Source organism: Exiguobacterium sp. s70 (assembly GCF_018618315.1).
In the GTDB taxonomy this organism is placed as follows: domain Bacteria; phylum Bacillota; class Bacilli; order Exiguobacteriales; family Exiguobacteriaceae; genus Exiguobacterium; species Exiguobacterium chiriqhucha.
The window spans coordinates 1-112,745 of record NZ_JACSLV010000001.1 but is presented as its reverse complement, the minus strand read 5'-3'; the positions used below and the strand labels follow the sequence as shown (position 1 = coordinate 112,745).

124 protein-coding genes and 2 tRNA genes (1 of these 126 running past the window's edge) are annotated in these 112,745 nt (G+C 53.3%); 101 read left to right on the top strand and 25 right to left on the bottom strand.

Going from position 1 to position 112,745, the window contains the following annotated elements:
- Window positions 1-1,002, bottom strand: the start of a protein-coding gene (locus KNP84_RS00630) for an RNA degradosome polyphosphate kinase (RefSeq protein ID WP_058763938.1). The gene continues 1,164 nt to the left of window position 1, outside the view; the window shows 1,002 of its 2,166 coding nt (coding positions 1-1,002); it begins with the start codon at window positions 1,000-1,002; its stop codon lies beyond the left edge, outside the window.
- A complete protein-coding gene (locus tag KNP84_RS00625) occupies window positions 999-2,531 on the bottom strand; it encodes a Ppx/GppA family phosphatase (protein ID WP_021065710.1) in 1,533 nt (510 codons plus the stop codon). Before KNP84_RS00625 ends, KNP84_RS00630 begins: the two co-directional genes overlap by 4 nt.
- Before the next feature lie 189 nt (window positions 2,532-2,720).
- Here KNP84_RS00625 and KNP84_RS00620 point away from each other — a divergent pair, with 189 nt between their 5' ends.
- Genes KNP84_RS00620 through KNP84_RS00605 form a run of 4 tightly spaced genes read left to right on the top strand, consistent with a single transcriptional unit; the run spans window position 2,721 to window position 6,192 of the window.
- Window positions 2,721-3,479, top strand: a complete 759-nt coding sequence (locus tag KNP84_RS00620) for a metal ABC transporter ATP-binding protein (RefSeq protein WP_021065711.1) — start codon at window positions 2,721-2,723, stop codon at window positions 3,477-3,479.
- Entirely contained in the window at window positions 3,476-4,339 is an 864-nt protein-coding gene (locus KNP84_RS00615; RefSeq protein ID WP_021065712.1) for a metal ABC transporter permease, read from the top strand. The genes KNP84_RS00620 and KNP84_RS00615 overlap by 4 nt, the downstream gene beginning before the upstream one ends.
- On the top strand, window positions 4,326-4,736 hold the full coding sequence (locus tag KNP84_RS00610) for a Fur family transcriptional regulator (RefSeq protein WP_021065713.1): 411 nt from the start codon (window positions 4,326-4,328) through the stop codon (window positions 4,734-4,736). Before KNP84_RS00615 ends, KNP84_RS00610 begins: the two co-directional genes overlap by 14 nt.
- A 58-nt stretch (window positions 4,737-4,794) precedes the next feature.
- A complete protein-coding gene (locus KNP84_RS00605; RefSeq protein ID WP_215114040.1) occupies window positions 4,795-6,192 on the top strand; it encodes an NAD(P)H-hydrate dehydratase in 1,398 nt (465 codons plus the stop codon).
- 48 nt (window positions 6,193-6,240) lie between these two features.
- On the opposite strand, the gene KNP84_RS00600 is transcribed toward KNP84_RS00605, so the two are convergent.
- Window positions 6,241-6,822 carry a hypothetical protein gene (locus KNP84_RS00600; protein WP_251131095.1) on the bottom strand — a complete coding sequence of 194 codons (582 nt, stop codon included), beginning with the start codon at window positions 6,820-6,822 and terminating at the stop codon, window positions 6,241-6,243.
- 71 nt (window positions 6,823-6,893) lie between these two features.
- Window positions 6,894-8,015, bottom strand: coding sequence for a flavodoxin-dependent (E)-4-hydroxy-3-methylbut-2-enyl-diphosphate synthase (gene ispG, locus KNP84_RS00595; RefSeq protein WP_021065716.1), 1,122 nt, complete (start codon window positions 8,013-8,015; stop codon window positions 6,894-6,896).
- A gap of 217 nt (window positions 8,016-8,232) precedes the next feature.
- On the opposite strand from ispG, the gene KNP84_RS00590 reads away from it, so the two are divergent.
- Window positions 8,233-9,918 (top strand): methyl-accepting chemotaxis protein, encoded by a 1,686-nt coding sequence (locus tag KNP84_RS00590; protein WP_215114039.1) that lies wholly within the window; start codon window positions 8,233-8,235, stop codon window positions 9,916-9,918.
- A 43-nt stretch (window positions 9,919-9,961) separates the two neighbouring features.
- Here KNP84_RS00590 and KNP84_RS00585 read toward each other — a convergent pair whose 3' ends face one another.
- Window positions 9,962-10,408 carry a hypothetical protein gene (locus tag KNP84_RS00585; protein WP_251128648.1) on the bottom strand — a complete coding sequence of 149 codons (447 nt, stop codon included), beginning with the start codon at window positions 10,406-10,408 and terminating at the stop codon, window positions 9,962-9,964.
- 180 nt (window positions 10,409-10,588) lie between these two features.
- Between KNP84_RS00585 and KNP84_RS00580 the strand changes: the two genes are divergently transcribed.
- The 22 genes from KNP84_RS00580 to KNP84_RS00475 all read left to right on the top strand — a co-directional run bounded on the left by KNP84_RS00580 (window position 10,589) and on the right by KNP84_RS00475 (window position 33,073).
- Window positions 10,589-12,232, top strand: coding sequence for a Na/Pi cotransporter family protein (locus KNP84_RS00580; protein ID WP_214714620.1), 1,644 nt, complete (start codon window positions 10,589-10,591; stop codon window positions 12,230-12,232).
- A 108-nt stretch (window positions 12,233-12,340) separates the two neighbouring features.
- A tRNA-Met gene (locus tag KNP84_RS00575) sits at window positions 12,341-12,417 on the top strand.
- Window positions 12,418-12,422: 5 nt separating this feature from the next.
- A tRNA-Ile gene (locus KNP84_RS00570) sits at window positions 12,423-12,496 on the top strand.
- 125 nt (window positions 12,497-12,621) lie between these two features.
- Window positions 12,622-14,091 carry an alpha-amylase gene (locus KNP84_RS00565; protein WP_215114038.1) on the top strand — a complete coding sequence of 490 codons (1,470 nt, stop codon included), beginning with the start codon at window positions 12,622-12,624 and terminating at the stop codon, window positions 14,089-14,091.
- A gap of 83 nt (window positions 14,092-14,174) precedes the next feature.
- Window positions 14,175-14,783 (top strand): superoxide dismutase, encoded by a 609-nt coding sequence (locus tag KNP84_RS00560; RefSeq protein ID WP_021065721.1) that lies wholly within the window; start codon window positions 14,175-14,177, stop codon window positions 14,781-14,783.
- Between the two features lie 166 nt (window positions 14,784-14,949).
- The gene (locus KNP84_RS00555; RefSeq protein WP_198662263.1) at window positions 14,950-17,007 is read left to right on the top strand and encodes a peptidoglycan D,D-transpeptidase FtsI family protein; all 2,058 of its coding nucleotides are present in this window, start codon (window positions 14,950-14,952) and stop codon (window positions 17,005-17,007) included.
- A gap of 153 nt (window positions 17,008-17,160) precedes the next feature.
- Window positions 17,161-18,096, top strand: coding sequence for a PstS family phosphate ABC transporter substrate-binding protein (locus KNP84_RS00550; RefSeq protein ID WP_021065723.1), 936 nt, complete (start codon window positions 17,161-17,163; stop codon window positions 18,094-18,096).
- A gap of 83 nt (window positions 18,097-18,179) precedes the next feature.
- Window positions 18,180-19,124, top strand: a complete 945-nt coding sequence (gene pstC, locus KNP84_RS00545; RefSeq protein WP_021065724.1) for a phosphate ABC transporter permease subunit PstC — start codon at window positions 18,180-18,182, stop codon at window positions 19,122-19,124.
- Window position 19,125: 1 nt separating this feature from the next.
- Entirely contained in the window at window positions 19,126-20,037 is a 912-nt protein-coding gene (gene pstA, locus KNP84_RS00540) for a phosphate ABC transporter permease PstA (RefSeq protein WP_215114037.1), read from the top strand.
- Between the two features lie 103 nt (window positions 20,038-20,140).
- Entirely contained in the window at window positions 20,141-20,902 is a 762-nt protein-coding gene (pstB, locus tag KNP84_RS00535) for a phosphate ABC transporter ATP-binding protein PstB (protein ID WP_052013661.1), read from the top strand.
- 15 nt (window positions 20,903-20,917) lie between these two features.
- Window positions 20,918-21,580 (top strand): phosphate signaling complex protein PhoU, encoded by a 663-nt coding sequence (phoU, locus tag KNP84_RS00530; protein WP_021065727.1) that lies wholly within the window; start codon window positions 20,918-20,920, stop codon window positions 21,578-21,580.
- 119 nt (window positions 21,581-21,699) lie between these two features.
- On the top strand, window positions 21,700-22,470 hold the full coding sequence (locus KNP84_RS00525; RefSeq protein ID WP_021065728.1) for a DUF4912 domain-containing protein: 771 nt from the start codon (window positions 21,700-21,702) through the stop codon (window positions 22,468-22,470).
- Between the two features lie 14 nt (window positions 22,471-22,484).
- Window positions 22,485-24,686: a 1,4-alpha-glucan branching protein domain-containing protein gene (locus KNP84_RS00520; RefSeq protein WP_058763919.1), complete on the top strand. Its 2,202-nt coding sequence runs from the start codon at window positions 22,485-22,487 to the stop codon at window positions 24,684-24,686.
- A gap of 84 nt (window positions 24,687-24,770) precedes the next feature.
- Window positions 24,771-24,935, top strand: coding sequence for a 50S ribosomal protein L33 (gene rpmG / locus KNP84_RS00515; protein ID WP_255313299.1), 165 nt, complete (start codon window positions 24,771-24,773; stop codon window positions 24,933-24,935).
- A 55-nt stretch (window positions 24,936-24,990) separates the two neighbouring features.
- A complete protein-coding gene (locus KNP84_RS00510; RefSeq protein ID WP_021065730.1) occupies window positions 24,991-25,545 on the top strand; it encodes a 5-formyltetrahydrofolate cyclo-ligase in 555 nt (184 codons plus the stop codon).
- A complete protein-coding gene (locus KNP84_RS00505; protein WP_215114036.1) occupies window positions 25,524-26,294 on the top strand; it encodes a DUF92 domain-containing protein in 771 nt (256 codons plus the stop codon). The genes KNP84_RS00510 and KNP84_RS00505 overlap by 22 nt, the downstream gene beginning before the upstream one ends.
- A gap of 169 nt (window positions 26,295-26,463) precedes the next feature.
- The gene (locus KNP84_RS00500) at window positions 26,464-27,420 is read left to right on the top strand and encodes an L-lactate dehydrogenase (RefSeq protein WP_021065732.1); all 957 of its coding nucleotides are present in this window, start codon (window positions 26,464-26,466) and stop codon (window positions 27,418-27,420) included.
- 155 nt (window positions 27,421-27,575) lie between these two features.
- Window positions 27,576-28,628 carry a rhomboid family intramembrane serine protease gene (locus KNP84_RS00495; RefSeq protein ID WP_215114035.1) on the top strand — a complete coding sequence of 351 codons (1,053 nt, stop codon included), beginning with the start codon at window positions 27,576-27,578 and terminating at the stop codon, window positions 28,626-28,628.
- Window positions 28,629-28,643: 15 nt separating this feature from the next.
- Complete coding sequence (locus tag KNP84_RS00490; RefSeq protein WP_215114034.1) at window positions 28,644-29,666, top strand: M42 family metallopeptidase; 1,023 nt, start codon at window positions 28,644-28,646, stop codon at window positions 29,664-29,666.
- Complete coding sequence (locus KNP84_RS00485; RefSeq protein ID WP_021065735.1) at window positions 29,663-29,857, top strand: YqgQ family protein; 195 nt, start codon at window positions 29,663-29,665, stop codon at window positions 29,855-29,857. Before KNP84_RS00490 ends, KNP84_RS00485 begins: the two co-directional genes overlap by 4 nt.
- Window positions 29,858-29,950: 93 nt before the next feature.
- Window positions 29,951-30,913: an ROK family glucokinase gene (locus KNP84_RS00480; RefSeq protein ID WP_214835158.1), complete on the top strand. Its 963-nt coding sequence runs from the start codon at window positions 29,951-29,953 to the stop codon at window positions 30,911-30,913.
- Between the two features lie 243 nt (window positions 30,914-31,156).
- Window positions 31,157-33,073 (top strand): LTA synthase family protein, encoded by a 1,917-nt coding sequence (locus KNP84_RS00475; protein ID WP_215114033.1) that lies wholly within the window; start codon window positions 31,157-31,159, stop codon window positions 33,071-33,073.
- 79 nt (window positions 33,074-33,152) lie between these two features.
- Here the strand turns inward: KNP84_RS00475 and KNP84_RS00470 are convergent, their stop codons facing one another.
- Window positions 33,153-33,332 (bottom strand): DUF2759 domain-containing protein, encoded by a 180-nt coding sequence (locus tag KNP84_RS00470; protein WP_021067729.1) that lies wholly within the window; start codon window positions 33,330-33,332, stop codon window positions 33,153-33,155.
- Between the two features lie 157 nt (window positions 33,333-33,489).
- Between KNP84_RS00470 and KNP84_RS00465 the strand changes: the two genes are divergently transcribed.
- Window positions 33,490-34,110 carry an MBL fold metallo-hydrolase gene (locus KNP84_RS00465; protein WP_029595255.1) on the top strand — a complete coding sequence of 207 codons (621 nt, stop codon included), beginning with the start codon at window positions 33,490-33,492 and terminating at the stop codon, window positions 34,108-34,110.
- Window positions 34,111-34,147: 37 nt separating this feature from the next.
- Here the strand turns inward: KNP84_RS00465 and KNP84_RS00460 are convergent, their stop codons facing one another.
- Window positions 34,148-34,411, bottom strand: a complete 264-nt coding sequence (locus KNP84_RS00460; protein ID WP_021067727.1) for a DUF2626 domain-containing protein — start codon at window positions 34,409-34,411, stop codon at window positions 34,148-34,150.
- A gap of 249 nt (window positions 34,412-34,660) precedes the next feature.
- Between KNP84_RS00460 and KNP84_RS00455 the strand changes: the two genes are divergently transcribed.
- From KNP84_RS00455 to gcvPB, 13 genes are all read left to right on the top strand, one after another.
- Window positions 34,661-35,047, top strand: a complete 387-nt coding sequence (locus tag KNP84_RS00455; protein ID WP_021067726.1) for a Spx/MgsR family RNA polymerase-binding regulatory protein — start codon at window positions 34,661-34,663, stop codon at window positions 35,045-35,047.
- A gap of 58 nt (window positions 35,048-35,105) precedes the next feature.
- Window positions 35,106-35,912: an ATPase, T2SS/T4P/T4SS family gene (locus tag KNP84_RS00450; RefSeq protein ID WP_031200309.1), complete on the top strand. Its 807-nt coding sequence runs from the start codon at window positions 35,106-35,108 to the stop codon at window positions 35,910-35,912.
- The gene (locus KNP84_RS00445) at window positions 35,894-36,871 is read left to right on the top strand and encodes a type II secretion system F family protein (protein ID WP_021067724.1); all 978 of its coding nucleotides are present in this window, start codon (window positions 35,894-35,896) and stop codon (window positions 36,869-36,871) included. Before KNP84_RS00450 ends, KNP84_RS00445 begins: the two co-directional genes overlap by 19 nt.
- A gap of 17 nt (window positions 36,872-36,888) precedes the next feature.
- Complete coding sequence (locus KNP84_RS00440; protein ID WP_021067723.1) at window positions 36,889-37,200, top strand: prepilin-type N-terminal cleavage/methylation domain-containing protein; 312 nt, start codon at window positions 36,889-36,891, stop codon at window positions 37,198-37,200.
- On the top strand, window positions 37,197-37,634 hold the full coding sequence (locus KNP84_RS00435) for a prepilin-type N-terminal cleavage/methylation domain-containing protein (protein WP_021067722.1): 438 nt from the start codon (window positions 37,197-37,199) through the stop codon (window positions 37,632-37,634). Before KNP84_RS00440 ends, KNP84_RS00435 begins: the two co-directional genes overlap by 4 nt.
- Complete coding sequence (locus KNP84_RS00430) at window positions 37,621-37,857, top strand: hypothetical protein (RefSeq protein WP_131471258.1); 237 nt, start codon at window positions 37,621-37,623, stop codon at window positions 37,855-37,857. The genes KNP84_RS00435 and KNP84_RS00430 overlap by 14 nt, the downstream gene beginning before the upstream one ends.
- Complete coding sequence (locus tag KNP84_RS00425; protein ID WP_165569415.1) at window positions 37,793-38,275, top strand: prepilin-type N-terminal cleavage/methylation domain-containing protein; 483 nt, start codon at window positions 37,793-37,795, stop codon at window positions 38,273-38,275. Before KNP84_RS00430 ends, KNP84_RS00425 begins: the two co-directional genes overlap by 65 nt.
- Window positions 38,275-38,553 (top strand): hypothetical protein, encoded by a 279-nt coding sequence (locus KNP84_RS00420; RefSeq protein ID WP_021067719.1) that lies wholly within the window; start codon window positions 38,275-38,277, stop codon window positions 38,551-38,553. The genes KNP84_RS00425 and KNP84_RS00420 overlap by 1 nt, the downstream gene beginning before the upstream one ends.
- The gene (locus KNP84_RS00415) at window positions 38,546-39,031 is read left to right on the top strand and encodes a shikimate kinase (protein ID WP_236355692.1); all 486 of its coding nucleotides are present in this window, start codon (window positions 38,546-38,548) and stop codon (window positions 39,029-39,031) included. The genes KNP84_RS00420 and KNP84_RS00415 overlap by 8 nt, the downstream gene beginning before the upstream one ends.
- Window positions 39,028-39,366: a hypothetical protein gene (locus KNP84_RS00410; protein WP_021067717.1), complete on the top strand. Its 339-nt coding sequence runs from the start codon at window positions 39,028-39,030 to the stop codon at window positions 39,364-39,366. The genes KNP84_RS00415 and KNP84_RS00410 overlap by 4 nt, the downstream gene beginning before the upstream one ends.
- 147 nt (window positions 39,367-39,513) lie before the next feature.
- Complete coding sequence (gene gcvT, locus KNP84_RS00405; RefSeq protein ID WP_058763896.1) at window positions 39,514-40,587, top strand: glycine cleavage system aminomethyltransferase GcvT; 1,074 nt, start codon at window positions 39,514-39,516, stop codon at window positions 40,585-40,587.
- Window positions 40,588-40,612: 25 nt separating this feature from the next.
- Entirely contained in the window at window positions 40,613-41,950 is a 1,338-nt protein-coding gene (gene gcvPA, locus KNP84_RS00400) for an aminomethyl-transferring glycine dehydrogenase subunit GcvPA (RefSeq protein WP_215114379.1), read from the top strand.
- Window positions 41,950-43,425 carry an aminomethyl-transferring glycine dehydrogenase subunit GcvPB gene (gcvPB, locus tag KNP84_RS00395; RefSeq protein ID WP_021067714.1) on the top strand — a complete coding sequence of 492 codons (1,476 nt, stop codon included), beginning with the start codon at window positions 41,950-41,952 and terminating at the stop codon, window positions 43,423-43,425. Before gcvPA ends, gcvPB begins: the two co-directional genes overlap by 1 nt.
- An 87-nt stretch (window positions 43,426-43,512) precedes the next feature.
- On the opposite strand, the gene KNP84_RS00390 is transcribed toward gcvPB, so the two are convergent.
- Window positions 43,513-43,887: a rhodanese-like domain-containing protein gene (locus KNP84_RS00390; protein ID WP_081637957.1), complete on the bottom strand. Its 375-nt coding sequence runs from the start codon at window positions 43,885-43,887 to the stop codon at window positions 43,513-43,515.
- A 170-nt stretch (window positions 43,888-44,057) separates the two neighbouring features.
- Between KNP84_RS00390 and mntR the strand changes: the two genes are divergently transcribed.
- Together mntR and hpt are read left to right on the top strand one after the other, a co-directional pair.
- Window positions 44,058-44,486, top strand: a complete 429-nt coding sequence (gene mntR, locus KNP84_RS00385) for a transcriptional regulator MntR (protein ID WP_021067712.1) — start codon at window positions 44,058-44,060, stop codon at window positions 44,484-44,486.
- A 179-nt stretch (window positions 44,487-44,665) separates the two neighbouring features.
- The gene (gene hpt / locus KNP84_RS00380; protein WP_029595267.1) at window positions 44,666-45,193 is read left to right on the top strand and encodes a hypoxanthine phosphoribosyltransferase; all 528 of its coding nucleotides are present in this window, start codon (window positions 44,666-44,668) and stop codon (window positions 45,191-45,193) included.
- A 35-nt stretch (window positions 45,194-45,228) separates the two neighbouring features.
- On the opposite strand, the gene KNP84_RS00375 is transcribed toward hpt, so the two are convergent.
- Window positions 45,229-45,642 carry an SA1362 family protein gene (locus KNP84_RS00375; protein WP_021067710.1) on the bottom strand — a complete coding sequence of 138 codons (414 nt, stop codon included), beginning with the start codon at window positions 45,640-45,642 and terminating at the stop codon, window positions 45,229-45,231.
- Between the two features lie 16 nt (window positions 45,643-45,658).
- Window positions 45,659-46,603: a DUF1385 domain-containing protein gene (locus KNP84_RS00370; protein ID WP_029595268.1), complete on the bottom strand. Its 945-nt coding sequence runs from the start codon at window positions 46,601-46,603 to the stop codon at window positions 45,659-45,661.
- Window positions 46,604-46,745: 142 nt separating this feature from the next.
- Between KNP84_RS00370 and aroQ the strand changes: the two genes are divergently transcribed.
- From aroQ to spo0A, 15 genes are all read left to right on the top strand, one after another.
- Window positions 46,746-47,183 carry a type II 3-dehydroquinate dehydratase gene (gene aroQ / locus KNP84_RS00365; protein WP_021067708.1) on the top strand — a complete coding sequence of 146 codons (438 nt, stop codon included), beginning with the start codon at window positions 46,746-46,748 and terminating at the stop codon, window positions 47,181-47,183.
- Complete coding sequence (locus tag KNP84_RS00360) at window positions 47,179-48,246, top strand: M24 family metallopeptidase (protein WP_483299373.1); 1,068 nt, start codon at window positions 47,179-47,181, stop codon at window positions 48,244-48,246. The genes aroQ and KNP84_RS00360 overlap by 5 nt, the downstream gene beginning before the upstream one ends.
- 29 nt (window positions 48,247-48,275) lie before the next feature.
- Window positions 48,276-48,842, top strand: a complete 567-nt coding sequence (efp, locus tag KNP84_RS00355) for an elongation factor P (protein WP_021067706.1) — start codon at window positions 48,276-48,278, stop codon at window positions 48,840-48,842.
- A gap of 112 nt (window positions 48,843-48,954) precedes the next feature.
- The gene (gene accB, locus KNP84_RS00350) at window positions 48,955-49,410 is read left to right on the top strand and encodes an acetyl-CoA carboxylase biotin carboxyl carrier protein (RefSeq protein ID WP_215114031.1); all 456 of its coding nucleotides are present in this window, start codon (window positions 48,955-48,957) and stop codon (window positions 49,408-49,410) included.
- A 7-nt stretch (window positions 49,411-49,417) separates the two neighbouring features.
- Window positions 49,418-50,761 (top strand): acetyl-CoA carboxylase biotin carboxylase subunit, encoded by a 1,344-nt coding sequence (gene accC, locus KNP84_RS00345; protein ID WP_021067704.1) that lies wholly within the window; start codon window positions 49,418-49,420, stop codon window positions 50,759-50,761.
- Between the two features lie 112 nt (window positions 50,762-50,873).
- Window positions 50,874-51,257, top strand: coding sequence for a transcription antitermination factor NusB (gene nusB, locus KNP84_RS00340; RefSeq protein ID WP_021067703.1), 384 nt, complete (start codon window positions 50,874-50,876; stop codon window positions 51,255-51,257).
- Between the two features lie 88 nt (window positions 51,258-51,345).
- Window positions 51,346-52,182 carry a bifunctional methylenetetrahydrofolate dehydrogenase/methenyltetrahydrofolate cyclohydrolase FolD gene (folD, locus tag KNP84_RS00335; RefSeq protein ID WP_215114030.1) on the top strand — a complete coding sequence of 279 codons (837 nt, stop codon included), beginning with the start codon at window positions 51,346-51,348 and terminating at the stop codon, window positions 52,180-52,182.
- Window positions 52,175-53,524: an exodeoxyribonuclease VII large subunit gene (gene xseA, locus KNP84_RS00330; protein WP_215114029.1), complete on the top strand. Its 1,350-nt coding sequence runs from the start codon at window positions 52,175-52,177 to the stop codon at window positions 53,522-53,524. The genes folD and xseA overlap by 8 nt, the downstream gene beginning before the upstream one ends.
- On the top strand, window positions 53,493-53,723 hold the full coding sequence (gene xseB / locus KNP84_RS00325) for an exodeoxyribonuclease VII small subunit (RefSeq protein ID WP_029595272.1): 231 nt from the start codon (window positions 53,493-53,495) through the stop codon (window positions 53,721-53,723). The genes xseA and xseB overlap by 32 nt, the downstream gene beginning before the upstream one ends.
- Complete coding sequence (locus tag KNP84_RS00320; protein WP_214756510.1) at window positions 53,720-54,598, top strand: polyprenyl synthetase family protein; 879 nt, start codon at window positions 53,720-53,722, stop codon at window positions 54,596-54,598. The genes xseB and KNP84_RS00320 overlap by 4 nt, the downstream gene beginning before the upstream one ends.
- A gap of 123 nt (window positions 54,599-54,721) precedes the next feature.
- Window positions 54,722-56,614, top strand: a complete 1,893-nt coding sequence (dxs, locus tag KNP84_RS00315; RefSeq protein WP_058764538.1) for a 1-deoxy-D-xylulose-5-phosphate synthase — start codon at window positions 54,722-54,724, stop codon at window positions 56,612-56,614.
- 6 nt (window positions 56,615-56,620) lie between these two features.
- Window positions 56,621-57,442, top strand: a complete 822-nt coding sequence (locus tag KNP84_RS00310; protein WP_029595275.1) for a TlyA family RNA methyltransferase — start codon at window positions 56,621-56,623, stop codon at window positions 57,440-57,442.
- 141 nt (window positions 57,443-57,583) lie between these two features.
- Window positions 57,584-58,033, top strand: coding sequence for a transcriptional regulator AhrC/ArgR (ahrC, locus tag KNP84_RS00305; RefSeq protein WP_021067696.1), 450 nt, complete (start codon window positions 57,584-57,586; stop codon window positions 58,031-58,033).
- Between the two features lie 13 nt (window positions 58,034-58,046).
- Window positions 58,047-59,744, top strand: coding sequence for a DNA repair protein RecN (gene recN / locus KNP84_RS00300; protein ID WP_021067695.1), 1,698 nt, complete (start codon window positions 58,047-58,049; stop codon window positions 59,742-59,744).
- Window positions 59,745-60,476, top strand: a complete 732-nt coding sequence (gene spo0A / locus KNP84_RS00295) for a sporulation transcription factor Spo0A (protein WP_021067694.1) — start codon at window positions 59,745-59,747, stop codon at window positions 60,474-60,476.
- A gap of 615 nt (window positions 60,477-61,091) precedes the next feature.
- Here spo0A and KNP84_RS00290 read toward each other — a convergent pair.
- Window positions 61,092-61,340 (bottom strand): DUF2627 family protein, encoded by a 249-nt coding sequence (locus KNP84_RS00290; RefSeq protein WP_021067693.1) that lies wholly within the window; start codon window positions 61,338-61,340, stop codon window positions 61,092-61,094.
- 131 nt (window positions 61,341-61,471) lie between these two features.
- Between KNP84_RS00290 and KNP84_RS00285 the strand changes: the two genes are divergently transcribed.
- The 8 genes from KNP84_RS00285 (at window position 61,472) to KNP84_RS00250 (ending at window position 71,087) form a co-directional block, all read left to right on the top strand.
- Window positions 61,472-63,109 carry a sigma-54-dependent Fis family transcriptional regulator gene (locus KNP84_RS00285; protein ID WP_021067692.1) on the top strand — a complete coding sequence of 546 codons (1,638 nt, stop codon included), beginning with the start codon at window positions 61,472-61,474 and terminating at the stop codon, window positions 63,107-63,109.
- Between the two features lie 122 nt (window positions 63,110-63,231).
- A complete protein-coding gene (gene yqiS / locus KNP84_RS00280) occupies window positions 63,232-64,128 on the top strand; it encodes a phosphate butyryltransferase (RefSeq protein ID WP_021067691.1) in 897 nt (298 codons plus the stop codon).
- Window positions 64,129-64,148: 20 nt separating this feature from the next.
- Entirely contained in the window at window positions 64,149-65,270 is a 1,122-nt protein-coding gene (locus tag KNP84_RS00275; RefSeq protein ID WP_021067690.1) for a Glu/Leu/Phe/Val family dehydrogenase, read from the top strand.
- Between the two features lies 1 nt (window position 65,271).
- Window positions 65,272-66,363: a butyrate kinase gene (gene buk, locus KNP84_RS00270; RefSeq protein ID WP_214835150.1), complete on the top strand. Its 1,092-nt coding sequence runs from the start codon at window positions 65,272-65,274 to the stop codon at window positions 66,361-66,363.
- The gene (lpdA, locus tag KNP84_RS00265) at window positions 66,347-67,756 is read left to right on the top strand and encodes a dihydrolipoyl dehydrogenase (RefSeq protein WP_215114028.1); all 1,410 of its coding nucleotides are present in this window, start codon (window positions 66,347-66,349) and stop codon (window positions 67,754-67,756) included. Before buk ends, lpdA begins: the two co-directional genes overlap by 17 nt.
- A gap of 21 nt (window positions 67,757-67,777) precedes the next feature.
- On the top strand, window positions 67,778-68,776 hold the full coding sequence (locus tag KNP84_RS00260; RefSeq protein ID WP_215114378.1) for a thiamine pyrophosphate-dependent dehydrogenase E1 component subunit alpha: 999 nt from the start codon (window positions 67,778-67,780) through the stop codon (window positions 68,774-68,776).
- Window positions 68,776-69,753, top strand: coding sequence for an alpha-ketoacid dehydrogenase subunit beta (locus KNP84_RS00255; protein WP_029595281.1), 978 nt, complete (start codon window positions 68,776-68,778; stop codon window positions 69,751-69,753). The genes KNP84_RS00260 and KNP84_RS00255 overlap by 1 nt, the downstream gene beginning before the upstream one ends.
- 11 nt (window positions 69,754-69,764) lie before the next feature.
- Window positions 69,765-71,087, top strand: coding sequence for a dihydrolipoamide acetyltransferase family protein (locus KNP84_RS00250; RefSeq protein WP_215114027.1), 1,323 nt, complete (start codon window positions 69,765-69,767; stop codon window positions 71,085-71,087).
- An 81-nt stretch (window positions 71,088-71,168) separates the two neighbouring features.
- On the opposite strand, the gene KNP84_RS00245 is transcribed toward KNP84_RS00250, so the two are convergent.
- Window positions 71,169-71,945: a sporulation protein gene (locus KNP84_RS00245; protein ID WP_021067684.1), complete on the bottom strand. Its 777-nt coding sequence runs from the start codon at window positions 71,943-71,945 to the stop codon at window positions 71,169-71,171.
- A gap of 99 nt (window positions 71,946-72,044) precedes the next feature.
- On the opposite strand from KNP84_RS00245, the gene KNP84_RS00240 reads away from it, so the two are divergent.
- From KNP84_RS00240 to KNP84_RS00205, 8 genes are all read left to right on the top strand, one after another.
- The gene (locus KNP84_RS00240) at window positions 72,045-73,229 is read left to right on the top strand and encodes a class I SAM-dependent methyltransferase (protein WP_353049093.1); all 1,185 of its coding nucleotides are present in this window, start codon (window positions 72,045-72,047) and stop codon (window positions 73,227-73,229) included.
- A gap of 34 nt (window positions 73,230-73,263) precedes the next feature.
- On the top strand, window positions 73,264-73,692 hold the full coding sequence (locus tag KNP84_RS00235; protein WP_021067682.1) for a BrxA/BrxB family bacilliredoxin: 429 nt from the start codon (window positions 73,264-73,266) through the stop codon (window positions 73,690-73,692).
- A 55-nt stretch (window positions 73,693-73,747) separates the two neighbouring features.
- Window positions 73,748-74,089: a DUF952 domain-containing protein gene (locus KNP84_RS00230; RefSeq protein WP_021067681.1), complete on the top strand. Its 342-nt coding sequence runs from the start codon at window positions 73,748-73,750 to the stop codon at window positions 74,087-74,089.
- A 183-nt stretch (window positions 74,090-74,272) separates the two neighbouring features.
- Window positions 74,273-75,061 (top strand): transporter substrate-binding domain-containing protein, encoded by a 789-nt coding sequence (locus KNP84_RS00225; RefSeq protein WP_029595285.1) that lies wholly within the window; start codon window positions 74,273-74,275, stop codon window positions 75,059-75,061.
- A gap of 56 nt (window positions 75,062-75,117) precedes the next feature.
- Complete coding sequence (locus tag KNP84_RS00220) at window positions 75,118-75,777, top strand: amino acid ABC transporter permease (RefSeq protein ID WP_021067679.1); 660 nt, start codon at window positions 75,118-75,120, stop codon at window positions 75,775-75,777.
- Window positions 75,774-76,496, top strand: a complete 723-nt coding sequence (locus KNP84_RS00215; RefSeq protein WP_029595286.1) for an amino acid ABC transporter ATP-binding protein — start codon at window positions 75,774-75,776, stop codon at window positions 76,494-76,496. The genes KNP84_RS00220 and KNP84_RS00215 overlap by 4 nt, the downstream gene beginning before the upstream one ends.
- A gap of 39 nt (window positions 76,497-76,535) precedes the next feature.
- Window positions 76,536-77,210, top strand: coding sequence for a metal-dependent hydrolase (locus tag KNP84_RS00210; protein WP_214753165.1), 675 nt, complete (start codon window positions 76,536-76,538; stop codon window positions 77,208-77,210).
- Entirely contained in the window at window positions 77,210-77,797 is a 588-nt protein-coding gene (locus KNP84_RS00205) for an HD domain-containing protein (RefSeq protein WP_251131093.1), read from the top strand. Before KNP84_RS00210 ends, KNP84_RS00205 begins: the two co-directional genes overlap by 1 nt.
- A 32-nt stretch (window positions 77,798-77,829) precedes the next feature.
- Here KNP84_RS00205 and fadH read toward each other — a convergent pair whose 3' ends face one another.
- Window positions 77,830-78,594, bottom strand: coding sequence for a 2,4-dienoyl-CoA reductase (gene fadH, locus KNP84_RS00200; RefSeq protein WP_021067675.1), 765 nt, complete (start codon window positions 78,592-78,594; stop codon window positions 77,830-77,832).
- A 93-nt stretch (window positions 78,595-78,687) separates the two neighbouring features.
- Entirely contained in the window at window positions 78,688-79,737 is a 1,050-nt protein-coding gene (locus KNP84_RS00195) for an N-acetylglucosaminidase (protein ID WP_353049092.1), read from the bottom strand.
- A 97-nt stretch (window positions 79,738-79,834) separates the two neighbouring features.
- Between KNP84_RS00195 and KNP84_RS00190 the strand changes: the two genes are divergently transcribed.
- A complete protein-coding gene (locus KNP84_RS00190) occupies window positions 79,835-80,824 on the top strand; it encodes an aromatic acid exporter family protein (protein WP_021067673.1) in 990 nt (329 codons plus the stop codon).
- A gap of 179 nt (window positions 80,825-81,003) precedes the next feature.
- Window positions 81,004-82,134, top strand: a complete 1,131-nt coding sequence (locus tag KNP84_RS00185; protein WP_029595289.1) for a M20/M25/M40 family metallo-hydrolase — start codon at window positions 81,004-81,006, stop codon at window positions 82,132-82,134.
- 44 nt (window positions 82,135-82,178) lie between these two features.
- Here KNP84_RS00185 and KNP84_RS00180 read toward each other — a convergent pair whose 3' ends face one another.
- Window positions 82,179-82,352, bottom strand: coding sequence for a hypothetical protein (locus KNP84_RS00180; protein WP_021067671.1), 174 nt, complete (start codon window positions 82,350-82,352; stop codon window positions 82,179-82,181).
- Window positions 82,353-82,427: 75 nt separating this feature from the next.
- Here KNP84_RS00180 and rnz point away from each other — a divergent pair, with 75 nt between their 5' ends.
- From rnz to KNP84_RS00145, 7 genes are read left to right on the top strand one after another with little or no spacing between them, the layout of a single operon-like run.
- On the top strand, window positions 82,428-83,333 hold the full coding sequence (rnz, locus tag KNP84_RS00175) for a ribonuclease Z (protein ID WP_131471245.1): 906 nt from the start codon (window positions 82,428-82,430) through the stop codon (window positions 83,331-83,333).
- A 1-nt stretch (window position 83,334) separates the two neighbouring features.
- Window positions 83,335-84,225: a hypothetical protein gene (locus KNP84_RS00170; protein ID WP_029595291.1), complete on the top strand. Its 891-nt coding sequence runs from the start codon at window positions 83,335-83,337 to the stop codon at window positions 84,223-84,225.
- Between the two features lie 14 nt (window positions 84,226-84,239).
- Entirely contained in the window at window positions 84,240-84,632 is a 393-nt protein-coding gene (locus KNP84_RS00165; protein WP_236355691.1) for a DUF4430 domain-containing protein, read from the top strand.
- The gene (locus tag KNP84_RS00160; RefSeq protein ID WP_214714668.1) at window positions 84,610-85,278 is read left to right on the top strand and encodes a hypothetical protein; all 669 of its coding nucleotides are present in this window, start codon (window positions 84,610-84,612) and stop codon (window positions 85,276-85,278) included. Before KNP84_RS00165 ends, KNP84_RS00160 begins: the two co-directional genes overlap by 23 nt.
- The gene (locus KNP84_RS00155; protein WP_215114025.1) at window positions 85,247-86,206 is read left to right on the top strand and encodes an ATP-binding cassette domain-containing protein; all 960 of its coding nucleotides are present in this window, start codon (window positions 85,247-85,249) and stop codon (window positions 86,204-86,206) included. Before KNP84_RS00160 ends, KNP84_RS00155 begins: the two co-directional genes overlap by 32 nt.
- On the top strand, window positions 86,182-86,727 hold the full coding sequence (locus KNP84_RS00150) for a hypothetical protein (RefSeq protein ID WP_215114024.1): 546 nt from the start codon (window positions 86,182-86,184) through the stop codon (window positions 86,725-86,727). The genes KNP84_RS00155 and KNP84_RS00150 overlap by 25 nt, the downstream gene beginning before the upstream one ends.
- 34 nt (window positions 86,728-86,761) lie before the next feature.
- Entirely contained in the window at window positions 86,762-87,082 is a 321-nt protein-coding gene (locus tag KNP84_RS00145) for a hypothetical protein (RefSeq protein ID WP_214714680.1), read from the top strand.
- Between the two features lie 67 nt (window positions 87,083-87,149).
- On the opposite strand, the gene KNP84_RS00140 is transcribed toward KNP84_RS00145, so the two are convergent.
- On the bottom strand, window positions 87,150-87,944 hold the full coding sequence (locus KNP84_RS00140) for an SDR family NAD(P)-dependent oxidoreductase (RefSeq protein ID WP_021067663.1): 795 nt from the start codon (window positions 87,942-87,944) through the stop codon (window positions 87,150-87,152).
- 150 nt (window positions 87,945-88,094) lie between these two features.
- On the opposite strand from KNP84_RS00140, the gene KNP84_RS00135 reads away from it, so the two are divergent.
- The 3 genes from KNP84_RS00135 (at window position 88,095) to KNP84_RS00125 (ending at window position 91,724) form a co-directional block, all read left to right on the top strand.
- A complete protein-coding gene (locus tag KNP84_RS00135) occupies window positions 88,095-88,997 on the top strand; it encodes a peptidase U32 family protein (RefSeq protein WP_021067662.1) in 903 nt (300 codons plus the stop codon).
- A 9-nt stretch (window positions 88,998-89,006) separates the two neighbouring features.
- On the top strand, window positions 89,007-90,260 hold the full coding sequence (locus KNP84_RS00130; RefSeq protein WP_021067661.1) for a peptidase U32 family protein: 1,254 nt from the start codon (window positions 89,007-89,009) through the stop codon (window positions 90,258-90,260).
- A gap of 81 nt (window positions 90,261-90,341) precedes the next feature.
- Complete coding sequence (locus tag KNP84_RS00125; protein ID WP_215114023.1) at window positions 90,342-91,724, top strand: MATE family efflux transporter; 1,383 nt, start codon at window positions 90,342-90,344, stop codon at window positions 91,722-91,724.
- Here KNP84_RS00125 and KNP84_RS00120 read toward each other — a convergent pair.
- Window positions 91,719-92,588, bottom strand: coding sequence for a DMT family transporter (locus KNP84_RS00120; RefSeq protein ID WP_029595301.1), 870 nt, complete (start codon window positions 92,586-92,588; stop codon window positions 91,719-91,721). The two genes, KNP84_RS00125 and KNP84_RS00120, sit on opposite strands and share 6 nt — an antisense overlap.
- A gap of 124 nt (window positions 92,589-92,712) precedes the next feature.
- Between KNP84_RS00120 and KNP84_RS00115 the strand changes: the two genes are divergently transcribed.
- Window positions 92,713-94,839 carry a DNA topoisomerase III gene (locus tag KNP84_RS00115; RefSeq protein ID WP_029595302.1) on the top strand — a complete coding sequence of 709 codons (2,127 nt, stop codon included), beginning with the start codon at window positions 92,713-92,715 and terminating at the stop codon, window positions 94,837-94,839.
- A gap of 25 nt (window positions 94,840-94,864) precedes the next feature.
- Here the strand turns inward: KNP84_RS00115 and ytzI are convergent, their stop codons facing one another.
- Complete coding sequence (gene ytzI / locus KNP84_RS00110; RefSeq protein WP_021067657.1) at window positions 94,865-95,032, bottom strand: YtzI protein; 168 nt, start codon at window positions 95,030-95,032, stop codon at window positions 94,865-94,867.
- A gap of 161 nt (window positions 95,033-95,193) precedes the next feature.
- Between ytzI and KNP84_RS00105 the strand changes: the two genes are divergently transcribed.
- Window positions 95,194-96,306 carry a PP2C family protein-serine/threonine phosphatase gene (locus KNP84_RS00105; protein WP_215114022.1) on the top strand — a complete coding sequence of 371 codons (1,113 nt, stop codon included), beginning with the start codon at window positions 95,194-95,196 and terminating at the stop codon, window positions 96,304-96,306.
- A gap of 38 nt (window positions 96,307-96,344) precedes the next feature.
- Here the strand turns inward: KNP84_RS00105 and KNP84_RS00100 are convergent, their stop codons facing one another.
- Window positions 96,345-97,280 (bottom strand): magnesium transporter CorA family protein, encoded by a 936-nt coding sequence (locus tag KNP84_RS00100; RefSeq protein ID WP_021067655.1) that lies wholly within the window; start codon window positions 97,278-97,280, stop codon window positions 96,345-96,347.
- Between the two features lie 141 nt (window positions 97,281-97,421).
- On the opposite strand from KNP84_RS00100, the gene KNP84_RS00095 reads away from it, so the two are divergent.
- Window positions 97,422-97,799 (top strand): Hpt domain-containing protein, encoded by a 378-nt coding sequence (locus KNP84_RS00095; RefSeq protein WP_021067654.1) that lies wholly within the window; start codon window positions 97,422-97,424, stop codon window positions 97,797-97,799.
- A 43-nt stretch (window positions 97,800-97,842) separates the two neighbouring features.
- Here KNP84_RS00095 and KNP84_RS00090 read toward each other — a convergent pair whose 3' ends face one another.
- The gene (locus KNP84_RS00090) at window positions 97,843-98,718 is read right to left on the bottom strand and encodes a chemotaxis protein CheV (protein WP_021067653.1); all 876 of its coding nucleotides are present in this window, start codon (window positions 98,716-98,718) and stop codon (window positions 97,843-97,845) included.
- Window positions 98,719-98,945: 227 nt separating this feature from the next.
- Here KNP84_RS00090 and KNP84_RS00085 point away from each other — a divergent pair, with 227 nt between their 5' ends.
- The 9 genes from KNP84_RS00085 to KNP84_RS00045 all read left to right on the top strand — a co-directional run bounded on the left by KNP84_RS00085 (window position 98,946) and on the right by KNP84_RS00045 (window position 107,258).
- Window positions 98,946-100,382 (top strand): NADP-dependent glyceraldehyde-3-phosphate dehydrogenase, encoded by a 1,437-nt coding sequence (locus tag KNP84_RS00085; protein ID WP_029595305.1) that lies wholly within the window; start codon window positions 98,946-98,948, stop codon window positions 100,380-100,382.
- 101 nt (window positions 100,383-100,483) lie between these two features.
- The gene (locus tag KNP84_RS00080) at window positions 100,484-101,461 is read left to right on the top strand and encodes an MBL fold metallo-hydrolase (RefSeq protein ID WP_131471236.1); all 978 of its coding nucleotides are present in this window, start codon (window positions 100,484-100,486) and stop codon (window positions 101,459-101,461) included.
- On the top strand, window positions 101,458-102,204 hold the full coding sequence (locus KNP84_RS00075; RefSeq protein WP_021067650.1) for an SDR family NAD(P)-dependent oxidoreductase: 747 nt from the start codon (window positions 101,458-101,460) through the stop codon (window positions 102,202-102,204). Before KNP84_RS00080 ends, KNP84_RS00075 begins: the two co-directional genes overlap by 4 nt.
- A 35-nt stretch (window positions 102,205-102,239) precedes the next feature.
- The gene (locus KNP84_RS00070; protein WP_215114021.1) at window positions 102,240-103,409 is read left to right on the top strand and encodes an ABC transporter substrate-binding protein; all 1,170 of its coding nucleotides are present in this window, start codon (window positions 102,240-102,242) and stop codon (window positions 103,407-103,409) included.
- Window positions 103,396-104,169 carry an ABC transporter permease subunit gene (locus KNP84_RS00065; protein ID WP_021067648.1) on the top strand — a complete coding sequence of 258 codons (774 nt, stop codon included), beginning with the start codon at window positions 103,396-103,398 and terminating at the stop codon, window positions 104,167-104,169. Before KNP84_RS00070 ends, KNP84_RS00065 begins: the two co-directional genes overlap by 14 nt.
- Entirely contained in the window at window positions 104,166-104,867 is a 702-nt protein-coding gene (locus tag KNP84_RS00060) for an ABC transporter permease (RefSeq protein WP_215114020.1), read from the top strand. The genes KNP84_RS00065 and KNP84_RS00060 overlap by 4 nt, the downstream gene beginning before the upstream one ends.
- Window positions 104,864-105,751 carry an ABC transporter ATP-binding protein gene (locus KNP84_RS00055; RefSeq protein WP_215114019.1) on the top strand — a complete coding sequence of 296 codons (888 nt, stop codon included), beginning with the start codon at window positions 104,864-104,866 and terminating at the stop codon, window positions 105,749-105,751. The genes KNP84_RS00060 and KNP84_RS00055 overlap by 4 nt, the downstream gene beginning before the upstream one ends.
- Window positions 105,751-106,332: a CDP-alcohol phosphatidyltransferase family protein gene (locus KNP84_RS00050; RefSeq protein WP_021067645.1), complete on the top strand. Its 582-nt coding sequence runs from the start codon at window positions 105,751-105,753 to the stop codon at window positions 106,330-106,332. The genes KNP84_RS00055 and KNP84_RS00050 overlap by 1 nt, the downstream gene beginning before the upstream one ends.
- On the top strand, window positions 106,329-107,258 hold the full coding sequence (locus tag KNP84_RS00045) for an NAD(P)/FAD-dependent oxidoreductase (RefSeq protein ID WP_214835139.1): 930 nt from the start codon (window positions 106,329-106,331) through the stop codon (window positions 107,256-107,258). The genes KNP84_RS00050 and KNP84_RS00045 overlap by 4 nt, the downstream gene beginning before the upstream one ends.
- A gap of 39 nt (window positions 107,259-107,297) precedes the next feature.
- Here the strand turns inward: KNP84_RS00045 and KNP84_RS00040 are convergent, their stop codons facing one another.
- Window positions 107,298-107,612 (bottom strand): thioredoxin family protein, encoded by a 315-nt coding sequence (locus KNP84_RS00040; protein ID WP_029595313.1) that lies wholly within the window; start codon window positions 107,610-107,612, stop codon window positions 107,298-107,300.
- Between the two features lie 128 nt (window positions 107,613-107,740).
- On the opposite strand from KNP84_RS00040, the gene KNP84_RS00035 reads away from it, so the two are divergent.
- The gene (locus KNP84_RS00035; RefSeq protein WP_021067642.1) at window positions 107,741-108,280 is read left to right on the top strand and encodes a PadR family transcriptional regulator; all 540 of its coding nucleotides are present in this window, start codon (window positions 107,741-107,743) and stop codon (window positions 108,278-108,280) included.
- Between the two features lie 3 nt (window positions 108,281-108,283).
- On the opposite strand, the gene KNP84_RS00030 is transcribed toward KNP84_RS00035, so the two are convergent.
- A complete protein-coding gene (locus KNP84_RS00030) occupies window positions 108,284-109,114 on the bottom strand; it encodes an aldo/keto reductase (RefSeq protein ID WP_215114018.1) in 831 nt (276 codons plus the stop codon).
- Between the two features lie 76 nt (window positions 109,115-109,190).
- Here KNP84_RS00030 and KNP84_RS00025 point away from each other — a divergent pair, with 76 nt between their 5' ends.
- Together KNP84_RS00025 and fur are read left to right on the top strand one after the other, a co-directional pair.
- Window positions 109,191-109,721, top strand: coding sequence for an NUDIX domain-containing protein (locus KNP84_RS00025; RefSeq protein ID WP_215114017.1), 531 nt, complete (start codon window positions 109,191-109,193; stop codon window positions 109,719-109,721).
- Between the two features lie 112 nt (window positions 109,722-109,833).
- Window positions 109,834-110,313, top strand: coding sequence for a ferric iron uptake transcriptional regulator (gene fur / locus KNP84_RS00020; RefSeq protein ID WP_016509373.1), 480 nt, complete (start codon window positions 109,834-109,836; stop codon window positions 110,311-110,313).
- Between the two features lie 46 nt (window positions 110,314-110,359).
- On the opposite strand, the gene KNP84_RS00015 is transcribed toward fur, so the two are convergent.
- Genes KNP84_RS00015 through KNP84_RS00005 form a run of 3 tightly spaced genes read right to left on the bottom strand, consistent with a single transcriptional unit; the run spans window position 110,360 to window position 112,647 of the window.
- Window positions 110,360-111,196 carry a Cof-type HAD-IIB family hydrolase gene (locus tag KNP84_RS00015; RefSeq protein ID WP_215114016.1) on the bottom strand — a complete coding sequence of 279 codons (837 nt, stop codon included), beginning with the start codon at window positions 111,194-111,196 and terminating at the stop codon, window positions 110,360-110,362.
- 12 nt (window positions 111,197-111,208) lie between these two features.
- Window positions 111,209-111,589, bottom strand: coding sequence for a VOC family protein (locus KNP84_RS00010; RefSeq protein WP_021067638.1), 381 nt, complete (start codon window positions 111,587-111,589; stop codon window positions 111,209-111,211).
- Window positions 111,586-112,647 (bottom strand): MFS transporter, encoded by a 1,062-nt coding sequence (locus KNP84_RS00005; RefSeq protein ID WP_285800451.1) that lies wholly within the window; start codon window positions 112,645-112,647, stop codon window positions 111,586-111,588. Before KNP84_RS00005 ends, KNP84_RS00010 begins: the two co-directional genes overlap by 4 nt.
- Window positions 112,648-112,745: the final 98 nt, after the last annotated feature.

The window sequence follows — 112,745 nt, the reverse complement described above, 5'->3', positions numbered from 1 at the left end:
CAAATCTTTCCCCGGTTCAAGTCCTTCCGGGACGAACGGAATGAGCGTCTCGTTAATCATCTCATCATACTCGATCCCGATTTTATTATAGACCCCAAACAAGAACGTCAAATCGATTGGACCATCGACGAGGAAGATGTCCCGGTCATGAAGGTCGAGCACGTCCTGGAGCATGAACAACAGCTCTTTACTGAGCGACCGTTGCTGCACCTCGAGCCGAATCGCGACCCCGTAGCGTCGTTTCTTCAACTCTTTCTCGATTTGTTTCAAGACGTCGCGGCTGCCTTCCTCATGGAACGGCATATCGGCGTTTCGGGTGATTCGGAACGGCATCGTCGACTCGACTTCGAACCCTTTGAACAACGAGTCGATGAACTGGATGATGACATCCTCGAGCAACATCAAGTCGGTATGGTCCTCATCCTCGGTCGGTAGCTCGAGATAGCGTGGCAAGACGGCCGGCACTTGGACGAGAGCGAGCCGTTTCTTGCCTTCATCGGTCGAGGCGATCTCGACGGCGATATTCAGTGATTTAGACAACAACATCGGGAACGGCCGGTAGGCGTCGACGGCAATCGGCGTCAAGACAGGGAAGACATGCGTCCGGAAATAGAGTTTGACGAACTCGAGTTGCGTCTTATTCAAATGTTTCGGCCGCAAGAAACGGACGTTCTCCGCGGCGAGCTGCTTGAGGATTTTCTTATATGTCGCGTACTGGACCTCGACGAGCTCTTGCGCCTTGATGGAGATGGCTTTGATTTGCTGCTTCGGCGTCAGACCGGCCTTGTCTTCCGGACGGTTGAAGCCGGCGAGCACCTCGTCTTTCAATCCGCCGAAACGGACCATATAAAACTCATCGAGGTTCGAGCTGAAGATGCCGAGAAACTTCAGCCGTTCCATGAGCGGATTGCGTTCGTCCATCGCTTCTTGCAAGACGCGTTCGTTGAAGCTCAGCCAGCTGAGCTCACGGTTATTGAAATGTTCGGGTAAGTAGATGGTCATGAATCTCTCTCCTCTACGCGTAACTCGATTGATTGGTCAATCGCACGTTCCAAATGTTTTTTATGGCGGATGCCGCGCTGCAGTTCAAAGCGAGGGGATGTGTGCGTATGAAGCGTGAAGACAAGTCCTTCCTCGGTCGAGGATACGTCGACGTTCTCTACGACTTGACGTTCGGTCAAATCGAGCGCGTCGACGAGCTTGACGATGGAGCCGAGCAGCTCTAAGCTCTTCAACATCTTCGAGTCGAACCATTCGGGGAAGCCTTCGATATGTTGTTCGAGCAGGCGTCGTGATTTATAGGACGTCACCAAGGCGAGGGCGAGCCGGTCCTCGTTGTTCATCCCTTTAAAATCGTTCGTCGTAATCAAGTGGAACGTGTGGTCGCTCTTGTTGTTATGGTCGATATATTCCCCGACATAAGCGAGCCGGCAAGCGCCTTCTAAAAGACCGGGTTCGAACGGTTTCGGCTTAATCGTCTTCGTCTCAATCAAGCCGGTGTAAATTTGGCGGGCGAGATGAATCAAGTGTTGATGACGGACCGGGTCGACGGCATACTGCTTCTCGAAATGACGGAAACTTTCTTCTTTGACGTCACCGAAACGGACCCGATTGTTTTCCTTTAAGTAGTACTCATAGAACAAGCCCTCGCGTAGTCCGTTGTTGCTCATCATGAACTCAGGCACTTTCAAATACTTCGCCAGTTCATCGATGGCGGTCACGGCCGGGGCGATGATGTCCATCCGGTCCTTCGACAAACCGTCGAGACGCCCAAGTTGTTTCGGCGACATTTGTATGAGTTCGTCGACGACATCATGCAGGCGGTCGGCCCCGAGCGTGTATTGATGAATTCCCTCGAGTGGGAACAAGGACATCGACTGTTCGACCCGAACGAGGTTTCGAGCCGTGCCTCCGACACCGACGAGCGGTATACCGTGCGGCTCGAGCCAGTCGATCTCTTTGAACGACTTTTTCAAGAACGTCGTCAATTGTTTACGCTCGTCTTTCGTGAGCGTGTCACCCTTCATGAAGTCCTCGGTCAATGTGACGGCTCCGAACGGGAAGCTGTGATAGAAGACGAGTTCACGATCTTTGAAGTAGGTCACTTCCATTGAACCACCACCGATATCGACTGAATAGCCGTCCTCGATATACGTCGAGTTGATGATGGCCGAGTAGCCGTAAAACGCCTCCTCATAGTCGCTCAACAACCGAATCTCCATGCCGGTCGCTTGCCGGACTTCTTCTAAAATGGCCTCGGAATTGCTGGCGTTGCGGATGGCGGCCGTCGCGACGGGCAACACTTCTTTCACTTCGTGATGCTCGTTCAAGCGATTAAAGTGATTCAGCGTCTCGATGAGCGCCTCGATGCCAGACTCGGACAGTTCATTGTCATCGGTGATATGGCTCGACAGCCGTGCCACTTCTTTCACGTTCAACCGTTCAAAATACTGACCGTGGCCGTTCACTTCAAAAATGACGTTACGAATCGAGTTGGACCCGATATCGATGACTGCTAGTTTTTTCTCCACGGAAAAACCCCCTCTGCGTTATCTCTAGTGTACAACGAAGATCATAAAATTACATACGGATTTCAGTTCGTGCGCCGCCAATCGGCTCGCATTGCCTCTATACTTGAAGCATAGACTGATATTCTGTATAATACAGACGCCAAGCAAGTAGAAATGATTACGATTTATCACACGAGAGAAGGGTAGCTTATGACGACATCCGTCGTAAAATTAAATCATGTTTCCTATCATTACGATGGGACCGCCGCGCTACAGGACGTGTCCATCGATATTAAACAAGGCGACTTTGTCGCTGTCGTCGGGGAGAACGGGTCCGGCAAATCGACCTTGATTCGGACGATTCTCGGATTGTTATCGCCGCAAACCGGATCAGTCGAACTGTTCGGCCGTCCCCAAGGACAGTTCAAAGACAAGTCTCGTATCAGTTACGTTTCCCAAAAAGCCGCGTCGTTTAACTCAGGATTTCCGGTGACGGTCGAGGAAGTCGTCGCTATGGGCCGTTATGGACGCCTCGGTCTGTTCAAACGGTTGAATATCGAAGACAAGGCGGCCATTCAAAATGCACTCGAGACGGTCAATATGTGGCAGTTTCGACATCGGAAAATCGGCAGCCTGTCCGGCGGCCAGCAACAGCGCGTCTTTATCGCTCGAGCAATCGTCAACCAACCGGACTTGCTCATCTTGGATGAACCGACGGTCGGGGTCGACCAAAAACATTTGCGTGATTTTTATGAGGTGCTCCATCTGTTGCGTGAGCACACGTCATGTACGTTCATTCTCGTCACCCATGACTTGAACGTCGTCACCGACCTCGTCACGAAAGTCGTTCATCTCGATCACGGGCGTATGGCCTGCAACTGTGGATTAAAAGAATATAGTGAACTCGGCGAATTGACGGCGATTAAACCGTATCCGGTCAAAGTGCTCGTCCATGAAGGTACGTCATGATCACGGATCTGTTCACGTACAGCTTTTTACGTTATGCGTTCATCGCAGCCGTCGTCATTGGTTTCACTGCGCCGCTCATCGGCTCGTTCGTCGTCGTCAGACGGATGAGTTTGATTGCCGACGCGTTATCCCACATGACGCTTGCCGGAATCTCGTTCAGTCTGTTCCTCGGACAGTATATCTTGCTGTTCAGCGACTTGAACCCGCTTTACTTGGGGACGCTCGTCTCCGTGCTCGCCGCGCTCGGCCTCAATTGGCTCCGCGGAAAATACGTCCATTTCCAAGAGTTGTCGATTCCGATCATGATGTCGGCCGGGATGGGACTCAGTGCGATCTTCATCTCGTTGTCGCGCGGGTTTTCCATCGATTTGTCGACGCTCCTGTTCGGGTCAATCTCAGCGGTCAGTCTATCAGACATCTGGATGATTTTAGCGGTGGCGGGTTTCACGCTGCTCGTCATCATCGTGTTCTATAAACAGCTGTTGTTCTTGTCGTTCGATGAAGAACAGGCGAAAGTGTCGGGTCTGCCGAGTACGATGCTCCACGTGCTGTTCATGTTCGTCGTCGCGCTCGTCATCGCCGTCAGCATGCGCATCGTCGGCACACTGCTCGTCTCGAGTCTGATCACATTACCGGTCGCGGCTGCGCTCCGGTTCACGAGCAGCTTCAAGCAAACGATTCTCTGGTCAATCGTGTTCGGAGAAGTCGCGACGATTGGCGGACTCATCCTCGCCTATGAGCTCGATGTCGCCCCGGGAGGAGTCATCGTCTTGCTCGCCGTATTGATTTTAGCCGTCGTCATGCTGGCTGAACGACTCGGACTCGCTCGGAAGAAGGAGGTTCGTTATGAAGGAAACTGAACAATTGACCCGCCTGCAATCGTCGTCGCTCAAAGTGACACCGAAACGGATTGAGATGTTTGCCTTTCTCGCGGCGGAAGAGCGTTACGTCAGTGCCAAGGACGTGCTCGACTATATGCGCGCGAAACATCCGACGATGAGTTTTGACACCGTGTACCGCAACTTGAAGTCATTCGCTGAGGAAGGATTGCTCGAAGCGACCGAATTGAATGGAGAGAAGGCGTTCCGCGTCACGTGCGGGTCGAATCATCATCATCACCATTTGATTTGCCGCGGTTGCGGTAAGACGAAGCTGCTCGAGCTCTGCCCGATGCGCTATGTCGAGACGCTCGATCCTGATTTTGAGGTCGTCGATCATAAATTCGAGATTTACGGGTATTGTAAACAATGTAAGTGACAAGAAGGGATTGTGGATGCAATCCCTTTTTTGTCGAATCAAGAGAGGGGGAGTCGAGATGATTTACACCGCAGCCGAAATCAAACAAGCCGATGCGACGGCGTTCCGGCAAGGGATGCCGGCCGACGTGTTAATGGAACGGGCAGCATCAGCCGTGGCGGCCCGTCTGACCTTCCGGCTACGCTCGTCGGTGCTCGTCATCTGCGGCGCCGGCAATAACGGTGGGGACGGCTGGGTCGTGGCTCGAGAATCGGCACAGCGAGGGTGTGACGTCTTTGTCTATGCCCCATTTGGCGAACCGAAGTCTTCGGAAGGGGAACGGCATGCGGCGTATGCGCGCCGTTTCGTCACCATCGTCGAGGAGCCCCGAGACGCCGATTATGTCGTCGACGCCTTGTTTGGGGTCGGATTCCGTGGTCCGGTCACCGGAAAGGCGAGGGACGTCATCACTTGGATGCGTGAACAGTCGGCGCCGGTCATGGCGATCGATGTGCCGTCCGGTGTCCCGAGTGATGAGGCGTCAGAATTTGACGGACATGCGGTTAAGGCAGATACGACGTTTTCGCTACACGGCTATAAGCGGAGTGCCTTTTTAACTCAGACGGCTCCATATTATGGGACGGTCGAGATGGTCGATATCGGACTGTCACACAAGTCCGAATGGCGTGTGTTGACCGAGTCAGACTTTGATCGGGGGTTGCTCGAGCGCGACCCGTACGGTCATAAGAATCGATATGGTCATGGATGTTTGATTGGCGGGAGCCGTCATTTGATTGGAGCCCCGTTCTTGGCGGCCCGGGCGGCGTTACGGACTGGCATTGGCTTACTGGACTTGGCCATCCCATCGGAGGCGCACATCATGGCATCGAGTTTACCGGAGGCGATGTATTATGGCATCGATGAATTACCGGACAAAACGTATGCGGCTACGGCGATTGGGCCAGGTCTCGTCGACGATGAACGGTCGGACCGTTTATGGCAAACCGTCAGTCGTCAATCGAAACCGCTGATCGTCGATGCGGGCGCCTTGACGACGGAACATCTCGCAGCGGAAGGTCCTCTCACGTTGACGCCGCACCCGGGAGAGTTCGCTCGCTTGACGGGACGGTCCGTCGCCGAGATTGAAGCGGACCGGTTCCGTATCGCGTCAGACTTCGCACGGCAACATGGGATTCACCTCATCTTGAAAGGGACGCATACGCTCATTGTCAAACCAGACGGGACGGGGGCGGTCAATACGATTCAAGCCGCGGCGCTCTCGAAAGGAGGGAGCGGCGACGTGTTGACCGGAATGTTGCTCGCGCTCTGGGCGCGGACGGACCGAATCGACACCGAGTCTTCCCCGAACGAGCAAGCCGTCCTATGGCATGCCTTGGCGGCACAAGCCGCGAGTCGGCAGATGCATCCGGCGAGTGTCCTCGCAACAGACGTCATCGAAGCGATCGGACGCATATAAAAAAGCCCCGTATACAGTGGATATTCTTATCCACATATGGGGCTTTTTTTAAATGGTGATGGACTTGGTCGTCTCGAAGCGATTGACGATGTGGAGCGCCTCGTTCCAAGATGTGATCCGCTTCACGCCATCCGGTAACGGTTTGCGATTATACGGCGCGTCGAACAATAGGACCGGGATGGTCGTCTGTTCATGGATCGAGATCGCGTTCTCATAACGGTCCTCCATGAATAGGTCGAGTTCGAGCTGTTTGACGACGCCGACCTTGTCATGGCTCCCTGTCATGATGAGCGAGTCGAGTGGGAGTTCATGCTGCCGAATCCACTCCTCGGTGACGGCGCGGACGGCTTCGCTGCGGGCCGTGACGTAATGGAGACGATGTGCTTTTCGCATGTGCCAAAGGACGTCGTTCACTTCAGAGTGGGGAAGTGAGCTACGATAAATCGCTTCCTCGTGGCCTTGCTCAATCATGAAGCGCCAAAACGCTTCTTGCGTCATATCGGTATACGTATGCAACTCGTATTCGGTCGCTTGATGATAATCGATGGCGTACCCGAGTGCGTCGTTCATATAGTGAAAACAACTTTGCGGATCCGTGACGGTTCCGTCGAGGTCTATTCCAATGTGCATCTTCGTCCCTCCTTGCTCATAACCCTTATTGTACCAAAAGCCCGCTCGGTTGCAACCGAGCGGGCGAAGGATTAGTTAGATTGGTTGGCGAGTTCTTGCTCCTCGAGTTCGCGAGCGGCAAGTTTCTCGGCGACAATGGCGTCGATTTCTTTCTTCAACTCTTCGACCATCGTGGCTTCAGGCACTTTACGGATGATTTTCCCGTGACGGAAGAGCAGGCCTTCGTTGCGGGCACCGGCGATGCCGATATCGGCTTCACGTGCTTCACCCGGTCCGTTGACCGCACAGCCGAGCACAGCGACCTTGATGTTGACGTTAATGTTTTGGATATACTCTTCCACTTCTTTCGCAATCGAAATCAAGTCGATTTCGATGCGTCCACATGTCGGGCATGAGATGAGCGTCGCCGCGTTGGCCGCGAGACCGAACGATTTGAGCACTTCTTTGGCGACTTTGATTTCTTCGACCGGGTCGTCAGATAGTGAGACACGGACCGTCGAACCGATACCGAGCGAAAGGATTGCCCCGAGGCCGGCAGCAGACTTGAGTGATCCCGAGAAGAGCGGGCCTGATTCCGTGATTCCGACGTGGAGCGGGTAATCGAACGTCTTGGCTGCGAGCGTATACGCTTCGAGGGCCAAGTTTACGTCAGATGCCTTAAGCGAGATGATTGTGTTATAGAAACCGAGGTCTTCTAAGATTTTGACGTGGTGCATGGCACTCTCGACCATTCCTTGCGCCGTCGGATAACCGTACTTTTCAAGGAATTGCTTTTCGAGTGAGCCGGCGTTGACACCGATGCGAATCGGGATGCCTTTTGCTTTAGCGGCGTTGACGACCGCTTCGACTTTCTCGCGACGACCGATGTTACCCGGGTTGATTCGAATCTTATCGACACCGCTCTCGATGGCTTTGAGCGCCAATTTGTAGTCGAAGTGAATATCGACGACGAGCGGGATATTGATGCGGCTCTTAATCTCAGCGAGGGCATCGGCAGCGCGCTCATCCGGACAAGCGACGCGGACGACTTGGCAGCCTGCTTCTTCAAGACGCAAAATTTCGGCGACGGTCGCTTCGACGTCATGTGTTTTCGTTGTCGTCATCGACTGGATGACGACCTCATTCGATCCCCCAATGATGAGGTTGCCGACACGAATCGGACGGGTTAATGAACGATGCAAAATTTCTGACATATACGTAATCTCCTTCTTTTGGAAAGGTTCCAATCGATTTAAGATGAGTGGTTTCCTTATTATCATAACGAAATGTTTGTGAAAAAGCACCCGGCAAGCGCTTGCGAGATGTGCTCTTACGAAACGCTAACGTTATCTTAACAGATGCTTCATAATTTTCCACCGTCTGAAGACCGATATATTCAATGAAATGACGTGTGAAGAGGTGGAATGAAGGATGTTGAAGCGATTTAAGCGATTGAAGAGGATGAAGCGTCGAAACGAGTCGACGATGGCAAGTCGGTTGACTTGGACGTTGATGCCAATCATGCTCATATCATTTTCAATTGTATTCGGTTGGTTCGCCATGAAAGCCGAACAGTTGATGACCGACGAAATCGAAAAACGGTTGCATCGAGAAGCGACTGTGATGCGGGAGACAATCAAGACGACGTATGGGGCGTACGTCGCGAACGAAAAGATGTTAACCCGTTCTCTAAAGTCGACGTATATGCAACAGGCTTCGATCTTAGCTGCAGACGGACTCGAAGCGAGTCAGTATTTGGTGACCAATGATAATATCGAAAAATTGAGCGGGAAAAAAGTTGAAGACCGGTTTAGCAATCGCCTAGATGAGATTTTAGTGGAAGACGTGAATGTCAGTGATCAACATGATGAGTTTATCGTTGCGACGCCGATTCCTGAACTTCAGGCTCATTACGTCATTGTTGTGACGAAACAGTCGGTACTCGGTTCGATGTGGGCACTACGAGAAATCGTCTTCGTTGGCCTGATCAGTATGCTCGTGTTCATGATTGGCTTGTTTGCCGTCATGATTCGTCGTGAGGTCAAGCCGTTGACGCAGTTTGCCGAACGATTGCGTGATTCGGTGGCGACGCGCTCATTCACAGCAGTTACATTAGACGCCAACTCAATTGAAATGCGAAGTCTAGAGCAGGCATACAATACGTTAATTGGATTATGGACGCGCTCGCTCGTGACGATGACCGAGACGTCAACAGCATTCGAATCAAGCTTGCCGCTGTTCAGAAGACAACTGGAGGCGAATGAACAGCAAATCGTGGGCTTTAAGGAAGTAGCGGCCACGGTCGCGCTGACGAGTCAGTCTTACCAGTCGTTCACGACCGAGTCGACCCATCGGTTTACCGATATCGCTGCCCACGTTCGTTCATTCGAAAAAGATATCGCTGCAATCGATCAACGGACAGAGTTACTAAATCGAACGATTGCGTCAGAAATGGAATCGTTCTCGAGCGTCAAAGGAGCGAGTGAATCGTTTGCCATCAAAGCGGCAACGGTCCAGCAACGATTATTAGACAGCGAGGCGACATCAGAGCGAGCGGATGATGCGCTAAAGAAAATCCTTTCTGTCGCGGCTGCGACGAAAATGTTAGCGCTCAACGCCTCGATTGAAGCAGCACGTGCCGGTGAACATGGTAAAGGATTTGCCGTTGTCGCCAGCGAGGTCGGACAGTTGGCGAAAGTGACGAACGAATCGACGTTATCCGCTGTGGCTACGATTGAAGCCATTCGGCAAGAACGAAGCGAAGTGTTCATGGAAATGGAACGCTTCGAATCCGACATTAAATCATTAGGGGCGGCATTGCGTAATGTCGAAGCGGGGATCGAGAAAATTGATCATGAGGTCACAAAACAAATGAGCCAATTCCAAGCGATCACGGAACAGACATCGCAAACCGGACAGCAGTTGCTTGAAATGGCGGAAGCGAATGGTCAATTGACCGAAATCGGAATGATGCTCGAGCAAAAACTGCATGACTTACAAGACGGTGTCGAAGAATGGACGGATACACAACGAGCTTTACAAACGGCAGGAACCCATCTCGGCAATCAAAGCGAACGTCTTCACGACGTCTTGCATGATTTGGCACCACTCCAATAAACAAGGCCGGACGAGCGCATAGAAGCGTTCATCCGGCCTTGTTTTATGATGTTCGTTTAATCGGGATTAGCGATAATGGAACGACTACATAAATAAATAATAGTAGAATCCCGAACCACGACGCGGACGGCGAAACGTGATACAGGACGACGAGACTGACTGTCGGAATGAGCGACATCGCGACCGCATACGGCCAAGCTTGGCGATACGGCCACATCTTCTTCGTACGCCATTTCGTGACGAGTTGGACGAGGAGGGCACTGAGGGCGACGAGTCCCATATAGAAGAAGAAAATCGCGAACGCATGTAAGAACAACCACATCGGCCAAAAGAAATTTGGTTGTAACACGATGTAATCGAGTGCCGTGACGGTCAACGTCAACACTAAACTCGCCATCATATAGGCGTGGAGTGGGGCCAAGCGGAGACGTAACGCCTGCTTGGACGGGTAAAGGCTATGGCGGATAAACTGAATCGTTGTCTTGAACATAAATGGAACTCCAATCTGTTATAGTACAAAACTAGAAAAACAAACAAAAATCATACAGTGGTTTAATAAAACCTTAACATTAAACCTGTTTACATCGAATGGGTGATGCGGGCATAATGAGTAGGGCATTAAAAACCAAGCAAACACAACTAATTCACAATCAAAAGGAGTACAAAAATCGTGGAATACAATTTGCAAGAAATGTTATTCATGTTTTTTGGAGGATTAGGGATCTTCCTCTTCGGTATCAAATCGATGGGAGACGGCCTCCAAAAGTCAGCAGGTAACCGCCTGCGTGACATCCTTGATAAGTATACATCGAATCCGTTCCTCGGAGTACTAGCTGGTATCATTGTAACAGTCTTGATTCAGTCATCGTCAGGTACGACTGTCATCACGGTCGGTCTTGTCAGCGCCGGGTTCATGACGCTCCGTCAAGCAATCGGGGTCATCATGGGGGCGAACATCGGGACGACAGTGACCGCGTTCATCATCGGTTTCGATGTCGGCGCCTACGCGTTGCCGATTATCGCTATCGGTGCGATTCTTCTTTTCTTCTTTAAAAAAGAGAAGTTGCAACATTTGGGTCAAATTTTCTTCGGTTTCGGGATGCTGTTCTACGGTCTTGAACTTATGGGAAGCGGCATGAAGCCGCTCCGTTCGAGCGAATACTTCATCGACTTGACGCAATCGATGAGTGACAACCCGTTCCTCGGTGTCGTCGTCGGTACGGTGTTTACCGTCATCGTTCAATCGTCATCAGCAACGATCGGGATTTTGCAAGAGTTGTATGCCGGTGGATCAATCGACTTGGACGCGGCACTTCCGGTCTTGTTCGGAGACAACATCGGGACAACGATTACAGCGGTACTCGCTTCAATCGGTGCTTCGGTAGCAGCCCGTCGTGCGGCAGCAGCCCACGTCATCTTTAACATTGTCGGGACGACGATCTTCATGATCTTGTTGATCCCGTTCACACAATATATTTACTGGATCACAGATGTTTTAGCGATTGAAGACAAGATGCAAATCGCCTTCGCCCACGGGACGTTCAACGTCGTCAACACGTTCATCCAGTTCTGGTTCATCGGAACGATTGCTTGGATCGTGACGAAAATGGTTCCTGGTGAAGATTCAATCGTCGATACGAAAGCACAGCATTTGGATCCAATCTTCATCCAACAGTCACCATCAATCGCCGTCGAACAAGCGAAGTTTGAAGTCATCCGCATGGGCGACTTCGCAAAACTTGGCCTTGATGAAGCGCGCAACTACATGACGACTGGCGATAAGAAACATGCCGAGAAGTCAGCGCACATTGAAGAGGCGCTCAACTCGCTTAACTCAAAAATCACAGATTACCTCGTGAAACTCGCTGCCGTTGATTTGACGGAGCAAGAATCACAAGAACATAAGACACTCATGCATGCCATCAACGATATCGAGCGAATCGGTGACCACGTCGAGAATATTATCGAATTGATCGATTATAAGACGGCGACACGTGTCACACTATCGACCGGTGCTCAGAAAGAGTTGACGGAAATGTACGATTTGACACGGGCCACGCTCGAGAAGTCACTTCAAACGTTGGCGAGCGGAGACATGGTCGAAGCGCGTCAAGTCATCGAGATGGAAGCGAAACTCGATATGCTGGAGCGTCAGTTCCGTAAAAATCACGTTGTCCGCTTGAATACAGGTGAGTGTGACGGCCAAGCCGGTATGTTCTTCGTCGATATGCTCTCGAACTTGGAGCGCATCGGTGATCACGCCATGAACATCACAGAAATCACGCTTGAAGATAGAAACGAAGCAACAGTCTAATCCAACGGTCCTTCCGGCTCATTTGAGACGGAGGGACTTTTTGGTTCAATGTGACTTTTGATTGACAGTGACGCGTTCATTCAGTATATTATTACTGTATAACAACGTGGCGGTGTAGCTCAGCTGGCTAGAGCGTACGGTTCATACCCGTGAGGTCGTGGGTTCGACTCCCTCCGCCGCTACCAATAAAGGACCCTTAGCTCAGCTGGTTAGAGCAGACGGCTCATAACCGTCCGGTCGTAGGTTCAAGTCCTACAGGGTCCATTTTGTGAACAGCTTTCTGATGAAAGCTGTTTTTTGTTTTCATTTTTAGTTTTCAAACTCGAAGTCCTGGGTAAATATCCGTTAGCATTTTGTTTTTTGAAAAATATGAAATGAGGCGAAGCGAGATGGAACGAAATCATACGATGATGCAATTTTTTGAATGGCACGTCCCGGCTGATCAGAAACATTGGAAGCGATTGAAAGAACGAGCTTCTGAATTGAAGGAAGTCGGAATTACCGCATTATGGTTGCCACCTGTCACGAAAGGACAGAGCGACGAGGATACGGGATATGGCGTGTACGATTTGTATGATTTAGGGGAGTTTGACCAAAAAGGAACGGTCGCGACCAAATACGGAACAAAAGAGGAATTACTCGAGGCGACGAAGCATGCCCAAGAACTTGGAATGCAAGTCTATATGGATGTCGTCTTAAACCATAAAGCCGGGGCCGATGCGACCGAGAAGTTCGATGTGCTCGAAGTCGACCCGGAAGATCGCACGAAAGTGCTGTCAGAAGAGCCGTTCGAGATTGAAGGCTGGACCAAGTTTGATTTCGAAGGTCGAAACGACAAACATTCCTCTTTCAAATGGAACTTCCATCACTTTAACGGTACAGATTATGACGCTGCGAACGACCATAGCGGTATCTTCTTCATCCTCGGTGAAAACAAAAAATGGAACGACAACGTCGATGACGAGTTCGGTGTCTATGACTATTTGATGTTCGCCAATATCGATTATCACCACCCAGAAGTCCGTGAAGAAGTTCTTAGCTGGGGCAAGTGGTTTATCGAAGAGACGCAGTGCGACGGGTTCCGACTCGATGCCATCAAACACATCAACTATGATTTCGTTAAAGAGTTCAGCCAGAAAATGAAAGCTGAAAAAGGCGACAACTTCTACTTGGTCGGTGAGTTCTGGAAGTCAGAGCTCGATGCATGCCGTGAGTTCCTCGACAACATCGATTATCACGTCGATTTGTTCGACGTGCCGCTCCATTACAACTTGCAGCGTGCCTCGACAGAAGGAGAATCGTTCGATATGCGGACGATCTTTGACGATACGCTCGTCCAGTCCCACCCGCTCCACTCAGTGACGTTCGTCGATAACCACGATTCACAACCGGCGGAAGCACTCGAGTCATGGGTCGAAGATTGGTTCAAACAAATCGCCTACGGTTTAATCTTGCTTCGCCAAGACGGGTACCCTTGTGTGTTCTATGGGGACTACTACGGCATCAATGGACCGCACCCGGCCGATGGGAAGAAAGTGGCAATCGATCCGCTCCTTTATGCACGCCGGGAGAAAGCGTACGGTCAACAGGACGACTACTTCGATGACGAACACGTCATCGGTTGGGTCCGTCAAGGTGTCGAGGAGATCGAGCGTTCGGGTTGTGCTGTCCTCATCTCGAACAGTGAAGCAGCCGAGAAACAGATGTTCGTCGGCGAGAACCGTGCCGGCGAGAAATGGGTCGATTTGACACAGACCGTCGATGAGGTCGTTGAGATTGATGAAGACGGACATGGGGTATTTAAAGTAGCGGCAGGTTCGATTTCGGTTTGGGCGTTACCTGAACAAGACGTCGAGTGAAGCATTACAATTGAGTCGACCGTCACAAATCTGTTACATTTAAAACGAACGTTGTTCAAACCAATTTAAGGGGGATTTTAGTTATGGCTAAATTTGAATTACCACAACTTGATTACGCATACGATGCACTTGAACCACACATTGACGCACGCACGATGGAAATCCACCACACGAAACACCACAACACTTACGTCACGAACGTAAACAATGCACTCGAAGGAAAAGACGTGAACTACTCTTCACTCGAAGAGTTGCTTCAAAACCTCGATTCACTTCCTGCTGACATTCAAACAGCGGTCCGCAACAACGGTGGCGGTCACTGGAACCACTCATTCTTCTGGAAATTGTTGAAGAAGAACGAGAACGGTGCTCCGACGGGCGAACTCGCTTCTGCAATCGACGAAGCGTTCGGCAGCTTCGACGCGTTCAAAGAGGAGTTCACGAAAGCAGCGACAACACGCTTCGGCTCTGGTTGGGCTTGGCTCGTCGTGAAAAACGGCAAACTCGAAGTCACATCGACTCCAAACCAAGATTCACCGATCATGGAAGGCGTTCAGCCAATCCTCGGTCTCGATGTTTGGGAGCATGCGTACTACTTGAACTATCAAAACCGTCGTCCGGATTACATTCAAGCGTTCTTCCATGTCATCGACTGGGATTACGTCGCGAAGCTCTACGCAGACGCAAAATAATGACACTGTCCCGGGATTCGATTGAATCTCGGGATTTTTTCTACATTTCATTATTTTGTAAACAAATTATGATATAGTGAAAATCGAGTCGAAAAATAGAAATAACACTGACATATACGTCACCTATACTTATAGAAGGAATTGAATCAGAAAGGAGATAACTGAATTGGCCAGAAACCGTGTGAAAGTGCCGAAGAAACGGCGCAACCACCTTCCGTTGCGATTGAACTTATTGTTCTTTATCGTCTTCATCTTATTCGCGACACTCATTTTCCGTTTAGGCGTCGTCCAAATCGTCAACGGTGAGTTGATTGCCCGTGAAGTTCAGAAGACCGAATCAAGCAAAATCAAGTACGAGGTACCGCGCGGTAAAATCTATGACCGCAACGGCCAAGTGCTCGCCGACACCATCTCGAACTACTCGGTCATGTATCGCCGGTCGCAAGTGACGAAGACGGAAGAGCGGCTCGAAGTCGCCATCAAGCTCGCGGAAATCGTCGACGTACCGGAGAAGGACCGTAAAGTGACGGAGCGGGACCGCAAGGATTATTGGATTGCCATCGATCCGGAGCGCTCGCAAGAACGGGTCCAAAACCTGTTGGCTGATTTATCGGAAGAAGAACGGGCCGCCTTGTCGAACCAAGACGTCGACCAGTTGTTGCTCGATTCCATCACGGACGCGGAAATCACGTTTGATGATGCGACCGAAGAAATCATCGCTATCAAACATAACATGGAGTCAGGCTATGCGCTCGACCCACAAGTCATTAAAATCGGGGCGTCTCCAAAAGAAATGGCACTGATTGAAGAAAACTTGGAACTGCTCCCTGGCGTCAGTGTCGAACCGTATTATCAGCGGGATTATCCGTTCGGTGAGACGTTCCAAAGCTTCCTCGGAAGTTATCGTCAAATCCCAGCCGAGCAGCGCGCTTCGTATCAAGCGAAAGGGTATGGCTTGAATGATCGGGTCGGAACGTCTTATCTCGAACAACAGTATGAGGACGTGCTACGCGGGACCCCGGCCTATGACGTCTTCACGACGTATAAAGGGGAACCGGTCGGAGAACCGACTCGCGTTAGCGGGAACCCAGGGAAAGATATCATCTTGTCGACGGACATCGAATTCCAAAAAGAAATCGATGAGATTTTGAAGAAAGCGATTCGAGCCGGCCGCTCGGGCAGCCCGCACTTTGACCGTGCCTTCGCCGTCGTCATGAACCCGCAAACGGGTGAATTGCTCGCCCTCTCGGGACAAGAGCTCGACTATGAAACGAACGAATTCAAAGACGTCTCGACCGGGACGGTCCTGCGGGCGAGTCAAATCGGCTCGACAATCAAGGGAGCGACGGTCGCGTTCGGACTTGAAGAAGAAGTCATCCAACCGGGTGAATATATTTATGACACGCCGATTCGTATCGGTTCGTCACTCAAGTCGTCGTACCGGAACATGGGGAACATCAACGACCTTGATGCCCTCGCGTTATCATCGAACATTTATATGTTCCAAATTGCCCTGCGGCTCGCCGATTACTACTCGACCGGCCAAATCGTCGGAGAGAACGTGACCGAGGCATTCAATACGATGGAACATTACTATAAGCAGTTCGGACTCGGGATTGAGACAGGGATCGACCTCCCATATGAATCAATCGGATTCCGTAGCGTACCGGACCGTGTTACGCTCCTCATGGATATGTCGATCGGTCAGTTCATCTCATACACGCCGATTCAATTGGCGCAGTATACGTCGACGCTTGCGAACGGCGGATACCGGATTCAACCGCATCTCTTGAAAGAAATCATCGAACCTGGCTCGCTCGACGAAGCGAACAAGCAAGTCGTCAGCACGTTCCAACCGAACGCGCTCAATAAAGTCGATATTCGTGATGAATTTCTTCAACGGGCGCGCCAAGGATTCCGGCAAGGGGTCGAGAGTGGAACGTCTCGTATCCTGCAACAGACGGGAATCACGGCGGCCGGTAAGACCGGTACCGCTCAAGCGATCGCGGAAGGGCCAGATGGTCAAGCGAAGCGAAACGCGAACGGTGAACCGATTAAGACACTCAACTCGAACCACGTCGGCTGGGCGCCATATGATGACCCGGAAATCGCTTGGGCCATCATCATGCCAGGCCTCGAGGCGGAAGGGATCAACACCCGTGTCGCGCACGACATCATGAAGGCGTATTTTGACTTAGAAGACGTCCAAGCACAGATTCAATAAAGAAGTCACTTCGGTGGCTTCTTTTTTTCGTCTTTACAATTCTTTTACGTTCCGTTTATTTCTCGTTAATAGTAGTTTATTAGGATGTTAATTGTAGGACAGAACAACGAAGCCACAACACAAATCAAAGCAAACTCAAGGAGGACGTCAGAAATGTCTTGGATGAAAAAATCAGCTTTAGTCGCTTCAATTACTTCGGTGGCCATCATCGGTGCCGCGTGTGGGAACAATGAAGAAGGTGGCGCAGCCGACGGTGAAGGACTTTCAGGTAAAGTCGTCATGGATGGTTCGTCAACAGTCTTCCCGATCATGGAAGCCGTAGCCGAAGAATATTCAGCTGAACAGCCAGACGTTGAAGTCACGGTCGGTGTCTCAGGTACGGGTGGCGGATTCAAACGTTTCGTAACAGGCGAGACGGATTTCTCGAACGCATCACGTGAAATCAAAGAAGAAGAAGCGGCTGAAGCCGAGAAGAACGGTGTTGAGTACACTCAACTCGCTGTCGCTCTTGATGGTCTTTCACTCGTCGTCAACCCAGAGAACGATTGGGCACAAGATATCACGATTGAAGAACTTAACAAGATGTGGACAGACACGAACGTGAAAACATGGAAAGACGTCCGCTCAGACTGGCCGGATGAAGAAATTTCATTCTTCTCACCAGGTAAAGACTCAGGTACGTTCGACTTCTTCAACGAAGCGGTCCTTGACGACACGGACATCCGTGAAGACGCACAGTTGTCAGAAGACGACAACGTCCTCGTGACAGGTGTCGCCGGCACGAAAGGTGCAATCGGATTTTTCGGATACGCATACTACATTGAAAACCAAGATACGCTTCGCGCGTTGAACGTCGAAGGCATCGAGCCGACGACTGATACGATCAACGATCTTTCATACCCGCTCTCACGTGAGATTTACACATACGTGAACAACGCGTCATTGAAAGACAAGCCACAAGTCGCTGACTACACACGCTTCTTGAATGAAAATGCAGCAGCCCTTTCAGAAGAAGTTGGATATGTCGGAATGGAACAAGCACGATATGATGAGAACGCTGAAGTGATCGACGAGATCGCTGGCGAGTAATAGCGCAGAAGGCAGAAGGTGAGAGTCGCTCTCGCCTTCTCGCCGTGCTTTCTAGTATGAAGAGGTAGGGAGCGATACACGAGATGAATCAACCAAACAAAGGGCTGTCAATTCGAGAGATGATTGAAGCCAATAAGAAAAAAAAATATAGTACGACGAACGTGTTTGATAAAGTCATGCCGTTCTTATTATTCTTGAGCGCATTCGTTTCGGTCGTCACGACGGTCGGCATCGCGTTCACACTCGGTTTTGAACTGTTCAAGTTTTTCGAGCGCGTACCGGTCGCCGAGTTTTTAGGCTCGACCGAATGGTATCCGCTTAGTGCCGATCAACGTTTCGGCGTCTGGGCCCTCGTCATGGGGACACTCCAGATTACGGTCATTGCCATGATTGTCGCTGTACCACTCGGTTTGGCGTCGGCGATTTATTTGAGCGAGTATGCGTCTGAGCGTGCCCGCACGATTTTGAAGCCGATTCTTGAAGTGCTTGCTGGCGTTCCGACGATTGTTTTCGGATTCTTCGCCTTGTCGTTCGTCACACCGATTTTGCAAGCATTGATTCCAGGGCTTCAAATCTATAACGCACTCAGCCCGGGAATCGTCGTCGGAATCATGATTATTCCGATGATCGCTTCGATTTCGGAAGACTCGATGAGCGCCGTCCCGAAAAAGATTCGTGATGGAGCCCTCGGCCTTGGCGCGACGCGTCTTGAAGTCGCGATTAAAGTCGTTATGCCCGCCGCGCTCTCAGGGATTATCGCCTCAATCGTCCTCGGGATGAGCCGTGCCATCGGTGAGACGATGATCGTAACAATCGCAGGTGGGTCACAACCGAACTTTGAGTTCAACCCGCTCAACGCGATTCAAACGATGACAGCTTATATCGTCCAAATCGCCAAAGGTGATGCAGGATACGGGACAATCGAATACTACAGTATCTATGCGGTCGGCGCATTGTTGTTCATCTTTACGCTCGTGATGAACTTATTCGCGAACTGGGTGACGCGCCGCTTCAGAGAGGAGTACTAATATGGCATTGCCGAACAGTGAGTTCAAGAATACGAAGAACTTGATGGACCGTGCTTCCGTTTCACAACGGATTAAGCGCCGTCTCCAATTAAATGAAATCTTTAAGTACGTCTTTTTAGCGGGACTTGTCTTTGCCCTGCTCGTCTTATCGACATTGATTTATGATGTCGTCTCTAAAGGTGGCGGCTGGGTGAACTTGGACTTCCTCCGCAACTTCCCATCCCGTCGTCCTGAACAGGCCGGGTTATATCCAGCGTTAATCGGATCACTTTGGTTGATGATGTTGATCGTTCCGATGGTATTTATCGTCGGTGTTGGTGCCGCGATTTATCTTGAAGAGTACGCACCAAAAAACCGTATCACGTCATTTATCGAAGTAAATATTTCAAACTTGGCTGGTGTCCCGTCAATCGTTTTCGGATTGCTCGGATTGACGATTTTTGTTCGCATTATGGAACTTGGGAACTCAATCATGGCCGGAGCTCTCACGCTCGGACTGATGAGTTTACCGATTGTTATCGTCGCGTCACAAGAAGCGCTCCGTTCCGTCAAGATGGAATTGCGCCATGCGTCGCTCGCACTCGGAGCCTCGAAGTGGCAGACGACGTTCAACGTCGTCTTGCCGTCGGCGATTCCAGGGATTATCACGGGAATCATCTTGGCAGTATCGCGAGCAATCGGGGAAACGGCCCCATTGATCATGGTCGGAGCAGCGACGTTCATTTCGACGACGCCGAGCAATGTGTTCTCTGATTTCACAGCGCTCCCGATTCAAATCTACAACTGGACGAGCCGTCCGCAAGCCGAATTCCAAAACTTAGCCGCTGCCGGAATCATTGTATTGATGACGATGTTGATCATCATGAACTCGGCTGCCATCTATATCCGTAACAAGTACACGAACCGACATTAAGTCATAGCAGTAAACGAGGAGGACTCTCGAGATGATGAAACAAAAAGAACTCAAAGGAGATCATGAAGTGAATACAACGACGACTCAACCGAACGAAACGGTGATGCAAAAAGAAAGTGCCTATGTCGTGAACAACTTGAATTTATGGTATGGCGACGATCAAGCGTTGATCGACGTCAACCTCGACATCAAGAAAAACGAAGTGACGGCCATCATCGGTCCGTCGGGTTGCGGGAAGTCGACGTTCATCAAGACGTTGAATCGGATGGTCGAGCTCGTGCCATCTGTCCGTACGAACGGTGAAATCTTGTATCATGGTCGCAACATCTTTGACCGCGATTATAAAGTCGAAGATCTTCGCACGTCGGTCGGCATGGTGTTCCAACAGCCGAACCCGTTCCCGAAATCGGTGTATGACAACGTGGCGTACGGGCCACGTACACACGGCATCAAAAACAAAAAAGTACTCGATGAAATCGTCGAGCGCTCGCTTCGCGGCGCCGCGATTTGGGATGAAGTGAAAGATCGCTTGAACGAGAACGCCTATGGCCTCTCGGGTGGACAGCAGCAACGTCTCTGTATTGCCCGCACACTCGCCATCGAACCGGACGTCATCCTCATGGATGAGCCGACGTCAGCGCTCGACCCGATCTCGACATTAAAAGTCGAAGAGCTCGTCCAAGAGTTGAAAGAGCAGTACTCGATTATCATCGTCACGCACAACATGCAGCAAGCAGCTCGTGTATCGGATAAGACGGCGTTCTTCTTGAACGGAGAAGTCGTTGAGTTCGATGCGACCGATAAAATCTTCTCGAATCCAACGGACAAACGGACTGAAGATTACATTTCTGGCCGGTTCGGTTAAGAAGGGGAGACAATCATGGCACAAAATCGCACATTTTTTGATACGAAGTTAAACGAATTAGAAGACAAGGTCGTTCGCTTGGCGAATTTGACGATGCGTCAAACCGCTACGGCCATCGAAGTGCTTGAAAAACATGACCTCGTACTCGCTCAGACGGTCATCGACAACGACAACGAACTCGATGACCTCGAGCTCGAAATCAATGACGAGGCGATTCTGTTGATCGCGAAACAACAACCGGTCGCGACCGACCTTCGTCGTTTGATCGTGACGATGAAGTCGGCGACAGACCTTGAGCGCATCGCGGACTATGCGACGAACATCGCCAAAGCCGTTGCGCGCATCGAGCACGTCCCGTATGTGTTAGACATCAAGCCGCTCAAACAGATGGCCGAGCAGTTGATTGACATGCTCGAGCTGGCGACTCGCGCTTATCGTAAAGGCGAGGTCAGCCGGGTGCGTGACTTGAACGAGATGGACAAAGTCATCGATGACTTGAACTTGCAGGTCATCAAACAATACATGGGATCTGTGCCGACGATGGCTGTCGGGACGAACGATGTCTATGAGTTTTCGAACATCGCCCGCTATTTAGAACGCATGGGCGATCACGTGACGAATTTCGGGGAACATCTCATTTTCCTCGAAAAAGGGAAACATTATGATTTAAACCAGTAAGAAGAGTGGTAAAGAACAACAGACCAGTTGTTCTTTACTTTTTTTTTGTGCAGGAATTCACGGGTTGGAGGCGAATAGTAGAACACATGGATTTTTTTTAGGAAGGGAGCCACAAATAGATGGAAGAGAAAATCGTTTCCTTGAAACAACAAGGACTAACGTTAAAACAGATTGCAGAACAATTAGACATGCCGATCGGGAAAGTCCAGTACGCTTGGCGCAAATGGCGTTCCCAACACGGTGAACCAGCCAAGCCGGTAGCCGCCGCTCCAAAACGAAAGACCGAAGGGAAGAAAGCAATGACACCGAAATCGAAGCAAGTACCCGCCTCATCTGGGACGCAGGTCGCTTCGACGCTGCAACATGAGCTGCCAGTCCAATCACCGCTTCTAGATAAAGGCCCAGATGGGTTCTGGAAGCTCCCTGACCGTTATGATCAAGATTTGATGCATGCGGTCGTTCAATCGCCGAACGCCGTCTACGTCTTTTGGGAGGTTTCTGACAGCGTCAAGGAGACGTTGTCGATGCAGTTCATGCGTCCGTGGGAAGATTTGCCGAAGGCGTTCCGTATCCTCGACATCACGTTGCTTGATTACGCGAGCGGGCATGCGAACCGTTCATATACGTTCGAATTACCGGAGATGACGAACAGTTGGTTCGTTCGGCCACTCGATCCGAACACGACGTATGTGTTCGAGTTTGGGATTCGGACGATGGAAGGGGAGTTTCTTCCGTTGCTCGCATCTTCACCGATTGATACGCCACGTGCGGAGCCAGCCGGCCATGGTCGTTTCGCTGAACCGGTACGACGTTGGCAATACGGGGAAGTCGAGTCTCCTGAACTGCTCGACACGCTACCTAAATATTCTGCATACCGATTCGTGCGCTGAGGAGGATTTATTTGATGAAACCAGGTTATTTTTCACTCGTCCTTCATGCCCACCTTCCGTACGTGCGACATGAAGAGAAACACCGCTTAGAAGAGAGATGGGTGTATGAAGCCATCTCCGAGACATATATCCCGATTCTGTGGCAAATCGACCGTCTGCAAAAGCCGCTTCATTGGACGGTCAGCATTTCACCGCCCGTCGTCGAGATGCTCGCCGACCCGCTCGTCCAGGACCGTTACGTGGAACATTTGGATGAGATGCTCGAATTGATTGAGATTGAGCTCGCCGAAGGACGGAGCGAACAGGAAGTTGAGACGCTCCATTTTTATCGCGGGCGCTACACCGATTTGAAAACAACGTTCCTGCATTGGGAAAAGAACTTGAACCATGCGTTCCGTACATATCGTGAGCAAGGGTTCATCGATATGGTCACATGTACGGCGACGCACGGCTTCAACCCGCACTTGTTCACGGAGCAGGCCGCCCGCACGGAAATCCGTACCGGTTTGAACTGTTTCGAGCGTCATTACGGGTTCCGCCCGACCGGCATTTGGTTGCCGGAGTGTGCCTATACGCCGGGTGTCGACCGCATCTTGTACGAGGAAGGCGTTCGTTATACGTTCGTCGATGAGCACGCTTTACTCGATGCCGACCCTACTCCGGACAAGGGGATTGGCGCACCGGTCTACTCGCCGCATGGCGTCGCCTTGTTCCCGCGTGACCAAATCATCTCCGGGAAGATTTGGAGCTCGATGATCGGGTATCCGGGCCATCCTGACTATCGCGAGTTTTATCGTGACCTCGCCTATGACCGCGACTGGGCGTATATTGAAAAGTTCATGCACCCAGAAGGGATTCGATTCGATACCGGTCTGAAGATGCACCGCATCACGGGCGACTCGGATGAGAAAGACTATTATGTCCGCGCCTGGGCCGAACATCAAATCGACAACCACGCCCTCGATTTTGCGCAGACGCTCGAAGGGCATCTCGAGGCCCATGGTGGACAAATGTTCCCGCCGTTCCTCGTGACGGCACCGTTCGATGCCGAGTTGTTCGGACATTGGTGGTTTGAAGGACCTGAATTCCTCGGAAAGGTCGCCGAGCGGCTCGAAGAGTTCGGAATCGAGACGATTACGCCGGCCCTGTTCCTCGAGCGCCACTTCCAAGACCTCGAGACAGTACACGTCTCGATGAACACGTGGGGGCGTAAAGGTTATGGTGACGTGTGGATCAACGAGCGCAACGAATGGATGCTCCGCCACTTGCACATGATGGAGACACAACTCGTCAAAGACGTGGCCGATTATCGTCACGCCTCACCGCTCGTCGATCGGGCGCTCATTCAACTCGTGCGACATTACGTCCTCGCCGTATCGAGTGACTGGGCCTTCATCCTCGACGGACAGACGACGGCCCAATATGCAGCCGAACGCTTCCGCGAGCACACACGCCTGTTCGCTGAGCTCGAGACGGCACTGTATCAAGACAAGTTATCGGATGAACTGCTCGCCGACCATTATCGCGCGTATCCGTTCCTTGATGATGTGGACATTGACATCGACACGTTCCTGTCTCCGCACGACTATTACGTGACTGAGGAACGTGGCAGTGAAGGCGAGGCGATTCTCGTCTTGACGCCAGAATATACAGGCAACGTCGTTGGTGATCTCGGACGCCGTGTCATCGACGAGGTCGAAGCCCGGGCGGCGGAAGGCGAGACGGTGTACGTCTTGACCCCGTTCAAGGAAGGGTTACCGGAGTATGAACGTCACAACCACGTCCACGTGTACCGCGTCCGTCTGACGAGCCCGTTCTTGGAGCACGTGATGAACCAAGTCGCGGCCCAAAACGTGGCGTACGTCAAACTTGCGCATGAGCTCGTGGCCAAAGTTCCGTTCAAAGCGATCCATCAATTTGATTGGATGACGATTCCTGCGGCACGTTCGCTTGCGAAAGCACTACAAGTTCCGTTATACTCAACTATGTTGTCCTTTGAAACGACCCGCAATCCGCACGGACACGGCGGTCTGTTCGACGCGATTCACCGAATCGAGAACAGCGTCCTCGCTGAAGCCGACACGGTGTACATCTGCGAACAACTATCGACTGAGGAAGTCGGAATGCGCTATGCGATTGGTGATAACGTAAAAACCTGCCTGCCGCTCGATGCTTCGCCATACGGGCAAAAACGTTTGAAAAAGAACACGAAATAACCTTGCTTTTTCAAATAAAAATTGGTAGGATAATTGAGTATGCTTAGACTGTAAAGCAAAAGCACTTGATACAACATTAGTAAGATGGGAGTGAAAGAAATGCGCGTTAAAATCACACTAGCTTGCACAGAAACAGGCGATCGCACGTACATCACGAAGAAAAACAAACGTAACAACCCAGAGCGCCTCGAATTGCGCAAATACAACCCACGTCTCCGTCGTCACACGCTTTACCGCGAAGTGAAATAATGAGACTGGCCGTCACTCATGTGGCGGCCTTTTTTTTGAACAAGGGGGAATTGAAGTGATTGAAAAGAAACAACTTCGGCAAGACGTACATCGTCAAATCCGTGAACTCGACGACCGGTCGGACCGGGACCGCGTCATCATACATACATTGACCGAACTGAAGGCGTGGCAAGAGGCGGACACGGTGGCTGTCACGCTCGCCCTCGATTTAGAGATTGATACGTTGCCGCTCATCCGCTTAGCATGGAAGGCAGGAAAATCGGTGTTTGTGCCGAAAGTTACGAAACAGGGACTCACGTTCCATGAGATTCATTCGCTAGAAGACCTCGAGCCGGGCGTCATGAATATATTGGAGCCGACGACTGAAGCGACGATGCGCTCGATTGACGTCTGTATCGTCCCGGGCCGCGTGTTTGACCGGTCCGGCTATCGAATCGGATGGGGAGGCGGCTACTATGATCGCTACCTCGCCACGTACAAAGGGACGACCATCGCGTTGGCCTATGACGTTCAACTGCTCGATGAGATCCCGATTGAGCCACACGACATTCCTGTCGAATTCATCGTGACGGAAAGGGAAACGATTTTATGTTCGCCATCTTCGTTGTAACTTGTCTGGTGGCCTTTGCCGGCTATCGATTGCGCTCGTTGACCCGCTCCGGTGCCGTCTTGACGGTCGTGACGGGGACGGTCATCGGCTACGGTTTCGGTTGGTTCGGGCTCTATTTACTCGGTGTCTTCTTCTCGACATCGTCGCTCGCCTCGAAATATCGTGCCCGGGACAAGGCGCCTGTCGATGAGATTGTTGAGAAATCGGGTCCCCGTGATTTCGTACAAGTGCTCGCCAATGGGGGCGTCGGCATGGTGACGGCGCTTGGAATGATTCTTGCGCCAAACGATGCCTGGTTATTCGCCTATGTCGCCTCGATTGCCGCGGCGACGAGTGATACGTGGGGATCTGAGTTCGGCGTCCTCGCCAAGCAGAAACCGCGCTCGATTCGGACGTTCCGTGAAGTCGAACCGGGAACGAGTGGTGGGGTGTCCGTGTTCGGTACGGTCATGTCGATTGTCGGGGCCACGGTCATCATCCTCGCCTCGCTTCCATTTATCGAGATCGATGTGACGTTCGCGCTCGTCTTGATCGCTCTCGGATTGAGCGGCAGCGTCGTCGACACATTGTTAGGGGCCACGGTGCAACGGAAATATCGATGCCGTGTGTGCGGCAAGTTGACCGAGAAGAAAATGCATCATCATGAGCCGACGGCTTATGTGTCGGGCTGGCGTTTTCTCGGCAATGACGCCGTCAACTTTTTGTCGATCGCCGCGGCCGCGACGATTAGTTTCCTCTTGTTACGATGAGGGTAGTACAGAAAATGTAGATGTTTCAAACGAATGTGAATTTTGTCACAATATCGCCAAAGTGAAAACGGTTTCCTTAGTAGTGAGTGTTTGTGAATGATGTTACAATCTTTATGTAACAGACATAACAAAAACATGAAACAGATTGTTCGAAGGGTGGAGAATCAATATGGAAACATTAAATCATGCAAAAGTAACACGCGTCGCGCTAGTTGGGGCCGGAGCGGTCGGTGCCAGCTTTGCGTACCAATTGACGACAGCAAGTCTTTGTGAGGAACTCGTCATTATCGACATCAACAAATCGAAGGCGGAAGGCGAAGCGATGGACTTGAACCACGGCGTCTCGTTCGCTTCTTCACCGATGCGCGTCTGGGCAGGGGACTATACGGACTGTGGTGCAGCAGATATCGTCGTCATCACTGCCGGTGCTCCGCAAAAACCGGGTGAAACTCGCCTCGACCTCGTCGAGAAGAACGCCAAAATCATGAAATCGATGATTGGGGACATCATGGCATCTGGATTCGACGGCATCATCATCATCGCCTCGAACCCGGTCGACATCATGACACATTTGGCTTGGAAATACTCAGGTTTACCGAAACACCGCGTGTTCGGATCAGGAACGGTACTCGATACGTCACGTCTCCGTTACATGCTCGGCGACTATTTCAACGTCGATCCACGCAACTGCCACGCCTACATCATGGGTGAGCACGGAGACACGGAATTCGCGGCCTGGAGCAACGCCCGCATCTACGGGAAGTCGGTCGAGCAGTTGCTTGAAGAGAACGACGAATATACATGGGAAGACCTCGAAGACATCTACGTCAACGTTCGGGACGCGGCGTACCACATCATCGAGCGCAAAGGCGCGACATACTACGCCATCGGCCTCGGTTTGCTCCGTCTCGTCAAGGCTGTGCTCCGTAACGAGAACACGTTGTTGACGGTCGGCGCACATTTAGATGGTGAATACGGCTTGAACGATATCCATATCGGTGTACCGGCCATCATCAACCGCCAAGGAGTCCGTCAAGTCGTGGAAATCGAGTTGTCAGACGAAGAAAAACAAAAGATGCATCATTCGGCAGAAGTGTTATTGAAAACGATGCAACCTGTCTTATAAGAACGATTACTCGTTCTGTCATGACCGTAGTTGGCTACCGCCACTACGGTTTTTTTGTGGACCGACGGAAGAGCGGGGCAGATTGGGGCGATGCTCGATTTTGTCGTCCCGCCTAAATTCCTTTAGAATGAAAGTATAGAAGGAGGTGAGCCAACATGACAGAACCAGCATGTTTTTGGGAAGATGTATATCGTGCCGTCGAAGCAGGAGGACGCATCGAGGGCGTCTTAGAGCCGTCGCGGGCACTTTTATTGTTCGACACGAAAGCCGGGGATGTCTATCACCTCTACATACGGACAGATAAGGCGTGGGCGAACCATGTCGCCTTGGACGTCGAGGCGGTCATGAACTCGTTTCGCTTGGCCCGAATCGGCCGCGAGAAGCTCCATGTCCACATTTATGGTGACCCGCTCGTCGATGAAGAGCGTCTGTCGTCGCTCAAGTTCCCGATTGCGGCAAAAGTGAAGCTCGAGATGCGGCCGTGCGCCGAAACGGAAACGTCATATCGCCCGCGTGCCGTCGCTCTCGACCAACAACGGAAAAATGAACTGAAGCAACGGTTCGCCTTTGGGAAGCCTCAGTTCGTCTATGCGCTCATGTTCGTGACGTTCCTCGTCATGTGGTTCGCCGAATCAATCGGCTCGACGCTCGATCCGAACACGCTCATCCGCTTCGGTGCGAAAGTGAATCCTCTCATCGACGAAGGAGAATGGTGGCGACTGATCACACCGATGTTCCTTCATATCGGTTGGTTCCATTTCGCCATCAACATGTTCGCGCTCTGGTCACTCGGCCCGCTCGTGGAACGGATGTACGGGTCGACGCGTTTCGCCACCATTTATCTGTTGGCAGGTGTCATCGCCACGGTCGCCTCGTATGCGTTCAGCGAAGCCATCTCGGCCGGCGCGTCCGGGGCATTGTTTGGGCTTGTCGGCGCACTGCTCTATTTCGGACTGCGCGACCGCTCCTTATTTATGAAGACACTCGGCCCTCCACTGTTTATTATGTTAGGATTAAACGTGGGACTCGCTTTCGTCCTTGGCGCTAGTTTGGACCATTCCGCACATGCGGGTGGACTCGTCGGGGGCTTTCTGATGGCGGGAGTGGTCGGCTTACCGGATGAACACGTGAAGAAACGTCGCCTGCTATTTGCGGGGCTCATGTTCGTGGCGTCCGGCGCATTATTTTGGCTCGGCTACAATCGATGACAAAGGAGTAAGGGTATGATTGAAACGTTGAAGCAATTGGTTGAAATTCCAAGTCCGTCCGGGATGACGGACGAGGCAATCGGATTCGTCGAACAAGAACTGTCGGCACTCGGGATCCCCACGAAACGCTTGAACAAAGGGGCGCTTCTGGCGACATTTGAGGGCAAATCGGATCGAGCACGTCTGTTGACGGCCCATGTCGATACGCTCGGCGCGATGGTGAAAGAAATCTTGCCGAGCGGCCGCTTGCGCTTGACGCAAGTCGGCGGATACGCCTGGACCGCAATCGAAGGGGAGAACTGTCTGGTTCATGCCGAGACGGGTGCGCCGATTGAAGGAACGATTCTCATTCATCAATCGAGCGTCCATGTCTATAAGGACACGAATAGCGCCGAACGGACGGCGTCAACGATCGAAGTGCGCTTGGACGCGGACGTCCATACAGCCGAAGACGTAAGGTCCCTCGGCATCGAGGTCGGGGACTTCGTCTCGTTCGACCCGCGCTTCCGTCAGACCGACGCCGGTTATATCAAATCACGTCATCTCGATGACAAGGCGTCCGTTGCCATCTTGCTCGATTTGGCGAAAGATCTGGTCGAGGCGGAGTTGCCACACCCGGTCCATTACTTGATCTCGAACTATGAAGAGGTCGGGTTCGGGGGAAACGCCGGAATTCCCGAGGCGGTGACTGAATATATCGCTGTCGATATGGGTGCGCTCGGGGACGGGCAACACTCTGACGAGTATACAGTTTCGATTTGTGCGAAAGATTCGTCAGGCCCGTATGATCTCGGGTTGCGCCGTCAATTCACCGCGCTATGCCGTAAACATGACATCGCCCATAAAGTCGATATCTATCCGTACTATGGATCGGACGCCTCGGCTGCAATCGGAGCCGGCTACGATGTGCGCCACGCGCTCGTCGGACCAGGCATCGAGTCAAGCCATAGCTATGAGCGGACGCATCTCAAATCGCTCGAAGCGACGCGAGAACTGCTGTACCGTTTCGTGCTCACCGCGATGGAGGACGAACGATGAAAAATTTTTATGACGTCCAGCAATTTTTGAAATCGTTCGGCACGATCATTTATATCGGTGAGCGCGATGCCGAGATCGGGCTCATGATGATGGAACTCGATGAGTTGCATGCGGGCGGAATGATTGAGCAACGGGAATATGACACGGCCAAGATTATTTTGACCCATGAACTGAAAAATTCAAGAGATTGACAGAAAAACCCCTAGTGCAAAGGTTTGCACTAGGGGTTTAATAGTGTAAACTATGGGATGAAAGCGATTTAATCGAGACGAGGAGTGGAACACATGAAGTGGTTATTAGGAATCGACATTGGTGGAACGACGGTGAAGATGGCCGTCCTCGATATGAACGGGATTATTTCTGACAAGTGGGAGATTACAACGGATATTCGTGAGAACGGGGTACATATTCCGACTGATATTGCCGCTTCATTCGAAGCCTATTTAGAAACGTCGGGCAAAGCGAAGCAAGATTTCGCAGGAGCGGGCATCGGGGCACCAGGCTTCGTCAACTTTTCAGAAGGTGTGGTCGAATATTCACCAAACATCGGCTGGAAAAACTTTGCGCTCGTCAGCGAGTTCGAGAAAGCGGTCGGTTTGCCGGCCGTCTTAGAGAATGACGCCAACGCTGCCGCACTCGGTGAAATGTGGAAAGGGGCAGGCGAAGGCGCGTCAGAACTGCTCGCCATCACGCTCGGCACAGGCGTCGGCGGCGGTGTCATCACGAACGGCAATATCGTCCACGGGGCTGCTGGTATGGCTGGGGAGATTGGCCATATCACGGTTGAACGTGACGAGTCGAAAGCCGTCATGTGTGGCTGCGGCCGTAAAGGTTGCATCGAGACGATTGCTTCGGCTACAGGGGTCGCCCGTCTGGCGCTCCAAAAACGTAAAGGTCGGACGACGTCATTGAACGAACTGAACGAAGTGACGGCACGCGACGTGTTCGAAGCTTATAAAGCGAACGATGTCGTCGCGACAGAAGTCGTGAACGAGATGACCGAATATCTTGGATTGACGATTTCGAATATCGCCAACACGTTGAACCCGAAGATGATCGTCATCGGCGGAGGCGTCTCGAAAGCACGCGAAGCACTCCTCGAGCCGCTCGACGAGCAGTTCAAACGGTTCGCCCTCGAGCGCGTCTATGCGTCGACGGCGTTCAAAATCGCGGAACTCGAGAACGATGCGGGTGTCATCGGTTGTGCGTGGCTCGCTCGTAAACACTTTATCCCGACTCGTGTATAACGTTTGTCCATGTACGCCTGCGATTTGACGCAGGCGTGTTTTTTAATTGGAACGGGTATGGGATAATGTAAAATTTGTAATGACGGAGTTGATTTTTTGTTAAAAAAGGGGTAAGATTTGGACTTGATACCGGACTGTTATCGTACGTGAAATGGATAACAAGCCAATTGGACTTATAAAAAAATAGGGGGGACGCGAATCAGTTGATCTCGTCGCCCGTTGAACAGAGGAGGAGGCCGTCAGATGAAGTCATCTCAGAGCTTCTCGAAGCTTACTATGCGACTGAATGATACGGTCCGCGCTTCGTTTCATGAATATCGGTTATTTTGGATTTTCTCGCTATTACTTTGGACGAAGACGTACGTAGTTTACCAATTTTTCTTCAATATCCCGATTGAAAACACCGCTCAGGCATTCATTCTGCTGATCAGCCCGATCAGCTCCACTCTATTCCTATTCGCGTTCAGTTTCTTCTTTAAAGGAAATAAGCAGAAATGGGTCTTGTACATGCTGTATGCCGCAGCATCGTTCATCTTGTTTGCGGATGCCGTCTATTACCGCGAGTTTACCGACTACTTGACGATGCCGGTCATCTTGCAACCGTCGAACATGGAGACGTTGTCGACATCGTTCACGTCACTGTTGGAATGGAAAGATTTGATTATCCTCGGGGACGTGCTCGTCTTGCCGTTCATCCTATGGCGCATCAACGCGACAGCGACGGCTGCCTCTCATCGGAGAGCGCTCGTGACATTCGCGACGGCCGTCGTCGTGTTCTTGTTCAACTTGTCGCTCGCTGAAACAGAGCGTCCGGAACTGTTGACTCGTTCGTTCGACCGGGAACTGTTGGTCAAGAATATCGGGACGTTCAACTTCCACGTCTACGATGCGATGCTTCAAACGAAAACGTCGGCTCAGAAGGCGATGGCTGACGGGTCAGAACTCGCCAAAATCGAGAAGTACACCCGTCAACACTATGCAGCACCGAACCCGGACTACTTCGGGAAGTATAAAGGCAAGAACGTGGTCGTCGTCTCGTTCGAGTCGGCCCAAAACTTCACGCACAACATGAAAGCGTCGAACGGCGAGTACATCACACCGAACTTGAACAAACTGATCGAAGAGTCCCACTACTGGCCGAACTATTACCATACGGTCGGCCAAGGGAAGACGTCGGATGCCGAGTTCGCACTCGACAACTCGCTATACGGACTTCCGCGTGGTGCCGTCTACTTCACGAACGCCGATAATGAGTATCAGGCACTCCCTGAATTGATTAAGGAAGACAATTACTACTCGGCCGTGTTCCATGCGAACAACAAATCGTTCTGGAACCGGGACTTGATGTATCAAAACATCGGCGTCGACCAGTTCTTCGATGAGAAGAGCTATGACCTCGGCAACCCCGAGGACATGACGGAGTGGGGACTGCTCGATGACAGCTTCTTCGAACAGTCGATTCCGATGCTCGAAGAGCTGCCGGAACCGTTCTATGCGAAGTTCATCACGCTCACGAACCACTTCCCGTACACGATGCCGAGCGAGGACTACGAACTCGTGCCGAAATTCGAGACGAGTTCGACGACACTCAACAACTTCCCACAAGCGCTCGCGTATCAAGATTATGCGCTCGGCTTGTTCATCGACGAGTTGAAGGCGAACGGCATGTGGGACGACACGATTTTCGTCGTCTACGGTGACCATTACGGAATCTCGACGAACCATAACGACGCCATGGCCGACTTGCTCGGCAAAGACGAGTTGACGCCATACGACGTCGCCAAGCTCCAGTCCGTCCCGTTCGCGGTTCATCTACCGGGACAAGACAAGGGTGAAGTGCACGAGACGATCGGCAGTCATATCGATATGAAGCCGACGATCTTGCACTTGCTCGGGATCGATACGTCGGACACGGTAGGCTTCGGAAGTGACTTGTTATCGGAAGACCGGACGAGCCGCGCCATCTTCCGGGATGGCACCGTCATCACCGACGAATACGTGTGGACGCAATCGACATGCTATGACGCTTCGAGCGGTGAAGTCGTCGAGGACGTCTCGCTCTGTGGACCGGATAGTGCAGAAGCAGAGAAGATTCTCCAAATGAACGATGATTTGATTTACTCAGATTTGCTCCGCTTCAAAGAGCAGACCGAACAATAACAAATAGCGCCGTCCCGCTTAGCCGGGACGGCGCTATTTGTTATACAAAAAAAGACGACCAGAGTCGTCTTCGTGCTCATTAGCTTGGGATTCCACCGTAAATCAATGTCGCGACGCCGAAAAATCCGAATACGAGTACAGTGACCGCGGCGAAAGCAAGTGGAAAGAATTGGCGCTTCTTAAACGAACGGGCCATTCCCCAGATTGCAACGAGTGCAACGATGAGCGAAATCCATCCAAATGGTTCATACAAATGCATGACGAGTTCCCCCTTTATTATACGTCATGAAATTCATAAAAATTTCACTGAAATATCATTATTATTTTATCCGATAATGTAGACGCTGTCGAGAAAAGAAAGCCTCCGCTACAATTTTGCCACAATATCGATTAGAATGATGGGGGAGGTGTTCTGGATGAACATAGTAAGAATCACATCGGGCCTGGCCCAAGAGAACGGATACGTACTCGAAAAAGAAGGTACGGTCCTCATCGTCGACCCGGGCACGGATGACCCGAAATTCTTCGAGGCAGTTGAACGATTCGGTGGCTTGAACGCCATTCTGTTGACACATGCCCACTTTGACCATATCGGGGGAATCGATGCCTTGCGTGACCGTTACAACGTCCCGGTCTACGTCCATGAAGCGGAACGGACGTGGCTGATGGACGACGAGAAGAACGGGGCGGCGAAGTTTCATCTGCCAAGTGCGGCGATGCGACCGGCCGAACGGATCTACCAAGGCAAGACGCTCGAAATCGGTGCGTTCACCATCGAGTTGCATCACACGCCGGGTCATTCGCCGGGCAGCGTCACGCTTCACTTCCCGACCGAACGCATCGCCTTCTGTGGGGATTTGATTTTCAAACAGTCGGTCGGACGAACCGATTTGTACGGTGGTGACCAAGCGACGTTGCTTGGATCGATCGATCGCATGCGTCAGTTATTACCGGGTGAAACGGTGCTCTATTCAGGTCATGGACCAAAGACGACGCTCGAGGCCGAGATTCGGACGAATCCGTTTTTCGACAGATAACTAAAAAAAGATTGTCTCACGAGGAGACAATCTTTTTTTACATTTGGAAGTTACTCCAATACGTGAAGACGACGAAGAAGACAGTCAAATAAGCGCCGAACACGTATACATACGTTTTTTCAGTGAGTTTCAAGTAGCCTAGTGCGACGAAGAAAATAGTTTGAGCTAAAAAGACAAGACCCATTACGACGAAGTCACCACTATGTTCGCTACTGCTTTGATCTCCACCGAGTGCGCCTACGAAAGCAAGCGCCGCGATCAACCCAGTCCAAAAGCCTAGGACACGGAACATTCTCGCCATGTTAATCCCCCCATACGTGCATTATTCCATTCTCATTCACTATTTTACCAACACATTCAGAAAAATGCTATGAAAACGTGTGAATTGAGCAAAATAATCGTGAAAAATATGTGAAATAAAAACGTTGGGCAAGGTTGTACAAAAAAATAAAAAAACTTGTACAAACTATGTACAAAACGGGTATAAGGTTGTATAATCAACTTACACACATCGAACGAATCGTTCCACACATTATGAGGAGGTATTGAAATGGCAAATGAATTGATGTTCTACACGTACCCGAGCTGTACTTCATGCCGTAAGACGAAAGCGTTTTTACAGGAGCAGCACCTTGAGGTTAGCGAGCGCCATATCTTCCGCAACGCCCCGACCGTGGACGAATTGAAGACGCTATTGGCACTGAGCGAAAACGGAGTCGACTCGCTTCTTGCAACGAGAAGTCAGGCGTTCAAGCAATTAGACATTGACGTCGAAGATTTAAAGCTGAGCGAGTTGCTCAAGTTGATGAGCGAAAATCCGAAACTATTGAAACGCCCGATTTTGACGGATGGCAACGAAGTCATTGTCGGTTATGACAAGGCGACAATCGAGGCGTATGCCCGCCGTTTCGAATCGACAACTGCAAACGTTTCATGACACAAGTCCACTTTCCAACGAGTGGGCTTTTTTTTATGCTCAAGTTGAGGTGGCGGAGATGATACGAATGATTGAGCGAGTGATTGATGCGGCACGTACGTTGCAGGCAAGTGATGTCCATTTCATGCCGTTAGGGGACGAGGTGATGATTCAAGTACGGCATGGGGCACACTTGCAACGATTGGAGATGATGACACATACAGACTATGAACGATTGACCTTACATATGAAGTATTGGTGCTCGTTGACGGAAACAGATCATCGCGTGCCCCAGTCCGGTATGTACGCCGGGTCAGTTGAGGCAATCCGGGTCACTTTCCTACCATCGTTCGACCGTACGCTCATGTCGTGGCGGCTTCCGAACGCCTCGTTCCACTTAGCGGAGTTGTTAGATGACAAGGACGTCCATCGGTTCAACGAATGGTCGACGTTTCGGCAAGGTCTGCTCTTAATCGGGGGCGCGACCGGGGCGGGGAAGACGACCGTCCTATATGCGTTTTTACAAAGTTTGGCCGGTCGACGCATCGTCACGATTGAGAACCCTCCGGAGAAGCAAGTGCCGGGCGTGATTCAACTCGAAGTCAATCCGAAAGCGGGACTCGACCATCGCACGTTGCTGAAAGAGACGCTCCGGGCCGATCCGGATGTGATTGTCATCGGAGAGATCAGGACGAGTGAGGAGTTGAGGGTGGCGCATGATGCGGCACTCAGCGGTCATATGACGATTGCGACGTTCCATACGGCGAGTGTGACCGATGGCGAACGGCGACTCGAACAGCTCACGGGGAAGATGGAAGTCACACGGCATTGGTGCATCCTGCACCGGGAAGACGAGGTGAGCTGTACGTGGTCCGAGACCAATTGAGCAAGGAGTTGGCCATCATTCGCCGCTTCCTCAGACTCCAGTCACGTGGAGTCGGGTTGAAGAAGACGTTCGAGACGCTCGAACTGCATGAACGTGGAAAAATGAAGCTAGCCATCCGTGAGATGCGGAATCAACTTGAGCAAGGACGCCCGCTCGCCAACGTGTTCGAGGGACTCGTCACCGACCCGAGGATGCGAGAGATGCTCGTCACAGCCGAACGGGGTCATCATTTTTTGGAAGGGCTTGAGCAAGTGCTCGTCTTATCGACGATGCGCCGCAATCTACGGCAAGAACTCAGCCAGTTGGCACGGTACCCGCTCGTGATTTTGACGATGCTGCTCGGGCTCGGTGCGATTTACGCCCTGTATATCTTCCCAAAGCTGTTGACGATGGTAGAGGTCGATACGCTCGATGGGCTGAACGCGATTCTTCTGTCGCGATGGTTTTTCCCAGGTCTGTTCGTCGGATTGCTCGTGACTGGGGCCGGCCTCTATTGGAACGGCCGACGCGGCCGACTCGTGCCGCTACGTGTCGTCGAGAGAGGTAGACGGCTGTACGTGACGTACTTGTTCGTCAGTGAGTTAGCCTTGTTGAGTGAAGGACAGGGTTCGGTCCGTCACATCATCGAGCGGCTGTCACGAGGAGACGGTGAAGTGGCGAGCATCGCGAGACGGATGCATGAGCGCATGTCGGCCGGGTGCGAACTCGAGGCGGCGGCGCGGCAAGAGCGTTTGCTCGAGCATGAAGTCGTCAGTCTGTTCGGCGTCGGGACGGTGAGCGGGGAGCTCGGATCAATCATGATGATTCATCGGGATCTCGTGTTCGAAGAGATGGAGCTGTATTGGAAGCAGCTGATCGCCAAGGCGGAACCGATGTTATACGGATTTTTAACGGTGATGGTCACGATGATCTTTTATACGATTTATTTGCCGGTCAAACTAATCATGTCTCAACTATGACAAGGAGGAATCTGATTATGACACGCTTCAAATCAGAACAAGGATTCACGCTCGTCGAAATGGCCGCCGTCTTGCTAATTATCTCGGTGTTGCTCTTGCTCCTCGTCCCGTCGATGTCAGACGGGAAGTCACGAGCGGACAGCGTCAGTTGCGAGGGCAGTGTGCGCATCGTCGAGTCCGAAATCAATTTGTATTACGCGGAACATAAAGCGTACCCTGAGACGTTAGTGGCGATCGACCGTGCCACGACTGAGAGTCCGCTCGAATACAGTTGTCAGTCGCTCGTGTACACGTATGCGCCGACGACCGGTACGTTGACGAAACAGTGAGGCGAGACGGCTATACGTTAATCGAGACGGCGGCCGTCCTCGTCATTTTGGCACTCCTGCTCCTCATGGCGACCCCGGTCGTCCGGTCGATGGACCGGTTGGCATTATTCGATTTCACGGAGGCGCTCGTGAGTGACATCGCCGAAGTGGGACAAGCGCCCTACGTCGCCGCCGACGGCTCGTGTGTGCCGCGTTTACGTTGGTATCTCAAAGAACGGCGCTACCAAATCGCTTGCGGGACGACACCAATCGTGTCCCGCGTGGTGCCGGAAGGGGTCAATCTGAGTTTGCCGACCAATAGTGAAATCGTCTTTTCACGCACGGCAGCGACGTATGCGGGACAGTGGAAGTTCTATTCAGGAACGACGATGGTGACGTTGAAATTCAGGATGGGGACGTACGAGCCGGAGGTGTTGCGCGTTGAAGGGAAATGAGCAAGGAGTCACGTTTTGGGAGATTTGCCTCAGTCTGGCGCTCTTACTGGCTTGGGTCGGTGTCGTTGCCCCATTCATCGAGGCGGCGACGGAACGGGTCGAGCGCCTCGAGACGACCGTCCGTAAGTATGAACGGCTCCAAGGGGAGGTGCTGCGCGATGCCGCGAACCCGAGCGGACGCCAAACAATCTGTGACGGCGACCTTTGCCTGCCGACGCTTTGATTCGGGCTTCACCTTGCTCGAAGTGAGTCTCACGATGTTGATCATCCCGCTCTTCATCGGGCTGATGGTCCACTTCCTCGTCCTCGGACAAGCATTTTATGAACAACCTCGGGCGAAAGTTCAGACGACGCCGCAACTGATGGTGCGGAAACTGTTCGAGAGCCGCGATTGTGACGTCGTGTCGGGCCGTCTCGTCGGTACGCACGTGCGCCCGGACGGGACGACATGGACGTGGACGCTCAAACAAATCGACCGGAACTTGGTCATGGTCGGAGACGGGGGAGGGAATTTGCTATTTTTAAGAGGAATCGAGGCGTACCGGGTCGAACCGGTAGGGGAAGGTTTTCGAATTCAATGGAACGATGCGACCGGGCCGCGCGAGAAGAACGTGATGTGCATGCGCGCGGATACTTTGTGATGTCGACGTTAATCGTATTGACGTGGTTACTCGGCGGGGCGATGTTTTGGTATACTGATATCGAACGAAGCACTGAACAATTGGCGCTCGATGCCTTGGCGATTCGCTTCGAGGCTCACGTGATGGTGGCGGAGCGGACGTGCGGGTCGACCGCGGTCGCGTTGACGAGACCGACCGGCACGATCCAATGCCGTCCGCTCGGCACTGGGACGATTGAGGTCGACGTACGCCTTCAGACCGGTGAACGACATAAAGAGGTGATTTATTTCGATGACTAAACCGTTTTACATCATTGGATTTATGGGTACAGGTAAATCAAGCTTAAAACAATATCTTGCAAAATCGAATCACGTCATCGATTTAGACGAGTTGTTTGAAACACATACCGGTATGGACATCCCGGCATATTTCGATCGTTACGGCGAAGCAGCGTTTCGGCTCCAAGAGAGTCGACTGTTACAAAATGCGCGCGCTGACTATATCGTGACGGGCGGAGGGATTGTTGAACGGGAAGCGAATATGGAATGGATGCGAGAGCAAGGTGTCATCATCACGCTCGACTTGCCGTTTGAAGCTTGTTGGGAACGGATTAAAGACTCGGACCGTCCACTCGTTCGTAACGGAAAAGCGGCCGTTCATGCATTGTACGAACGTCGTCGACCGCTCTATGCGCGCGCAAATCACGTGCTTGACGCTTCGCTCTGCACAGAGGCCATCGCGCATACATTGAATCAGTTGAAGGAGGTAGAAGGATGATTTGGATTAATCTTGGGATTATCGTACTCGCACTTGTCGGGCTCGGCTTGTATGGCTTCTTATTGTACCGTAATAAAATGAAGGCAGACCTTCGTCGCGTGAAGCGCTTGACGGAACGGTTCCAAATCCGTGCCGACGTCATCCAAGGGCTCGTCAATGAGATTAAACAACACGTGGATACGGTCAATGCATCGGTGAAACAGATGAAAGCCTATTCGGTGAAAGTGAAGGACGAGACGATGGAGCTGAAACAAGCGACCGTCGGCTTGACGAAAGAAATTAAACGGACCGCCGGAATCGAACGCCCAGACGTTTCCACTGAGACTAAAATATGAAATAATGAGGATGAAAACGTTTTCGTTTTCCATCCTCTTTATTTTTGCCCATTTTGGCTAGGCAGAGCCGCAAAAAATTGATAAAGTGGAATAGAAAACGAAATATTTCACGAAATACATTATTTACGTTCGGGATTGGGGGATAATATGGAGAAAGTATCGTTAAAACGTACGCCTTTATATGATTTGATTTCCGTAAAGGCGAAGATGGTGGATTTTGCGGGGTTTGAGATGCCGATCATGTTCTCATCGATTAAAGAAGAGCATCAAGCGGTTCGCAACAACGTCGGGATGTTCGATGTGTCACACATGGGGGAGATTCGCATCGAAGGACCGGATGCGCTCGAGAACGTGCAACGTCTTGTCACGAACGATGTGTCAAAATTACAGATCGGTCAGGCGCAGTATAATCTGTTCTGTTTACCGAATGGCGGTGTCGTCGACGACCTGCTCGTCTATCGACTTGATGAAGATGCATTTTGGCTCGTCGTCAACGCCTCGAATATCGAAAAAGATGTGGCGCACGTCCGTGAATATGTCACAGGGGACGTCACAGTGACGGATGAGTCGAACGCCTATGGTCAAATCGCCATCCAAGGACCGATGGCTGAACAAGTGCTCGGCCGTTTGACGGATTTGCCGCTGGCCGACATCAAGTTTTTCCGGTTCATGACCGGCGACGTGGCCGGCGTGTCGACCATCGTTTCACGCAGTGGCTATACGGGGGAGGACGGGTTTGAATTGTATGCCCGCGCCGAAGACGTAGCCGCAATTTGGTCAGCGTTAGAAGCTGAAGGTGTCACGCCATGCGGGCTCGGCTCGCGTGACACGCTCCGATTTGAAGCGTGCCTCCCGCTCTATGGGCACGAGCTCGATGAGACGGTCACTCCGTTCGAGGCGAACTTGAACTTTGCCGTCAAACTCGATACTGAGTTCATCGGTAAGGACGCCCTCGTGAAGCAAAAAGAAGACATCCCGCGCCGATTGATCGGCTTGCGTCTGCTCGGGCGTGGTATCGCTCGTCAAGGCGCGACGGTCGAAGTTGACGGAGAGACGATTGGTGTTGTCACGACTGGTACGATGCCGCCGACGGTGAACGAATCAATTGCCTGGGCGCGCGTCGATCGCCGTTTCGCGGAGGCGACACACTTTATCGTTGAAGTTCGGGGTAAAAAAATAGAAGCCGAACGTGTACCGACACCGTTTTATAAACGTAAATGAAACAGGGGGATTCAGCATGAATAGAATGGAGTTTCGTTATTTACCGATGACAGAGCAAGATGAGCGTGACATGTTGCAGACGATTGGCGTAGAGTCGATTGAAAACCTACTCGAGGATATTCCAGCATTGCTCCGGGAGACGGCTTCTTTAGCGGCCATCGGTGCGCCGCTTCCGGAAGTTGACCTCGTTCGTCATATGACGAAGCTGGCTGAGAAAAACGTGCACACGAAATCGACTCCGAGTTTCCTCGGGGCCGGGATGTACGATCACCTCTCTCCGAGCGTCATGAACCATATGCTTCTCCGTTCCGAGTTCTATACTGCTTATACGCCATATCAACCTGAAATCTCGCAAGGTGAACTCCAAGCGATGTTCGAGTTCCAAACGATGATTTGCGAATTGACGGGGATGGACGTGGCCAACTCGTCAATGTATGACGGAATCACTGCCCTCGCTGAAGCAACGTATCTGGCGAGTGCCCATACGAAGAAAAAACGTGTCGTCGTATCAGGAGCGGTCCATCCGGAAGCGAAGGATGTCATCCGAACATACGCCGGTGGGCCAGGGCTCACGGTCGAATATACGGACGTGAGTGCGGGAGTGACCGATATATCTGACATCGATTTGACGGACGCCTCGTGTCTCGTCGTCCAATATCCGAACTTCTTCGGTCGTGTCGAGGACTTGTCAGCCCTCGCGAAAGCAGCGCACGACGCCGGCGCCTTGTTCGTCGTGTCGAGCAATCCGCTCGCGCTCGGTATTCTGGAATCACCGGGTGCGCTCGGTGCCGACATCACAGTCGGTGACGCCCAACCGTTCGGAATCCCGCAAAGCTTCGGCGGTCCTTCATGTGGATACTTCGCCGTCAAACAAGCACTCATGCGCAAACTTCCAGGCCGCCTCGTCGGTCAAACGGTCGATGAGGATGGGAAGCGCGGTTTCGTCTTGACGCTTCAGGCCCGTGAACAACACATCCGTCGTGACAAAGCGACGTCAAACATCTGCTCGAACCAGGCGCTCAATGCGCTCGCGGCATCAATCACGATGTCTGCCCTCGGGAAGTACGGGATTCGTGACATGGCCGTCCGTAACATTCAAACGGCCCATTACATGAAAGAAGCACTCAAGACTGCCGGTTACACGGTAATCGATGAAGGGCCGATGTTCAATGAGTTCGTCGTCGACTTCGGAGTCGATGCGGAAGATGTGTCGCGTCATCTGCTCGAGGCCGGCATCATCGGCGGCTTGCCACTCGGCTCGTATGAGACAGAACGGCAGACGCAAATGTTGCTCTGCGCGACGGAGCTTCGGACGAAAGAAGAAATCGATCAATTTGTTGAAGTGGTTGGGGGGATGAAGTGATGCAACACGAACAAACATTAATTTTCGAAGTGTCACGTGCAGGACGAACGGGCTATAACTTGCCGACACCGACCGTGCCGGAAGTCGATTTGGACACGCTCTTACCGGCTTCGATGATCCGTCAAGAAGCGGCCGAGCTTCCGGAAGTATCGGAACTTGATGTCGTCCGCCATTATACGTCGCTGTCGACACGCAACCACGGTGTCGATTCCGGCTTCTATCCGCTCGGCTCGTGCACGATGAAATATAACCCGAAAGTGAATGAAGATATGGCCCGCCTCCCTGGCTTCGCCCATATCCACCCGTTGCAGCCGGTCGAGTCAATTCAAGGGGCGCTCGAGCTCATGGTCGACCTGCAAGAACAACTTGCCGAAATCACCGGCATGGACGAAGTGACGCTTCAACCGGCAGCCGGGGCCCATGGAGAATGGACCGGTCTCATGCTCATCAAGGCGTTCCACCATCACAACGGTGATATGGAACGGACAAAAGTACTCGTGCCGGATTCGGCACACGGAACGAACCCGGCCTCGGCCGTCGTCGCCGGTTTCGAGACGGTGACCGTCAAATCAGATGAGCGTGGGCTCGTCGATTTGGAAGACTTGAAGTCAAAAGTCGGGGCCGATACGGCAGCGCTCATGCTGACGAACCCGAATACACTCGGTTTGTTCGAGGCCGACATTTTGGAGATTGCCAAAGTCGTCCACGAGGCCGGCGGCAAACTTTATTACGACGGAGCCAACTCGAATGCGATTTTAGGGATCGCCCGTCCTGGGGATATGGGCTTCGACGTCGTCCACTTGAACTTGCATAAGACGTTCACGGGCCCGCACGGTGGTGGCGGTCCAGGATCTGGACCGGTCGGAGTGAAGCGCGACTTGATTCCGTATTTGCCGACGCCGATTGCGCGCCGTGCCGAAACGGGCTTCACGCTCGATTATGATCGTCCGCAATCGATTGGCCGCATCAAACCGTTCTATGGCAACTTCGGGATTAACGTCCGCGCCTACAGCTACATCAAAACGATGGGTGCGGAAGGGTTGACGCGTGTCTCACGCGAAGCGGTATTGAACGCCAACTATATGTTCGCCCGCTTGAAAGATGCGTTCGATGTGCCGTACGATACGTTCTGCAAGCATGAGTTCGTCTTGTCTGGAAAACGTCAAAAAGCGCTCGGCGTGCGTACGCTCGATATCGCCAAACGATTGCTCGATTTCGGCTACCATCCGCCGACGATTTACTTCCCGCTCAACGTCGAGGAGTGCATCATGGTCGAACCGACGGAGACGGAATCGAAAGAGACGCTCGACGCATTCTGCGACGCGATGCTCCAAATCGTCAAAGAGGCAGAAGAGAATCCGGAAATCGTTCAGACGGCCCCGCATACCACGGTCGTCAAACGACTCGACGAGACGCTCGCTGCTCGCAAGCCGGTGCTCAAATACGAACGACGCCAACCGTCGTCCATCAATTGAAACCGAACCCGTTCGCTATAAGCGAGCGGGTTTTTTGGCGCAAAAAAACGTCCATCTCCGCTAGAAGGAGTGGACGTAGTGAGCGGGTCAGTCTTTTTTGACTTTCCCTTTCCAGTTTTTGAAGCCGCCGTCGAGCATGTAGATGTCCGTATAACCATTTTTCATGAGCAGCTTGGCCGCTTGGTTCGTACGTGACTTGCCTTGGCAATACATGAGGATCGGTTGATCTTTGCGAAGTTCTTTCATGCGCAGTTTCATTTGTCCGACCGGGATGTTACGGGCGCCGACGATGTGGCCTCCCTTGTACTCGTTCGGTTCACGGACGTCGATCAATTGACCTTTACGGAGCGATGCACGGAACTCTTCTTGCTTCATTTTCTTCAAACCGCGAGCCGGCAAGAAACGCCAGACGATGTATGCGATGAGCGCAGCCCATAGGATGATGACGAGGATAGTTTCGATTCCCATTGATGTTCTCCCTTTCTCTATTAAGTTTCACCAACATCCATTATAAAGAATTTAAGGTCATGAGACAATGATTGACTGATGGATTTCCCCGTTCTGCTTTCGGTTTCTAAATGGTTGCGTTAAAATAGAGATTGCAGAACGGAACATAAGGGGAGGCTATGCCCATGCCGACACCGAGTATGGAAGATTACTTAGAACGAATTTATTTGCTGATGGTGGAGAAAGGATACGCTCGCGTATCCGATATCGCCGAACATTTAGGGGTGCATCCCTCCTCTGTCACGAAAATGGTGCAAAAGCTCGACCGGGAAGATTATTTGATTTATGAGAAATATAGAGGTCTCATGCTGACGAACAAAGGCCAGAAAATCGGGAAACGGCTTGTCGAACGGCATGCGATGCTCGAGTCATTTCTACGCTTGATTGGCGTCGACGAAGCTCACGTCTATGAGGATGTCGAAGGGATTGAGCACCACTTAAGCTCAAATACGCTCGACTGTATGACCCAATTCGTCGAATTTTTCGAAGACAAACCGGAACTCATGGCACAGTTTCGTGCGTTTCAAGAGGTGAACCGCTCTGAAGACGAGTGAATGTAAACGACCGCGACCGATGAATCGAATCGGAAGCGGTCGTTTTTTACGTAAATCTAACCTAAAACCGAACAATGACTTCATATTTTTCAAGTAAAGTCTATTTTTAAGCCGTTTTTATGATAGAATGGGTGCTGGTAAGAAAGATAAGGGGGTGACGGCGAACAATCGCCGACATTATGGATATTCAAATCAAAGGGAAACTGTTTGACGAAGCGCAGATTAAACAACGTGTGGCGGAACTCGCCCAACAAATCGAACGCGATGCGGCAGGGACACCGATCGTCCTCGTGGCCGTCTTAAAAGGGTCGCTCGTCTTCGCAGCCGACTTGATGCGCGAGATGACGGGCAGTGTCCAACTCGACACGGTCGCGACGTCGTCATACGGGAAGAAATCGGTCTCGAGTGGGAACGTCCAACTCCGTAAAGATTTAGATCTCGATGTCGAAGGAAAGTACGTCGTCATCATCGAGGACATCATCGATACGGGACAGACGCTCAAATTCTTATGCCAGCACATGACGTTACATCAACCGGGAGAATTGAAGATTTGTACACTTCTCGATAAACCGGCCCGCCGGCTCGTCACGTTGGATGCGGACTATGTCGGTTTCGAGATTCCAGATGAATTCGTCATCGGGTATGGCATCGATTATGCCGAACAGTACCGCAATCTGCCGTACATCGGCTTCGTCGAGACAGAATGAAAAACGAACCAGGCCGGATATGGCCTGGTTCGTTTTCACATATTGGCTTTCTTTTTCTTCTTGCCTTTCTTGCCTTCGATGACGGTCAAGTGAGGGGCGTCACTGCGATGCGCCGAGCGGGTCGGACGCTTCGACAGTTTCGTCACGTTCGAACTGGGTTTCACTTTCTTCTTGGCCGCAGTGGACGGCTTGACTTTCGGATTCGCACCTGGGCGTTGCATTCGTTTTTTCGAGGCTTGAGCGGTCTTCCGGTAACGCATATCCTCAGCCGAAATTTTCGGCGCCATGAACACTCGATAAATCACATAGAAAATCAACCCGAAAATCCCGATGAAGAGCAACTGTCTGAACAATCGACCAGGGTCGGTCGCGAGCATATGTCCGACACCGATGAAGCCTAAGATGAACACGATCGTGGCTGCGGTCGAGCCGATTCTTTGTCTGATCATGGTGCTTTCCTCCTCTTTATCCCTCTCTTTGCACGGCCGGTTGACCTAGTTCTGAACGTTCCCATGTCTCGAACGCCTCGATGGCGACACGGATTTGTTCGTCATTCGGTTCGCGCGTCGTCAACAATTGTAAAGACAACCCAGGCTTGCCGAGAACGGACAAGAAGCGATGTTCACGGAAGCGGTTTGTGAATTGGAGCACCTCGAATGAGATGCCGATGACCACTGGCAACAAAGCGATGCGGCTGACGAGTCGGACCCAGAGGGGGTCGATCGGGACGATCATGTAAACGCCGATGCCGACGAAAACGGTGAATAGGATGAAACTCGATCCACAGCGATAGTGGAGGCGTGAGCTCGCCCGAACGTTATCGACGGTAATCGGTCGTCCGGACTCATAACAGTTGATCACCTTGTGCTCGGCCCCGTGATATTGGAACACGCGCCGGATGAGTGGCGTCAAGGAAATCAAATAAAGGTAACTGAGCAACAATACTAATTTTATTCCCCCTTCGAGGAGGTTTTGAATCACATGACCGGACAATGCGGGCACGCTTTGGAACATGGCGGCGAGAAGGGCCGGGGTGACGTTGAAAATCAGCTTCCCGAACACGTATGAGATGACGCCGACGATGGCGATCATGACGACCATCAAGATGTTCTGTTTTTTCTCTTCTGGTTTCGTTGCCTCATCCTCACTCGGGTCGACGTCATAACGATCGCTTGCGAACGTCATATGGGCCGAACCATTTTTGAGTGATTCGTATAGCGCGACCACACCACGCAGGAATGGGATTTTTTTTAACGATTGGACCCACGGGACGAGAATGCGGGGCTGCTGGAACGTCTCGATAGACCCGTCTTTCCGTCGAATCGCCGAAGCGCTCTCGGCGCGTCCTTGAAACATGACGCCTTCCACGAGCGCCTGGCCACCGACGGGAATCATTGGTTTAGTTTTCATGTCATTTCCTCGATTCCTACAGTTATATAGTTGAATTATACCGTGATTCACGTAAAAAACGAAACCTCACGAACGTCGATTGTCGCACGAACCGTTAAATTTGTTACAATAGAGGCGACTTGACGAACAGGGGGGAAGACTTGTGCATATACTCGTCTTAAATGGACCGAATTTGAATCTGCTCGGGAAGCGGGAACCGGACGTATACGGGGACGTCTCGTTGAAGGGATTGACGGCGGAGCTATTGCTCGCCGCCCCGGAGGATGTTCAGTTGACGTTCGTCCAATCCAACCATGAAGGCGAACTGATCGACGCGCTCCATGAAGCGTACGATTATGCGGGGGTCATCTTTAATGCGGGGGCGTACACGCATACGTCGATTGCGCTCCGGGATGCCATCGCCGCCATCAAAGCCCCGGTCGTCGAAGTACATATCTCGAACGTGCATGCACGGGAGTCGTTTCGTCATGAATCGAAACTTGCCGCCGTTTGTCTCGGTGTCATCAGCGGTTTCGGCCTGACGAGCTATACGCTCGCGTTGCAGGCATTGCTCGTACATTGGAGGAATCGACATGATTGAACGGGTCAACAAACTGCAAGGTCAGCTAGAAGCGAACGGCATCGACGGATTGCTCGTGACGAAACGGGAAAACATCCGCTACTTATCTGGTTTCACCGGGTCGAGCGGTGTCCTCGTAATCACGGCGCAGTCGGCGAGCTTCATCACGGATTTCCGCTACACGGAACAAGCCGCTAGCCAAATAAAAGGCTTCGACATCATCGAGCATAAGACGTCGCTCATCAAGTCGGTGGCGGAAGTCGTGACAGAGCAAGCGGTGAAGCGCCTCGGCATCGAACAAGATGACATGACGGTCGGCCAGTTCCGGACGTATGAAAAAGAAGTCGCAGCCGAGCTCGTCGAGACGTCAGGTATCGTCGAAAAGCTACGCTTGATTAAGGATGAGTCAGAGATTAAGATAATGAAGGAAGCCGCGGCGATTGCGGACGCGGCGTTTGCACACATCCAGACGTTCATCCGTCCAGGGCGGACCGAAAAAGAAGTCGCGAATGAACTGGAAATGTTCATGCGGGCCCAAGGTGCGGACTCATCTTCGTTCGATATGATCGTTGCGTCAGGGCATCGTTCGGCATTGCCGCACGGTGTGGCCAGCGACAAGGTCATCGAGGCGGGAGAACTCGTGACGCTCGATTTCGGTGCCTACTATCAAGGATACTGCTCGGATATCACACGTACGCTCGCTATCGGGGACATCTCGGACGAGTTGCGCACGATTTACGATACGGTGCTCCGGGCTCAACTCGCAGGTGTCGAGGGCACGAAAGCTGGCATCACGGGAATCGAGGCGGACGCATTGACGCGTGACGTGATTAAAGACGCGGGCTACGGTGAGTACTTCGGACATTCGACAGGCCACGGTCTCGGCATGGAAGTGCATGAGGCACCAGGCTTGTCATTCCGTTCGGAGACGGTGCTCGAGCCGGGGATGGTCGTCACGATTGAACCGGGTATCTATATCGCCGGGATCGGCGGTTGCCGCATCGAGGATGATGTGGTCGTCACGGAGACGGGCAACATCCGTCTCACGCAGTCGCCAAAAGAGTTAATTACGATTGAGGCTTGAGTCTCAGCTCATTTTAGGAGGAAATCAACATGGTATCAGTAAACGATTTAAAAACAGGCTTAACGGTCAAGACGTCTGACGGTTCGATTTGGCAAGTCATCGAATTCCAACACGTCAAGCCAGGTAAAGGCGCGGCCTTCGTCCGCACGAAAATGCGTAACTTACGCACAGGCGCGATTCAAGAGACGACGTTCCGTGGTGGCGAGCGCATCGAACGTGCGCACATCGAACGGAAACGCATGCAGTACCTCTATCCGATGGGCGATACGTACGTGTTCATGGACACAGAGTCGTATGAACAGCTCGAATTGACGGGCGAGCAAGTGAAAGCGGCGCTCCCGTACATGCTCGAGAACATGGAAGTAAGTATCGCTGACTACGACGGTGAGATTCTCGGAATCGAGCTTCCGACGACGGTCGTCTTAACGATTGTCGAAGCCGATCCAGGCGTCAAAGGCGACACGGCATCGAACGTGAAGAAAAACGCGACGGTCGAAACGGGCCACATCATTCAAGTGCCGCTCTTCATCGAGCCAGGCGAAAAAGTAACGGTCGACACGCGCACAGGCGAGTTCACGGGCCGCTATAACGGGTAAACCAAGGGTGTCCATTCTTAGGAATGGGCCCTTTTTTTGTCGTTGCATTCACTGGTCTGACCAGTTATAGTAGAGTAGAGATTAGTACCAGGTATAAACAGGGGGTTATTTCATGCAAATCGAACACATTAAAGAGCTGATCACATTACTCGATCAGACGTCCGTTCACGAGATGGAACTCGAGACGCCGGAGTTTAAACTTTCATTGAAAAAAGAAGCGGCCCCACAATTCGCCGCTACTCATACACCGATCGTGCAAGCGGCCCCGGTCGCAGCACCTGCGCCAGTCGTCGAGACAGAACAAGAAGCGGCACCAACACCTGCGCCGAGCAACTTGCGCACGATCACGTCACCGATGGTCGGGACGTTCTATTCGCGTCCGGCACCGGACAAAGACGCTTACGTTCAAGTCGGCGACCGCGTCGAAGCCGGACAGGTCGTCTGTATTTTAGAAGCGATGAAACTGTTCAATGATGTCGAGACGGAAATCAGCGGGGAGATCGTCGAGATCCTCGTCGCAGATGGCGATTTAGTCGAATACGGCCAAGCGCTCTTCAGCGTGAAGTGAGGTATGTATGAAACTACTCATTGCTAACCGTGGAGAGATTGCGGTCCGCATCATCCGGGCCGCGAAAGAGTTGAATATCCCGACGGTCGCTGTCTTCTCGGAAGCGGACCGTGAGGCGCTGCACGTCCGTCTTGCCGATGAGGCATACTGCATCGGACCGAACCCGTCGAAAGACTCATATTTGAATATCCCTAACATCTTGTCGGTCGCTTGCGCGGTCGATGCGACGATGATTCATCCAGGTTATGGATTCTTAGCCGAGAACGCCGAGTTCGCCGAAATGAGCGAGGCGTGCGGCATCCAGTTCGTCGGACCGAGTAGCTATGCGATTCGGAAGATGGGCATCAAGGACGAGGCGAAACGAACGATGATCGAATCGGGCGTTCCGGTCGTCCCGGGGTCGAGTGGTGTCGTCACCGACGAGGAAGCAATCGAACTCGCCCGCGAGATTGGATATCCGGTCATCATCAAGGCGACGGCCGGAGGCGGAGGACGTGGAATCCGTGTCGCCTTCGACGAGTCTGAGCTCGTGAAAGGGCTCACCGACACACGTAAAGAAGCGAAGCAGGCGTTCGGCAACGGCGACGTCTATTTGGAGAAATACATTGAGTCGTTCCGTCACGTCGAGGTGCAAGTGCTCGCCGATCAATACGGCAACGTCATCCACCTCGGGGAGCGGGACTGTACGATTCAGCGCCGGATGCAGAAGTTGGTCGAAGAAGCGCCGTCTCCGGCAATCGATGAGACGACCCGTCAAGCGATGGGCGACGCAGCCGTGAAAGCGGCCAAAGCGATTCAGTATTCGGGTGCGGGTACAATCGAGTTCATTTACGTACCGGAAGTGAACGAGTTTTACTTCATGGAGATGAACACGCGAATCCAAGTCGAACACCCGGTCACCGAAATGATCACCGGCTTCGACCTCGTCCAAGCACAACTCGAAGTCGCGCTTGGACATCCGCTTGCCATCAGCCAGGCGGACATCAAATTTAGTGGTCACTCGATCGAATGTCGCATCAATGCGGAAGATCCGTTTGCAGATTTCCGTCCGATGGCCGGGAAAATCGATCAGTATATCGTTCCTGGCGGCATGGGCGTTCGGGTCGACAGCGGTCTCTATGCCGGTGCTGTCATCCCGCCGTTCTATGATTCGATGGTGGCGAAGCTGATCGTCCATGCCCCGACTCGGGAAGAGGCGATCGCGAAGATGCTTCGCGCCCTCGACGAGTTCACCGTATCGGGCATCCACACGACGATCCCGTTCCATCAACAAGTCATGGCCCATGAACGTTTTCGAACAGGGGCGTTCGACACGAAATTTGTCGAAAAAGAAATGACGCTCACGAAATGACCTTGACCAGGAAGCCCGAACATTATTTGGGCTTCCTGGTTTTTTGTACTGAATTTATGGAGGCTTTATGCTAAACTATCACAATGAAAGCATGCAAAAGGAGAGTATCTGAATGAAACGTCATGAAGCACGGGAAAAAGCGATTCAAACGCTTTTTCAAATCGAAGTATCAAAACTTGAGGTAGACGAGGCCATCGAATTTGCCCTCGATGGCATGGAGTCGGATCCATTCTACGAACAACTCGTCGTTGAGACGTTAGAAAAGAAAGATGAGATTGACGAATTGCTCATCGAAAACTTGAAAAACTGGAGACTCGACCGTCTTGGAAATGTCGAGCGGACGATTCTTCGCATGGCGACGTACGAGTTACTCTACGTCGAGACGATTCCGGACAAAGTGACGATCAACGAGGCGGTCGAACTCGCCAAATCATTCGCCGATGAAGAAGCGGCCAAGCTCGTCAACGGCGTGCTCGGTAACATCATCAAAGCGTAAGCGAAGACAAGCATTACGGTCTGTTAAACAAATAGAGAAGACACCACACCAACTACAGAGAAACCTAAGACAACGGGGGATGAGAGAGATGGCAGTAGTGATCGACGGGAAACAAATCGCAGCATCATATCGGGAGACGTTAAAGGAACGGGTCAGTGCGCTGCGCGCACGCGGCATCGTACCGAAACTGAAAGTCATTTTAATCGGGGATGATCCGGCGAGCCACAGCTACGTCCGGGGGAAAGAACGGGCAGCGGCTGACATCGGCATCGATTCGCAAGTGATTCGCTTCGATGACACGATTTCAGAACGTGAAGTGCTCGAACTGATTGATTCGATGAACGCGGACGACGAGTTGCACGGTATTCTCGTGCAGTTGCCGTTGCCGAAGCATATCGATGAGAATCGCGTCATTATGCGCATCTCACCGGACAAAGACGTGGATGGGTTCCATCCGACGAACGTCGGGAAGATGATGCTCGGTCTCGAGACGCTATTGCCATGTACACCGCACGGGATTCTGCACCTCGTCAAAATGCAGACCGACTTGGTCGGCAAGCACGTCGTCGTCGTCGGTCGCAGCCAAATCGTCGGGAAACCGGTCGGGATGCTGTTCTTGAACGAATCCGCGACCGTGACCTACTGCCATTCGAAGACGAATGATCTCGGGGCGATGACACGGCAGGCCGATATTTTGATTGTCGCCGTCGGTCGGGCCGGTCTCGTCACAGCTGACATGGTCAAACCTGGGGCGATCGTCATCGATGTCGGTGTCAACCGCGTCGACAGTCGTCTCGTCGGGGACGTCGACTTTGCAGGTGTCCGTGATGTCGCGAGCGCCATCACCCCTGTTCCGGGTGGTGTCGGCCCGATGACGATTACGATGCTCATGCACAACACGGTCGAGGTCGCCTCTCGTGGCTAATCCGATTCAAGTTTCCGAAGTCGTCCGCTACGTGAAGCGACAGCTCGACGATGACCCGATTCTGCAACAACTTGCCGTCATCGGCGAGATTTCGAACTTCAAACGGTACGCCTCCGGGCACTGTTATTTCACCCTCAAAGACGAATCGTCGCGGATGAAGGCGGTCATGTTCTCTCGTGACGCCCGGACGCTCAACTTCGAACCGAAAGACGGGATGAATGTGATCGTCGTCGCCCGCGTGACGATGTACGAGTCGACAGGCGACATCCAGCTGTACGTCGAACTGATGCGACAGGACGGCATCGGGATGTTGTTCGAACGGTATGAGGCACGAAAACGTGAACTCGAGGCGAAGGGATGGTTCGCAGCGGAACGGAAACGTCCGCTGCCGGCCTTCCCGGAGCGAATCGGGATTATCACTTCGCCGAAAGGCGCGGCCCTCCACGATATCGCCACGACACTCAGACGACGTGCGCCGCACGTGGCCATCACGTTCGCGCCCGTCGCCGTCCAAGGCGATCAATCCGCCCCGCAAGTGGCGAGCGCGATTCGGTGGATGAACGAACGCACCGATTGCGACGTGTTAATCGTCGGCCGAGGTGGCGGGTCGATTGAAGAGTTATGGGCGTTCAACGAGGACGTCGTCGTCGAAGCGATTCACGAATCTAGGATTCCTGTCATCTCGGCTGTCGGGCACGAGACCGATTTCACGTTGGCTGACTTTGTCGCCGACGTGCGGGCCGCGACACCAACGGCGGCGGCAGAGCTCGCGACAGCGACGATCGAGGCGCAACGAAAAGACGTCGAACGGTTGACGGCCCAGTTGACCCGGTCCGTCACGAATCAGATGTCCTCGATTCGGGAACGGCTCGGTCGGGCGACGAACAGTTACGGCTTAAAGTCGCCCCGCTTCACGCTCACACAAAAGCGGGAGCGGTTCGAACAAGCCGAGATTCGGCTCGAACAAGGTGTCACGAAACAAGTGACACATGCCAAACATCGCCTTGCCCAGTCCCGACAACAGCTCGATGTCCGAAAGCTGGCGCAGACGCTTCGTCGCAACGAGGAGACACACCGACAATTCGACGGTCGCCTCAAGCGCATCCGCCCACTCGAACGACCGGCGGACCGCTTTGCAGCCCAAGTCGGTCGCTTGAACGCGGTCAGTCCTCTCGCCGTGCTCGCTCGAGGATATACGTTGATTGAGCAGGATGGGACGTACGTGAAAGATGTCAAACAACTACATGACGGCCTGGTGACAATCCGGTTTCGGGATGGCCAAGCCGTTGCGGAAGTGAAGGAGAGACATGATGGCGAAACAACAAGCAGAACAGACGTTTGAAGCGGCACTCGCCCGCCTCGAGGAAATCGTGACGCAACTCGAGACAGGAGAAGTCGCCCTTGAAGAAGCGATGACCCTCTATGAGGAAGGTGTCCGCTTGTCGGCACTCTGTCAGGCCAAATTGACGGCCGCGGAACAGAAGATGGACGAGATTCTCGAACTCGACGGGACGCTCCGTGAAAAGGGTGGCACCGTATGAGCGCGCAAGCCTATCTTCAAGAGTGGAAACAGGAAGTCGAGACGGCGACACGCCGTCTCATTGACGCGTCGTCGATGCCGGAGCGTTTGTTCCAATCGATGACGTACTCACTCGAGGCAGGGGGGAAACGGATTCGTCCGGCTCTCCTTTATGCCGTCCTCGATACATACGGACGTCCGCGGGCGCTCGGTCATGAAGCGGCTGTCGCCCTCGAGATGGTCCACACGTACTCGCTCATCCACGACGACCTTCCGGCGATGGATGATGACGACGTAAGGCGTGGGCGTCCGACGAATCACCGTCAGTTCGATGAGGCGACCGCGATTCTCGCAGGCGACGCCCTATTGACGGACGCGTTTCGGATTCTGGCCCATGCGGAGCTCGAACCAGTGAAGAGCGTCGCGCTCATCGCCCGCTTCAGTGAAGCGGCCGGCAGCGCCGGCATGGTCGGTGGTCAGCTCGATGACATGCTCGCCGAAAAACGCGCCGGCGTGTCGCTGTCGACCTTGCAATCGATTCATGAGCGAAAGACGGGGGCACTGCTCGTATATGCCCTCGAAGCAGGCGCGATTTTGGCGGACGCCCCATTGGCGGACCGACAGGCGCTCGTTCGCTTCGGGAAACATCTCGGTGTCGCCTTCCAAATCCAAGACGATATTTTAGACGTCGAAGGAGACGAGGCGCTCATCGGGAAGCGGGTCGGTTCGGACGAAGGCAACGATAAAGCGACGTATCCGAAACTGCTCGGGCTCGATGGGGCGAAGCAAGCGCTCGAACGGGAAGTCACGGAAAGTGAGGCCGCATTGGCCGAACTATCGGTCGAGGCCCCCCGTTTACGAGAGCTTCTCGACTTCGTCGTGCAGCGCAATCATTAATCTCGGTGACACGATGAGCACATCGTGTCACCTTTGTTTTTGTGAATGTATAGCATCTATGGACACATTCTTGTAAAATGTAAGGTACGAATCAGTAATAAGACAGGAGAAAGGATGGTCATCATGGACTTGACATCCATTCAAGACCCGTCATTCTTAAAAAAGATGTCGGTACCCGAGTTAGAAGCACTCGGCGCGGACATCAGACGGTTTTTGATTGAAAAATTGGCTGAAACGGGAGGGCACTTGGGACCAAACCTAGGGGTTGTCGAATTGACGCTTGCCTTGCACCGTGTATTTGACAGTCCGAAAGACCAACTCGTATGGGATGTGGGGCATCAAGCCTACGTCCACAAAATCTTGACAGGACGAACGAGTCAGTTCGACACGCTCCGTCAATACAACGGCTTATGCGGGTTCCCGAAACGTTGTGAGAGCGATCATGACGTCTGGGAGACGGGGCACAGCTCGACGTCCTTATCGGCCGCGATGGGAATCGCCATCGCGAACGAATTGAAAGGGCGCGCGAACGACCGGGCCATCGCCATCATCGGGGACGGGGCGCTCACAGGGGGAATGGCGCTCGAAGCACTCAACCATATCGGCGCCGAGAAACAAAACGTCATCGTCATCTTGAACGACAATGAGATGTCAATCGCCCCGAACGTCGGTGCCTTGCACAATATGCTCGGTCGGATGCGCTCGTCTCGTAAACTGAAACACGCCCGTGAGGAAGTCGAAACGCTCATCAAACATATCCCGATCGTCGGCAACTCGCTCGAACGGAGCGGGGAACGTGTGAAGGATATGTTGAAATCAGCGCTCATCCCGGGGACGTTCTTCGAAGAGCTCGGATTCACGTACTTCGGACCGACAGACGGTCACGATTTACGCGACCTGCTTGAGACGCTCGAATATGCCAAGAAAATCGATGGACCGGTCATCGTCCACGTCATCACGAAAAAAGGCAAGGGCTATCGCCCGGCCGAACTCGATGGTGTCGGAACGTGGCACGGCCTCGGACCGTATAAAATCGAGTCGGGAGAAGTCATCAAAGGCAAGGTCAAAGGACCGAGCTATTCGAAGGTCGTCGCTGAGACGATCACGAAAGTTGCCGAGACGGACGAGCGCGTGACACTCATCACACCCGCGATGAGCGTCGGCTCGAAACTCGATTGCTTCAACAAGCAATTCCCGGAGCGGATGTTTGACGTCGGCATCGCCGAACAGCATGCGGTCACATTGGCCGGAGGACAGGCGACACAAGGCTTGAAGCCGGTCGTCTCGATTTATTCGACGTTCTTCCAACGCGCCTATGATCAGCTCGTGCACGACATTTGCCGTCAAAACTTGAACGTCGTCTTCACAATCGATCGTTCTGGTCTCGTCGGAGCGGACGGGGAGACGCACCAAGGGGTATTCGATATCGCCTTTATGCGTCATGTCCCGAATATTCGCATCTTGATGGCGAAAGACGAGGAAGAGTTGCAACATCTTGTCTATTCAGCGCTGAAGTATGATGATGGTCCAATTGCCGTCCGCTTCCCGCGTGGTGAAGGAATCGGCACACCGATGAGCGAGACGCTCCGCGAATTGCCGCTCGACGTCTGGGAGACGGTTGCAGACGGGACGGACGTCGCCATCTTGACGTTCGGTCCACAAGTGCAAGACGCGCTCGAAGTACGCGCACTGCTTGAAGGACAAGTGAGCGTCCGCGTCATCAACGCTCGGACGATTAAACCGCTCGACGATGTTATGCTCTCCGCTTTATATGCGGAAGGCATCCCGCTCGTCACGTTAGAGGAAGCGGCGCTCGCCGGAGGCTTCGGCAGCAGCGTGCTCGAACATGCGAGCGATGCTGGGCAGTTCCCGCGTGTGCTCCGACTCGGCATTCCGGACCGCTATATCGAACACGGCGGCGTCAATCAGCTGCTCGAAGAAATCGGGCTCCGTCCGACGCAAATCGCTGACTCGGTTCAGCAGTTCGTTCAAGTGACAAATCGACAGAATGTGTGAGGAACTATGGAAAAACGAAAGAAAACTAGATTAGATGTGCTCCTCGTCGACCGCGGCTTAGCGGAGACGAGAGAGAAGGCGAAGCGGTCTGTCATGGCCGGGCTCGTCTATAGCGGGACCGAACGGCTCGACAAGGCGGGCGACAAAGTGTTCGACGACATCCCGCTCGAAGTGAAAGGCCAAGTGTTGCCATACGTCGGACGGGGCGGACTGAAGCTTGAAAAAGCGCTCCAAGTCTTCCCGTTCGATGTGGCTGGTAACATCGGCATCGATATCGGTTCATCGACAGGCGGTTTCACCGATTGTGCGCTCCAAAACGGGGCCACGCAAATGTATGCCGTCGACGTCGGCTATAACCAGTTGGCGTGGAAACTTCGGAGCGATGACCGTGTCGTCGTCATGGAGCGGATGAACTTCCGCCATGCGACCGCTGACCAGTTCCCGGTGACGCCGGATTTCGCGACGATCGATGTCTCGTTCATCTCACTTCGGCTCATGATTCCGCCGTTGAAGACGATCTTGAAGCCTAACGGTATCGTCATGGCGCTCGTCAAACCGCAATTTGAGGCCGGGAAGGCCGATGTCGGCAAAAAAGGCATCGTCCGGGACCGCGCCATCCATGAACGGGTCGTCGACGACATGGTCCGTTACTTCGCCTCGGAAGGATTCGAAGTCGCGGGACTCGACTTTTCACCGATTACCGGTGGGGATGGGAATATTGAATTCTTATTGTTCGCCCGTTTCACCGGTGTCGGCAGTGTCGACCCAGCCATCGACGTGGACGCGGTCATCGACGCCGCCCACGCGCAATTAAAGAAGAATGCTTGAGCTGCAGACGTTTCGTCTGCAGCTTTTTCATGCGCGAATGCGACCGACTGGGGAAATCATCCTGCGAATGCTAGACCTTTTTTCGACAATACTTTAGAATGATACTGAGTATGTGAAACATAAAATGAGGTGTCAGCGAGTATGAATAAAGGACAGCGCTTGATTAAGATTCGAGAAATCGTGACAAACCGTGAAATCGAGACGCAAGACGAGCTCGTCGACGAGCTGCATCGCTCTGGATATCCAGTGACCCAGGCAACAGTGTCAAGGGACATCAAAGAGCTCCATCTCGTGAAAGTACCGCTCAACGACGGGCGCTATAAGTATAGCCTTCCGGCCGATCAACGCTTCAACCCGTACGGCAAGATGAAACGGATCCTCGGCGACAGTTTCGTCTCGGTCGACTCGGCCCAAAACTTGGTCGTCATGAAAGTATTACCGGGCAATGCGGATGCAATCGGTGTCTTGATTGACCATTTGTCATGGGATGAATTGATTGGGACGGTGTGTGGCGATGATACGATTTTGATGATCGCCCGCGACGAAGACCAGGCAAAGCGAATCATCGAACGACTACTCGGAATGTTATGAGGTGAACTATCGTATGTTAGCAGAACTATCGATCAAACAATTTGCGATCATCGATGAACTGAATATCACGTTCAAACGTGGGATGACCGTATTGACGGGTGAGACCGGAGCCGGGAAATCAATCTTGCTCGATGCGATCGGCCTGCTCGTCGGGGGCCGCGGCTCGAGCGAGTTCGTCCGCTATGGCCAAGACAAGGCGGAGATCGAAGGGCTGTTCAACGTCGAACCAGACCATCCGATCATCGAGGCGGCGACCCAATACGGCATCGAGATTGAAGAAGGGACCGTCATTTTGCGCCGCGACCTACATAGTAGCGGAAAGAGTGTTTGCCGTGTCAACGGCAAGATGATGCCGCTGTCGACGCTTCGCGAGCTCGGACGGCTACTCGTCGATATTCATGGCCAGCATGAGCACCAGCACTTGATGGATGCCGAATACCATCTCGGCATTTTAGATAGTTTTGCCGAAACCGAGCTCGCCCCGCTCCTCGAACGTTATCGAGAGGCTTACGTCGATTGGAAGAACGTCGCCGACGAGTTGAAACGATTGAGTCAAAGCGAACAAGAACTGGCCCAGCGCATGGACCTGCTCGCGTTCCAGACGAATGAGATTGAGGCGGCCGAACTGAAGGTCGGGGAAGAACAGGCGCTCACCGAGGAACGGAACGAGCTCGCCAACTTCGAGCGGATTCATCAGCACGTCCGGTTATCGTATGAGGCCGTCGCGGATGAGGCGAAAGGTCTCGATCAAATCGGGATCGCCATGCGCGAGATGGAGGAAGCTTCCTCATTGTCGACTTCGCTCGCGCCGATGGCCGAAACGATCTCGAACGCTTATTTCTTGCTCGAGGACGCCAAATTCCAGTTGCGCGATCAGCTCGATTCACTCGAATTTGATCCGATTCGGCTCGATGAAATTGAGACGAGGCTCGCCTTGTTCCAACAGTTGAAACGGAAATACGGGGCCACGATCGACGAGGTCATCACGTATGGGGAAAAAATCGCCGACGAGTTAAAATCGATGACGAATCGGGAAGAACACTTGCAAGAACTATCGGACCGGCTCGCCCAGCTCGAACAAAAAGTGCGTACGACCGGACTAGCGTTATCCGCGGCCCGCAAACAAGCGGCGACCGAGCTCGAGAAAGCGATTCAGCGTGAATTGAAGGAATTGTATATGGAGAAGACCCAGTTCGAAGTCCGGTTCAAAGAAGGGCCGTTCAAGGCAGACGGACTCGACCAAGTCGAGTTCTATATGATGACGAACGTCGGCGAACCGTTCAAGCCGCTCGCCAAAGTCGCTTCAGGCGGAGAACTATCCCGCGTCATGCTCGCGTTGAAGTCGATTTTCTCGCGCACGGTCGGTGTCGCGTCCATCATCTTCGACGAAGTCGACACAGGCGTATCGGGACGGGTCGCCCAAGCGATGGGCGAGAAGATTTTCCGGTTGTCGGTCGGGTCACAAGTGCTCTGCATCACCCATTTGGCTCAAGTGGCCGCCATGGCGGACCAACACTTGTATATCACGAAGACGGAGACGGATGAGCGCACGAAGACGAACGTCTCGACGCTCGGGCATGCCGAACGGGTCGATGAGCTCGGACGGATGATTGCTGGGGCGCAGATGACGGAATTGACGAAACAACACGTGGAGGAACTGCTCACTATGTCTCTCCAATTAAAACGGAAGTTTATCGAAGGGGTGTCTTAATTGATTACATTATGCATCGCGGACGACAATCGAGAAATCGTCGATTTGTTGACCCGCCAACTCGAGTCCGAAGACGACTTAAAAGTCGTTGGGACCGCCTACGACGGCGAGGCATGCTTAGACGTCGTCAAGACACACCAGCCGGACGTGCTGTTGCTCGACATCATCATGCCTCACTTAGACGGCATCGGCGTCCTCGAACGGTTACAGACGGAATTGGCGCACGCTAAACCAGAAGTGATTATGCTCAGTGCGTTCGGGAAAGATGAAGTCACGAAGCAGGCCGTTCAACTCGGCGCTTCTTACTTTCTGGTCAAGCCGTTCAACATTCAACAATTGATCACGAAAATCCGCGAACTCGCTGCCGGTTCGAGCCGTGAGTTCGAAGCGATGTCGCCGGAAGAACTCGACATCTCGCTCTTGCTGCAACAACTCGGCATCTCGCCGCGCATCAAAGGGTTCAAATATATCCGCCAAGCCGTCGTCTACGTCCGAGAGCGTCAGGAGCTGCTCGGATTGATTACGAAGGAGCTCTATCCGATGATCGCGAAAGAGCATGAGACGACCTCGTCCCGAGTCGAGCGGGCGATGCGCCACGCCATCAAGACGGCGTGGGAGAACGGGATGCGGGACCACGAGATGTTCAACGGTCGCCCCGAGCGCGAGCGCAGTCCGAAAAACTCGGAATTCATCTCGTATTTCGTCACGTATCAATCGTTTAAACAGCAATAATCGATCAGGAGGCCCGCCTCCTGATTTTCTTTTACTTTGTGAAAGAAAGCGCTTGCAAATAATGCGGAACTTGTTATAATAAAGGTGTACCAAGTTACTTGGACGAGCGTCAGATGAACGCTTTCTAACGTGTTCCGGAACGTGTTAGAGCAAGAAATCATCTCGGACCGCTATCCGTCAATAGCTCAGAGGTGGGAACGACATCTCAAATCGTCATCGTCCCGACGAGAGGTCGCGACGTACGCTCATTCGCGAGGCGATTCCGGCATCGAGTTCGAAGCTAGGGACCGTGACCGGGGAAAACGAATCGTTCAGTTGACCAAAAGGAGTGTTGTCAACCGTTGAACAGTTTATGGCAAGCGTTCGACTTCACGATGGATGGTTCGACATGACCCGATGAATAATCGTTAGTAACTCGAATGGGTACGTTTCCGTTCACGCAAGACGGCAGTTACTAATTTCTTTCAAACTTCTTCATTAAGAAGACCATTGGACCCTCATGTCACAAGATTGTAGCAAGTAGGAGAGGAGATCATCCGTAGTGATCACAATTCAATACGAATAAAAAGGTTCCGCACTTGAAATGAAGTCAAGTTAGGGAACCTTTTTTTGTGTTCAAGAATCTATTCGTGGGACTTTGCCTGTTTTCTTGTCACGATTGAAGATATAACCTGCCACGAAACCGATCCCGCCCATCGCAATCAACAGTCCAAACGTTCCTTGTAACATCGAGGCGGCTGCCACCGACTCGATCCAAGAGAACGGGACGCTCGTCTTGAGGAAGAAACTGTCGCGAAGTAACTTGATGCCATAGACACCGAAGAGGCCAGGGATGATTAAGATCAACAGTGCGATGATGCGCATAGGATCTCCTCCTTAACACTCATAAGTTTACCAGAAAATACATAGCTCGACACGGCCTTTTTTGTGAGGTTGCGAAATCAGTTCAGGTTCAGTAGCATGAATGCAGAACGGTAAAATTGGGGGATTTCAGAATGAATAAACGATTGATGATTGTCGGTGCGGGAAAAGGCGGGACCGAAGTGCTGAAAATGTTGCTCGACTCGCCGCTCGTCACCGTCGTCGCCGTCATCGACCCGGAACAGACGGCCGAAGGGATGCAACTCGCGCGGAACCAGGGGATTATGACGGCGGAGGATTGGCGGGCATGTGCCGACAAGCGTCTCGATTTCGTGATCGAGACGACGGGCCGCTCCGAGACGTTCGATGAATTGAAAGGACATTTCGCCGACGCGGTCGTCTTGCCCGGCGAGTTCATCCGCATCGTCGTCGAACGGCTGAAGCAAAATCAACAGATGCTCGAGGCGATTATCGACTGTACGAGCGAGGCCATCTCGGTCGCCGATCACAACGGGAACACGATTTTAATCAACCCGTCCTATACGCGACTGACGGGATTCAAGAAAGAAGACGTCGTCGACAAGCCGGCGACGGCCGACATCGGCATGCAGGAGAGTGTCCACTTGAAAGTGCTGTCGACCGGGCAAGGAGTCCGCGATATCCGGATGCAAATCGGGGCGACGCGGCGCGACATTCTCGTCAATGCCGAACCGATTATCGTCGAAGGGAAGTTGCGCGGGTCGGTCGGTGTCATCCGGGACGTGTCTCAAATCCGAGCGCTCCGTGACGAGCTGCAAGAAGCGAAGACACGCATCCGCAACCTCGAGGCGAAATACCAGTTCGCCGACATCATCGCGTCGAGCGACGCGATGCGCTTCGTCATCGAACAGGCCCGCCTCGCCGCGGTCACGCCGGTCACCGTCCTTATTCGCGGGGAGTCGGGGACGGGCAAGGAACTGTTCGCCCACGCCATCCACGGTGAGTCCCCGCGCAAATACAAGAAATTCGTTCGCGTCAATTGCGCGGCCATCTCCCCGACGCTCCTCGAGAGTGAGTTGTTCGGCTACGAGGACGGCGCCTTCAGTGGGGCGAAACGTGGTGGGAAGGTCGGCTATTTCGAAGAGGCCGATGGCGGCTCACTCTTCTTAGACGAAATCGGCGAACTGCCGGTCGATGTCCAAGTCAAACTACTCCGTGTCCTGCAGGAGCATGAAATCGTGCGGGTCGGGGGTACGAATGCGATTCCGGTCGACGTCCGCATCATCGCGGCGACGAACGCCGACCTTGAACAAAAAGTGGCGGACGGCACGTTCCGTGAAGACTTATATTACCGGATCAACCGGATGCCGATCCACATCCCGCCGCTCCGGGACCGGCTCGAAGAAATCGAGCCACTCTGCGAACGCATCGTCCGCAAGCTGAACCAAGAGTACGGCCGCAGCGTGCGTGGGGTGAACCGCGAGGCGACCGAGCTGTTGAAGAATCAGTATTGGAAAGGCAACGTCCGAGAGCTCGAGAATGTCCTCGGGCGGGCGATCATCTATATGGCGAGTTCCGAGCAGTGGATCGCGCCGCACCACCTACAGCTGTCACCGCGTGTCGCATCGGCCCGACCGACCGACGCGCTGTCGTTACAGGATGCCGTGTCGCGCTATGAGCGTGATTTGATTGAACGGGCCATCGAGGAGGCGGACGGCAACAAGTCAGAGGCCGCCCGGCGATTACACATTTCGATTCGGACGCTGTATAATAAACTTGAACGTATGCAATAAATTACCTGCATTTTTTTTCATACCACGCAAAAAAGTGCAGAGTCTACGACCTATTAAAGCGCTTTCAAAAGTGGAAACAAAATTGCTTGTTAGTAGATGAAGACAGGCAAGGGGGGACATGCATGAATTTTGAACGGATGCTCGAAAAGGCGAAGCAGTTGGACGGGCGCACCGTCTCGATTGCCGGGGCCGCCGATGTGGAGGTCATTCGCGCCGTCAAACTCGCGACCGATCACGGTCTATCTCGATTTAAATTGATTGGAGATGCCCGGGAGATTAAACGATTATGCGACGAGCACGGCATCGAAGATCACGCGGTCGATATCATCCACGTCAAAGGCGATAAAGAGATTGCCAAACGAGCGACGCTCGCGGTCAAGACAGGAGAAGCGGATGTGCTCATGAAAGGAATGGTCGCGACGTCGACGTTCATGAAAGCTGTGCTCAGCCGCGAGGCAGGACTCCGGACGAACCGGACGCTCAGCCATATCGCCTTATTTCAAATCCCGAACCGGGAACGATTAATCGGTGTGACCGACGCGGCCATCCATATCGCGCCGACGCTCGAAGAGAAAGTGGACATCATCGCCAATGCGGTCGATGCGATGACAGACATCGGGTACGAGCTACCGCGTGTCGCTGCCATCGCCGCCGTCGAAGTGGTCAATCCACAGATGGCCGCCACGACAGACGCGGCGCTGCTCGCCCAAATGAACCGTCGCGGCCAAATCAAAGGATGTGTCGTCGACGGACCGCTTGCGCTCGATAACGCCGTCGACATGGTCGCGGCCAAACAAAAAGGCATCGAGAGTGAGGTCGCCGGACAAGCCGACCTATTGCTCGTCCCATACATAGAGGTCGGCAACGTCCTTTATAAGTCGATGATGTACTTTGCCGGAGCGAGCGTGGCGGCGATTGTCGTCGGCGCAGCCGCACCGGTCGTTTTGACGAGCCGGGCCGATACGGCCGAGGCCAAACTGTACTCACTCGCATTCGCGCTCTTGCACGCTAAAAAATAAATTTTATGGAGGAATCATCAATGATGGAAACAAACATGGAACCACGCTTTCGAATTTTCGACGTCTTGCAGGCCGAGGACTATGAGCAAATCGTCTTTTGCCAAGACCAGGCGTCAGGACTGAAGGCGATTATCGCCATTCATGACACGACACTCGGGCCGGCTCTCGGGGGGCTGCGGATGTGGAACTATGCGTCGGAAGAAGAAGCGCTCACGGACGTCCTTCGTCTCGCAAAAGGGATGACGTACAAAAACGCGGCGGCGGGACTCAACCTTGGTGGCGGGAAGGCCGTCATCATCGGCAATGCGAAGACGGACAAATCAGAGGCGTTGTTCCGTGCATTCGGTCGTTACGTGCAATCGCTCAGCGGACGCTATATCACGGCCGAGGACGTCAATACGTCGGTCGCCGATATGGACTTCATCCACATGGAAACGGATTACGTGACCGGCGTCAGCCCGGCGTTCGGATCGAGCGGCAACCCATCGCCGGTGACGGCGTATGGCGTGTATCGCGGCATGAAGGCGGCAGCGAAATGGAAGTTCGGTTCGGATTCGCTCGCCGGCAAGACGGTCGCTGTCCAAGGGGTCGGCAACGTCGCCTACAACTTGTGCCGTCACTTACATGAAGAAGGGGCCCACTTGGTCGTCACCGACATCAACGAAGAGGCGCTCAAACGCGCGGAGACGGACTTCGGCGCGACGGTCGTCAAACCGGACGAGATTTATGCGGTCGATTGTGACATCTTCGCCCCGTGTGCGCTCGGTGCGATCATCAATGACAAGACGATCCCGCTACTCAAGGCTCAAATCGTCGCCGGTGCGGCCAACAACCAGCTCGCTGAAGATCGTCACGGGGACGTGCTCGAGGAGCGCGGCATTCTGTATGCGCCGGACTTCGTCATCAACGCGGGCGGTGTCATCAACGTGGCCGACGAGCTCGAAGGCTATAACCGTGAGCGGGCGATGAAGAAAGTCGAACTCATCTATGACAACATGCAGCGCGTCTTCGAGATCGCCGAGCGCGACGGGGTACCGACGCATGTCGCTGCCGAGAAGATGGCAGAGGAGCGGATTCAGATGATGTCGCGTTCGCGCAGCCAGTTCTTGAAAGTCGAAAAGAGCTTACTCGGTGGGCGCTGAGATGACACGACAGCTCATTCTCGCCATCAACCCGGGGTCGACTTCGACGAAGGTCGGCTTGTTTGACGGAGCGGACGAGATTTTATCTCGTACCGTCCGTCACGAGGCCGACGTCACAGGATTGTCACTTCCGGAGCAACTCCCGCATCGAGAACGTGAAGTGCGGGACTTATTGGCCGAAACGGGCATTGCGGGCGAGGACTTGTCCGCAATCGTCGGTCGCGGGGGATTACTGGCCCCGATGACATCGGGGACGTACGCCGTCAATCCGCTCATGCGTGAGGATTTAGCGAGCGGTCGTTTCGGGATGCATGCCTCGAACTTGGGTGGACTACTCGCTTATAAACTCGGTGAATTATTTCAGGTACCGAATTTCATCGTCGATCCAGTCGTCGTCGATGAGCTCGGCCCGCTCGCGCGTGCGACGGGAATGCCGGAAATCAATCGTCGCAGCATCTTTCACGCCTTGAATCAAAAAGCGGTCGCAAAACGTTTCGCAGTCGAAAATGGAAGCGATTACAAACAGCTCAACTTGATTATCGCCCACCTCGGAGGAGGTATCACAGTCGGCGCTCACGCCAAAGGCGCCGTCATCGATGTGAACAACGGACTCGACGGCGACGGGCCGCTCGCACCGGAACGGGCAGGCTCGATTCCTGTTGGACAGGTAGTAGAACTATGTTATAGTACCAGGTATAAAGAGTCGGAAATGAAACAGAAAATCGTCGGACGCGGAGGGCTGTTTGCCCACCTCGGAACGTTCGACGCGATCGAGATCGAACAGCGCATGGCAGATGGCGATGAACAGGCCGCTCTTCTTTACGAGACGATGGCATACCGCGTCGCCCAGGAAATCGCCAAACATGGCGCCACGCTTCGCGGCGACGTCGACGCGATTCTGTTGACGGGTGGCATTGCCTATTCGACTTGGCTGACCGAGCAAATCAGTGCGCGCGTCGGCTATTTGGCGCCGGTCCACATCTATCCGGGCGAAGATGAGCTGAAGGCACTCGCCGAAGGCGCACTCCGGGCCATCCGACATGAAGAAGCAGTTCGAGAATATGAGGGGGATACACATGGCACGAGAATTTGAGATCGTCGTCATCGGCGGCGGTCCTGGCGGATATGTCGCAGCCATCAAGGCGGCCCAAGCCGGGAAAACTGTCGCAATCGTGGAGGCCGAGAAACTCGGCGGGACATGTCTACATAAAGGCTGCATCCCGACGAAGGCGTTGTTGAAAGCGGCCCACGTCTATCAGACGGCAAAACACGGGAGCACGTACGGTGTTGAGACGGGATCCGTTTCGTTCAACATGGAGCGGGCCCAGTCGTTCAAACGCGACTTGGTCGCGGGACTAGAAAAAGGTATTGAGCACTTGATGAAGCAAGGTAAAATCGAGGTGTTTCGCGGAAAGGCATCGATTTTGGGACCGAGCATCTTCTCGCCGCAGCCGGGAACGGTCGCGGTTGAAGACGAATCCGGTGAGTCCGAGCTCATCTTGCCGAACCAGCTCATCATCGCGACAGGGTCGATTCCCCGCGAACTGCCAGGGCTGCCGTTTGACCATACACGCATCTTGAACTCGGATGACCTGCTCCAGTTCGAACAGTTGCCAGAATCCATCGCCATCGTAGGCGGTGGGGTCATCGGTGTCGAATGGGCCTCGATGCTCATCGACCTTGATGTCGCGGTCACGCTGATTGAAGTCGGGGAGCGTCTGTTGCCGCTCGAAGACAAGGCGGTGTCACGGGAAGTCGAGCGACTCCTGAAAAAACGGGGCGTCCGTGTGTTGAAGAACGTCACCGTCGACCCGGAGCGTACAGAAGTAGCAACCGATGCCGTCTCGCTCGCGGTCGGCGAAGAGACGATCTCGGTCGAGTGTGTACTCGTCTCGGTCGGACGGGTCGCCAATACGGAACATCTCGGGTTACAGAACACATCGATTGTCGTCGAGAACGGTGTCATCCAAGTCGATGAACAGTATCGGACGAAAGAACGTCACATCTTCGCCATCGGAGACTGCATCGGCAAACTTCAACTCGCCCATGTCGCCTCGGCGGAAGGTGTGAAGGCGGTCGAGACGATTCTCGGTCACGAGCCGACTCCGCTCGACTACGCCTTGATCCCGCGTTGTGTCTATGGGGTCCCGGAAGTCGCATCGGTCGGCATGACCGAAGAAGGTGCCAAAGCAGCCGGGCATGAAGTCAAAACGGGCACGTATCGTTTCAACGGCCTCGGCAAGGCCCGTATCGAAGGGCAAGCGGATGGATTCGTCAAACTCGTGTCGGACAAGTCGACGGACGACCTGCTCGGTGTGCATATCGTCGGACCAAAAGCGACAGAACTAATCACAGAAGGCGGACTCGCTCTCGTCTTGAACGCCACGGCATGGGAAATGGGCCAACTCGTCCATCCTCACCCGGCGCTGAGCGAAGCGTTCCAAGAAGCGGCACTGGCCGTTGACGGATTACCGATTCACGCCTAAGGAGGAAACAGAATGGAACAGATGACTGTGAATTCATATGAGGAACTAGGATTGACGAAACAAGACCTCGGTGCGATGTACGAGACGATGGTCCGTGCCCGTAAAATCGATGAGCGCATGTGGAAATTGAACCGTGCCGGAAAAATCCCGTTCGTCGTCTCGTGTCAAGGACAAGAGGCGGCCCAAGTCGGGGCGGCGTTCGCGCTCGAAAAAGGGACGGACTATATTCTTCCGTATTACCGCGATGTCGCCGTTGTCCTCCACTTCGGACAGACGGCTCGCGATTTAATGTTGTCGGCGTTCGCCAAGGCGGAAGACCCAAACTCAGGCGGCCGTCAAATGCCGGGCCATTTCGGTTCGAAACAGCATCGCATCGTGACGGGCTCGTCTCCGGTGACGACACAAGTGCCGCATGCGGTCGGTGTGGCGCTCGCCGCCAAACTGAAAAAAGAAGAGCTCGTCACGTTCGTCTCGTTCGGAGAAGGCTCATCGAACCAAGGTGACTTCCACGAAGGTGCAAACTTCGCGGGTGTGCATAAGTTGCCTGTGATTTTGTTCTGTGAGAACAACAAATACGCCATCTCGGTACCGCTCTCGAAGCAACTCGCTTGCGAGCGCGTATCGGACCGCGCCCAAGGTTACGGGATGCCAGGCGTCACGGTCGATGGGACAGATCCGATTGCCGTTTATGTCGCCGTGAAAGAAGCCCGCGCCCGCGCCCTTCGCGGCGAAGGCCCGACGCTCATCGAAGCCGAAGTCGAACGTCTCGTACCGCACTCGTCGGATGACGATGACAAAGCGTATCGCTCGGTCGAAGAGTTGGCCGACCTTAAGAATCGTGACGGGAATCAATTGTTCCGGAAGCGTTTGATTGAAGATGGCGTCATGACCGAGGAAGAACTCGCAGAGATCGAGGCGAACGTCGATCGTGAAGTCAATGAGGCGACTGCTTACGCCGATAAGGCACCATATGCGTCTCCTGAATCGACGATGGACCATGTGTACGAGGGGGAAATGTGATGAAAACGTTTATTGAAGCGATCAATGAAGCGATCCATGAAGAAATGGAACGCGATGAGAACGTCTTCGTGCTCGGGGAAGATGTCGGCGTCCGAGGCGGTGTATTCCGCGCGACGCAAGGCTTGATTGAGAAGTACGGCGAGGACCGCGTCATCGATGCGCCGCTCGCCGAGAGCGCAATCGCAGGTGTCGGAATCGGGGCGGCCATGTATGGCATGCGTCCGATCGCCGAAATGCAATTCGCCGACTTCATCATGCCAGCGGTCAACCAAATCGTCTCCGAAGCGGCAAAAATCCGCTACCGTTCAAATAACGATTGGACGTGCCCGATGGTCATCCGTGCACCGTTCGGCGGCGGGATTCATGGCGCACTCTATCACTCCCAATCGGTCGAGGCGATGTTCAACTCGACGCCTGGACTCAAAGTCGTCATCCCATCTGACCCGGTCGATGCGAAAGGGTTGCTCAAGGCAGCCATCCGCTCGAACGACCCGGTCCTCTTCTTCGAACATAAACGGGCGTACCGCCTCTTGAAAGCCGACCTTCCGACCGACGACTATACGGTCGAAATCGGCAAGGCCGCCGTCAAGCGGGAAGGTGACGACATCACAATCATCACGTACGGTCTGTGCGTCCACATGGCCCAGGAAGCGGCGAAGACGCTCGAAGCCGAAGGCATCAGCACGCACATCCTCGATTTGCGCACGATCTATCCGCTCGACCAAGAAGGGATCGTCGAAGCCGTCAAGAAGACCGGGAAAGTGCTCCTCGTCACCGAGGACAATAAGGAAGGCAGCATCATCGGGGAAGTCGCGGCCATCATCGCGGAGAAAGCGCTGTTCGAACTCGATGCGCCGATCGAGCGTCTGGCGGGACCGGACGTTCCGTCGATGCCGTATGCACCACCGATGGAGAAGTTCTTCATCGTATCCCCTGAAAAAATCGCGGAGCGGGCACGTCAGCTCGCCGCCTTTTAAGGAGGGGTCATATGGAACAGACAATTAAAATGCCACAGCTCGGGGAAAGTGTCACTGAGGGGACGATCACAACGTTTCTCGTCAAACCAGGTGACCGCGTCGAGGAGTATGAGCCGCTCGCCGAAGTCATGACCGATAAAGTAACCGCTGAGATTCCGGCGACGAGTGCCGGTGTCGTGAAACAGATTTTAATCAGTGAAGGCGACACGGTCGCCGTCGGCACACCGGTCCTCGTCATGGAAGTCGAAGGTGCCGATTCGGCGCCAGCGAAAGCAGAAGTGGTAGCAGAACCGGCACAAGTCGAAGCGGCCCCGGTCGAGACGAAGCAAGCGGTCACTGTAGCGTCGGCCGCACCACGAAAACAGAATAATAACGGTCGTTTCTCGCCGGCCGTCATCCGACTCGCCAATGAGAACGCGATTGACTTGAACGAACTCGACGGCAGTGGCCTCGGTGGTCGCATCACGCGCAAAGATGTCCTCCGCTACTTATCGGAAGGCCGTCCGGTCAAGCCGGAAGCGGCGACGCAAGTGCCGGTCCAAGAGACGATGACACAAACGAAGCTCGACGTACCTGAGACGGCCGCGGCACCTTCCGTATCACCATCTGTGCCGGCAACCGACGGGTCGTCGGACCGAGTCGAACTCATTCCGACGGCAGGTGTCCGTCAAGCGATTGCCAACAACATGGTCCGCTCGAAACATGAGGCCCCGCATGCGTGGCTCATGATCGAGGCCGATGTGACAAACCTCGTCACGGCTCGGGCCAAGTTGAAAGACGAGTTCTTCAAACGGGAAGGTGTCAAACTGACGTTCATGCCGTTCTTCATGAAAGCGGCGATCGAGGCGCTCAAAAAACATCCGATGATGAACTCGGAATGGGCGGGCGATCACATCAAAGTCCATCAAGACATCCATCTATCGGTCGCCGTCGCGGCGAACGACGCCCTCTACGTCCCGGTCATCAAGCACGCGGACGAGAAGAACATCAAAGGTCTCGCCGTCGCACTTCAAGACGTCGCGGTCCGTGCCCGCGGCAACCGCTTGAAAGCGGACGAGATGCGGGGCGGCACGTTCACGATCAACAATACGGGTGCGTTCGGTTCGATTCAGTCGGCACCGATTCTGAATTACCCGCAAGCGGCAATCTTGTCGGTCGAGTCGATCGTGAAGCGCCCAGTTTGGGTGAACGGGATGTTCGCGGCGCGTGACATGGTCAACTTGTGCATGTCGGTCGACCACCGTGTCCTCGACGGTCTCGTCGCCGGTCAGTTCTTGCAGGCGATCAAACAGTCGCTCGAGTCCATCGACCCAGACACGTATACGCTCTATTGATTCATGTCCTGCCTTCGACCGAGGGCAGGATTTTTCATATGGAAAATAAAAAAGCCACGGAATTGTCCGTGGCAACATGGTTCAGATGGAACGTTCAATCAACGCTTCGATATCGCGGCGAATTCGTTCGGGCGAAGTGAGCTCGGCGTTCGTGTAGCTGAGGCGGTGTGTCGATTCGTCGGTCCCGGTCAAGTCGGCGAACAGGCTGCCGAGATTGTGGACGCTCTTGTCGACTTGAATCAATAAGTCTAACGACGATTCTGTTTGGAGCATGACGACTTCGAGCTCATCGAGTTTACGTCCGTAGCTCGTCCCGTTCGGCGAGTATTCGAGCTCTTGGGCAATCGGGAGACGGCCGGAACGATGCCGGGCCGGAAGCATCTCCGTATCGGCCTTCTTCAAGCGGAAGCCGATGTCGTCGAGCACGTCGAGGACGACTTGTTGGGCCTGGTTCGGTTTGACGAGAATCGAGTCCTCGTCTTTCGGGTCGACGGCCTGGGCGATATCGAGACCGGTCTCGATCCACGATTTCGATTGGCTGACCGAAATCGGCGTGTTGAACGGCACGTCAATTGTGAACGGGATTTCCTTCACTTCTTCGGGACCGATCATGAACGGCGCTTCGTTCAACAAAATCTTCTCGATCGTGAACGTCGAATACGTCGTCTTGTCGTTCACCTCATGCTTATAGAGCGTGTTGAAGAAGATGTAAATCCGGTCGACCGATTGCTCGGTGCTGCCTCCCTTGATATGGACGACACCATTCAGTGTCCCGCCTGGCACACAGGCACTCTCTTCGAGTCGCGTATCCACCGTCGCGGCGCCGATTCCAATCGATGATAATAACTTTTTAAACATACAATGATCCTCCTTTGACGTTTGCACGTGTTCGTGTAATAGTATGTACGAATACACGTGAACAAAAGTTTCGAAACTATTGAAAAAAGGATGAACGCAGTGGAATATACAGCATTAACCGAACGGCTGGCTGATGTGATTCGCCAGAACGAGCTCGTCACAGCGACAATAAGTCAACCGCGTCAAAAGTCGAACGATTTACGCCGGGTCAAATTGAAGCCGGTCCTGTTGAAAGGCGAGTACCATATACAATTCGAATACCAATTTGAACGGGTAATGAAACATAAAAATCTCACACCGGACGAGGCGGTCATCGAACTCGATGAATTGCTCGAGACGTTCCGCCAAGGACAGTTCCAGTTGAAGGCGTCCGAGTTCCACTTTCAACTGTCTAAAAAGTTCAAAGTGACGTTCAAGGAGCGCGAGACGGCCGTCAAACAAGTGAAGCTGAGTCATAACCGCGAGAAGCAGTACCTGTTGCCGCTCGATGAGCCGGTACCGTTCCTCATCCGACTCGGCGTCCAGTCCGAGGATGGGAAAGTGAAACGCCAAAAGTATGACAAGTTCAAGCAAATCAACCGCTTCCTCGAATTTATCGAAGACTCGATCAAACATTTACCGACCGACCGGACCATCCGGATTCTCGATTTCGGCTCCGGGAAGTCGTATTTGACGTTCGCCCTCTATCACTTCTTGCATGAGATGAAAGGCTATGACGTCCATATCACCGGGCTCGATTTGAAGAAAGAAGTCATCGAGGAATGTGCCGGGATTGCGAGCGACCTCGGGTATGAACGTCTCGAGTTCCTCGTCGGTGACATCAATGAGTTCGAAGGGGAGACGGCGGTCGATATGGTCGTCACACTTCATGCGTGCGACGTCGCAACGGATATGGCGCTCGCTCGGGCCGTGCGTTGGGGGGCGAAAGTCATCTTGAGCGTGCCGTGTTGTCAAAAAGAATTGAACCGTCAACTTGAGGCACCGAGCCTTGACGTCATGTTGCAGCATGGACTCATCAAAGAACGGTTCGCGGCGCTCGCCACCGATTCGATTCGGGCCGAATTACTTGGACTCGTCGGCTATGAGGCGCAACTCCTCGAGTTCATCGATATGGAGCACACGCCGAAGAACATCCTCATCCGGGCCTATTTGACGAACCGGGAAGCGACCGCTGAAGCGCGGGCCCGCTATGTGGCCTTCAAGACGCTGTTGAACGCGACACCGTTCCTTGAAGGACAATTGAGCGATAGACTTGTCCTAACCGATCCACTAGACGTAAAATAAGAAAGAACAGACGCAAGTCGAAAGGGGAAACAATATGGATTTTCAATTATACTTTCAAGATGTAGTCGAACAAGCTCGCAATGAGGTACGCTCTGCAGGGTACACAGAACTCACGACACCGGAAGAAGTTGACGCAGCATTAACGAAAGAAGGCAAGACGCTCGTGCTCGTCAACTCGGTATGTGGCTGTGCCGGTGGCATCGCTCGTCCGGCAGCCGCGTACGTGAATAAGATGGAAGGCGTCAAACCGGACCAGTTCGTGACTGTGTTCGCGGGTCAAGACCGTGAAGCGACTGACCGCGCCCGTGAATACTTCGAAGGTTATGCCCCGTCGTCACCATCGATCGCGCTGTTAGAAGACGGCAATATCGTCACGATGGTCGAACGGAGCACAATCGAGTCATCAACGGCCGAAGAGCTCGTCGAGCAGTTACAGACGTTGTTCGATATTTACTACGCCTAAGAAGTGAGCGCAGAGGCATTGCCTTTGCGCTTTTCCTTAAGAAGGGATCGATGAGATGGAACCAGTCGTCAAAATCATGAGCGAGGCCGAATATACGATTGCTTTGTCGCGCGGCGAGATCAACGAGCCGACCCTCCAAACGGAAGGGTACATTCGTTGTTGCACCCCGCAACAGATCGGCAAATTCGTGCGTCGACATTATCATGGGGAGCGAGTCGTGCTCGTCTCGTTCCATGTCGGACGTCTCGGCAGCCTGCTCCACTATGAGTTTGACGAGGACGGGGAACGCTATCCCCACGTGTATAGCGCCATTCCCATCGCTTCGGTCAAACGAGTGCAGCCCTACGGCTCTCGGGACAATGGTACGGTCACTTATTTTGCTTACGAGCGAATGTGACCGTATTTTTTTTAGATTTTATGCATGAATATACTTTACAAGTAATAATTATGTGTATATAGTGGTTGAAGAACAAGTCGGACATATGATGAGTCAGAGAACAGTTGAGCAACATTCACATATATGTCATAATTTTGTTAAAGTTCTGATAATTTCATCCTATTGAAGAAAGGGACGATGAACATGAAAAAAGGTTTTCTAGCATTATGTATCGCAAGCCTAGCCGCTTTTACTGTAGCCTGTGGGGCAGACGTGAACGAAGGAGGTTCGACATCGACCGATGAAGATGACAAAGTCATCGTCATGGGGACGAGTGCGGACTACTTCCCATATGAATTCGTCGATACGGCGAACGGGGATGAGATTGTCGGATTCGATATCGATATCGCCAAGCAAGTGGCCGAGAACATGGGCTACGAATTGAAAATTGAAGACATGGACTTCGGGAGCCTGCTCGGGGCGCTCAACGCCGGTCGTGTCGATTTCGTCATGGCGGGTATGACACCGACAGAAGAACGGAAAGAGAACGCCGATTTCTCAGACATCTACTTCACGGCGAAGAACTTGATTTTGTCAAAAGGGGATGCCATCCAGTCGCTTGAGGACTTGGACGGGAAACAAGTCGGGGTCCAACTCGGATCGATTCAAGAAGGGATTGCCAAAGAGCAAATCCCGGGTGCTGAAATCGTCGCCTTGAACAAGATTCCAGAGATTATTCAAGAAATCAAGACCGGCCGCATCGATGCGATGGTCATCGAGGACACGGTCGCGAAGAAATATCTCGATCAAGACAGTGAACTCACGACGTTTGAAATCGTCGACGAGGAAGAGGCCGGTTCAGCCGCTGCCTTCCGTAAGGACGACGAGCTCCGTGATCAGTTCAATGAAGAGTTGAACAAGATGATCGATTCAGGAGAAATCGAGAAGTTGGCTCAAAAATGGTTCGAACAAGAAGCTGCACCAGCTGAATAAAGATTGTAGAAGGCTGACTGAAAGCATCAGTCAGCCTTTTTTAGGAGGAACTCACAATGGATTTTAGTCGGATTTATGATTCTATCCCGTATATTCTCGAAGGGATTCCCGTCATGTTCCAAGTCGTGCTCGTCTCGGCCTTGTTCGGGATTACGCTTGGCGTCGTCGTCGCCACATTCAAAATCGTCCCAAACCGTCTCGTCAACTTCATCGGGCACGCCTATACGGCCGTGTTCCGCGGAACCCCGCTCATCTTGCAACTCGCAATCATCCACTTCGGATTGCCGCAATTGACCGGATATATCACGACGCCATACCAATCGGCCGTCATCGCCTTCTCACTCAACTCGGCGGCGTATATCTCGGAAATCATTCGGGCCGGGATTCAAGCGGTCGATAAAGGCCAGTGGGAAGCGTCGGATGCCCTCGGCGTCCCGTACGTCAAACAACTGCGGTCAATCATCTTGCCGCAGGCGTTCAAAAACATCTTGCCGGCCCTCGTCAACGAGATGATTACGCTCACGAAAGAATCGGCGCTCGTCTCGACGGTCGGTGTGCTCGACATCATGCGCCGGGCGCAAATCGTCGGTGGGCAAAAGGCGATCTACTTTGAACCGCTCCTGTTTGCCGGTGTGATATACTTTACAATAGTGATGGTGTTGACGTATCTTGGTCAACGTCTAGAAAAACGGCTTAGAAAGAGTGATGGCAGATGATACAAGTAAACGATTTATACAAACAATTTGGTGACCTCGAGGTCCTCAAAGGCATTACGACATCGATTGAGAAAGGGGAAGTCGTCGCCGTCATCGGTCCGTCCGGTTCGGGGAAATCGACGTTCCTCCGTTGCTTGAACATGCTCGAGGTGCCGACGTCTGGAACGGTCAGCGTCGCCGGCTATGAGCTCACGAAAAAAGGGGCGAACGTCTCGAAAGCACGCCAAAATATCGGGATGGTGTTTCAACAGTTCAACTTGTTCCCGCATATGAGCGTGCTCGACAATTTGATATACGCGCCGATCAACGTCTTGAAAGTGAGCAAGGCCGAGGCGATTGAACGGGCGAAAAAGCTCCTCGAACGGGTCGGATTGTCCGAGAAAATCGACGCCTATCCGAGTCAACTGTCGGGTGGACAAAAACAACGTGTCGCGATCGCCCGGGCGCTCGCCATGGAGCCGAACGTCATGTTGTTCGATGAGCCGACGTCAGCGCTCGACCCAGAGATGGTCAACGAAGTGCTCGATGTCATGAAAGGGCTCGCCGAGTCTGGGATGACGATGGTCGTCGTCACGCACGAGATGGGCTTTGCCCGTGAAGTGGCGGACCGTGTCCTCTTCCTCGACGAAGGCATCTTGATGGAGGAAGGCAAACCGGCCGACCTGCTTCTCAATCCGCAGACCGACCGCGCAAAACGCTTCTTAGAAAAAGTCTTATAACTGAAACGATCCATCTGACACCAGAAAGGGAGGATTTCAATGAAGATCACCTACTATGGCCACGCGACCGTGCAACTCGATATCGACGGGACATCCGTCTTAATCGATCCGTTCCTGACGAGCAATCCGCATACGGACGTCGACCCGGCGAGTGTCAAAGCAGACTATATCTTGCTCACCCACGCCCATTTTGACCATATCGAAGACGTCGAATTGATTGCGAAACAGACGGGCGCAACGATCGTCGCGACACACGAGCTGGCGACATATTATGAGAAGAAGGGTTTTTCGGTCCACGGCATGAACATCGGGGGCGGCCATTCGTTCGCGTTCGGCCGCGTCACGATGACGCAGGCGTTCCATAGCTCGAGTCTCGACATGGGCGACGTCCCAGTCTATATGGGAATGCCGGGCGGGTTCATCATCGAGACGAACGCGCTCACGGTATACCACGCCGGGGACACGGCACTATTTTCGGATATGAAACTGTACGGCGAACGCTTCGAGATCGACGTCGCCTTCCTCCCGATCGGGGACAACTTCACGATGGGACCGGTCGACGCACTCGATGCGGCGCACTGGCTCCAAGCAAAACGAGTCGTCCCAATCCATTTCGATACGTTCCCGCCCATCAAACAAGACGCACGGGCGTTCTGCGATCAATTGCACCAACGTGGTCTCTTGATTGAGCCGAACACGACGATTGAGATTTGATGATGCATCCAGCGGTGCTCGAGACCGAACGGTACGTGGCGAAGCTGCATGCCGGAGACCATACCGGCCATGATATGGCCCATCTCGACCGCGTGCGCCGTTTGACGACGCATCTCGCGGAAGGCGAAGCGGTCGACGGTCTCGCTTTGACGCTCGCGGCGCTCTTGCATGATGTCGAGGATGAGAAGCTTGGACGTGATAAAGGTCTCGTCGCACGTCACCTTGACACGTTACCGATCGACCCCGAACAACGGGCTCACGTCCTGACGATGATTGAAGAGTCGTCCTTTTCAAAAGGACGGTCCCCGTCGTCACGTGAGAGCGCGATGCTGCAAGACGCCGACCGGCTCGACGCGATTGGGGCAATCGGCATCGCCCGGACGTTCCAATTTGCCGGCGCACGTGGCAATAGCCTCCACGGCGAGGGTGACTCGAAAAGCGCGATCGCTCATTTCGAGGAGAAGTTGCTCCGGCTCGCGAATCAAATGCATACGGAACGGGCGAGACGAATCGCCCGGGACCGCCACGCGTTCATGGTTATCTTTTTGGACCGGTTCGAAGCGGAATGGACAGGGCAAGACATATGAAACGGCCGAGGAATCCCTCGGCCGTTTTTTGGTTAGAACGGATGTTTATTTAACCAATGGCCACCGTCGAGGGAAATGCATTCCCCGTTCAAATAGCGCATCTCGTCCGACGCCATCCAAAAGGCGAGGTCGGCAATCTCTTCCGGTGTCCCGAACCGTCCGAGCGGCACATTGCGGCGGATGCGCTCGACTTCTTTGACGTGGACGGCTAGTTTGTCGGCTCCACCTGTCCGCTCGATTGGACCCGGGCTAATCGCGTTCACACGCGCCCCGAACTGATATCCCCATTCGACGGCGAGCGTTCGCGTCAAATTGAGCACACCGGCCTTGGCGGCCGCGCTCGGTGCGACACCGGCGCCCGCTTGCCAGGCATACGACGCGACCATGTTGATGATGGAGCCGTCACGCAGTTGCTCCCGTTCCCAATGCTTGCCGAGCACGTGGGTGCAGTTGAACGTCCCGTTCAAGACGATGTCGATGACGCTCGTCCATCCGTTCGGCGTCAAGTCGAGCGTCGGGCAAACGAAATTACCGGCCGCGTTGTTAACGAGCGCGTGCACTGGACCGAACCGTTCAATGATTTGATCGAGCGCAACGGCACACCCCTCATAGTCACGCACATCGTGTTGCACGGCTATCGCCGCTCCGGCCCCGATGGTCTCCAGTTCGCCCATCGCTTCTTGTAGCCGCTCCTCGTTGCGGCCGCTGATGGCGACGTTCCAGCCCTCGGTCTTAAATTTTAGCGCCATCGCCTTGCCCATCCCCGATGAGCCACCTGTGATCCAAATCGTTTTCATACAAATCCCCCTTTGGAATGAATGGTCGTTCAGTTTATGTATTCGCTCAGCGAAGGGGGGATTCCTGCAAAAAAAGTGACGGCCGTTGGGCCATCACTTCAACTGCTCTAAATAGGTCAATCCGAGTTCACGGTCGATGCGATACATCGTCCCGGCGACTTTCTCGCCCCAATACGGGTCCGAGGCGTAATTGACGTTGACGCCTTCTTGTTTATTGCCAGGGAACGGTCCTCGGTCATAGGCGCCCGTCACGTACTTTTCGGCGAATAAACGAGCCGCCGCATCGATGCTCGCCTCGACAGACGGATAGGAGGCCGCATTTCCGCTCGGGTCGTTGTCGGTCGCCTGGAAGCCGAACAAGTTATTCTTTTCCCGGGCGATGGCTGACGTACCGAATCCGGACTCGTGTCCGGCGACGGCCATGAGGAACAAGGCGTTGATGCCGAACTCTGCCTCGGCATCTTTGAAGGCGTCGCCTTTACCAGCGAGCGGGCTGTCGTCGAGTGAGCCGAGGAAGGCGTCGAGCTCGCGAGCCGAATACGGTGCCTTCGACGCGATCGAGGCGAACTGGTATGGCGAATCGAACACGTCGCGCACGTCCTCCGTATAATAGCGGTCGGACGACTGTTGCGGCGCCGGTCCGACGAGGAACGTCCCGGCCAAGTTGCCGTTCGCCTCGACGGTATGGAACACTTGTCCGTCCCGCATCTGATAGAAGCCGCGACGCTCGACGACGGCGTCTGGATAAAGCGTCATGTCGGCCGGCTTCACGTAGACGTCGGCGCCGGAAATGTTCACCAACAAATGCTTGTCGGCCGTCTGCACGAGACGGAGGCGGGTCCCACCGGCGACATACGACTGCCGTTTCTTAAACTCGGCGTCTTGATACAAGTTCGTGATTCGGTCGGTCGGGGTGACGGCGATACCGGTACCTATGAAGTCGATGACGTCGCCTGACGCATCGAGCAGGGCCCGGTTGCCCCCACGTTCCATATAGTCCCGCGCCTCGTCGAGTGACTCAAATGATCGGGTCGAGACGTCCCCGCTGTCATAGGTCTGAACGGTATACGAGCCGCTCGGACGGTCTTGGAGCCAAAGGAAACCTAAAACGGCGAGGGCGAGCGTGAGCAGCGTGGGAATCACGCCACGTTTTTTTCTTTTCAATACGATCACTTCCAAACATATGGATTGCCAAACGGAACAAACTAGTGAACAATTTTGTGAGAGAGGAGGAGATTTTATGAAAATCGGATCACGTACGCTCAAGACGGCGGCAGCAGCCGGGATCGCCATGCTCATCTCCGAGACGATTCATCTCGATTACTACGTCTTCGCAGCCATCATCGCCATCCTCAGTATTCAGGAGACACGGAAAAAGTCGTTTCGGGCTTCCTATGAGCGGGTCATGGCCAGCCTGATTGCAATCGGCATGGGGGCATTAATGTTCACCTTGCTCGGTTATTCACCGGCGACGCTCACACTTTATTTTGTCATGTTCATCCCACTCGTTCAACAGCTCAAACTGCAGGACGGCATGATCACGAGTGTCGTCATCTTGACCCATCTATATACGGAAGGGCAGTTCTCGCTCGATTTGTTCGTGAACGAGCTGTTATTGATCGCCATCGGCGTCGGGGTCGGACTCGTCGTCAACATGTATATGCCGACACTTGATAAAGAGATCGAGCGCATCAAAGACAATATCGACCGGGCCCTCGCCGTTCACTTTTATGATGTGGCCGCCTGTGTCGAGACGGGCGTCTATAACGACCATTCGATGATGCTCTTGAAGACGCGGGATTATTTGAAACAAGGGAAAGACCTCGCGCTCCGTCGCATGGGGAACTCGATTGGGAAGCGGAACGAGGACATGGATTACCTGTACTTCCGAATGCGGGAGCGGCAATATGACATCTTGAAGCGCATCGCCGAGAACTCACGGGAGATCACGATGGTCGTCAATGAGGCCAAACCGGTCGCGACGTTCCTTCGGCGCGTCGGCGACAACGTCAACCAACGGGCCGACGCTTCGACGTTCCTACGGGAGCTCGAAGAGACGATTGAGCATTATCGAAAAAACGTACCCCTCCCCACGTCGCGTGAGGAATTTGAGGTACGTTCATCGTTATTAAATATTTTGTCGGACGTGAAAAGCTACTTGATTTTAAAAGAGCGGTATATCCTGCTGTTACAGGAACATGGCCACCCCGGACAAAAACGTGCTCAATAAAAAGATGGATACGATGACGACGACACCGATTTGAATGATGCGTTGACGCTTTTTCTGTTTCTTACTCATGACGTTCCTCCAAATGTGTTTGTCCTCATTGTACAGAATGGAAAAGGTTCGTGCAAACGGCACGAGTTTGTTATAATAACCTAGAAATGTTTGGATGGAGGGATGTTTTCATGGTAAACGAGAAACGAGTGCTTGACACATTTTTACAACTGGTCGGGATCGACTCAGAGACGAAAGAAGAAGCAGTCATCTGTGAGCATTTAAAGGCGGTCTTCACAGAGCTCGGATGCGACGTCTATGAAGACGATGCGTCGACGAAAACGGCTCATTCAGGTAACAACTTGATTATTACGCTACCGGCGACGAAACAAGGCGTCGACCCGATCTATTTCACGGCGCATATGGATACGGTCACACCTGGTAAAGGAATCAAGACGAGTATTCAAGACGGTTACGTCGTGACGGATGGGACGACCATCCTCGGGGCGGATGATAAAACCGGATTGACGGCGATGATCGAACTCGTTCGCGTGTTGACGGAACAAGCGATTCCACACGGTCAAATCCAGTTCGTGATCACAGTCGGAGAAGAATCTGGGCTCGTCGGGGCAAAAGTGCTCGATCTTTCGAAAATTGATGCGAAGTTTGGATTCGCGCTCGATTCGGATGGCCCGGTCGGCGACATTATCGTCGCAGCACCGACTCAGGCGAAAGTGAACGCCAAAATCTATGGCAAGACGGCTCATGCCGGTGTAGCCCCGGAAAAAGGTGTATCGGCGATTCAAATCGCGGCGAAAGCAATCGCGAAGATGAAGTTAGGTCGCATCGATGATGAGACGACGGCAAACATCGGACGCTTCGAAGGCGGCCGTGCCACGAACATCGTCTGCGACTACGTCGAAGTCCTCGCCGAGGCGCGTTCATTGATTCATGAAAAAATGGAAGCACAAGCCGAAGCGATGAAACAAGCGTATCTTGACGCAGCTGAAGAACATGGCGGACGTGCGGAAGTCGACATCGACATCATGTACCCAGGCTTTAAGTTCGAAGAAGGGGACGAAGTCGTCGAAGTGGCGAAAGCAGCCGCGACAGCGATTGGCCGTCCAATTCGAATCTTGCATTCGGGCGGCGGTTCTGACGCCAACGTGATTGCCGGCGGTGGGATTCCGACCGTCAACCTTGCTGTCGGATATGAAGAAATTCATACGACGAACGAGCGTATGCCACTCGTCGAACTGTACAAGTTGGTTGAATATGTCGTTCAAATTGTCGAGCTCGTCGCGACACCTAAAACGAAATGAAAAAGAGCCGACGTGATGTCGGCTCTTCCTATGTGTTCGAGCTATTATGCGGCGAACTCCAACGATTCTAAAACGAGTTCGTCTGAACAGTGAAGTTCCATCGCTATGTCGTGAATGAGGATTGAGGTGCCTAATTCTTGTTGGTGTTTGCGATTCATTGAAGTCGCCCGTTCCCGGATCTGTTGATAGATCGAGTCGGAATGTTCAACTTTCTTCATCACGGATCACATCCTTTTTCAACGATTGCCTACAGTATAGCATGGAATGGACGACAAGAAAGGACAATATTATTTATGAAGTTACAATTTTTAGGAACTGGCTCCGGTATGCCGTCGAAACAACGGAACGTCTCGGGGTTGGCACTTACGCTTGCGAAACAGACGTGGCTTATCGATTGTGGCGAGGCGACCCAGCACCAAATGTTGCATACGAAAGTCAAGCCGCGCAAAGTCTCAGCCGTCTGGGTGACACACCTTCACGGGGATCACGTCTTCGGTCTGCCCGGGTTTCTGTCGACGCGCTCGGCGCTCGACGGATCGAGCCCGCTCACCTTGTATGGACCGAAAGGCATCAAGAAATGGCTCGAGTTGACGATGAAAGTAACCGGTTCTTATCTCGGCTATGATTTGACGATTGTCGAGTACGAGGACGGCGATACGTTCGAACAGGACGGGCACATCGTCACGGTCAGACGGCTTGAACATCGCTTTCCGTCTTATGGATTCCGCATCGAAGCGCCGGAACGACCGGGCGCATTGCTCGTCGAAAAAGTGAAGGCGCTCGGCATCCCGAGCGGACCGATTTATCGGACGATCAAGCAGTCTGACACGTTCGAGTTTGAAGGGAAAACGTACGCCTCTAAAGAATACGTCACTGACGCGGTTCCCGGACCGGTCGTGGCGATTCTAGGCGATACGGTCCCTTGTCCGAACGCAGCCATCCTCGCCACTGGCGTCGACGTGCTCGTTCATGAAGCGACGTTCATGCAAGCAGAGGCGAAACTCGCCCGTCAATACGGCCACTCGACGACAGTTGAGGCGGCAACGCTCGCAAAAACGGCGCAAGTTGGCCGTTTGATTGTCACGCATATCTCGGCCCGCTATCAAGGTCGAGACGAGGCGTTTGTGGATGAAGTGCGCACCGTGTTTCCAGACAGCCATGTAGCGACTGACTTCTTCGAGTTTACAGTGGGGGATTAACGTGACAGTACAACTATACGTATGGCTAGGCTTTTTCGTCATCAGTACGTTGCTAGGTTTACGCTTAAATCAACTGAAAGAACCGGAACCAAACTTTCTTATCAAATTTTTATTTTTCTCATTGCTCGGGATCGTTTCATTCCCGATTGGTGGCTTTCATATTCCAATCGGATTCCTGATGTCGTTCTTATTCTTCCCGAAACGCAATAGCCGCTATAAATGGTACGGGGCGCTCGTCGGATTCTTTTTCTTCATCGTCCTCTTGTTCGTCCCACTCTTTGATCAATCCGAATTCCGGGCCGAGTCACAACAGATTGGAACGGTGTCGATTCAAGACGAGACGTTTGACGAGATGACGGACAACATTCTGCGCCGGATTAACAGTGAGTCCATCAAACTCGACCGAAGCAAAATGATTTTCAGCGAGGACGGTGAACTCCGTTCGCTCGAATATTTGCTCATGGTCGAACGCGCAAATTCGTATCAACAGATTCGAATCAACTACGACGAATCGGGCGAGCTGACGTATCGTCAAGTCGATGAATTGAATAAGGACTCGGGAAGTGCGTTCTTCGAGAAACTCGTCGACTTTGAACATATGCTCGACGCGATCCGGAAACCGGCCTGGTCTGAATTCACGACACAAGTCGATGCCCCGTTCCTCCAGTTCTCATTCGATGGGCTGTACGACATGTACACGTTCGAGAATGAGTCGATGCTCATGATCAATCGGGATAATCGCCTCGTCAAGTTCTGGTTGCAACGCGAGCCGGTGCTCGCCAACAGCATTCAATTGTCGGGATTGAGCCAGCAAGGGCGGACGACGGGTGAGAAATACACGATTCTATACAACTACTCTATCCATCAACGAGAGGATTTGACTGATTTATGAAAAAATTGCTTCTGATGAGTTTACTTGTCCCGCTTTTGACCGCATGCGGAGGAGATACGACATCGACCGAGGAAGCGGCTTGTGATGTCGAGCCGACGATTTCTGTTTACAATGCGGCGACCGAAGAGACGCTGTTCAATGAGAAGAGTGTCTGCTTAGAAGAAGGGGCGACGGTACTCGATGCCCTTGAAGCGACCGAGCTTGACATTGAATCGGTCGGCGACGGAGACATGACTTATGTCACGGCCGTTGACGGGATTGAAGAGAAGTCGGCCGGACAATCCTCAGGCTGGGTTTACGCCTTCAATGGTAGCCCGGGCGATGAAGGCGCCGGAGCCAAAGAAGTCGAATCGACCGACATCATTCAATGGCGGTTCGAAGAAGATGCGATTTCTTTCTTCGAATGAGGCAGATTGGGAGCGCAGACATCCGGTCACGCTCCTTTTCTTCTTACTCGTCCATTTGTACGTGTTGACATACTTGAATGACTCGATTTGGCTCCTCCTCGGTCTGTTCGGTTTGTTACTGATGGAACGACGGTTTCCACTGGCGATGCTCGGTGTTATCCTCGCGTTCTTATTGATTTCACTTGCCCCGTTCGTTCTCGGTTGGAGGATTTCGGTCGGTGGTGTCACAAATCAATTGATTCCACTCGCGACTTTTTTGTTCGGTATGATTTGGGTCAATCGATTCATGCGCCTCGAGCGTTTATTGCCGTTCTTGAACAAATGGCCCCGTTCGACAAGGCTGCTATACGGCGGTTGGGCGCTCGTCCCGACGATGGAACGGGCGGTCCGTTTATCGTTGGCCAGTCATCCGCGACGTGACTGGCAAGAGGCCGTCGTCGTCGGCATCGACAGCCAACGCCTCGAACCGGTATATGTGACGAATCGGATGAGACGCTTCGAACGACATGACTGGGGCCAATGCCTCGTCCTCGCTAGTTTCGGGGCGACTGCGGCTATGGTCACACCGGTTGTTTGGCTTCTGTATCCATATTTGACGAAGGGAGGGGTGCGCGATGCGTTGGTTATCCTTGGCAGACGGACATGATGAATTCAAGGAGTGGGTGAGGGTAGAACAAGCGCGAGTCGTTCGCCTCGACACTCCGCTTGCTGGGAAAGTCGCATCGCTCATTTCTGGGAGTGACGCCCTGCGAGGAGCCGAACTGGCTGCCATTCTTCAAATCGATCATCTATTTCATAAGCGATTCGACGAGTGCTCAAGTGGGGAACGGCAACTCGTCCGAATCGCTCACGCCCTGGCCGATTCATCCGAGGCGATCGTCTTAATCGAGCCGTTTCGACATTTGGATCGGTTTCGGGTCGAGCATTTGACGATGTTGCTCAGCAGGTTGACCGGGCTCGGCGTTCGGATTGCATACACGGACAGGGCGCGCGAACATACCCCATCCGACCCGTTTCACGTCAATCCGACCATGAATCAGCCCCAACTTGTCGTGACGGACGTGTCCTATCGCCATCCGTTGCAGGCTTCCTATGCGGTCGAGCATGTGTCATACGAGGCGAAGCAGGCAGGACTGACCATCTGTATCGGAACGAACGGGAGCGGGAAATCGACGTTGCTCGAATTGATTGCCAAAAGCGTGCGTCCCTTGTATGGGAAGGTTAAATGGGCCGAGCGGCCGGTTTATTTACCGGCCGAGCAAGAGTACGGCCCGTTCCCGCATGCGGCGAATCGTCGCGTCGCTCAACTGCAGGCCGTCTTCGATTCCGAAGCTTCGCTGTTCTTGTTGGATGAGCCAAGCGTGGGCTTGACCGAGCAAGAGCGCTCTCAGTTTGAACGAGCGTTAACCGAGAAAGCCATGACGGCACATGTTTTGTGTGCGACACATGATGAGCAACTGATTCAGGCGGCGGACCGTATCCTTTGCCTGTCGAACGGTACGATTGTCTTCGATGGCGATTTAGACGAGTATAGGAAACGGAGTGCGCTATGGTCACATACGTCCTCATCCTAATCATTGCGGCGGCGATCATGTCAAGATTTGAGCGGACGGACATCCCGATCGCCGTTCTGACACAGATTCTCGCGCTTGCCGTCATCGGGCGCTGGTTATTCGTGGCCATCCCGAACGTGCAACCGTCGACGGCGTTGCTCATGTTGACGGCCTTGTATTTCGGGTTCACGAGCGCCGCGATGCTGGCGTTGTTCGTCCCGATTTTATCGGGACTGTTGCTCGGACTCGGTCCGTTCGTCTTGTTTCAATTTTTAGGATGGCTTCTCGTCGTACTCGTCGTCATTTTACTTAAACCACTGCTTCGTCACTCGCTGTGGCTCCTAGCTTTAGTAGGTCTGGGGGCCGGTTTTCTCTTCGGCTGGACGGCCAATCTTTCGTTCGCGGAGGTCATCGGGGCCGACTTCGTCAAACTGCTCGTGCTCAGTCTACCGTTCGATGTGGCCCACGGCATCGGGAACGCCGTCTTCCTCATCTTGTTGCATGACTTGTTCGTTCGCATATTTGTGCGGGAAGACGGGTAACAAGTAGGTATCACACGAGTGAGGTGACACGTGCATGAGCGGATACGTCAATCTGGTTGAAATCGGTTGGTTTCTTTTCATCGGACTGTTGTTTATGGGGCTCAATCTGTTTTTGATGTCACGTCGGCTGCTACGGACGCGCTACGGGATGCTCAGTATCCTCGGGGCCAGCGTTTGGCCGGCACTCATGATCGTCTTGTCCGTCCAAGGTGGAAGCGTCCTCGGCGGGCTGACGGAACGGGCGCTCACCCTCGAAAGCACCTTGGCTTGGTCGGTCGTCGTGGCGACGACACTGATGGTGTGTATTCCGGGCATAACACTCATCCGGCGCATGATTCAGTTGGCGCGGTCATAATCAAATCACATAAAGCAGGAGGAAGTCCCCCGGGGGACCTCCTCCTTTTTTAACGTGCATACATGGGTTAAATCGTCGAGACGTCTTCCGATCCAGCATCTGATGGTTTTTGGAAGCGGCGCAAAATCTCAAGGCTGACTGCGCGTGGCATGAGCTTGGCCGCGGCGACAAGCAGTTGGTTCGACACACCCGGCACGATGACGCGTTTGTTGGTCATGACGCCTTTATAGCCGAAGAAAGCGACGAGATGAGACGGCATTTTTGACACCATCATCTCGCTGCCGGCCCGATTGAAGAATCCGGTATCGGTTGGACCTGGACAGAGGACACTCACGTGCACGCCTGTTCCTTTCACTTCGGCATGGAGCGCCTCGGTGAGCGATAACACGTAGGCCTTCGTCGCGTAGTAGACCGCCATATACGGACCAGGTTGGAAGGCGGCGACCGATGCGACGTTCAACACATAGCCATGATTCCGTTCCACCATGCCCGGCAAATAAGCTTTCGTCAATTCGGTCAAGGCGTTGACGTTCAAACGGACCTCTTCGGCCTCGGTCTCGGCATCGAGCTCGATAAACTCGCCGGCCGTTCCGAAACCGGCATTGTTGATTAAAAAGTCGACCGTCAGTCCGGCATCGGCGATTGCACTCGTCAATCGTTTTACGGCTTGGTGTTCAGACAAATCGAGGGCGAAGACGTGTACGCTGACACGGTAACGTTTCTCCAGTACTTTTTTTAATTCGTGCAACCGAGGCTCGTTGCGAGACACGAGGATACAATCAAATCCATCCCGGGCCGCTAACACGGCAAGATCGAGTCCGATTCCTGTCGAGGCTCCAGTAATTAAGGCTGTTTTTGTCAAAATCGTCCACTCCTTCGATATAAAAAGTCATACATTGTTACTGATTTCTTCACGAGTTGTTAAATTCCTGCTCGGCCGCGACGTCAAAACGTATGCTAGAGTATAGCAAGAATATGTGATTAGACTCACAAAGTGAGGAGAAGAAACCAGATGATGATACAGCTAGTGACTACAGCACAGGGCGTCGAGCAAGCAGAAGCGCTGATTATGGCGGGCTCTGACCGCATCTATATCGGAGAAGCAACATACGGGTTACGCCATAAGGGAGACTGGTCGTTGGAGGCTGTGCGAGAAGTCACAGCGATTGCCCACCGTTATGGCAAAGAAGTGACCGTCGCCGTCAATAATTTGATGCACAATCATCAGATTGAGACGCTGCCTGACTATTTATCGGCTTTAAAAACAATCGGGGTTGACAGTGTGACGGCCGGTGACCCGGGCGCCATCCGCTTAATCCGTAATGCAAATATCCCCTATTGGTATGATGCTCAAACGCTCGTCACGTCGGCCCGACACATTCAATTTTGGGGCAAACGCGATGCAATCGGGGCAATCGCGGCCCGTGAAGTGACGTTGACTGAACTCGGGCTGATTCAACAGCAAATCGGATTGCCGGTCGAAGTCCAAGTGTACGGACCGACGTGTATCCATCATTCGAAACGTCCGCTCTTGACGAACTACTTCAATGAGATTGGCCGATCGAACACGTTGGCAGAAGCACGCGAATACTATGTGAGCGAACCATCGGATGCGGACAGCCGCTATCCGGTGTATGAAGACGAAAACGGGACGCATGTGTTCTCTGAGGATTTGACGCTTATGGGACAACTGCCCACTTTAATAACAGGCGGCCTACACACGTGGAAGCTCGAGGGTTGGCACGCGGGTGATGCATTCGTTGATATCGTCCGCTTGTTCGATAAGGCCCGCTCAGATTTATTGAACGGTCGATTCGACCGTCTCGTCATGGAACGGCGTCTCGCCGAACTGCAGCCGGAACAATTCCGGCTCGGGACGGGACTATTGTTACGAAATCCAGAAGAGATCAAGTGAGGGATTGAGATGAAAAAACGTCCAGAATTATTAGCACCGGCCGGCAACTTAGAAAAATTGAAGATGGCGATTTTGTATGGGGCCGATGCGGTCTTTATCGGGGGACAACAGTTCGGACTCCGCTCTCGGGCAGGCAATTTTGGGTATGACGAGATGGCCGAAGGCGTCGCGTTCGCCCATGCGCGCGGGGCAAAAGTGTATGTCGCCGCGAATATGGTGACCCATGAAGGCGATATCGATGGCGCGGGCGAGTTCTTTTGCAAGCTTCGCGATATCGGCATTGATGCCGTCATCGTGTCCGATCCGGCCATGATCGAGGTATGCCTCACGGATGCGCCGGGACTTCCGGTCCATTTGTCGACGCAGGCGTCAGCGACGAACTATGAGACGCTCCGCTTTTGGCAAGAGGAAGGATTGGAGCGAATCGTTCTCGCCCGCGAAGTATCGATGGAAGAAATCAAAGAGATGAAACGGCAAGTCGATGTCGAAATCGAGACGTTCGTCCATGGGGCGATGTGCATCTCGTACTCGGGACGTTGCACCTTATCGAACCATATGGCGCTCCGCGATGCGAACCGGGGTGGCTGTGCCCAGTCGTGCCGTTGGAAGTACGGATTCTTTGAGGCGGACGAACTGTTGACTGACGAGATGGCAGCACGCGACGAGGAACCGTTCTCGATGAGCTCGGTCGACTTGGCGATGGTACGTCACATTCCGGACTTGGTCGACGCTGGCGTCGACAGCTTGAAAATTGAGGGACGGATGAAATCGATTCACTATGTGGCGACCGTTTGTAACGTCTATCGTCAAGTCATCGACGCGTACTGTAATGACCCCGAGGGCTTCGAGTTTAATCCGGCGTGGGAAGAAGAAATCTGGAAAGCGGCACAACGAGAACTCGCGACCGGATTCTATTACGGCGTCCCGACCGAGAACGAGCAACTATTCGGTAAGCCGCGCGCCATCCCGCAATATGCATTCGCGGCACGCGTCATCGCGTATGAACCGACGACAAAAATAGCGACACTCGAGCAACGAAACCATTTTCGGCGCGGGGAAGAAGTCGAGTTCTTCGGTCCCGGCTTCGTCCGTTTCTCGCAGCGCATCGATGAGCTGTACGATGAGTCGGGAGAAAGCCTCGAGACGGCGAACCAGGCGATGATGACGGTACGTGTCAAGGTCGAGCAACCGGTCGCGACCGATTTCATCATGCGCAAGCGAAAAGCCGGCGTCGTGAACACACCTGTGCCGAGCCCGGTCTGACACATCCGGCAAGACAACATAGTCGACCGTTCCATCCAATCTTGCTAACCTGTTAACATAGACGACAAAGGGGATGGAAGCATGAATCAGAATACGGAGCAGCTCCGGACCGATCCAATCGGACGCCTGCTGTTCAAACTGTCGCTACCGGCAATGATCGGGATGCTGGTGACGGCACTGTACAACATCATTGATACAATCTTCGTCGCCCGTGGCATCGGGTCGACTGCCGTGGCTGCCATCGGGATCGCCTTTCCGATTCAAATGATTCTTATGGCCGTCTCGAGCGCTGTCGGTTTGGGCGGGGCATCCATCAGTTCAAGGAAACTCGGCAAAGGCGACGATGCCGGTGCCGCCGTCACGTTTTTGAACGTGCTCGTCCTCGTCGGTGTGTTCGCCGCTTTTGCGGTCAGTTCCGCCTTTTTCATGTTGGATGACATCTTGAAAGTGTTCGGAGCGACGTCGGCCATCATGGAACTGAGCCGACAATACTTATCGGTCGTGCTCATTAGCTCTCCGTTCTTCATGTTCACACTCGCGGCGAGCGCGATGGTACGGGCTGAAGGACAGGCGCCTTATCAGATGAAAGTGATGCTCACGACCGTTGTCGTCAACTTGGTGACGACGCCGCTATTCATCTTCACGTTCGGCTGGGGCATTTACGGGGCGGCTTGGTCGACGGCGCTCGCTCAAGTCGTCGGGTCTGTGCTCATGCTCCGTTTCTTCTTCTCAAAAAATCGCCGCACCGATCTCGATTTCCAATGGCGGAAGTTTCGATTACGGTTCGGCGAATTGAAGGAGATTATGGCGATCGGCTCATCTTCGTTCATCATGATGGTGTCCCAGTCGATTTTATTCGTCGGGGTCAACGTCATGCTCGGAACGTACGGCGGGACCGAGGAACTTGCCATCTTTGCGATCATCAATAAATTCATGGCGCTCGTCGGGATGCCGATTATGGGCATTGTCCAAGGCATGCAGCCGATTGTCGGTTACAATTTCGGCGCCAAACAATTCGACCGGATGAGGGAAACGATTTGGACGGCAATGCGGGCTGGAATTACCATCGCCGTCATCATCTGGTTGACGCTCCAGTTGATTCCGGAACAACTGATGCGCATGTTCACAACCGACGCCAACTTGATTGCCGGCGGCGTGACGGCGATTCATGTGTTGTTCGCCGTCTCGTTCCTCCCGAGTGTGCAAATGCTCGTCAACGGCATCTACCAATCACTCGGGAAGGCTCGGGTCGCGATGTTCTTGTCGCTGTCGCGGCAGACGCTCTATACGATTCCACTCGTCTTCATCCTGCCGAACTTCTTCGGCGTGTTCGGTGTCTGGCTCGCGTTCCCAATCGCTGATGCGATGACCTTCCTGACAGCGGTCGGGATGGCTGTTTGGGATCGCAAGCTCTTATTCCGCCCGTCAGAAGACGAAATCGAAGCGAAAGCAACCAATTTATGAAGCGACGTCCGTTCTTGTGGAGCGGGCGTCTTCTTTTAGGAACAAGTAAATTCCGCCGAGCAGGACGGCCGCACCGACCCATTGCATCACGCCGAGACGCTCGTCGAAGAAGACGAACCCGAACAGCATGCCCCACAATGCCTCGCCAAGGATGGTGATGCTGACAACGGTCGCACTGACACGGGCGAGCGCATAGTTGAACAAGTTATGTCCTAAAATCGTCGGGAAGAAGGCGAGGGCGAGGAAATACCACCAGTTGACCGATTCGAACGCGGTGAACGTCGTCCCCCGGACGAGAAGCATGAAACAGAGGACGACCGCTGCGACGAGATAGACGCTGAACGAGTATGTATTCGTGTTCATCTCGGTCCGGACGTGTTGGCCGACGAGCCAATAGCCGGCGATGAGCAGAGCGGCGATTAAAGCGAGCAAGTCCCCGAACAGCGCTTCACGTCCGAGTTGAATGTCGCCTGCCGCGACAAGCATACCTCCGAAGACAGCGATGAGCGCGAAGGCTAACCCTTTCCGGGTCGGATTCTTTTTAAAAATCAAGGCGTTCCCGATTAAGACAAAAATCGGGCTCGAAGTGACGAACAGCGTCGAGCTGGCGACGGTTGTATAATCGAGCGATAAAAACCAGAGCCAAAAATGGAACGCAAGCAACGTCCCGCTGAGGAGCAAGGCATATCGCGTCATGAGTCGTGTCCCGAGGAGCGATTTGAAATCGACGAAGGGCAACAACATCAGGCACGTGATCAGCATACGGTAAAACGCGGCCGTCTCGGCCGGTGCGGACGTCCATTTGACGAACAAGACGCTCGTCGATAAGAAGAAGACGGCGGCGAATAAGATAAGATAAGACAAGAGACATCCCCCTTTATGTTGTACATACTCTTCTAATGATATTATAGAATAGATAAGAAAATACATTCTTTCTCGAAAGTGTCGTTCCGACGAGATTTCGGATGACTGTGAAAGTAGGGATCCTATGAGATTAATTATTGCGGAGAAACCGTCGCAGGCCCAAAAACTGGCTGCGCCGTATCCATCAAAAAAGAAAAAAGACGAGATTGAGATCGCTTCATGTGCCCGGTTCCCAGAAGGCGCCATCGTCGTCTGGGCGGTCGGTCACTTATGCGAGCTGCAAGAACCGTCCCATTATAAGCCGGAATGGAAGTCTTGGAAATATGAGTCGCTCCCAATCGTGCCGGACCGATTCGACTATCGCATCTCGAAAGGCAAGTCGAAACCGTTCCAGACGATTAAGAAATGGCTGCACGACCGGTCCATCACCGACGTCATTATCGCATCCGATGCCGAGCGGGAAGGAGAAGCCATCGTCCGTCTCATTTTACGGCTCGCCGGCAATCAAAAACCTTTGTCGCGCCTATGGATCTCGAGTTTGACCGAGCAGGCGGTCGACCGTGGTTTCGCCGCACTGCTACCAGGCGACCAGACGGTCCCGTACTATCACGAAGCAATGAGTCGCGCCTGTGCCGACTGGCTCGTCGGCATGAACGCATCAAGAGCGTATACAACGCTGTTGAAGACGATCGGCATCGAGGACGTGTTTTCGCTAGGCCGTGTCCAGACTCCGACGCTCGCTTTGATTGTCAATCGCGAACGTGAGATTAAACAGTTCGTCCCAGAGCCGTATTTTGAGGTCGAGGCGACGCTTCAAAAAGGACGCGGCACGTTCAAAGCGAAATACACGCTCGGTAAGACGACGAAACTAAAGACTCGCGAACAAGCCGACGCGGTCGTCAACCGGGCGACCGGGACGGCGATTGTCCGTTCGATTGACAAAGAGGACAAGACGGAATACCCGCCGTTTTGGTTCAGTTTATCGGGTTTGCAGGCCGAAGCCGGCAAGCGGTTCGGCTTCGGGGCGAAGAAGACGCTCGACATCGCTCAAAAGCTATATACGAAAGGATGGATCAGTTATCCGCGGACTGACTCAAGTTTCGTCACACCGGACGAGGCGACGTTGTTCCCACAGACGAAAGCAAGGCTATTGAAGTCGGCGGCCTATGCCGAGTTGAAAGACGTGTTGACCGAGAACCCGTCCCGGAACAGCCGCTACGTCAACGCGAAAAAGGTCAGTGATCACTATGCGATCATCCCGACCGAGGCGTGTGGCGATGTGGCCCGACTTAGCGGGGATGAGGCAAAACTATACGATTTGATTAACCGTCGCTTTCTTGCGGCGTTCGCCCCTCCGGCCAAGCTTGAGAAAACGACGGTCGACCTCATGGACGGCGACGACCTGTACCGGGCAAAAGGGACGGTCGTCGTCAGTGCCGGCTATCGTCAAGTCGTCGAGATGAAGTCCAAAGACGTCGAACTCCCGGCGCTCACACTCGGGGAGCCGTTGACGGAAAAGAAAGTCGAAGTATTATCGAAACAAACGGAGCCACCGAAACGGTATACAGAAGGCGCGCTCATCATGGCGATGAAGGTGGCCGGTAAGCAGCTCGATGATGAAGAACTGATTCATATCATGAAAGAAGTCGAGGGGCTTGGAACCGAGGCGACACGAGCCAATATTATCGACGGATTGAAGAAGCGGGGCTATGTCGACCTACAAAAGAAAGAACTCGTCCCGACCGATAAAGGGCGCTTGTTGATTGACGTGCTCGGTGACAGTATCCTTGCTTCACCGGCCATGACGGCCAAATGGGAGAAACGTCTCAACGAAATCGGGCAGGCATCGGCTTCGGCCGCCGAATTTATCGACCAGGCGAAAAAGATGTCGATTCATCTCGTCGAAGAGGCGAAAGCGCGAGTCGAGACGGCGAACCCGGAAGGCTATACGATTGAAGCCCGACGTTTCGGGAAGAAGTCGGCGGCGCGGCCGAAAGCATCGTTCGGCGTCTGCCCGAGCTGTGGCAAGGGACTCGTCGAGCATGCGAAATTCATCGGTTGTAGCGGCTTTCGCGAAGGTTGCAAGTTTACGATGTCGAAACAAGTACTCGGCGTCGGAATTGCCAAAGATGAACTGAAACAGATGATTAACGGCGGGCAATCGAACGTGCACACGTTCAAAAAAGGGGACAAGACGTTCGATGCCGCGCTCTACCTTGAAAAAGGGGCACTTCGATTCGAATTTAAATAAAAAATAGAGCCATCCGCCGATGGCTCTATTTTTTCTGCTGTTCTTCTTCAGTGATGCGGCGATTGATTTCATCGTAATCGAGCACGATGTCGTCCTTGTTGTCTTTATAGGCATATCCTTTTTGAATGACAACGATTGACGCGATTAAGACGAGCAAAATAATCAAACCGCTCACAGCGAATATCCATCCCATGCGGCATTCCTCGCTTTCGTACTTCCAGTATGCCAAAAACGAACGAGATTCTCCATCTTTGAACCACTTCGAACTGTCACAGCATTGAAATACCTAATGAAGCGATTAGATATGATACAATAATATGCAGAAGAACACTGACAGAGAAAGTAGGGATGACTATGGCGATTTTGATTGTGGACGACGAACCGGTCAATACGATGGTTCTCGAACAATTATTGCATCAACATGATTATGAGACGATTTCAGTCTCGAGTGGTGAAGATGCGCTCGCGCTCCTGATGGACCCGCAAGCCCCGTCGCTATACGACCTTGTCCTGCTTGATGTCGAGATGCCAGGAATCTCTGGAATCGAGACGTGCAAACGGATTCGACAGATGAGCGGCTATGAGGAACTTCCCGTCATTATGGTCTCGGGTCGCACCGAGGAAAAGCAAATCGCAGAAGGTCTCGACGCTGAAGCGTCCGACTATACGACGAAACCGATTAAAATCACGGAACTGCTCGCGCGCATCCGCTCCGCACTCCGTTACAAAGCGGCCGTCGATGAACGCAAAAAATATGAGGCGCGGCTCCAATATGACCTCGATCTCGCACAAAAGATTCAACAGAGCGCGTTGACCCCGCCCATCAGCAACGATGAGATTGACGTCCGGGCCCTCTACTTGCCGTCTAAAAAACTGGCCGGGGATATGTATGCCTGGTTCCAGGTCGCACCGGATCGCTATGGGGTCATCATCTTCGACGTGATGGGGCATGGTGTCTCGTCGGCGTTGATTACGATGGGGATTCGGTCGATTTTGCCCGGTCTCGTCAGCAACGTACAATACCCGGTCGATGTGATGAGTGAGTTGAACCGTCAGATGACGTTCTTGTTCTCGGGAGAGGACATGCAGAGCTATTTCACGGCCGTCTATTGTTATATCGACACGACGAAGCGTCAAATCGAGTACGTCAACGCCGGTCATCCGCCGGTCATCGTGACGTCGGACTCGGGTGTGACCCGTCTCGAGACGACCGGTGTCCCGGTCGGCATGTTCGAGGAACCGAATTTTGAATCGAAGGTCATCGACATCGATCCGGGGATGACGATGCATATGTATACAGATGGATTGATGGAATGTTACAGCAAAGACATCGACGACGGCATCCGCTGGCTCGAGAAGGACATCGCGTCATACGGGCTTGACTACGCGCGTCACGTCGCCGAACAACTCGTCCCTAAAATCGAGATCGACGATGACTTGTGTCTCGTCACAGTCAAATTGATGTAAAAAGATGGTGTCGCCGCAACGGGCAACACCATCTTTTTTTAGAAATATCGCTTGCGCCACAAAATGTAAAAGGCGAGGCTTGAGAAACCGATCATCATCGTAATGGCGAACACAAAGCCGATTGGTTGTCCTTCCCACGGCACTTGGACGTTCATCCCGAATATTCCAGAAATCATCGTCGGAATACTAAGTACGATCGTGATCGAGGCCAAGAACTTCATGACGAAGTTGACGTTGTTCGAGATAATCGAACCGAAGGCGTCCATCTTGATGCTGATGATATCGTTATAAATCGACGCCATCTCCATCGCCTGACGGTGCTCGACGAACACGTCTTCGAGCAACTCCTCGTCTTCCTCGTGCTTCTCGAGACTCGGTGTCTTGACGATGCGGTCGAGGACGCTGTCGTTCGCTTTGAGCGACGTCATGAAGTAGACGAGCGACTTCTGTAAGTTCATCAATTGAAAGATTTCCTGATTTCGCATCGAACGTTGCAACTCTTGCTCGAGCTCGTCCATGCGCCGATCGATTTGGCGAAGGAAGCGCAAGTACGTCATGCTGACTCGGTGCAAAATCTGAAAGACGAACCGGCTCCGGTAGTTCGTCCGGAACAAACGGGCTTTTCCGTTGGCGAACAAATTGAGCACGTCGAGGTCACGCGAACAGACGGTGATGAAGTGTCGTCCCGTGACGATAATCCCAAGTGGAATCGTATTATAGGCGCGTCCTGTGTCGTCTTCTTCCACATATGGGACGTCAATGATCATGAGGAGGCCCTCATCATCTTTTTCAAATCGTGGTTTTTCTTCAATATCAAGCGGGTCGTAGACGAAATCTTCAGGAATGCCGGAGGCGGCGATGACTTGATCGGCCTCATCTTTCGTCGGATTGACGAGTTGAATCCAGCTCCCTTTGTCAAAGTCTTCGATTTCGTCGACACGCCCAGATGCGTCGGTACGGTAAATCGTTAGCATAATGTTCCTCCTACCTTAGCTCAACCTAATTATAGGTAGGCGAATGGGAGAGTGCAATCGGAAAAGGAGGAGTTTTTTTGTTTTTTCTCGAAAACATGCTACAGTGGGTAGGAATGTTAGTAGGATTGAAGCAAAGGAGGGATGGAGTTGTCACAAACGCCCCATAATGCTCTGTTTAACGAAGAAAAGTTGGCGGAGCTCCATCAAATCGCTAGCGGAAATAAAGATTTCTTAAAAAAGATTGCCGAGACATATATCCGCCAATTTGAGGCGAAATTCCCGGAATTGAGACGCATGGTGCTGGAACGAAACCATGAACAAATCGAACAGCTCGCCCACTTGTTGAAAGGGGCCTCCTATTCTGTCGGCCTCGACGAGACGGCCGCCCGGTTCCATCAGCTCGAAGTGGCTGGAGAGACGAACGAGACCGAGAACCTCGAACCGATTCTCGACGACATCGAAGCCGATATGCGCCGCTTCGACCAAGAATGGGAAGCGCGCTTGAATGCATTATCATAAATAAAACGGGATTTCGCCGCAAGGCGAAGTCCCGTTTTTCGGATTAGGCTAAAAATTCGTCGAGTGTGGCAATCAACATGCCAATCTCTGGCTTCGTGATTTGGGCGTTCGCCCCGACCGCGTCGCCTTTATGTTTCAAGTCGTCCGAGATGAGCGAAGAGAAGATGATAATCGGCAGGTCGGCGAAACGATCCATCTCACGGAGTCGTTTCGTCAAATGCAAGCCGTCCATTTGCGGCATCTCGATATCGGTGATCAGCAAGTCACAATGGACGTCGCTCTGTTCGAACGCATCGAGCGCTTCCTTCCCGTTATTGAAAATCGTCGTGTTGAAATAGCCGGCGTCATCGAGCGTATCGATGATGAGCGTCCGCAACATCTCCGAGTCTTCCGCGATCCAGACGTGTTTGTTCGAGCGCTCCCGGGCACCGAGTCGTTTGACCGATTCACGGGCCATGATGTCTTTACGGGACAGTTCGAGGGCGATGCGCTCGTAGTCAAGAAGGATGATCATCTGGTCGCCTGTCTTGACGACCCCGTTCGTGATTCCTTGCATGCCGCGTGCGAGATCAGACGGCGTGTCGATCTGTTCCCAAGAGATACGCTTAATCTCTGTCACTTGATCGACGCGGAGCACCGATTTCTCTCCGTTAAACTCACAGACGATCAAGCGATCGTTGTCTCCGACGTCACGCGGATGTCCGATGACCATCGGTAAATCGATGACCGTCATGACCTCACCACGGAGCTCAATCAATCCCATGATTGCTTCCGGAGTGCCCGGGAGCGGAGTGAGGGGAAGCATCGTGATGATCTCACGTACCTTCATGACGTTAATCCCGAAAATGAACGGGCCTGACTGGAAAATAACGATCTCTAATTCGTTCGTGCCTGCCTCAAGTAAAATATTATGATCCATGCTCACTGGTGGTCCCTCCTAGTTCACGTACTCTCATCTCTTCTATCGGTCGATTTGATGAACATCTTCAGTTGAAAGTGGCAAAGTCGAGGCGGAATTGACAAAAAATTGACGAGTAACCGTTTACATTACATAAACTGAATCTTTATAGTTGTTCAACCGATTTGATTTTGCATACAATGGGGGTGGCAACGAGATATCAAAGCTTACTCAGGAGGCAGATAGAGATTATGAGTATGAACACGTATCCATATTTAATTAATGGACAATGGCAGGAATCGACAACGAACGAAACAATCGAACTCGTTTCACCTTATACAGATGAAGTCGTCGGGCACGTCCAGGCGATGTCTCGCGACGAAGTCGACGAGGCGATTCACGGCGCAAAAAGCGCACAACAGGAATGGGCGGCGCTTCCGGTCAACAAGCGTGCCGAACTGTTGTACGCTTGGGCGGACAAACTCGAAGAACGCGTTGATGAGATCGGTCAAATCATCATGCGCGAAGTCGGGAAGAACTTGAGCGACGCGAAGAAAGAAGTCGTCCGGACGGCGGAAATCATCCGCTATACGGCCGAAGAAGGTCTTCGCTTCACGGGCGGGTTCATGCAAGGGGACTCATTCCCTGGCGGTTCGAAGAACAAGATGGCAATCATCAAGAAAGAAGCTCTCGGTGTCGTCCTCGCGATTTCACCATTCAACTACCCGGTCAACTTGGCAGCAGCCAAAATCGCACCGGCGCTCATCACAGGTAACGCGGTCGTCTTCAAACCGGCGACACAAGGTGCCATCAGTGGTGTGAAGATGATCGAGGCACTCCAAGACGCAGGTCTTCCGAGCGGTCTATTGAACCTCGTCACAGGGCGTGGGTCGGTCATCGGTGACTACTTGACGTCACACCCTGGCATCGACATGATCACGTTCACGGGCGGTACCGGGACAGGTCAACACTTGTCGCAACAAGCATCGATGGTACCTGTCGTGCTTGAACTTGGCGGGAAAGATCCGGCGCTCGTCCTCGAAGACGCAGACCTCACGCTCGCGGCTGATCAAATCGTCAGCGGGGCGTTCTCGTATTCAGGACAACGCTGTACGGCGATCAAGCGCGTATTCGTGCTCGAGCACCAAGCAGACGAACTCGTCGGCATGTTGAAAGAGCGCGTCGAGAAGCTCACGGTCGGGTCACCGGTCGATAACAGCTTCATCGTCCCACTCATTGACAAGAAGTCGGCGGATTACGTCCAAGGCTTGATTGACGATGCCGTCAACAAGCAAGCGACAGTCGTCCACGGAAACGAGCGCGACGGCAACCTCTTGCACCCGACGCTCCTCGACCACGTCACACGTGAAATGCGTGTCGCTTGGGAAGAGCCGTTCGGACCAGTCTTGCCGATCATCCGCGTCAACTCGCTCGACGAGATGATTGAACTCACGAACGAGTCTGAGTTCGGTCTTCAAGCGAGTGTGTTCACGCAAAACGTGAACAGCGCCTTCACGGTCGCCGACAAGCTCGACGTCGGTACGGTCCAAGTGAACGGCCGCACGGAACGTGGCCCAGACCACTTCCCGTTCATCGGCGTGAAACAGTCAGGCCTCGGTGTTCAAGGGATTGGACGCAGCCTCGAGACGATGACACGAGATAAAGTCACAGTCATCAACCTATAAGACATCGGAGAGGAGAAATCCTCTCCTTTTTTTGTGTGATTGAAATCCATTCTTATCGACAGGTATAATGGGTGAAGATAGGTGGAAGGGGTTGTGGGGACGTGGCGAACTGGATTTCAAGCCAACTGGCAAGACTCGATATACCGACGCCGTTCGAGGTCGGCAACGTAAACGTTTATGTCGTCGAACACATGAACCGTTTCTTTATGGTCGATTGCGGACCGGATACGGAAGAGGCGTGGACCTCATTGACGACACAACTGGCCGAGCTCGAGTTGACGCTCGCGGATATTGATTTTTTATTTTTGACGCACCATCATGCCGACCATGCGGGTCAGGCGTGGCGTCTGCGTGACGCCTCGATTCCCGTCTACGGACATGAGAAGCTCGTTCGCTATTTAGAACAGACACCGAACTTCATCAAACGGGGCAACCAGTTTTTGCACGATCTGGCGCACTGGTTCGGGACCCCGGAGACGATTGTGAACAAATTGCCCGATTATCGGGAGGCGCTGCGCTGGATCGGTCCGACGACTGTGACGATGACATTCGAGGATGGACAGGACGTGACGAGCGACGGGGCGTGGAAGACGATCCATCTGCCTGGGCATGCGAGTGACCAGCTCGGACTGCTCGGTCCGGGTGGCGTGTTAATCGCGGGCGACCATTTAATCGATGCGGTCGAACCGAACCCGCTCATCGAGCAGCCGTACGAAGAGGAAGGGTTCGCTTCGCCGGTCGTCCTGTATCTCGATTCACTGCGGAAATTGCAGTCGGTCGACTTGAAGCTCGTCGTGAGCGGGCATGGGGAACCGATTCACAAACCGCGTCCATTGATTGAGGCCCGCATCGCTCAGCGCTATGAGCGAAGTGAACTGCTCCTGAACGACTGGGTGGACGGCTTGAGCGTGTTCGATTGGTCGATGCGCCTGTATGGACGCAAGATGCGGCGGGCGATGCCGCTCGTCTTCAGTGAGGTGTTCGCCCGGTTGACGTTGCTCGAGGAACGTGGGCGCGTCGTCAAACAGTTGACGGATGGAAAATGGATTTATGTGAGAGTGGAGGACATCGTAGAATGAGACATATTGTCATCACGGGTGCGTCGAGCGGCTTTGGGGCCGCGCTGGCGCATTCTTTTTATGAGTCGGGTGCCCGATTGACGTTGATTGCACGGAACGAGGAGCGGTTGCGCGAACTCGGACAGAAGTTATCGGCCGATTGGATGGTGGCCGACGTCTGTACCGACTATGACACGCTCGTGGCCCAAGTCGAACGTACATATGGAGCAATCGACGTCTGGGTGAACAATGCCGGAATCGGCGAGTTCGACCGGGTCGTCGATCAAACGACCGACGTCATCGAGGAGACGATGTGCTTGAACGCGACCGCACCGATGTTGCTCGCGCGTGATTGTGCGCGAACGATGCGCCGTGGCAGTACGATCATCAACGTCTGCTCGCAAGCGGCAAAAGTCCCGACCCCAAAATCGGCCGTCTATGCCGGATCGAAAGCGGCGCTGCTCCAGTTCTCGAACGCGCTCCGGTTGGAACTGAAGCCGGCTGGGATTCATGTATTGACCGTCAACCCGGGACCGATTGCGACGCCGTTTTTTCTCCGGGCCGACAAGAGTGGACGTTACGAAGCGAGTGTGAAATCGATTATGCTCGATCCCGATCGTCTCGCGAAACGCGTCGTCGCGGCATGTGAGGCGTCGAAACGTGAAGTGAACGCCCCGTGGTGGATGGAACTTGGCGCGAAACTGTACGCAATGTGCCCGGTCATGTTCGAACGGCTCGCAAAACGGGGATTTGACAAAAAGTAAATGCGTCAACATAGAGAAAAAAAGGGGGAGACACGATGCGCCGATTGAAACAGTTTGGCTTGATGCTGTCACTCATCTTCCTCGCTGCCTGCGGGACGACGCGCGCCGAAATCGCACCGACGTTCGAACAGGCGGCCGAAGAAGCGAAACAGTCGACGGTCAATTTTTATATGTGGGGAGGCGATGATGGCATCAATCGCTATATCGATGAGTATGTCGCGCCCCGCCTGAAAGAGACGTATAACGTGGAGTTGAACCGCGTCCCGATGGACACGGCCGAATTCGTGCGTCAATTGTCGCTCGACAAGCGGGCGAATCGAGAAGAAGGAACGATCGACCTCATGTGGATCAATGGAGACAATTTCCGTAACGCTGCCGAGGCGGATTTGTTGCAGGGTGACCTGCTCGGCAAAATCCCGAACGCCAAGTTATTGAACGAGGAAGCGCAAGCGACCGATGCGGGAACTCCGACGAACGGGCTCGAAGTCGCTTGGGGGAACGTGCAGTTCGTCATGCACTATGATGCGGACAAAGTCAAAAATCCGCCGACGACGTTCGACGAATTACATCGTTGGACCGAAGAAAATCCTGGCCGTTTCACGTATCCTGAAGTGACAGACTTCACAGGAAACGCGTTCGTCCGCCATCTGCTCTACGCCGAGTATGGGACTGCGGCCGGTGACGGTGAGATTCCAGACGAGTTCTGGGAGAAGCTTGCGACGCGGTCGCCGACCCTATGGAAACAAGGGACGACGTATCCGAAATCGCTGGCCCAGCTCGACCAGTTGTACGCCGCGGGTGACGTCTGGATGACGATGGGCTTCAATGAACGACGCGCCGAGGCCGAGCGTGAAAATGGCGTGTTTCCTAGTGGTACACGGGCACTCGTGCTCGAACATTCGATTGCCTCGACGCATTTTCTCGCCGTTCCATTTAACGCCAAAAATCCGAACGGTGCGCTCGTGGTCATCAATGAGTTGTTGTCGCCCGAAGCCCAGCTCGCCAAACAAGACTCGACGTACTGGGGAGACGGGACGTCGCTCGATTTGACCAAACTCGATACGGCAGACCGTGACGCATTCTTAAAGCTCGATGAAGGTGTCACTTATCCTGACCCGGAACGTCTCGCCGAACGCTCGATCCCTGACTATGGGCCAGCCGTGATCGATGCGATTCGTGAGGAGTGGGACCGTGTCGCGAAGTAGTCTATGGCTTAGTCTGTTCGTTCTGGCATTACCGTTCACCGGTGTTGCTTTTCTGATTTACGAGACCATAGGGTTCGACTGGTCTGAATTGAACGACGCGGCGTGGCGTGCCAGTCTCGCCGTGACGCTGTATGTGACAGTCGTTTCGACGGTCCTCTCACTTGTCATCGGGACGTGGCTCGCCCGTTCGGTGTATCGACATCGGTCGACGTGGCTCGCGTCACTTCTCAGGTGGCCGATGTTCATACCGCACGTCGCAGCCGCGTATTTATTTTATCTGTTGTTCTCAGGCGTCTTCCCATTCTATGGATTGATTGAGGCGAATGAACGCCACCATCTCGTCGTCATCTTCACGTATGTTTGGAAAGAAGTGCCGTTCGTGTTTTTGATGGTGATTGGGACGTATGCCCAATTGAATCGGGGTTATTTGGATATGGCGAAAACACTTCAACTCACGCCGTTTAAACAATTTAAAGTGGCGGAATGGCCATTCCTCGTTAAACCGCTCCTCGATTCGTTTTGGGTGCTCGTCGCTTTTATCTCGTTTGCCTATGAAGTGCCGGCCTTGTTAGGGGTCACCTTCCCTGAACTGCTCGGGGTACTCGCCTACGAACGATTAACGACCGGGTTGTTTTTAAATGCGTACGAGTCGTATGCGGTCGCCCTCATCTGGACGCTATTCATCTTTATTGGTGTCATTAGCTCCTATGCGGTGACGGCGAAACGACGACGACGTATCGAACGGGGGGTGAGACGATGAGTCGGATTCTCACCGCTGGCTTGATCCTGTTCCCATTCATCGGGCTGTTTTTGGCGTTCCCGGCCGCGTTCAGTTGGGATGAGGCGTTCGGAAACACGGTCATCTATGTCATCATCCTCGGCTTCATCAACGTATGGCTCGGTATCGGTACGGCTTGGTGGCTTATGTTCACCGAGTCGAGATGGAAAACTTCAGTCGAATGGTTCACGTTCCTTCCACTGTTCATCCCGGTCATGGCCAGTATGTTCGGCATGTATATCGCTTTGGCGCAACTCGGCCTTGTCGGCACGCACATTGGAGTTGGCCTCGTCCTGCTCGTCACGACGTTGCCGTATTCCATCCGGCTGGCATATAACGCCATGTATGTGATTGGCCGAACGCTTCTTGAACAGACGTTGATGCTCGCCCCGTGGACCCGGTTCGGTCTCGTGCTATTCCCGCTCTTGAAAGAGACGATTCGAACGATCGTCTTGTTCTCGACGGTTATCGTCTTGAGTCAATTCGTGCTCGTTCAATTGATCGGATCGGGGCTCGTCCCGACGGTCACAACGCGGCTTTATCAGTCCTATGCAGGCAATGACGTCTCGCTGGCGTTACAGAATACATGGGTGCTCATCCTCGTGCCGGTCCTCCTCTATCTTGGGCTCGGCGGACTGTTCGGCATCTGGATTAGATTGGTGAAAGGACGGTTGCAATGAGCTTAGTATTATCAGGCGTTCATAAACGCTTTAAAGACCGTGACGTGTTACGCGGCATTGATTTAGAAATTCCGAACGGCGAGATTCATGCTCTCGTCGGCGTGAGCGGGTCCGGGAAGTCGACGTTGCTCCGCATCATCGCAGGATTAGAGACACACGACTCCGGGACAGTGACGTGGGAGGAGACGCCGCTTGACGGAGTGCCACCTCACTTGCGCCGGATCACGATGTTGTCGCAATCCCCGCTCTTGTTCCCACATTTGACGGTCGGGGAGAACGTGACACTCGCCACACCGAACCGATCGCGCCAAGAAGCAGAGACATGGCTCGCCCGCGTCCGGCTGCCTGGTCGCTATGACGCTGAGATTCACGAGCTTTCCGGCGGAGAACAACAACGCGTGAGCTTTTCCCGGGCACTCGCGGCTTCACCGCGGCTCATTCTGCTCGATGAGCCATTCACGAACCTCGATCCCGAGCTCAAATACGAGTTGCAACGTTTGATTCGCGACCTCGTTCGTGAACTTGGATTGACGGCGCTCCTCGTGACGCATGACCGGGAAGAAGCGATGCTCGTCGCTGACCGGGTGACCCTGCTCGAAGCGGGGCTCGTCCGCGCGAGCGGCACCCCACAAGCGTTATCCGAGACGGAATCAACGTTCGGCGACTTTATCGAACTGGGTGGCAGTCTGTATCCCTCGCTTCATATCGAGGTGACGGACTTCCCGACGGACGAGGCGGTCGTGCTGATCCGGTCGTTCACGCGATTCGGGCATCGTCTCGGTGAATATCGCCGCGGCCAGGGGGACTACGTCATCTTGCCACGGGATGAATCGTTCCGAGACGGTGAGACGTATTATTTACGTAAGAGACAAGGAGGAATATGATGTTAGACACATACGGTAGCCGGTTCGTTCGTCCCGTCATCGAACGTGGGGCCGATCGGCTCTTGAAATGGAAGTTCACCCCGAATGAGGTGACCGTCCTCGGGGGCATCATCGGCGTTTCGGTCGGTCTCTTCATTTACAACGACATGCTGTGGACGGCCGTCTTGCTATTATGGGTGTCCGGTCTGTTCGACGTCCTCGATGGGACGATGGCGCGTCGCTCGCAAAAAACTAGCTTCGGGACGGTACTCGATCTCGTGTTCGACCGCATCGTCGAGATTGCCGTCGTCATCGCGCTCGCCTTACGCCATCCGGAGCATATGCCGGTCTTTCTGCTGTTGCTCGGGTCGTTCGTCGTGGCGATGACATTGTTCCTCGCCGTTGGGGCGAGCAGCTCCCGTCGGTCGGAGAAGTCGTTTTATTACCAACCTGGTATTTTAGAACGGACGGAATGCTTCATCTTGTTCACGCTCATGATTTTATTCCCGACATGGATTGGCGTCATCGCGACGATTTTCCTCGTCCTTGAAGTGTCGACCATTTTACAGCGGTTGTTAGAAGCGCGGCGGATTTTACGATGAAGCCGCGTCTCGTCCTCGTCGGACTCGGTCACGGGCAACTTGAGATTCTCGCTCGGCTCGACGCGCTCCATGAACGGTATGACGTCCAGTATATCGGGGGACGCGAAACGATATACACGGGCGCGTTCCCGCAAGTGATCGCCGGGGAGATGGAATCGGCGACGACACGGTTGCGCCCTGATGTCACGCCGGTCGCCAATCGCCTCATCGGGCTCGATCCGGATGCCCGAATCGTCGAGACCGAACACGGGCAAGTCGGATATGATCTCCTCGTGCTCGCGACCGGTGCGAAAAGTCGTGGACTCGGGACGGGCCTCAAACCGATGACGTCATATGTGTTGGACGACATTGTCAACAGTGAGGCGGTCACCGTCGTCGGCGGTGGCAAGGCCGGGGTCGAGCTCGCCTTCGCATGCATCCGACAAAAGCGACGCGTGACATTGTATGCGCGTCGCCTGTTGCCTGAACTCCCACGGCGCGTCGCTCAGCGTATGGCACGTCGTCTCGTCCGGAGCGGCGTGACGATCATCCTGGCCCCGTTCCAGCCCGGACAAGGGGACGGACTCGTCTTGGATGCGACCGGTGTCGTCGCCGACGACTGGTGGTCAGCGGCCGGACTGGCGGAAGAAGCGGCGTTCATCGAGACCGAAGACGATTTACGGCACCCGGTCTATCGCGATATCTTTGTTACGGGCGATATGGCAGCCCGATTGAACGGCGGCGTCGATGCCGTCCGCTCGGGCCGACACGTCGCACGTCTGCTGCTGGGCACAAAGCGGCCGTTCAAATCACGGACATCGCTCAACATCTTGCTGACGACTCCGGGACAAGCACTCTTGACGTACGGGAAGTTGACGTGGCACGGGCGGTTACCGTTTTGGTTGAAACGGACAATCGACCGACGCTACGTCGAACGATTTACTTGAAAGAACGAAAAAAGACGACCATGACGGTCGTCTTTTTGTTTAGTCGTTCAACGTATCGAGGAACGAGCGGATTTGCATCTCTGTCTTGGCGTTCGCCGAGTGGAGATGCTCTTGTTTGACGCCTTCTTTATAGAAGAGAAGCGAGGGAATGCCCCGTACTTCTTGCGCGTCCGACAGTTCCGGCAATTCGTCGCGGTCGACGACGTACCAGTTGAACTGTGGGTAGTCTTTGACGAGCTCGTCGACGTACATGTCGAGTCGACGGCAGTCAGGGCACCATGACGTCGTGAAGACGACCATGCCTTTATCTTGAATGGCTTCTTGGAATTGCTGATCGGATTGAATCGGTTTCATAAAAAATCTCTCCCTTCACGTATATTGTCTGTGTAATCGCAATGGGCGTCAACCGATTGGCATTCTCGGTCGCGCTGCAATATGTGATACACTAATAAAAATAGAACCGCAAGGGATAGGTGATGGTTATGGCGTTACGTCATGCACTACTCGGGTTATTGACCCATCAACCCGCTACCGGCTATGCCTTGAACGCGACGTTCAAAGCGCAAATGATTCATTTTTGGCACGCCCATCATACACAGATTTACCGTGAACTGTTAAAAATGGAAGACGAAGCACTCGTCTCCTCTGAGCATGTGGCCCAACATGATTTACCGGACAAAAAGATTTACTCGATCACCGACACGGGACGTCAAGAGTTGATCGACTGGTTGCGGCAACCGACCTCGTACCAACCGAAAATGAAAGACGAGAACTTGCTCCGGGTCAGCCTGTTGCAGTTGCTCCCGCTCGACGAGGCGATTCGCTACGTCGAAGAGACGAAAGCGCATCACGAGCAAGTCGCCCATCAAATCCGGGCGTTTCAAGCGGCCCATCAGTCCGAGGCCGATACGCTCGGCTATTTACTGACGAGCGAGTATGCGATTCGGATGATGGAAAACTACGCCGGTTGGGCCGATTGGGCCATCGAACAAATGAAACAACGTGACACCGATGCGACCTGACGTTCAGGTCGCATGTTTTGTGTAGGGGTGAATAGGCAGCCGTGCCAACAGCTCATCAAGTTTGTCCGAATCGACGTCGGCTTGATTGGCGGCAATCAATTCGTTCAATTGATCGACCGAAGAGGCACCCGGCAGGACGACGGCACACGTTCGTTTCGCGGCGGCAAGGGCGTAAGCTTGAATCGGCGTCGGGATCGTCGGCAACACGTCGCGTAACTCTGATGCAGTCCATGTTTCGAAGCCTTTGTCCGTCAAGCGCTCGGACCACTCGGCGGTCAATAGTCCTTTGGCGAGCGGTCCGCGCCCGACAATCGGGATGTCGAGGTCGAGTGATTCGACGCGACGATCGAGCAACGAATAGGGTGTCATCAAGACGTCGAGTTCACCGTGCTCGAGCCAATAGCGAATGACGTTCGGACGAATCGAGGACAGTCCGATTTGTCGGACGACCCCGGCTTGTTTTTGCCGGCGCATGAAGGCGATCGTCTCATCGAGGTCGTCCTCGATCGTGCCGCCATGGACGTAATATAAATCCAAATAGTCAGTCTGGAGACGTTCGAGCGAATCGGCGAGCGCCTGCTCCAAATACGCGGCGCTCGGATCCCAGCGCATCCCATCCTCCGTTCGCACGTTCCCGCCCTTGCTCGTCAAGAACAGTTCGTCCCGGCGTCCGGCAAACGTCGAACCGACTAGACGTTCCACCTCGAAGTGATCGTAGACGTCGGCCGTATCGAAATGCCGAATCCCAGCGTCGTAGGCGGCCTCTAGAATCCGACGACCTACTGCTTCCCCGTGTTTTAAAATCGACATGGTTCCTAATCCTAACTCTGCCATTGATAATTCCTCCTTGTTCCGTCTGACGATATGAATCATAATCACAGTATATAGGAAAAGTGAGGGGTACATACAAATGGAAGAGAAAACGATTGAACGGGAAGTCATTTACGAAGGAAAGATCTTTAACGTTGAGAAACACGTCGTCTCGCTCCCGAACGGAGGGACCTCGGTCCGTGAACTCGTCTACCATAACGGGGCCGTCGCCGTCCTCGTCGTCGATGAAGACGATCGCATCGTCCTCGTCGAGCAGTACCGGAAAGCGTTTGAATCGATGTCACTCGAGATTCCGGCCGGTAAATTAGAAGTCGGTGAGGAACCGCTCGCGAGCGCGAATCGCGAACTCGAAGAAGAGACCGGTTATACGGCCGAGACGCTCGAAAAAATCTTCTCATTTTACGGGGCACCCGGTTTTTGTAGTGAACGGGTCGATGTCTATGTCGCCCACGGCTTGACGGCCGGTACGATGAACCTTGATGAGGACGAGTTTTTACAAGTCCAACGCTTCACGTTCGACGAGGCGGTCAACTTGCTGGCGAGTGGACGCATCACTGACGCGAAGACGATTATGGCGATTCAGTGGTGGCAATTATCTAAATTGAAATGATTCTAAACTAGAGTGAGTTATGTTACACTTACATAGGAATCATTTTAATTTGAAAAACCGGACGAACTTCGGTATGCTTTGAATAGTGAATTATGCTAAGAGGGGGCGCCTTATGGAAACGCGAATTGAACGGATCAAACAGCAATTGAGCGCCAAAGGATATAAATTGACACCGCAACGAGAATCAACTGTCCGGATTCTACTTGAGAATGAGACGGACCATTTGAGCGCAGAGAACGTGTTCATGCTCGTCAAAAGCATCGCACCGGAAATCGGGCTCGCCACCGTCTATCGGACGCTGGAGCTATTGACGGAGCTCGGTGTCGTCGACAAAGTCAACTTCGGTGACGGCGTCGCCCGTTTCGACCTCAGACCAGAAGGCGCGAACCATTCGCACCATCATCTCGTCTGTGTCGAGTGCGGTTCGGTCGAGGAGATCATGGAAGACTTGCTCGTCGACGTCGAGAAGAAAGTCGAAAGCAAATACGAATTTTTAATCAAAGATCATCGCTTGACGTTTCACGGCATCTGTAAAGTTTGCCAAGCCAAAGGCGTCACGCTCGAGGGTCATAAAGCAGTCATCAACGGATAAAGCAAGACAGGCAGCCCCTCAAAGGCTGCCTGTCTTTTGTATGTCGTCACGTCGTCAAGTAACGGGACAAGACGGTGGCGATCCCGTCTTCATTGTTCGATGTCGTCACTTCCGTGGCGATGGTCAAGATGTCCTCGACGGCGTTGCCCATGGCGACGCCGATGCCGGCATACTCGATGATCGACCGGTCGTTATGCCCGTCACCGAACGCGATGACATGCTCGCGGTCAATCCCAATCTCCCGGAACACATGATTAAGTGCCCGGGCCTTGTCGATTCCGAGATCCGTGAACTCATAGTACATGGCGGCCGTGAACATGCCCGTTACGCGGTCCGTGAACGGTGCGGCGAGCGACGCGGCATGGGCCTGTAGATAGTCAGGTTGTCCCGCGACGAGAATCTTATAGACGGGGAAATGGATGGCGTCGGCGAGACGGGGTGCTTCCCGCAATTGGAATCGTCCACCGCGCGACTCATATTCGATGATATTGAACGGCTTACCATTTAACTCGAGCATGCCGTTGAAGACGTCATTGACATACATATACGTCTCGTCATTGATCATCGGAATGACGTCGAAGCCGGTCAAATGATCCAAAATGGCACGAGCGTCGTTCGGATGAATCGCCTGTTCGAACAATGTTTCATTCGTCGCAGCATCCGTGACGCACGCCCCGTTCGAGGAGACGATGAGTCCCCCGTATTCATGCAGTCTGAGCTCTTCGGCGAACGGTTCGATGCCCCGTTTCGGCCGGCCGGAGGCGAGTACGACTTTTTTGCCTTCCGCCTGGAGGTCGAGCAATATCTGTTTCGTGCGCGGTGAAATCATCTTCTGGTCGGTCAATAACGTTCCGTCAAGGTCGAGTAAAATCGCCTGAATCATCGTCTCATCTCCTTAAATCGTCAATTCAAGTTTATTTTGTTCGGGGTCGAGCAGGACACTTTCATAATAACCGTCTCCCGTCGTCCGCGGTCCGTCGATGAGCGGATACCCGTCGACTTCGAGTCGTCGTGTCAACGCATCGACCGCCTCTTTGCTACCGAGCGCGAACGCGATATGCGCGTAGCCGATCGTTTCGCGTGGTGTGCCTTGGACGTCCGGGCGTCGCATCAACTCGAGCCGGCATGTCGAATCAGGGAACGTCAGAAAATAGGATTCGAACTGTTTTTGTTCGTTCGTATACTTGTCGTTCGCAGTTGCCCCGAGGTACGTCTCGTAGAAGCGGCGCATCGGTTCGAGGTCGTTCACCCATATGGCGATGTGTTCGATTTTCATGTGAGTTCCTCCTTTGATGGTTGGTGCATGATCGAGTTCAAGCGTTCCGTGTTCAAGAGCATCCCGAGCATGATCAAGACGGTCACGAGCGGGAATAGGCCGAGCGACGTCTGAGACACGATGAGTCCGAATAGCGGTGGCAGGAACGTGCTGCCCGTGTAGGCGAACGCCATCTGGAAGCCCATCAACCGTTTTGCCCGTTCCTTCCCGAACCGCTGCGGCGTCTCATGAAGCATGCTCGGGTAAATCGGGGCCAAGCCTAGCCCGATACAAATCAATCCGATCAACATCGCTCCGGTCGCCGGAATGAGAAACACGAGGCTACCGATTAAAGCGAAGGTTTGCCCGAGCCGAATCATTTGTCGATTCGTGCAGCGGAACGAGAGGAACCCGCTCAGGAAGCGACCGAGCGTGATGCTGCCGTAATAGATTGACACCCACGTCGCGGCCGTCGCGACAGAGAACTGTTTCATCTGGACGAGGTAACTGCTGGCCCACAGGCCGATGAGCGCCTCAATCCCACAATAGAGCAGGAACGTGGCCAGCGCATACGAGAGGCCTTTCGGCATCTTTCGTTCGAGCGCGGTCACGGCCGTCTCTTGTCGTTCGAGCGTGGAGGGCTCCGTTTTAATTTCGCGCTTCCAAAGCGGGAACGACAGGAGCAGGAGGAAGGCGAGCGCGAACTGAATCAACGCGACGATCAAATAGCCGTCACGCCAACCGCTCTCCGTCAAGACACCGGCCATGACGAGCGGTCCGCCCGTCGCTCCGACGCCCCAGAAACAATGGAGCCAGTTCATATGGTGCGCCTGATAGTTTTCTGCGACGTAATGGTTGAGCGCGGCATCGACCGCCCCGGCACCAAGTCCGAGTGGAATCGATAGGACGAACAGCCAAATCAAGGACGGGGCCGCGTAAAAGCCGAGCAGGCACATTGCCGTCACGAGTCCGGAGCCGAACGTGACTTGCTTCGTATCGAAACGTTCGAGCAACCTACCGCTGAGTAGGCTCGATAAAATCGTGCCTGCAGCAATGGTCATAAAAATCCATCCGGCCATCGAGATCGGGTGGGCTAACCTAAATTTTTGAGACAATATAAAAACACCTTCGCAGTGGTACACTTTAAAAAAGTGCTAGCATCGGAGGTGTTTTTGCG

What these genes read in the sequence shown, in the direction of transcription:
- KNP84_RS00250 (WP_215114027.1), top strand. Translation starts at nt 69,765, where the DNA reads ATGGAACAGACAATTAAAATGCCACAGCTCGGGGAAAGTGTCACTGAG.
- fadH (WP_021067675.1), bottom strand. Translation starts at nt 78,594, where the DNA reads ATGAAAACGATTTGGATCACAGGTGGCTCATCGGGGATGGGCAAGGCG.
- KNP84_RS00455 (WP_021067726.1), top strand. Translation starts at nt 34,661, where the DNA reads ATGGCAAATGAATTGATGTTCTACACGTACCCGAGCTGTACTTCATGC.
- rnz (WP_131471245.1), top strand. Translation starts at nt 82,428, where the DNA reads ATGAAGTTACAATTTTTAGGAACTGGCTCCGGTATGCCGTCGAAACAA.
- yqiS (WP_021067691.1), top strand. Translation starts at nt 63,232, where the DNA reads ATGAATTTTGAACGGATGCTCGAAAAGGCGAAGCAGTTGGACGGGCGC.
- KNP84_RS00450 (WP_031200309.1), top strand. Translation starts at nt 35,106, where the DNA reads ATGATACGAATGATTGAGCGAGTGATTGATGCGGCACGTACGTTGCAG.
- KNP84_RS00160 (WP_214714668.1), top strand. Translation starts at nt 84,610, where the DNA reads ATGCGATTTCTTTCTTCGAATGAGGCAGATTGGGAGCGCAGACATCCG.
- KNP84_RS00015 (WP_215114016.1), bottom strand. Translation starts at nt 111,196, where the DNA reads ATGATTCAGGCGATTTTACTCGACCTTGACGGAACGTTATTGACCGAC.
- KNP84_RS00415 (WP_236355692.1), top strand. Translation starts at nt 38,546, where the DNA reads ATGACTAAACCGTTTTACATCATTGGATTTATGGGTACAGGTAAATCA.
- mntR (WP_021067712.1), top strand. Translation starts at nt 44,058, where the DNA reads ATGCCGACACCGAGTATGGAAGATTACTTAGAACGAATTTATTTGCTG.
- KNP84_RS00370 (WP_029595268.1), bottom strand. Translation starts at nt 46,603, where the DNA reads ATGAAAACTAAACCAATGATTCCCGTCGGTGGCCAGGCGCTCGTGGAA.
- KNP84_RS00230 (WP_021067681.1), top strand. Translation starts at nt 73,748, where the DNA reads ATGGAACCAGTCGTCAAAATCATGAGCGAGGCCGAATATACGATTGCT.
- ispG (WP_021065716.1), bottom strand. Translation starts at nt 8,015, where the DNA reads ATGTCAGAAATTTTGCATCGTTCATTAACCCGTCCGATTCGTGTCGGC.
- KNP84_RS00255 (WP_029595281.1), top strand. Translation starts at nt 68,776, where the DNA reads ATGAAAACGTTTATTGAAGCGATCAATGAAGCGATCCATGAAGAAATG.
- efp (WP_021067706.1), top strand. Translation starts at nt 48,276, where the DNA reads ATGGTATCAGTAAACGATTTAAAAACAGGCTTAACGGTCAAGACGTCT.
- KNP84_RS00010 (WP_021067638.1), bottom strand. Translation starts at nt 111,589, where the DNA reads ATGAAAATCGAACACATCGCCATATGGGTGAACGACCTCGAACCGATG.
- KNP84_RS00095 (WP_021067654.1), top strand. Translation starts at nt 97,422, where the DNA reads ATGGAGTTGTCACAAACGCCCCATAATGCTCTGTTTAACGAAGAAAAG.
- KNP84_RS00210 (WP_214753165.1), top strand. Translation starts at nt 76,536, where the DNA reads ATGAAGATCACCTACTATGGCCACGCGACCGTGCAACTCGATATCGAC.
- gcvT (WP_058763896.1), top strand. Translation starts at nt 39,514, where the DNA reads ATGGAGAAAGTATCGTTAAAACGTACGCCTTTATATGATTTGATTTCC.
- KNP84_RS00420 (WP_021067719.1), top strand. Translation starts at nt 38,275, where the DNA reads ATGTCGACGTTAATCGTATTGACGTGGTTACTCGGCGGGGCGATGTTT.
- KNP84_RS00585 (WP_251128648.1), bottom strand. Translation starts at nt 10,408, where the DNA reads ATGTTCAAGACAACGATTCAGTTTATCCGCCATAGCCTTTACCCGTCC.
- KNP84_RS00115 (WP_029595302.1), top strand. Translation starts at nt 92,713, where the DNA reads ATGAGATTAATTATTGCGGAGAAACCGTCGCAGGCCCAAAAACTGGCT.
- KNP84_RS00440 (WP_021067723.1), top strand. Translation starts at nt 36,889, where the DNA reads ATGACACGCTTCAAATCAGAACAAGGATTCACGCTCGTCGAAATGGCC.
- KNP84_RS00285 (WP_021067692.1), top strand. Translation starts at nt 61,472, where the DNA reads ATGAATAAACGATTGATGATTGTCGGTGCGGGAAAAGGCGGGACCGAA.
- KNP84_RS00310 (WP_029595275.1), top strand. Translation starts at nt 56,621, where the DNA reads ATGGAAAAACGAAAGAAAACTAGATTAGATGTGCTCCTCGTCGACCGC.
- accC (WP_021067704.1), top strand. Translation starts at nt 49,418, where the DNA reads ATGAAACTACTCATTGCTAACCGTGGAGAGATTGCGGTCCGCATCATC.
- pstB (WP_052013661.1), top strand. Translation starts at nt 20,141, where the DNA reads ATGCAAAAAGAAAGTGCCTATGTCGTGAACAACTTGAATTTATGGTAT.
- KNP84_RS00520 (WP_058763919.1), top strand. Translation starts at nt 22,485, where the DNA reads ATGAAACCAGGTTATTTTTCACTCGTCCTTCATGCCCACCTTCCGTAC.
- ytzI (WP_021067657.1), bottom strand. Translation starts at nt 95,032, where the DNA reads ATGGGATGGATATTCGCTGTGAGCGGTTTGATTATTTTGCTCGTCTTA.
- nusB (WP_021067703.1), top strand. Translation starts at nt 50,874, where the DNA reads ATGAAACGTCATGAAGCACGGGAAAAAGCGATTCAAACGCTTTTTCAA.
- gcvPA (WP_215114379.1), top strand. Translation starts at nt 40,613, where the DNA reads ATGGAGTTTCGTTATTTACCGATGACAGAGCAAGATGAGCGTGACATG.
- KNP84_RS00620 (WP_021065711.1), top strand. Translation starts at nt 2,721, where the DNA reads ATGACGACATCCGTCGTAAAATTAAATCATGTTTCCTATCATTACGAT.
- KNP84_RS00235 (WP_021067682.1), top strand. Translation starts at nt 73,264, where the DNA reads ATGGATTTTCAATTATACTTTCAAGATGTAGTCGAACAAGCTCGCAAT.
- KNP84_RS00560 (WP_021065721.1), top strand. Translation starts at nt 14,175, where the DNA reads ATGGCTAAATTTGAATTACCACAACTTGATTACGCATACGATGCACTT.
- KNP84_RS00490 (WP_215114034.1), top strand. Translation starts at nt 28,644, where the DNA reads ATGATTGAAACGTTGAAGCAATTGGTTGAAATTCCAAGTCCGTCCGGG.
- KNP84_RS00375 (WP_021067710.1), bottom strand. Translation starts at nt 45,642, where the DNA reads ATGATCAGACAAAGAATCGGCTCGACCGCAGCCACGATCGTGTTCATC.
- KNP84_RS00605 (WP_215114040.1), top strand. Translation starts at nt 4,795, where the DNA reads ATGATTTACACCGCAGCCGAAATCAAACAAGCCGATGCGACGGCGTTC.
- KNP84_RS00180 (WP_021067671.1), bottom strand. Translation starts at nt 82,352, where the DNA reads ATGAAGAAAGTTGAACATTCCGACTCGATCTATCAACAGATCCGGGAA.
- KNP84_RS00105 (WP_215114022.1), top strand. Translation starts at nt 95,194, where the DNA reads ATGGCGATTTTGATTGTGGACGACGAACCGGTCAATACGATGGTTCTC.
- KNP84_RS00565 (WP_215114038.1), top strand. Translation starts at nt 12,622, where the DNA reads ATGGAACGAAATCATACGATGATGCAATTTTTTGAATGGCACGTCCCG.
- ahrC (WP_021067696.1), top strand. Translation starts at nt 57,584, where the DNA reads ATGAATAAAGGACAGCGCTTGATTAAGATTCGAGAAATCGTGACAAAC.
- KNP84_RS00150 (WP_215114024.1), top strand. Translation starts at nt 86,182, where the DNA reads ATGGTCACATACGTCCTCATCCTAATCATTGCGGCGGCGATCATGTCA.
- phoU (WP_021065727.1), top strand. Translation starts at nt 20,918, where the DNA reads ATGGCACAAAATCGCACATTTTTTGATACGAAGTTAAACGAATTAGAA.
- KNP84_RS00025 (WP_215114017.1), top strand. Translation starts at nt 109,191, where the DNA reads ATGGAAGAGAAAACGATTGAACGGGAAGTCATTTACGAAGGAAAGATC.
- KNP84_RS00460 (WP_021067727.1), bottom strand. Translation starts at nt 34,411, where the DNA reads ATGGCGAGAATGTTCCGTGTCCTAGGCTTTTGGACTGGGTTGATCGCG.
- dxs (WP_058764538.1), top strand. Translation starts at nt 54,722, where the DNA reads ATGGACTTGACATCCATTCAAGACCCGTCATTCTTAAAAAAGATGTCG.
- KNP84_RS00155 (WP_215114025.1), top strand. Translation starts at nt 85,247, where the DNA reads ATGCGTTGGTTATCCTTGGCAGACGGACATGATGAATTCAAGGAGTGG.
- KNP84_RS00410 (WP_021067717.1), top strand. Translation starts at nt 39,028, where the DNA reads ATGATTTGGATTAATCTTGGGATTATCGTACTCGCACTTGTCGGGCTC.
- KNP84_RS00190 (WP_021067673.1), top strand. Translation starts at nt 79,835, where the DNA reads ATGAAAATCGGATCACGTACGCTCAAGACGGCGGCAGCAGCCGGGATC.
- accB (WP_215114031.1), top strand. Translation starts at nt 48,955, where the DNA reads ATGCAAATCGAACACATTAAAGAGCTGATCACATTACTCGATCAGACG.
- KNP84_RS00550 (WP_021065723.1), top strand. Translation starts at nt 17,161, where the DNA reads ATGTCTTGGATGAAAAAATCAGCTTTAGTCGCTTCAATTACTTCGGTG.
- KNP84_RS00185 (WP_029595289.1), top strand. Translation starts at nt 81,004, where the DNA reads ATGGTAAACGAGAAACGAGTGCTTGACACATTTTTACAACTGGTCGGG.
- KNP84_RS00135 (WP_021067662.1), top strand. Translation starts at nt 88,095, where the DNA reads ATGATGATACAGCTAGTGACTACAGCACAGGGCGTCGAGCAAGCAGAA.
- KNP84_RS00040 (WP_029595313.1), bottom strand. Translation starts at nt 107,612, where the DNA reads ATGAAACCGATTCAATCCGATCAGCAATTCCAAGAAGCCATTCAAGAT.
- pstA (WP_215114037.1), top strand. Translation starts at nt 19,126, where the DNA reads ATGGCATTGCCGAACAGTGAGTTCAAGAATACGAAGAACTTGATGGAC.
- KNP84_RS00045 (WP_214835139.1), top strand. Translation starts at nt 106,329, where the DNA reads ATGAAGCCGCGTCTCGTCCTCGTCGGACTCGGTCACGGGCAACTTGAG.
- KNP84_RS00470 (WP_021067729.1), bottom strand. Translation starts at nt 33,332, where the DNA reads ATGCATTTGTATGAACCATTTGGATGGATTTCGCTCATCGTTGCACTC.
- fur (WP_016509373.1), top strand. Translation starts at nt 109,834, where the DNA reads ATGGAAACGCGAATTGAACGGATCAAACAGCAATTGAGCGCCAAAGGA.
- KNP84_RS00485 (WP_021065735.1), top strand. Translation starts at nt 29,663, where the DNA reads ATGAAAAATTTTTATGACGTCCAGCAATTTTTGAAATCGTTCGGCACG.
- KNP84_RS00055 (WP_215114019.1), top strand. Translation starts at nt 104,864, where the DNA reads ATGAGCTTAGTATTATCAGGCGTTCATAAACGCTTTAAAGACCGTGAC.
- KNP84_RS00130 (WP_021067661.1), top strand. Translation starts at nt 89,007, where the DNA reads ATGAAAAAACGTCCAGAATTATTAGCACCGGCCGGCAACTTAGAAAAA.
- KNP84_RS00320 (WP_214756510.1), top strand. Translation starts at nt 53,720, where the DNA reads ATGAGCGCGCAAGCCTATCTTCAAGAGTGGAAACAGGAAGTCGAGACG.
- hpt (WP_029595267.1), top strand. Translation starts at nt 44,666, where the DNA reads ATGGATATTCAAATCAAAGGGAAACTGTTTGACGAAGCGCAGATTAAA.
- KNP84_RS00050 (WP_021067645.1), top strand. Translation starts at nt 105,751, where the DNA reads ATGTTAGACACATACGGTAGCCGGTTCGTTCGTCCCGTCATCGAACGT.
- KNP84_RS00480 (WP_214835158.1), top strand. Translation starts at nt 29,951, where the DNA reads ATGAAGTGGTTATTAGGAATCGACATTGGTGGAACGACGGTGAAGATG.
- KNP84_RS00220 (WP_021067679.1), top strand. Translation starts at nt 75,118, where the DNA reads ATGGATTTTAGTCGGATTTATGATTCTATCCCGTATATTCTCGAAGGG.
- KNP84_RS00290 (WP_021067693.1), bottom strand. Translation starts at nt 61,340, where the DNA reads ATGCGCATCATCGCACTGTTGATCTTAATCATCCCTGGCCTCTTCGGT.
- KNP84_RS00275 (WP_021067690.1), top strand. Translation starts at nt 64,149, where the DNA reads ATGATGGAAACAAACATGGAACCACGCTTTCGAATTTTCGACGTCTTG.
- KNP84_RS00165 (WP_236355691.1), top strand. Translation starts at nt 84,240, where the DNA reads ATGAGTTTACTTGTCCCGCTTTTGACCGCATGCGGAGGAGATACGACA.
- KNP84_RS00005 (WP_285800451.1), bottom strand. Translation starts at nt 112,647, where the DNA reads ATGGCCGGATGGATTTTTATGACCATTGCTGCAGGCACGATTTTATCG.
- KNP84_RS00030 (WP_215114018.1), bottom strand. Translation starts at nt 109,114, where the DNA reads ATGGCAGAGTTAGGATTAGGAACCATGTCGATTTTAAAACACGGGGAA.
- folD (WP_215114030.1), top strand. Translation starts at nt 51,346, where the DNA reads ATGGCAGTAGTGATCGACGGGAAACAAATCGCAGCATCATATCGGGAG.
- pstC (WP_021065724.1), top strand. Translation starts at nt 18,180, where the DNA reads ATGAATCAACCAAACAAAGGGCTGTCAATTCGAGAGATGATTGAAGCC.
- KNP84_RS00260 (WP_215114378.1), top strand. Translation starts at nt 67,778, where the DNA reads ATGACTGTGAATTCATATGAGGAACTAGGATTGACGAAACAAGACCTC.
- KNP84_RS00600 (WP_251131095.1), bottom strand. Translation starts at nt 6,822, where the DNA reads ATGCACATTGGAATAGACCTCGACGGAACCGTCACGGATCCGCAAAGT.
- KNP84_RS00070 (WP_215114021.1), top strand. Translation starts at nt 102,240, where the DNA reads ATGCGCCGATTGAAACAGTTTGGCTTGATGCTGTCACTCATCTTCCTC.
- recN (WP_021067695.1), top strand. Translation starts at nt 58,047, where the DNA reads ATGTTAGCAGAACTATCGATCAAACAATTTGCGATCATCGATGAACTG.
- KNP84_RS00060 (WP_215114020.1), top strand. Translation starts at nt 104,166, where the DNA reads ATGAGTCGGATTCTCACCGCTGGCTTGATCCTGTTCCCATTCATCGGG.
- KNP84_RS00615 (WP_021065712.1), top strand. Translation starts at nt 3,476, where the DNA reads ATGATCACGGATCTGTTCACGTACAGCTTTTTACGTTATGCGTTCATC.
- lpdA (WP_215114028.1), top strand. Translation starts at nt 66,347, where the DNA reads ATGGCACGAGAATTTGAGATCGTCGTCATCGGCGGCGGTCCTGGCGGA.
- KNP84_RS00475 (WP_215114033.1), top strand. Translation starts at nt 31,157, where the DNA reads ATGAAGTCATCTCAGAGCTTCTCGAAGCTTACTATGCGACTGAATGAT.
- buk (WP_214835150.1), top strand. Translation starts at nt 65,272, where the DNA reads ATGACACGACAGCTCATTCTCGCCATCAACCCGGGGTCGACTTCGACG.
- KNP84_RS00245 (WP_021067684.1), bottom strand. Translation starts at nt 71,945, where the DNA reads ATGTTTAAAAAGTTATTATCATCGATTGGAATCGGCGCCGCGACGGTG.
- KNP84_RS00205 (WP_251131093.1), top strand. Translation starts at nt 77,210, where the DNA reads ATGATGCATCCAGCGGTGCTCGAGACCGAACGGTACGTGGCGAAGCTG.
- KNP84_RS00090 (WP_021067653.1), bottom strand. Translation starts at nt 98,718, where the DNA reads ATGGATCATAATATTTTACTTGAGGCAGGCACGAACGAATTAGAGATC.
- KNP84_RS00125 (WP_215114023.1), top strand. Translation starts at nt 90,342, where the DNA reads ATGAATCAGAATACGGAGCAGCTCCGGACCGATCCAATCGGACGCCTG.
- KNP84_RS00035 (WP_021067642.1), top strand. Translation starts at nt 107,741, where the DNA reads ATGGCGTTACGTCATGCACTACTCGGGTTATTGACCCATCAACCCGCT.
- KNP84_RS00075 (WP_021067650.1), top strand. Translation starts at nt 101,458, where the DNA reads ATGAGACATATTGTCATCACGGGTGCGTCGAGCGGCTTTGGGGCCGCG.
- KNP84_RS00590 (WP_215114039.1), top strand. Translation starts at nt 8,233, where the DNA reads ATGTTGAAGCGATTTAAGCGATTGAAGAGGATGAAGCGTCGAAACGAG.
- gcvPB (WP_021067714.1), top strand. Translation starts at nt 41,950, where the DNA reads ATGCAACACGAACAAACATTAATTTTCGAAGTGTCACGTGCAGGACGA.
- KNP84_RS00610 (WP_021065713.1), top strand. Translation starts at nt 4,326, where the DNA reads ATGAAGGAAACTGAACAATTGACCCGCCTGCAATCGTCGTCGCTCAAA.
- KNP84_RS00495 (WP_215114035.1), top strand. Translation starts at nt 27,576, where the DNA reads ATGACAGAACCAGCATGTTTTTGGGAAGATGTATATCGTGCCGTCGAA.
- KNP84_RS00525 (WP_021065728.1), top strand. Translation starts at nt 21,700, where the DNA reads ATGGAAGAGAAAATCGTTTCCTTGAAACAACAAGGACTAACGTTAAAA.
- KNP84_RS00225 (WP_029595285.1), top strand. Translation starts at nt 74,273, where the DNA reads ATGAAAAAAGGTTTTCTAGCATTATGTATCGCAAGCCTAGCCGCTTTT.
- KNP84_RS00145 (WP_214714680.1), top strand. Translation starts at nt 86,762, where the DNA reads ATGAGCGGATACGTCAATCTGGTTGAAATCGGTTGGTTTCTTTTCATC.
- rpmG (WP_255313299.1), top strand. Translation starts at nt 24,771, where the DNA reads ATGGGAGTGAAAGAAATGCGCGTTAAAATCACACTAGCTTGCACAGAA.
- KNP84_RS00500 (WP_021065732.1), top strand. Translation starts at nt 26,464, where the DNA reads ATGGAAACATTAAATCATGCAAAAGTAACACGCGTCGCGCTAGTTGGG.
- KNP84_RS00215 (WP_029595286.1), top strand. Translation starts at nt 75,774, where the DNA reads ATGATACAAGTAAACGATTTATACAAACAATTTGGTGACCTCGAGGTC.
- KNP84_RS00425 (WP_165569415.1), top strand. Translation starts at nt 37,793, where the DNA reads ATGCCGCGAACCCGAGCGGACGCCAAACAATCTGTGACGGCGACCTTT.
- KNP84_RS00505 (WP_215114036.1), top strand. Translation starts at nt 25,524, where the DNA reads ATGTTCGCCATCTTCGTTGTAACTTGTCTGGTGGCCTTTGCCGGCTAT.
- xseB (WP_029595272.1), top strand. Translation starts at nt 53,493, where the DNA reads ATGGCGAAACAACAAGCAGAACAGACGTTTGAAGCGGCACTCGCCCGC.
- KNP84_RS00100 (WP_021067655.1), bottom strand. Translation starts at nt 97,280, where the DNA reads ATGCTAACGATTTACCGTACCGACGCATCTGGGCGTGTCGACGAAATC.
- KNP84_RS00465 (WP_029595255.1), top strand. Translation starts at nt 33,490, where the DNA reads ATGAACATAGTAAGAATCACATCGGGCCTGGCCCAAGAGAACGGATAC.